103 protein-coding genes, 1 tRNA gene and 3 pseudogenes are annotated in these 115,343 nt (G+C 61.8%); 59 read left to right on the top strand and 48 right to left on the bottom strand.

From position 1 onward, the window contains the following. Nucleotides 1-132: 132 nt before the first annotated feature. From U5805_RS02415 to U5805_RS02405, 3 genes are all read right to left on the bottom strand, one after another. The gene (locus tag U5805_RS02415; protein WP_322101840.1) at nt 133-366 is read right to left on the bottom strand and encodes a hypothetical protein; all 234 of its coding nucleotides are present in this window, start codon (nt 364-366) and stop codon (nt 133-135) included. Nucleotides 367-1,160: 794 nt separating this feature from the next. After that, nucleotides 1,161-1,841, bottom strand: coding sequence for a DUF3577 domain-containing protein (locus U5805_RS02410; protein WP_322101839.1), 681 nt, complete (start codon nt 1,839-1,841; stop codon nt 1,161-1,163). A gap of 407 nt (nt 1,842-2,248) precedes the next feature. After that, entirely contained in the window at nt 2,249-2,473 is a 225-nt protein-coding gene (locus U5805_RS02405) for a helix-turn-helix transcriptional regulator (RefSeq protein ID WP_322102085.1), read from the bottom strand. A 176-nt stretch (nt 2,474-2,649) separates the two neighbouring features. Between U5805_RS02405 and U5805_RS02400 the strand changes: the two genes are divergently transcribed. The 5 genes from U5805_RS02400 (at nt 2,650) to U5805_RS02380 (ending at nt 7,176) form a co-directional block, all read left to right on the top strand. Further along, nucleotides 2,650-3,069 carry an ACT domain-containing protein gene (locus U5805_RS02400; RefSeq protein ID WP_322101838.1) on the top strand — a complete coding sequence of 140 codons (420 nt, stop codon included), beginning with the start codon at nt 2,650-2,652 and terminating at the stop codon, nt 3,067-3,069. Between the two features lie 181 nt (nt 3,070-3,250). Continuing rightward, nucleotides 3,251-3,493: a type II toxin-antitoxin system ParD family antitoxin gene (locus U5805_RS02395; protein ID WP_322101837.1), complete on the top strand. Its 243-nt coding sequence runs from the start codon at nt 3,251-3,253 to the stop codon at nt 3,491-3,493. Then, nucleotides 3,490-3,792, top strand: coding sequence for a type II toxin-antitoxin system RelE/ParE family toxin (locus U5805_RS02390; protein WP_322101836.1), 303 nt, complete (start codon nt 3,490-3,492; stop codon nt 3,790-3,792). The genes U5805_RS02395 and U5805_RS02390 overlap by 4 nt, the downstream gene beginning before the upstream one ends. 817 nt (nt 3,793-4,609) lie before the next feature. Next, nucleotides 4,610-5,587: an N-acetyl-gamma-glutamyl-phosphate reductase gene (gene argC, locus U5805_RS02385; protein WP_322101835.1), complete on the top strand. Its 978-nt coding sequence runs from the start codon at nt 4,610-4,612 to the stop codon at nt 5,585-5,587. A 527-nt stretch (nt 5,588-6,114) separates the two neighbouring features. Next, entirely contained in the window at nt 6,115-7,176 is a 1,062-nt protein-coding gene (locus U5805_RS02380; RefSeq protein ID WP_322101834.1) for a hypothetical protein, read from the top strand. Between the two features lie 327 nt (nt 7,177-7,503). Here the strand turns inward: U5805_RS02380 and U5805_RS02375 are convergent, their stop codons facing one another. Further along, nucleotides 7,504-8,373 (bottom strand): ImmA/IrrE family metallo-endopeptidase, encoded by an 870-nt coding sequence (locus tag U5805_RS02375; RefSeq protein ID WP_322101833.1) that lies wholly within the window; start codon nt 8,371-8,373, stop codon nt 7,504-7,506. A 3-nt stretch (nt 8,374-8,376) separates the two neighbouring features. After that, nucleotides 8,377-8,769 carry a helix-turn-helix domain-containing protein gene (locus tag U5805_RS02370; RefSeq protein WP_006752917.1) on the bottom strand — a complete coding sequence of 131 codons (393 nt, stop codon included), beginning with the start codon at nt 8,767-8,769 and terminating at the stop codon, nt 8,377-8,379. Nucleotides 8,770-9,054: 285 nt separating this feature from the next. On the opposite strand from U5805_RS02370, the gene U5805_RS02365 reads away from it, so the two are divergent. The 4 genes from U5805_RS02365 to U5805_RS02350 are packed head-to-tail and all read left to right on the top strand — an operon-like array spanning nt 9,055 to nt 11,938. Next, complete coding sequence (locus tag U5805_RS02365) at nt 9,055-9,576, top strand: hypothetical protein (protein ID WP_322101832.1); 522 nt, start codon at nt 9,055-9,057, stop codon at nt 9,574-9,576. Nucleotides 9,577-9,578: 2 nt separating this feature from the next. Then, a complete protein-coding gene (locus tag U5805_RS02360; RefSeq protein ID WP_322101831.1) occupies nt 9,579-10,055 on the top strand; it encodes a hypothetical protein in 477 nt (158 codons plus the stop codon). After that, complete coding sequence (locus tag U5805_RS02355) at nt 10,045-10,533, top strand: Mov34/MPN/PAD-1 family protein (protein WP_322101830.1); 489 nt, start codon at nt 10,045-10,047, stop codon at nt 10,531-10,533. Before U5805_RS02360 ends, U5805_RS02355 begins: the two co-directional genes overlap by 11 nt. A gap of 4 nt (nt 10,534-10,537) precedes the next feature. Continuing rightward, nucleotides 10,538-11,938 (top strand): ThiF family adenylyltransferase, encoded by a 1,401-nt coding sequence (locus U5805_RS02350; RefSeq protein ID WP_322101829.1) that lies wholly within the window; start codon nt 10,538-10,540, stop codon nt 11,936-11,938. A 497-nt stretch (nt 11,939-12,435) separates the two neighbouring features. Here U5805_RS02350 and U5805_RS02345 read toward each other — a convergent pair whose 3' ends face one another. From U5805_RS02345 to U5805_RS02320, 6 genes are all read right to left on the bottom strand, one after another. Next, entirely contained in the window at nt 12,436-13,500 is a 1,065-nt protein-coding gene (locus tag U5805_RS02345) for an ABC transporter permease (RefSeq protein ID WP_322101828.1), read from the bottom strand. Then, nucleotides 13,497-15,041 (bottom strand): sugar ABC transporter ATP-binding protein, encoded by a 1,545-nt coding sequence (locus U5805_RS02340; RefSeq protein WP_322101827.1) that lies wholly within the window; start codon nt 15,039-15,041, stop codon nt 13,497-13,499. Before U5805_RS02340 ends, U5805_RS02345 begins: the two co-directional genes overlap by 4 nt. 76 nt (nt 15,042-15,117) lie before the next feature. Next, nucleotides 15,118-16,200, bottom strand: coding sequence for a TMAO reductase system periplasmic protein TorT (torT, locus tag U5805_RS02335; protein ID WP_322101826.1), 1,083 nt, complete (start codon nt 16,198-16,200; stop codon nt 15,118-15,120). A 147-nt stretch (nt 16,201-16,347) separates the two neighbouring features. Further along, nucleotides 16,348-17,481: a porin gene (locus U5805_RS02330; RefSeq protein WP_322102084.1), complete on the bottom strand. Its 1,134-nt coding sequence runs from the start codon at nt 17,479-17,481 to the stop codon at nt 16,348-16,350. A gap of 267 nt (nt 17,482-17,748) precedes the next feature. Continuing rightward, nucleotides 17,749-19,557, bottom strand: coding sequence for a hydantoinase B/oxoprolinase family protein (locus tag U5805_RS02325; RefSeq protein WP_322101825.1), 1,809 nt, complete (start codon nt 19,555-19,557; stop codon nt 17,749-17,751). A gap of 10 nt (nt 19,558-19,567) precedes the next feature. Further along, nucleotides 19,568-21,643 carry a hydantoinase/oxoprolinase family protein gene (locus U5805_RS02320; RefSeq protein WP_322101824.1) on the bottom strand — a complete coding sequence of 692 codons (2,076 nt, stop codon included), beginning with the start codon at nt 21,641-21,643 and terminating at the stop codon, nt 19,568-19,570. Between the two features lie 395 nt (nt 21,644-22,038). Here U5805_RS02320 and U5805_RS02315 point away from each other — a divergent pair, with 395 nt between their 5' ends. From U5805_RS02315 to U5805_RS02305, 3 genes are all read left to right on the top strand, one after another. After that, a complete protein-coding gene (locus tag U5805_RS02315) occupies nt 22,039-23,115 on the top strand; it encodes an FAD-binding oxidoreductase (protein ID WP_322101823.1) in 1,077 nt (358 codons plus the stop codon). Nucleotides 23,116-23,164: 49 nt separating this feature from the next. Beyond that, on the top strand, nt 23,165-23,857 hold the full coding sequence (locus tag U5805_RS02310) for a M24 family metallopeptidase (protein ID WP_322101822.1): 693 nt from the start codon (nt 23,165-23,167) through the stop codon (nt 23,855-23,857). 170 nt (nt 23,858-24,027) lie between these two features. Next, nucleotides 24,028-25,455: an aldehyde dehydrogenase family protein gene (locus U5805_RS02305; RefSeq protein ID WP_322101821.1), complete on the top strand. Its 1,428-nt coding sequence runs from the start codon at nt 24,028-24,030 to the stop codon at nt 25,453-25,455. 74 nt (nt 25,456-25,529) lie between these two features. Here U5805_RS02305 and U5805_RS02300 read toward each other — a convergent pair whose 3' ends face one another. After that, nucleotides 25,530-26,510 (bottom strand): AraC family transcriptional regulator, encoded by a 981-nt coding sequence (locus tag U5805_RS02300; RefSeq protein WP_322101820.1) that lies wholly within the window; start codon nt 26,508-26,510, stop codon nt 25,530-25,532. Nucleotides 26,511-27,309: 799 nt separating this feature from the next. On the opposite strand from U5805_RS02300, the gene U5805_RS02295 reads away from it, so the two are divergent. From U5805_RS02295 to U5805_RS02280, 4 genes are all read left to right on the top strand, one after another. Continuing rightward, on the top strand, nt 27,310-27,819 hold the full coding sequence (locus U5805_RS02295) for a tyrosine-type recombinase/integrase (RefSeq protein WP_322101819.1): 510 nt from the start codon (nt 27,310-27,312) through the stop codon (nt 27,817-27,819). Nucleotides 27,820-28,050: 231 nt separating this feature from the next. Next, on the top strand, nt 28,051-29,031 hold the full coding sequence (locus U5805_RS02290) for an ATP-binding cassette domain-containing protein (protein ID WP_322101818.1): 981 nt from the start codon (nt 28,051-28,053) through the stop codon (nt 29,029-29,031). Between the two features lie 4 nt (nt 29,032-29,035). After that, nucleotides 29,036-29,863, top strand: a complete 828-nt coding sequence (locus U5805_RS02285) for an ABC transporter permease (RefSeq protein WP_322101817.1) — start codon at nt 29,036-29,038, stop codon at nt 29,861-29,863. 4 nt (nt 29,864-29,867) lie between these two features. After that, nucleotides 29,868-30,671, top strand: coding sequence for an ABC transporter permease (locus U5805_RS02280; RefSeq protein WP_322101816.1), 804 nt, complete (start codon nt 29,868-29,870; stop codon nt 30,669-30,671). A 238-nt stretch (nt 30,672-30,909) separates the two neighbouring features. Here the strand turns inward: U5805_RS02280 and U5805_RS02275 are convergent, their stop codons facing one another. The 4 genes from U5805_RS02275 to U5805_RS02260 are packed head-to-tail and all read right to left on the bottom strand — an operon-like array spanning nt 30,910 to nt 34,500. Then, nucleotides 30,910-31,383, bottom strand: coding sequence for a TrbG/VirB9 family P-type conjugative transfer protein (locus tag U5805_RS02275; RefSeq protein WP_322101815.1), 474 nt, complete (start codon nt 31,381-31,383; stop codon nt 30,910-30,912). After that, nucleotides 31,380-32,714: a TrbI/VirB10 family protein gene (locus tag U5805_RS02270; RefSeq protein WP_322101814.1), complete on the bottom strand. Its 1,335-nt coding sequence runs from the start codon at nt 32,712-32,714 to the stop codon at nt 31,380-31,382. Before U5805_RS02270 ends, U5805_RS02275 begins: the two co-directional genes overlap by 4 nt. A gap of 2 nt (nt 32,715-32,716) precedes the next feature. Next, a complete protein-coding gene (locus U5805_RS02265) occupies nt 32,717-33,757 on the bottom strand; it encodes a TrbG/VirB9 family P-type conjugative transfer protein (protein WP_322101813.1) in 1,041 nt (346 codons plus the stop codon). Beyond that, nucleotides 33,754-34,500 (bottom strand): VirB8/TrbF family protein, encoded by a 747-nt coding sequence (locus tag U5805_RS02260; RefSeq protein WP_322101812.1) that lies wholly within the window; start codon nt 34,498-34,500, stop codon nt 33,754-33,756. Before U5805_RS02260 ends, U5805_RS02265 begins: the two co-directional genes overlap by 4 nt. A gap of 74 nt (nt 34,501-34,574) precedes the next feature. Here U5805_RS02260 and U5805_RS02255 point away from each other — a divergent pair, with 74 nt between their 5' ends. After that, nucleotides 34,575-34,847 (top strand): hypothetical protein, encoded by a 273-nt coding sequence (locus tag U5805_RS02255; protein ID WP_322101811.1) that lies wholly within the window; start codon nt 34,575-34,577, stop codon nt 34,845-34,847. 8 nt (nt 34,848-34,855) lie between these two features. Here U5805_RS02255 and U5805_RS02250 read toward each other — a convergent pair whose 3' ends face one another. Genes U5805_RS02250 through U5805_RS02215 form a run of 8 tightly spaced genes read right to left on the bottom strand, consistent with a single transcriptional unit; the run spans nt 34,856 to nt 42,138 of the window. After that, a complete protein-coding gene (locus U5805_RS02250; protein ID WP_322101810.1) occupies nt 34,856-35,884 on the bottom strand; it encodes a type IV secretion system protein in 1,029 nt (342 codons plus the stop codon). Between the two features lie 58 nt (nt 35,885-35,942). Next, nucleotides 35,943-36,227 carry a hypothetical protein gene (locus U5805_RS02245; RefSeq protein WP_322101809.1) on the bottom strand — a complete coding sequence of 95 codons (285 nt, stop codon included), beginning with the start codon at nt 36,225-36,227 and terminating at the stop codon, nt 35,943-35,945. 11 nt (nt 36,228-36,238) lie between these two features. Then, entirely contained in the window at nt 36,239-37,042 is an 804-nt protein-coding gene (locus U5805_RS02240) for a conjugal transfer protein TrbJ (RefSeq protein WP_322101808.1), read from the bottom strand. After that, nucleotides 37,035-39,746, bottom strand: coding sequence for a conjugal transfer protein TraC (locus tag U5805_RS02235; RefSeq protein WP_322101807.1), 2,712 nt, complete (start codon nt 39,744-39,746; stop codon nt 37,035-37,037). The genes U5805_RS02240 and U5805_RS02235 overlap by 8 nt, the downstream gene beginning before the upstream one ends. Next, nucleotides 39,740-40,123 (bottom strand): VirB3 family type IV secretion system protein, encoded by a 384-nt coding sequence (locus U5805_RS02230; protein WP_322101806.1) that lies wholly within the window; start codon nt 40,121-40,123, stop codon nt 39,740-39,742. Before U5805_RS02230 ends, U5805_RS02235 begins: the two co-directional genes overlap by 7 nt. An 11-nt stretch (nt 40,124-40,134) precedes the next feature. Then, a complete protein-coding gene (locus tag U5805_RS02225; protein WP_322101805.1) occupies nt 40,135-40,557 on the bottom strand; it encodes a hypothetical protein in 423 nt (140 codons plus the stop codon). Beyond that, complete coding sequence (locus tag U5805_RS02220) at nt 40,550-41,599, bottom strand: CpaF family protein (protein ID WP_322101804.1); 1,050 nt, start codon at nt 41,597-41,599, stop codon at nt 40,550-40,552. The genes U5805_RS02225 and U5805_RS02220 overlap by 8 nt, the downstream gene beginning before the upstream one ends. Continuing rightward, nucleotides 41,596-42,138 (bottom strand): lytic transglycosylase domain-containing protein, encoded by a 543-nt coding sequence (locus U5805_RS02215; protein ID WP_322101803.1) that lies wholly within the window; start codon nt 42,136-42,138, stop codon nt 41,596-41,598. The genes U5805_RS02220 and U5805_RS02215 overlap by 4 nt, the downstream gene beginning before the upstream one ends. Before the next feature lie 636 nt (nt 42,139-42,774). On the opposite strand from U5805_RS02215, the gene mobH reads away from it, so the two are divergent. From mobH to U5805_RS02185, 6 genes are all read left to right on the top strand, one after another. Beyond that, entirely contained in the window at nt 42,775-44,901 is a 2,127-nt protein-coding gene (gene mobH / locus U5805_RS02210) for a MobH family relaxase (protein ID WP_322101802.1), read from the top strand. Nucleotides 44,902-44,925: 24 nt separating this feature from the next. After that, nucleotides 44,926-47,070 (top strand): type IV conjugative transfer system coupling protein TraD, encoded by a 2,145-nt coding sequence (traD, locus tag U5805_RS02205; protein WP_322101801.1) that lies wholly within the window; start codon nt 44,926-44,928, stop codon nt 47,068-47,070. A gap of 16 nt (nt 47,071-47,086) precedes the next feature. Next, nucleotides 47,087-47,785 (top strand): DUF4400 domain-containing protein, encoded by a 699-nt coding sequence (locus U5805_RS02200; RefSeq protein WP_322101800.1) that lies wholly within the window; start codon nt 47,087-47,089, stop codon nt 47,783-47,785. Nucleotides 47,786-47,928: 143 nt separating this feature from the next. Next, nucleotides 47,929-48,366: an SET domain-containing protein gene (locus U5805_RS02195; protein ID WP_322101799.1), complete on the top strand. Its 438-nt coding sequence runs from the start codon at nt 47,929-47,931 to the stop codon at nt 48,364-48,366. A gap of 29 nt (nt 48,367-48,395) precedes the next feature. Next, entirely contained in the window at nt 48,396-48,590 is a 195-nt protein-coding gene (locus tag U5805_RS02190; RefSeq protein ID WP_322101798.1) for a hypothetical protein, read from the top strand. Nucleotides 48,591-48,964: 374 nt separating this feature from the next. Beyond that, nucleotides 48,965-49,255, top strand: coding sequence for a hypothetical protein (locus U5805_RS02185; RefSeq protein ID WP_322101797.1), 291 nt, complete (start codon nt 48,965-48,967; stop codon nt 49,253-49,255). 51 nt (nt 49,256-49,306) lie between these two features. On the opposite strand, the gene U5805_RS02180 is transcribed toward U5805_RS02185, so the two are convergent. The 3 genes from U5805_RS02180 to U5805_RS02170 form a co-directional block, all read right to left on the bottom strand. Continuing rightward, nucleotides 49,307-49,600 carry an H-NS histone family protein gene (locus U5805_RS02180; RefSeq protein WP_322101796.1) on the bottom strand — a complete coding sequence of 98 codons (294 nt, stop codon included), beginning with the start codon at nt 49,598-49,600 and terminating at the stop codon, nt 49,307-49,309. Nucleotides 49,601-49,730: 130 nt separating this feature from the next. Further along, nucleotides 49,731-49,898, bottom strand: coding sequence for a helix-turn-helix transcriptional regulator (locus tag U5805_RS02175; RefSeq protein ID WP_322101795.1), 168 nt, complete (start codon nt 49,896-49,898; stop codon nt 49,731-49,733). 608 nt (nt 49,899-50,506) lie between these two features. Continuing rightward, a complete protein-coding gene (locus tag U5805_RS02170; RefSeq protein ID WP_322101794.1) occupies nt 50,507-51,199 on the bottom strand; it encodes a hypothetical protein in 693 nt (230 codons plus the stop codon). Between the two features lie 488 nt (nt 51,200-51,687). Between U5805_RS02170 and U5805_RS02165 the strand changes: the two genes are divergently transcribed. The 9 genes from U5805_RS02165 (at nt 51,688) to U5805_RS02125 (ending at nt 61,284) form a co-directional block, all read left to right on the top strand. Then, nucleotides 51,688-52,590 carry a hypothetical protein gene (locus U5805_RS02165; RefSeq protein WP_322101793.1) on the top strand — a complete coding sequence of 301 codons (903 nt, stop codon included), beginning with the start codon at nt 51,688-51,690 and terminating at the stop codon, nt 52,588-52,590. Further along, complete coding sequence (locus tag U5805_RS02160) at nt 52,577-53,251, top strand: RES family NAD+ phosphorylase (RefSeq protein ID WP_322101792.1); 675 nt, start codon at nt 52,577-52,579, stop codon at nt 53,249-53,251. The genes U5805_RS02165 and U5805_RS02160 overlap by 14 nt, the downstream gene beginning before the upstream one ends. Before the next feature lie 75 nt (nt 53,252-53,326). Further along, nucleotides 53,327-53,926 carry a hypothetical protein gene (locus U5805_RS02155; RefSeq protein ID WP_322101791.1) on the top strand — a complete coding sequence of 200 codons (600 nt, stop codon included), beginning with the start codon at nt 53,327-53,329 and terminating at the stop codon, nt 53,924-53,926. Nucleotides 53,927-54,341: 415 nt separating this feature from the next. Continuing rightward, the gene (locus tag U5805_RS02150) at nt 54,342-55,058 is read left to right on the top strand and encodes a hypothetical protein (RefSeq protein ID WP_322101790.1); all 717 of its coding nucleotides are present in this window, start codon (nt 54,342-54,344) and stop codon (nt 55,056-55,058) included. A gap of 172 nt (nt 55,059-55,230) precedes the next feature. Further along, the gene (gene mauJ / locus U5805_RS02145) at nt 55,231-56,670 is read left to right on the top strand and encodes a methylamine utilization protein MauJ (RefSeq protein WP_322101789.1); all 1,440 of its coding nucleotides are present in this window, start codon (nt 55,231-55,233) and stop codon (nt 56,668-56,670) included. Nucleotides 56,671-56,713: 43 nt separating this feature from the next. Then, on the top strand, nt 56,714-57,652 hold the full coding sequence (locus U5805_RS02140) for an ATP-binding protein (protein ID WP_322101788.1): 939 nt from the start codon (nt 56,714-56,716) through the stop codon (nt 57,650-57,652). 76 nt (nt 57,653-57,728) lie between these two features. Further along, entirely contained in the window at nt 57,729-58,970 is a 1,242-nt protein-coding gene (locus U5805_RS02135) for an AAA family ATPase (protein ID WP_322101787.1), read from the top strand. Then, the gene (locus U5805_RS02130; protein ID WP_322101786.1) at nt 58,946-60,823 is read left to right on the top strand and encodes a hypothetical protein; all 1,878 of its coding nucleotides are present in this window, start codon (nt 58,946-58,948) and stop codon (nt 60,821-60,823) included. The genes U5805_RS02135 and U5805_RS02130 overlap by 25 nt, the downstream gene beginning before the upstream one ends. Continuing rightward, nucleotides 60,820-61,284: a group II intron maturase-specific domain-containing protein gene (locus U5805_RS02125; protein WP_322101785.1), complete on the top strand. Its 465-nt coding sequence runs from the start codon at nt 60,820-60,822 to the stop codon at nt 61,282-61,284. Before U5805_RS02130 ends, U5805_RS02125 begins: the two co-directional genes overlap by 4 nt. A gap of 65 nt (nt 61,285-61,349) precedes the next feature. On the opposite strand, the gene U5805_RS02120 is transcribed toward U5805_RS02125, so the two are convergent. The 6 genes from U5805_RS02120 to U5805_RS02095 are packed head-to-tail and all read right to left on the bottom strand — an operon-like array spanning nt 61,350 to nt 66,174. Next, nucleotides 61,350-61,736 carry a Gfo/Idh/MocA family oxidoreductase gene (locus U5805_RS02120; protein ID WP_322101784.1) on the bottom strand — a complete coding sequence of 129 codons (387 nt, stop codon included), beginning with the start codon at nt 61,734-61,736 and terminating at the stop codon, nt 61,350-61,352. Nucleotides 61,737-61,758: 22 nt separating this feature from the next. Then, nucleotides 61,759-62,610 (bottom strand): sugar phosphate isomerase/epimerase family protein, encoded by an 852-nt coding sequence (locus U5805_RS02115; RefSeq protein WP_322101783.1) that lies wholly within the window; start codon nt 62,608-62,610, stop codon nt 61,759-61,761. Next, complete coding sequence (locus U5805_RS31745) at nt 62,525-62,914, bottom strand: Dabb family protein (RefSeq protein ID WP_415914528.1); 390 nt, start codon at nt 62,912-62,914, stop codon at nt 62,525-62,527. The genes U5805_RS02115 and U5805_RS31745 overlap by 86 nt, the downstream gene beginning before the upstream one ends. Before the next feature lie 32 nt (nt 62,915-62,946). Then, complete coding sequence (locus U5805_RS02105; protein ID WP_322101781.1) at nt 62,947-64,116, bottom strand: dihydrodipicolinate synthase family protein; 1,170 nt, start codon at nt 64,114-64,116, stop codon at nt 62,947-62,949. 7 nt (nt 64,117-64,123) lie between these two features. Continuing rightward, a complete protein-coding gene (locus U5805_RS02100) occupies nt 64,124-64,903 on the bottom strand; it encodes a 3-ketoacyl-ACP reductase (protein WP_322101780.1) in 780 nt (259 codons plus the stop codon). Next, nucleotides 64,900-66,174 (bottom strand): acyl-CoA dehydrogenase family protein, encoded by a 1,275-nt coding sequence (locus tag U5805_RS02095; protein ID WP_322101779.1) that lies wholly within the window; start codon nt 66,172-66,174, stop codon nt 64,900-64,902. Before U5805_RS02095 ends, U5805_RS02100 begins: the two co-directional genes overlap by 4 nt. A gap of 60 nt (nt 66,175-66,234) precedes the next feature. Here U5805_RS02095 and U5805_RS02090 point away from each other — a divergent pair, with 60 nt between their 5' ends. After that, nucleotides 66,235-67,773 (top strand): acyl CoA:acetate/3-ketoacid CoA transferase, encoded by a 1,539-nt coding sequence (locus U5805_RS02090; RefSeq protein ID WP_322101778.1) that lies wholly within the window; start codon nt 66,235-66,237, stop codon nt 67,771-67,773. 66 nt (nt 67,774-67,839) lie between these two features. Here U5805_RS02090 and U5805_RS02085 read toward each other — a convergent pair whose 3' ends face one another. Next, nucleotides 67,840-68,436, bottom strand: a complete 597-nt coding sequence (locus U5805_RS02085; protein ID WP_322101777.1) for a TetR/AcrR family transcriptional regulator — start codon at nt 68,434-68,436, stop codon at nt 67,840-67,842. Between the two features lie 298 nt (nt 68,437-68,734). Between U5805_RS02085 and U5805_RS02080 the strand changes: the two genes are divergently transcribed. The 16 genes from U5805_RS02080 (at nt 68,735) to U5805_RS02005 (ending at nt 87,567) form a co-directional block, all read left to right on the top strand. After that, nucleotides 68,735-70,243 carry an aldehyde dehydrogenase family protein gene (locus tag U5805_RS02080; RefSeq protein WP_322101776.1) on the top strand — a complete coding sequence of 503 codons (1,509 nt, stop codon included), beginning with the start codon at nt 68,735-68,737 and terminating at the stop codon, nt 70,241-70,243. Between the two features lie 73 nt (nt 70,244-70,316). After that, the gene (locus U5805_RS02075; RefSeq protein WP_322101775.1) at nt 70,317-71,987 is read left to right on the top strand and encodes a GMC family oxidoreductase; all 1,671 of its coding nucleotides are present in this window, start codon (nt 70,317-70,319) and stop codon (nt 71,985-71,987) included. A gap of 120 nt (nt 71,988-72,107) precedes the next feature. Beyond that, the gene (locus tag U5805_RS02070) at nt 72,108-73,187 is read left to right on the top strand and encodes a sugar ABC transporter substrate-binding protein (RefSeq protein WP_322101774.1); all 1,080 of its coding nucleotides are present in this window, start codon (nt 72,108-72,110) and stop codon (nt 73,185-73,187) included. A 62-nt stretch (nt 73,188-73,249) separates the two neighbouring features. Continuing rightward, nucleotides 73,250-74,203: an ABC transporter permease gene (locus U5805_RS02065; protein WP_322101773.1), complete on the top strand. Its 954-nt coding sequence runs from the start codon at nt 73,250-73,252 to the stop codon at nt 74,201-74,203. Nucleotides 74,204-74,219: 16 nt separating this feature from the next. Next, nucleotides 74,220-75,719 carry a sugar ABC transporter ATP-binding protein gene (locus U5805_RS02060; RefSeq protein ID WP_322101772.1) on the top strand — a complete coding sequence of 500 codons (1,500 nt, stop codon included), beginning with the start codon at nt 74,220-74,222 and terminating at the stop codon, nt 75,717-75,719. A gap of 7 nt (nt 75,720-75,726) precedes the next feature. Further along, a complete protein-coding gene (locus U5805_RS02055) occupies nt 75,727-76,686 on the top strand; it encodes an ABC transporter permease (protein ID WP_322101771.1) in 960 nt (319 codons plus the stop codon). 59 nt (nt 76,687-76,745) lie between these two features. Continuing rightward, entirely contained in the window at nt 76,746-77,495 is a 750-nt protein-coding gene (locus U5805_RS02050) for an electron transfer flavoprotein subunit beta/FixA family protein (protein WP_322101770.1), read from the top strand. Between the two features lie 15 nt (nt 77,496-77,510). Then, nucleotides 77,511-78,467: an electron transfer flavoprotein subunit alpha/FixB family protein gene (locus U5805_RS02045; protein WP_322101769.1), complete on the top strand. Its 957-nt coding sequence runs from the start codon at nt 77,511-77,513 to the stop codon at nt 78,465-78,467. A gap of 23 nt (nt 78,468-78,490) precedes the next feature. Continuing rightward, nucleotides 78,491-79,498, top strand: a complete 1,008-nt coding sequence (locus U5805_RS02040) for a Gfo/Idh/MocA family oxidoreductase (RefSeq protein WP_322101768.1) — start codon at nt 78,491-78,493, stop codon at nt 79,496-79,498. Further along, nucleotides 79,495-80,346 (top strand): shikimate dehydrogenase, encoded by an 852-nt coding sequence (locus U5805_RS02035; protein WP_322101767.1) that lies wholly within the window; start codon nt 79,495-79,497, stop codon nt 80,344-80,346. The genes U5805_RS02040 and U5805_RS02035 overlap by 4 nt, the downstream gene beginning before the upstream one ends. Nucleotides 80,347-80,477: 131 nt before the next feature. Then, on the top strand, nt 80,478-81,494 hold the full coding sequence (locus U5805_RS02030; RefSeq protein ID WP_322101766.1) for an aldo/keto reductase: 1,017 nt from the start codon (nt 80,478-80,480) through the stop codon (nt 81,492-81,494). 133 nt (nt 81,495-81,627) lie between these two features. Next, nucleotides 81,628-82,650, top strand: coding sequence for a zinc-dependent alcohol dehydrogenase (locus U5805_RS02025; RefSeq protein WP_322101765.1), 1,023 nt, complete (start codon nt 81,628-81,630; stop codon nt 82,648-82,650). 71 nt (nt 82,651-82,721) lie between these two features. After that, nucleotides 82,722-84,203, top strand: a complete 1,482-nt coding sequence (locus U5805_RS02020) for a sugar ABC transporter ATP-binding protein (protein ID WP_322101764.1) — start codon at nt 82,722-82,724, stop codon at nt 84,201-84,203. Nucleotides 84,204-84,206: 3 nt separating this feature from the next. After that, nucleotides 84,207-85,199 (top strand): ABC transporter permease, encoded by a 993-nt coding sequence (locus U5805_RS02015; protein ID WP_322101763.1) that lies wholly within the window; start codon nt 84,207-84,209, stop codon nt 85,197-85,199. 27 nt (nt 85,200-85,226) lie between these two features. Then, a complete protein-coding gene (locus U5805_RS02010) occupies nt 85,227-86,162 on the top strand; it encodes a substrate-binding domain-containing protein (protein WP_322101762.1) in 936 nt (311 codons plus the stop codon). A 103-nt stretch (nt 86,163-86,265) separates the two neighbouring features. Next, the gene (locus U5805_RS02005) at nt 86,266-87,567 is read left to right on the top strand and encodes an MFS transporter (RefSeq protein ID WP_322102083.1); all 1,302 of its coding nucleotides are present in this window, start codon (nt 86,266-86,268) and stop codon (nt 87,565-87,567) included. A gap of 679 nt (nt 87,568-88,246) precedes the next feature. Here the strand turns inward: U5805_RS02005 and U5805_RS01995 are convergent. Then, nucleotides 88,247-89,533, bottom strand: a complete 1,287-nt coding sequence (locus U5805_RS01995; protein WP_322101761.1) for a tyrosine-type recombinase/integrase — start codon at nt 89,531-89,533, stop codon at nt 88,247-88,249. Between the two features lie 164 nt (nt 89,534-89,697). Then, a tRNA-Leu gene (locus U5805_RS01990) sits at nt 89,698-89,784 on the bottom strand. A 436-nt stretch (nt 89,785-90,220) separates the two neighbouring features. Here U5805_RS01990 and rnr point away from each other — a divergent pair. The 3 genes from rnr to rpiA all read left to right on the top strand — a co-directional run bounded on the left by rnr (nt 90,221) and on the right by rpiA (nt 94,474). Next, nucleotides 90,221-92,689 carry a ribonuclease R gene (gene rnr, locus U5805_RS01985; RefSeq protein ID WP_322101760.1) on the top strand — a complete coding sequence of 823 codons (2,469 nt, stop codon included), beginning with the start codon at nt 90,221-90,223 and terminating at the stop codon, nt 92,687-92,689. Nucleotides 92,690-92,910: 221 nt separating this feature from the next. After that, complete coding sequence (gene rlmB, locus U5805_RS01980; RefSeq protein ID WP_322101759.1) at nt 92,911-93,654, top strand: 23S rRNA (guanosine(2251)-2'-O)-methyltransferase RlmB; 744 nt, start codon at nt 92,911-92,913, stop codon at nt 93,652-93,654. 124 nt (nt 93,655-93,778) lie between these two features. Continuing rightward, entirely contained in the window at nt 93,779-94,474 is a 696-nt protein-coding gene (gene rpiA, locus U5805_RS01975; protein WP_322101758.1) for a ribose-5-phosphate isomerase RpiA, read from the top strand. A gap of 142 nt (nt 94,475-94,616) precedes the next feature. Here the strand turns inward: rpiA and U5805_RS01970 are convergent, their stop codons facing one another. Further along, nucleotides 94,617-95,351 carry a Crp/Fnr family transcriptional regulator gene (locus U5805_RS01970; RefSeq protein WP_322101757.1) on the bottom strand — a complete coding sequence of 245 codons (735 nt, stop codon included), beginning with the start codon at nt 95,349-95,351 and terminating at the stop codon, nt 94,617-94,619. A 901-nt stretch (nt 95,352-96,252) separates the two neighbouring features. On the opposite strand from U5805_RS01970, the pseudogene U5805_RS01965 reads away from it, so the two are divergent. The 3 genes and pseudogenes from U5805_RS01965 to U5805_RS01955 all read left to right on the top strand — a co-directional run. Next, nucleotides 96,253-96,510 (top strand): annotated as a pseudogene (locus U5805_RS01965) (mannose-1-phosphate guanylyltransferase/mannose-6-phosphate isomerase); the annotation flags it as partial. 386 nt (nt 96,511-96,896) lie between these two features. After that, complete coding sequence (locus U5805_RS01960; RefSeq protein ID WP_322101756.1) at nt 96,897-97,637, top strand: FadR/GntR family transcriptional regulator; 741 nt, start codon at nt 96,897-96,899, stop codon at nt 97,635-97,637. Nucleotides 97,638-97,827: 190 nt separating this feature from the next. Next, complete coding sequence (locus U5805_RS01955) at nt 97,828-98,838, top strand: Gfo/Idh/MocA family oxidoreductase (RefSeq protein WP_322101755.1); 1,011 nt, start codon at nt 97,828-97,830, stop codon at nt 98,836-98,838. Nucleotides 98,839-98,887: 49 nt separating this feature from the next. On the opposite strand, the gene U5805_RS01950 is transcribed toward U5805_RS01955, so the two are convergent. The 6 genes from U5805_RS01950 to U5805_RS01925 form a co-directional block, all read right to left on the bottom strand. Beyond that, nucleotides 98,888-99,547: an amino acid ABC transporter permease gene (locus U5805_RS01950; protein WP_322101754.1), complete on the bottom strand. Its 660-nt coding sequence runs from the start codon at nt 99,545-99,547 to the stop codon at nt 98,888-98,890. 170 nt (nt 99,548-99,717) lie between these two features. After that, nucleotides 99,718-100,515 (bottom strand): cystine ABC transporter substrate-binding protein, encoded by a 798-nt coding sequence (locus U5805_RS01945; RefSeq protein ID WP_322101753.1) that lies wholly within the window; start codon nt 100,513-100,515, stop codon nt 99,718-99,720. 142 nt (nt 100,516-100,657) lie between these two features. Further along, nucleotides 100,658-101,692 carry a quinone-dependent dihydroorotate dehydrogenase gene (locus U5805_RS01940; protein ID WP_322101752.1) on the bottom strand — a complete coding sequence of 345 codons (1,035 nt, stop codon included), beginning with the start codon at nt 101,690-101,692 and terminating at the stop codon, nt 100,658-100,660. Between the two features lie 121 nt (nt 101,693-101,813). Continuing rightward, entirely contained in the window at nt 101,814-102,575 is a 762-nt protein-coding gene (locus U5805_RS01935; protein WP_322101751.1) for an arginyltransferase, read from the bottom strand. 186 nt (nt 102,576-102,761) lie between these two features. Continuing rightward, on the bottom strand, nt 102,762-103,535 hold the full coding sequence (aat, locus tag U5805_RS01930) for a leucyl/phenylalanyl-tRNA--protein transferase (protein WP_322101750.1): 774 nt from the start codon (nt 103,533-103,535) through the stop codon (nt 102,762-102,764). 18 nt (nt 103,536-103,553) lie between these two features. Further along, complete coding sequence (locus U5805_RS01925; protein ID WP_322101749.1) at nt 103,554-104,099, bottom strand: NUDIX hydrolase; 546 nt, start codon at nt 104,097-104,099, stop codon at nt 103,554-103,556. Between the two features lie 346 nt (nt 104,100-104,445). On the opposite strand from U5805_RS01925, the gene U5805_RS01920 reads away from it, so the two are divergent. Next, complete coding sequence (locus U5805_RS01920; RefSeq protein ID WP_322101748.1) at nt 104,446-104,658, top strand: hypothetical protein; 213 nt, start codon at nt 104,446-104,448, stop codon at nt 104,656-104,658. Nucleotides 104,659-104,820: 162 nt separating this feature from the next. On the opposite strand, the gene U5805_RS01915 is transcribed toward U5805_RS01920, so the two are convergent. From U5805_RS01915 to U5805_RS01895, 5 genes and pseudogenes are all read right to left on the bottom strand, one after another. Continuing rightward, nucleotides 104,821-107,202 carry an acetamidase/formamidase family protein gene (locus U5805_RS01915; RefSeq protein WP_322101747.1) on the bottom strand — a complete coding sequence of 794 codons (2,382 nt, stop codon included), beginning with the start codon at nt 107,200-107,202 and terminating at the stop codon, nt 104,821-104,823. Nucleotides 107,203-107,433: 231 nt separating this feature from the next. Continuing rightward, nucleotides 107,434-108,669: pseudogene (locus U5805_RS01910) on the bottom strand (acetamidase/formamidase family protein); the annotation flags it as partial. Between the two features lie 35 nt (nt 108,670-108,704). Continuing rightward, nucleotides 108,705-110,345 (bottom strand): amino acid ABC transporter permease/ATP-binding protein, encoded by a 1,641-nt coding sequence (locus tag U5805_RS01905; protein ID WP_322101745.1) that lies wholly within the window; start codon nt 110,343-110,345, stop codon nt 108,705-108,707. Nucleotides 110,346-110,372: 27 nt separating this feature from the next. After that, a complete protein-coding gene (locus U5805_RS01900) occupies nt 110,373-111,272 on the bottom strand; it encodes an ABC transporter substrate-binding protein (protein WP_322101744.1) in 900 nt (299 codons plus the stop codon). A 359-nt stretch (nt 111,273-111,631) separates the two neighbouring features. Next, nucleotides 111,632-111,892, bottom strand: coding sequence for a hypothetical protein (locus U5805_RS01895; RefSeq protein ID WP_322102096.1), 261 nt, complete (start codon nt 111,890-111,892; stop codon nt 111,632-111,634). A 60-nt stretch (nt 111,893-111,952) separates the two neighbouring features. On the opposite strand from U5805_RS01895, the pseudogene U5805_RS01890 reads away from it, so the two are divergent. From U5805_RS01890 to U5805_RS01880, 3 genes and pseudogenes are all read left to right on the top strand, one after another. After that, nucleotides 111,953-113,698: pseudogene (locus U5805_RS01890) on the top strand (DUF2345 domain-containing protein); the annotation flags it as partial. After that, on the top strand, nt 113,698-114,477 hold the full coding sequence (locus U5805_RS01885; protein ID WP_322101743.1) for a hypothetical protein: 780 nt from the start codon (nt 113,698-113,700) through the stop codon (nt 114,475-114,477). The pseudogene U5805_RS01890 and the gene U5805_RS01885, both read left to right, overlap by 1 nt. A 440-nt stretch (nt 114,478-114,917) precedes the next feature. Beyond that, entirely contained in the window at nt 114,918-115,193 is a 276-nt protein-coding gene (locus tag U5805_RS01880; RefSeq protein ID WP_322101742.1) for a DUF6881 domain-containing protein, read from the top strand. Nucleotides 115,194-115,343 lie beyond the last annotated feature (150 nt).

Raw genomic sequence — 115,343 nt, 5'->3', positions numbered from 1 at the left:
AGAAAGAGGCGGAGGACGGTTTCCCGGGCGGGGAAAGCATTCCCCGCGTGGGTTGAACAACGTGATTTCAGTAATGCAAAGGTCGGCTGGTAGTCGACCGGCTCCAGTGCTAAAGACTGCGGCACACGGCCTCTACCAGGGGATATCCAGATCGTCGGTTAGCCGCGACCATTCCTGCGCCAGTCGCAGGATCCGTTCGGGCAAATTGCTGGCGGCGTCTCCCCTGACGAGGATGACCAGGTCGTGGCCTTCTCCCGGCATGGCTTTGGCGTCGTACTCCATGCGGCAGCCGTGTCTGGCGAGTTCCTGCTGGATCTCGTCGCGGCGATCCGGAAAGGGTTCGCCAGGCTGTGTTGGACAGGTCATGATTTGCTTCCTTGAAGGGGGTGAAATAATTCGATGCGCTGTGCGCATCGGCGCTTTGAAGGGAGGGCAATACCGGACTTGCCTGGTCATCGGGCCGTCGTCACGCTTCCTGACGACATCTTGTTTTGCGCAGGTACCGTCGGTGGTTGCCTTCGCTGAAGATGACTGCGCTGTCATGGATGACATCGAGCGGTGACCGCTACCATGGTTCGTGTTCCAGGACGCGATGTTCGATGCCCGGTCCGTTGTTGCGGGACAGGTGTAGTTCGAGGCATCGCCCAGCCAGGGTTGTCCGTGCCGGACGTCGAACGAGGGGTTGCAGGATGGACATCGGATGCTCCCTGCAGAGAAAAGGGAAGCATCCCGATCGTCAGGCGAGCGAAGGCCCCAACGGGGGAAGAGAGGTTTTCCGTATACGGATCAACAACGAACCGGGAGCAGCCGTGCAGACGATGGCACCGGAACGGGCTGCAAGGGTATCGCCGTGACGTCGCGATGGACGGGCCTGCAACTGGCAGACCGGCAGTGAAACGGTTATCCGTCATTGACCCGGGAGGTGAATCACGGATAACGCCTGGCGGGCAGTGCGCCGCCAGGCTTTTGTCTGGGCCGGTACGGTTCGCCCCGGCACAAACGGCACGGCGCAGTGGGGCCACCGTGGGACCCGGGAAGATGAGCCTCGGGCCTGCACCCGCTTTCCGGAACGGCCCGTATGGATCGCTTCGGAAAGCTGGCGCTGGGGCCCGCGTGGAGACGAATCCCCCGCGCGGAGCGGGGGACGTGAGGGTTGTTGCTTAACGATTGCCGGTTGCAGGTTGACGGACGTTGCCGCCGCCTTGACGGCGCAGCGGCGGATAGCGGTTGGCGCGCGGTGCAGCACGTCCGCTTGCCGAGGCGCTTTCGCCAGACTCGTCGCTCTCGCGGGCGTCCACCGGCTCTCCGGCCTCGGGGAGGTCGTGGTCGTCGCCGTGTCCCGTCGATGGCTCACGTCCGTTGCCGGACTCACGGGAGGTATCGGCATCAGCATCAGCATCGGCACCGGTCCCGGTGTCGTCGCCTTCGTCACGCCAGACCTCCTGGCCGTCCACCTTGATCCAGAAGAGCTTGAGCAGACGTCCCTTGAGCACGGCGCCCGTTTCGCCGGCGCGGTTGCCGGTGCGTTCGAACGTGCGGATATAGTGATCGCCTGCCCTGAAGGCAACGAGCACCTTCACGTCCGGATCGTTGGCGTCGTCCATGACGGAGCGGACTGCCTCCTTTGCCTTTTCGCCGGAGACGATCAGGTCGAGGGGCAGGTAGACGATGCCGTTTTCGATGTTCGGGTCGCCATGAAACGCCGAGATCGAGCATGCGAGAAAGGGTTTGGCCTTGCTGCGGCCGTTGCCACGCGCGGTGACATCGCGGACGCGGGACAGATATCCGAGGCCGCGCAGATGAAGATCGAAATACTTGCGGGATTCGACAGGGTGGTTCATGACGATTCTCCAGAACGAAAAAGGGGAATCGCCAGTGCCCGCGTCGGGGAATGACAATTCCCCAGGACGGGTCAACGAGAGAGCTTCCGGTCAGAAGACCTGCGGTGGTCCAGACGGTGGGACGAAGCAAAACCGCAAAAGGTGTCGCACAGGCGACGGCACTGCAAGGATACTGGACAGGCTCCAGCGGGCGACTTCAATCCGGAATCATAGGCGGCCAGGTGGAAAAATCAAGGCCGTTTCCCGAACAGATAATTCGGAAGCCAAATCAATTTCGTTGCGTCTAGGTTCGATGGCTCGATGTCTCACGGGACCTCACCTCACACTGATGGCCTGATGGACTAACGACCGGCTGCAGGCGCAGGGATGTACAGGCCGGACCGGGATGCCCAATCATCAACGCAATGTCACGCAAGCTCATCAAAATCGAGCATGGAAGCAGGCGAAACCCCGAGTGTGGAGGCAAGCACACAGATGTTATAGAGAGCGATGTTGCGCTGTCCGCGTTCAATGCCACCAATGTACGACCGGGCCAGGCCACTTTCGAGCGCGAGACGCTCCTGTGACCAGCCGCGCGCCTTGCGCAGTGCAATCAGGCGTTTTCCAAACAGGGCAAGGGGGTCGTACTGCATCGACATCTCGGCAAGGAAGATATCGAAGCCTACGGATTTGACCTGTTTGAGGCCACGCTCTATGATGACACGCACTATGAGTGACAATCTTGTGCGTCAGTCACAATAGCCCGATGACGTTGCCAGGGGCGCCCATTGGCGTTCCACCTATTGACCTTTGTCCGACAGGAACACCCGTGAGCCAACCGGTTTCGGATCTTGCATTGCTGCTGGCCTCGATGCGGCCGGAGCTGAACGAAGGTGCCTATGTCTTTTCGACCGTTCAGGTGGATAGTGACGTAACGCGGCTCGCCCCCGTTGCAACATTTCGTGAGCGCGAGGGGATGACTGTCATTCTTGATGAGCCAACGGCACTGCGGGAAGGATTGCCGGTGCTCTTCCGGGCGGCGTGGATCACGCTCACAGTTCACTCCGATCTTCAGGCGGTTGGACTGACTGCAGCGGTTGCGGAGGCGTTGACGAACGCGAATATCAGTTGCAATGTCGTTGCCGCGGCCTTTCACGACCACATCTTTGTACCGGCGGACCGGGCAACAGACGCGCTCACCCAGCTCGCCGGACTCCAGGCCCGGGCTGCACGCGACGCGACGGCCTGACGGGTTGCTGTAAAAAGGGTCTGATCAATCGGGTGGAAATGTGGGGATCTTTACCTGCAGGCGCTTCATCATCTGGAAACGTCCCGAACTGTGCTACAGCATCAGGTTGGTGACGGTGTGCTGACTGCTCTCGGGCATTGAATACCAGAAACTGGTATTCTTGGCATAGGAGGTGCATGTCATGAGCAAAAGCACATCATTCACGCTTGGTGAACATTTTTCGGAATTCGTCGATAACCGTGTGCGCAGCGGCCGCTACAACACAGCGAGCGACGTTGTGCGCGCCGGCCTGCGCCTGCTCGAGACCGAAGAAGCGAGGCTGGAGGCGCTACGAAACGCGCTGATCGAAGGCGAACAGTCCGGGCCGTCGCGCCCGTTTGACTTCCGCAGGTACGTCGCGGGCAAGCGGAACAAGGTCGCATGAGAGCGTATGCTCTCTCGCCCGCGGCCGAACGTGACCTTGATGATATCTGGGATTACACAGTCGCGAGATGGGGGGAGGCGCAGGCAGAGCGCTACATCCTGAGCATCGAAAGTACCGTTTCTGGTCTGGCCGACGGCACCCAGCCAAGTCTGTCCGCCGCAGACGTGCGGGAAGGCTACAGGAAGGCGCTGGTTGGAATGCATGTCGTGTTTTTCAGGGAATCCCCCTCCCTGATCGAGGTCGTGCGTATCCTTCATCAACAGATGGACATTCCCGGCAGGCTCGGAGACGACAACTAGGAGGCACCGTTCGGCTGGACGGACATTAACCAGGCGGCGAGCAGAGCAGACCGTGAACTCGCCGAGGTCATGCTTCGCGCGCCTGATGTCACACAGATGGCGTATCGCTGGACGCGATGGAGGCGCTCTCATGCTTTGGCGTGTTTCTGCCAACCACACGCATCTATACCCCGGATCCCTGCTGCGTAACCTCGAAGCGCCCGGCAGCGTACGACTGTCACCGGGCGATGAAATGCTGGTGGAATTCAGCGACGGCATCCTTGTAACCGGGTGTTTGCTGGAAGTGGACGGGAGCACGGCGTTGCTACAGATGCCAGCTTATCGCACGCAGCGCGGGACGATTCTGGAATCCCGGACATGGAGCGTCGTCGCAGCGGATGAACCAGGACCGCTCCGAGTGCGGAAGCGTCTGGCTGCCCCATGAACGATACCGTACGATGTGACGGGCTGAACAGTCGCGGAAAGTGCACTGCGTATGCGTGACGAAGGTAACCTCGGGACGTTGGTCAGTCGCGCAGCAGAGCACAGCACAGCGATCAATCGCGCTCCTCCGCGGGGCGCCTGCAATGTGATCGTGTCCGCGTCTCGCCCCACGTTTAATCGGGATCCGGATTCAATGGTTGAGTCTGCTCGTGCGGCGCAGCAACCGCTGCGCGGGGCGATGATGATCCGAGGGCACCGAACGGCCAACAGCGGTCATTCCAGTCATCCACCTACATCGTCGACAATCCGGCGATGTGAGAAAGAGCCTTGGTTGCCCGGTTTCTCGTTGCCATAGAATGGACTTCTTCGATCACTTCAGAAGCAGGAAAACACGATGAGCGTTCGCGTGGGGATTGTGGGGATCAGCGGCTTTGGCGGTGGTGAGGCGATGCGTATCATCGCAAGCCACCCGTCTTTCGAGCTAGTCTATGCTGCGGGCGAGGGCAGCGCGGGCAGCCGATTAGTCGACCGTTTCCCCGGTGTGCCAGCGAAGCTGGCCGATCTTGTAATTCAAAAGTGGGATCCGGCGACCTTGCCCAAACTCGACGTACTGTTTGCGTCTCTTCCCACGGGTACGTCGACCGAGGCGCTCGCTCGCGTTCCACGCGACATGAAAATCATCGACATCGGCGGTGACCACCGATACGTCGACGGTTGGGTGTACGGCCTCGCCGACGTCTGGCCGAGCCAGATTGCGGGGCAGCAGCGCATCGCAAATCCCGGCTGCTTCCCCGCCGCGACGCTCAATGCCTTGGCGCCCCTTCTCGTTGACAAGCTGATTGAGCCCGCGAACATTGTGATTGACGCGAAGACCGGCATCTCCGGTGCCGGTCGAGGCGGCGCTGAAAGCAAGTTCGGCTACGCAGAGACAAACGAGAACTTAGTACCCTACGGTCTCCTCAAACACGTCCACATGCCCGAAATCGGCAAGACGATCGAGCGGCTAAGCGGGGGCAGCGCGGCAGGCCTGGTCTTCACGCCACACTTGGTGCCGATGACCCGCGGCGTACTTGTCACCGTGTATTGTCGTGGCCGCGCGACCACCGAACAGTGCTTGGCCGCGGCGCGACGCTTCTACGCTGGCCGCGCATTCGTCCGCGTGGCAGACAAACCGCCGCAGACGAAATGGGCTACAGGTTCGAACCTCGCGTTTGTCAGCTACGCTGCAGACCCCGAACGCAACCTGGTGATCGCGATGGGCGTGGTCGACAACCTCGGTAAGGGCGCTGCCGGTCAGGCAATGCAAAATGCCAACCTGATGTGCGGCTTGCCTGAAACCGCAGGACTAGACGGCGTACCAGTCTGGCCGTGAACAAAGGTTGTTCGGGCAGACTCTTCATCATCGTATCGATAGCCTGGCTGCGGGACCAGTGGCGCGTGCGCTCAACGACGACGGCGGTGTCCGTTCTGACATGACGAACTGTCGACGCCTATCTTGAAAATTCCGGGAAAATGCATCGGCGGAATCCAAGCTGCGATGTGCAGAAACCGGCCACAATCGGGCGTTCGGCGAGCGTAGAACTCTGCCGTTCGAACGGCAGCAATATTCCGGAACTTGTCAAACGAGCTGTGTGCACACTTTGGCCAAAGTGGTCGTTTGCACTGGCCGTCGGTATGCCCGCTTGCCTCCATAGATCGATCGCTCGTGGAGTGGCAACGACAAACCGTCGCTACCGGCTTCGCCGAGTGAGTGCTGTCGACTCAGCGACTGCCGCATTCGACATACCGAATTTGCTGAGATGGGACTCGCACGTACAATCGAAGACAAAACTAAAAGTGCTTAACGACGCGGCGATCTCTGCGCGAAGCGTCGTTAACTTATGCAAGCCTGGAGCGACTATGTCCGAAGCAGCGCAAATCGAGCAGCCAAAAGGTGAGAAATCAAATCCTCATTCGGAGCGTTCTACCGTTGCGTGGGCACTTTCTGCTCTCTTGTTTTTGGCCGTCATTGGTCTTTGCGCTGGCTTCACTGTGATCATTTGGCCGGGATGGTCGACCCTGATCAAAGGCGGAGAAGGCGCAGGGGTGTTCGGCGACGCGTTTGGCGGTCTGAATACTTTGTTCACCGCGCTCGCATTTGCCGGACTGATAGTCACCATCTTCTTACAGCGGCAGCAGCTCATCGACCAGAGAAAGGAAATTCGTGCGGAAAGAAAGCGGCAAAATTCGGAGTGGTCGGAGGAAAAATTCTTTAGGCTGCTGGACATTTATCGCGGCGCGCTCGCAACTCTAAAAGTTCGAACAAACGATCAAGCATTCTCCGGTGTCGATGCGCTGGCTCATATGCATAGCGCATTGGATGAAGACCTACGCGCGCAAGGCCTGTCAGCGTCGCTCAGTGCGGTAAAAAGATTAAGGAGGGCGGGCGTTCGTCTTCCAGTCGAAGATGTAAAAGCCGCCCTAACTTTTGCTCACTATCGGGCAATCTACACCCACCTACAGAGACATGCTCGATATGTGGAGTCCTTCAAGCTTCTTCTTCGGCATATCCATGAGTCAGACGTTGATGGCCGTGAGAAAGCGTTCTATCTGGACGTTGTACAGGCCCAGCTAACGTACCTTGAATTGCGTTACATCTTCCTCATCGCTCTTGCTCACGCACGCGACGACGAACTTCGCTATCTGCTGGAAGCAACGGGCCTGATCGAAGTGGCGAAGCTCACTGGCGTACTCCAGGCTCATCGTGAAATTTATACCTCCCAATGGGGCTACAAATTCCAGCCAGGAGGCAGCGAGAAGCCGATGCCAATGCCGAAAGAAGCACGCAGAAAAGCACGCGCCTTATTCAACGAGATTGCGCCATACATTCGCGAGCGCAATCGCGCGACTGCTCCCAGCGTGGTTAACTCGACCACAGCGACGAGAGACGCTTCGGATGTTGAGGTTGAGCAATTGCGCTAGCCGAGGCGTCGGCATTGCTGTTCGGCGGCAATTCTGTGGTCGTGACGGGCCGTTCCCTTGCGATACCCGCCGTTGGGATTGCAACAACCAGACCTTCGGCTCCGGGTCGAACTGAGTCAAAACGCATCGGGCAACAGTCGGCCAGGAGCAGACGGTCGACACGGTCGCGAATAATGATGACAATTTCCTACGAGTATCCCAACGACGGGAAACTCGGACCAGAATTCGGGCTTCGCATTCGTGCCCAGCACGGCTTTGCGGTGCGCATCGCCCAGGCTACGAGAGGACGTGAAAACTGGAGGACCGATCGCCGTCAGAAATCGACGATCATCTGCGTCTGCTCCGCTTGGAAAACGAAAGCTCACCCGTCAGTTCGGACAGGCCTTCGTCCTCGATGATGCGACTGCCGAATCTGTCGACTTCGACTCTAGGCGCGTCTTCCTCAGAAAACCAAATCAATGACACGGTGGTATCCGTTTTCGCATAGTGCCTGGCGAGTTCAGTGAGATCGAGCCCGACCTCCCAATCGTCGAACCATATGTCCTGCTCCACGGTGCCTTGTTCCGTACCGCTTTTTTCCAAGGCGCGCAGCCGCGCTGCAACGGAGGCATCGGGGATAGGTGACTTCGATGGAATCTTCGCACCCATCTGACGCAATGTCGTCGAGCGTGCGGCGTAGCGTATGCGCCCTGACTCCATTGTCACGAATGCACAGGGGAATGGTGCAAACTGGGCGAAGCGCGAGCAAGCCGCGGGATACGATGTTTTGAACTCCTGAGCTAATTGTTGTATGGCGGCGAGGCTCGGTTCGTCGATGTCCCGAATGATCGTCTGGAACTGCTGCCAGGGCATGAGCAGTTCTGCGGCGAAGGTGTCGCAAAAGACTTCATTCTGGTCGCGCTTGACATATCCCCATTGCGGAACAAGTTCGTGCCGGGAAGGAAGGCCAAGTACGATGTGTGCAATCTCATGGCAAATCGTAAACCGTTGCCGCTCATCGGGTTCGCCTGAGTTGACGGTGATGTGTGTCTTGCCCCTGATGGTGACGGTAGTGCCCGATTGTCCCGAGCCCAAGTCCTCCACATGCAATCGGGCGTTGGCCTTCTTGATGTATGGCGTGAGATCGTTTCGGATGTTCGATAGATCCAGGTCTGAAATCCAGTCGCGCGCGATGCGCTGAACATCCTGATCATCCACGGCCTACTCCTCGTCGTCTTCGGCTTCGTAAAGACGCTTGACCCGTTCGATGAGTTTTTCAGGAGTGGGTCGAGCGTCGCCTCGAAATCGCATTCCCGCGGCGGAGATGAAGTAGTCCACCGGAATCTCCGCGTGGTCAAGCACATATTTGACCAATTCCACCGACGCGTCCGCATGATCCGCGAGCCACTTGACCATCGCAGCATCGCGTTCTGGCGCTTTCAGCGCGCGTATCAGCTTGGCCAAAGTGTCGGGCGTCGGGTTGGTTTTCTCGCCGCTCTCAAGGCGATTGATGTAGGCGTTATCCACATCGCTGAGTTCGCTTAATTCGCGCTGTGAGAGCGTTCGGCGTTCACGCAGCGCTCGCAGCGCTGCGCCTAGGCCGGTCTGGGGCATCAGGTTTCTCCGAAATCAATATTCACAAGCGACAGACGGTAGCTCGCAGTCGTCATCTCGGTCGAGCCACGCCCAGTGGCCCATGAGCAGGCAAATACGGACGCACCGCGTCCTCTGCTTGACAGCAGTAAAAAGTTCTGTCAGGCTGTTGTCTAGCCAGACAACGGATGCACTTGCTCCAATATGCCGCGTCTGCGCATAAAACGAGGCGAGGTTGTTTGTCTGGACAACAAGTCTGCCATGCCCCTCGCACGATCGCAACCATGTTTTTGCGTGAGGTGTTCGATGGAACCCCAATTATTTGAACTGTTTTTGCACGGCTGCGGGGACCCGCAGGTAATCGAGGCGGCAGGCGACGAGCTGCTGAAGGACGCGCTCGCGCGCCACAACGCGCTGCCCGGAGATGGCGAGTTCGTTTTCGTAGGAGAGGCCGAGGAGGCGCGTACCGACGTAGATGGCGAGTGCGACACTCACGCGCCGGCCGACGTGAGTTTGACCGTGCTGGCACTCCTGCTGCCTGAGAAGCGGCACATTCACACGAAGGCGGCACGCAGCGTCACGGTGATGGTGAATTACAACGGCCAGAAGCCCAAGCGCCACTTTTCTCCCGCCGCGACGATTGAAACCGTCACGGTGTGGGCCAAGAAGCGCTTTCATATCGACGACGCCGATGGTGCAGAACTGGTGCTGGAACTGGAGCCGTCCAAGGAAATTCCGCGGATCGACCAGCACCTTGGCGAACTTCTGCGTCCCGGGCAGCATGCGCTCGAGTTCAACCTGGTCAAAGAAGTCAATCCGCAGGGCTGACCATGTCGACGAACGCGCAGCGGCTGCTTGAGGCGGAACTGACGGGGGGGCGTTTTCGCGCTGGTGTTGCGGGGGGCCGCTGGGCGCTCGCAACGCCGGTGTCAGAACTTGTCTGGCCTTACGTCGATACATGGATCGCGGCAGGGATTCGACCCAACAGCCCGGATCAGTGGCTGGTGCGATGGAATGTTGACCAATACGGCAGCCAAGCCAGCACGGGCGGTTTTTGGGATCCGGGCACGGGCACCTTCCTCGCTCCTGAAAAATGGCCCAAAGGCCGATCCGGTTCTACCGTTGCGTCAGTGTTCAAGGTCGCCGGATGGGCCGCGCCTGGTCGTGGTTTCTATCACCATTACGACCGGCTCGCGATTCCGGGACACCCCTGGACGAAGGATGCATGGAATCCGACCGTGAAGCTGACTGATTTCATCACGCTCGTCTATCGTTGGCTCAACTGCGGGGACTATCTTGGCCAATAGCGACCAGATCGAAATCCCGCTCATGCTGTGGCGTCGGCTGGTGCGCCAGCTCGCTTCACGTAGCCGCGGCCGACGGGAATCCGGAGCGTTTCTCCTCGGTCGGCAGAATGCCCCCAAGCGCCAGGTCGTCGATTTCATTTGCTATGACGATCTGGACCCCAGGGCGCTGAGTCACGGGATCGTCGAGTTCCATCGGACGGGCTTCTCCTCTTTGTGGGAAGTCTGCAACAGACGCGGGCTGCATGTGCTAGCTGACGTGCATACGCACCCGACGCCGGATGTCCGTCAGAGCTCGGTAGACAAGGCCAACCCGATGATCCCGATCGCCGGGCACGTCGCCTTGATCCTGCCGAGCTTCGGCGACACGTCGTTGTGGTCGCTTTCGAGGGTGGGCATTCACCGCTTTCTCGGGAAGCGCCAGTGGCGGTCTTTCGACGCAGGGGACGCGAATGTCCCCGTGCGTCTCTCCTTGTGGTGATGCAATGATCGAAATATCGGAGCTTCCAGGCAATTTGTCCCGTATCGACAAAATCTGGCTTGACCGTGACGGGACCGCACCGAAAGAATCCCGGATCGCACGTGCGGCTCGCCGATTGCAAATCGTAGTCGGCGCCGACGTTGCAAATTCCAATGCAAAGCAGGTGGCGCTCCTTACGGTGGTAAATCTCGCCGTAAAGTGCTTTGCTGCTCCGGTGCAGGTGATCGCGCCGGACAGCGTATGGGCGGCACGGACACTCGTGCGCGTCAGCTTGCAGCCGACGCTGGGGAACGCGCTGGAGGAACTCGGTGGGCAGCGTCACCTTGAAGGCGTCGATCCCGACCGGGTTCACATCCTGCTGGGTGATGCGGACCCGCGAAGGCTTTCCCTGCGCATTACCTTTGATGGCTGGAAAGTGAGTGTCGGACCTGCGGCGCAGGTCGCGCGGCTTCCTGAGCGTCCATGGTGTGCGCTGGCACCGCTTGCCGCTGCAGCCGTGGCGGTGGGCGAGGTGTTTGCTTCGTTCGCGCGTATTAGCGTAGCGGCTGCACGCCGCGCCATCGGATTTTCGTTGTGGCGACCGGACTTGCCGGTTGATTCGTCCGACTCGATTGGGGGCGCCATTGACGAAGCCCCGGTGGAGCTTTCCTGCTTCGGGTTGGGCCACCTTGGACAAGCCTACCTTTGGGCACTGGCATGTCTGCCGTTTTCTACCACCAAAGGCTCAAGAATCTATCTATGCGACGACGACCTGGTCGAATCGCCGAATCTGGAAACGGGCGCTCTATTGAATAGCGACACGCTCGGACACCCCAAGACCCGTGTGGTGTCGGAATGGCTTATGAAGCGCGGATTCGATACCCGGCTGATTGAGCGGTTCGTAGATGGGAATTATCGTCGAAGTGATCGTGAGCCCGTGATTGCGCTGTCGGGATTCGACGACAACGAGGCGCGTCAGTGGTTAACCCAAGCGGGCTTTCCGTTGATCTTCGATTCAGGCTTGGGCGGCGAAGTTGGAACTTTCGACTCCGTAGCTGTGCATACGTGGCCGAACCGGCGGCCTGCGGCTGACTTGTGGCCACTTGAGAACGCGCAGGCGCGCCGGGAAAGGGAAGAACGGGCGCGTCGCCGGGCGGAGGCGAACCAGGGCTACGGCGCGCTTGCGCCGGACGAATGCGGTCGCGTTCTGGTCGCAGGCAAGTCAGTCGCGGTTCCGTTCGTCGGCGCTGTGTCATCTGCTTTTGTTCTATCGGAGATGCTGCGCACGCTTAACGCTGGCCCCGCCTTCTATGACGCGAGGTTTAGGGTATGCGCGCTCTCTGACCGCGCCCTGACCGCATCGCTACGTTCCGGGCAGGCGGAACCCGTGAGCGGCATTCGTTGCCAGCAACTCGCTTGTTCCTGAGATCCTCGGAGATCGGCCAGACTGAATTTATCAAAGGAAGCTTCGTGGCCGAGACACAGCGTCTTGTCGGACGCATGCATATAGCGACGTCGAAAGGCTGCTTTGGAGAAGTCCGAAGGTCGCTTGTGGGTCGGCTGCTGCCTATCGCGTCCGGCAAATTCGGCCATTAGCGGACAGACGACTTGACCCAGCGACAGACAGCTCTGAAATCAAAATCGGACGTTCATCCAGAAGAGAGTTCCGTCTGTTGACTAAATCTGCGGAGATTGCGCTGGCTCAAATGCGCAATAAGAGTGGTGTAATCTCGATAAAGATGTGGACTTCGTCAATTGCGCGATCTCTGCGCGGATCGTTTCGGAACACAAGCATCCCGCTGGCTTGGGTTATCAGGCCGACGAGCCTCGTGTCTCGCTCGTGGCAGATTACTCACAGTGAGATGAAGGAAATTGAAAACATTTAGGACCGACGGCATCAGATAGTAGAAGATTGATCGCGGGCTAGTTGCCGTGCCGTATCGACCGATACCTGACCTTATCGGCGAGTACTGCGACGATGAGCAATGCGCCAAGCACGATAACCTGCAGGTAGGAATTGATGTCTGCGAGATTCATACCGTTCTGGACCAGCCCAATGAAAATCGCGCCAAGCACGACATAGCCAACGCGCCCGGTGCCGCCCCGCAGACTGACGCCCGCGATCACGCACGCTGCGATCGATTCCAGTGCGAGCGAACTACCGATGTTGGCCTCGCCGCTGGACACACGCGCGGTCATCAGCAGGCCGGACAGCGACGAGAACAAGGCACACATCGCATAGGTGCACACCAGCACCCCCCTGGTGTTGATGCCCGACAGCAGCGCGGCTTTCTCATTGCCACCGACAGCGAAGAAAAAGCGCCCCAGAGCCGTTCTGTCGAGCATGAATGCGAATGCACCAAAGATGACGAGTGTGATGACGACGGGTACTGGCAAGCCTAGCAGCGTGCCGAAGCCAAAGACCTGTCCGAACGCGTCGGGAAGTCCGGTTACCGGCACACCGTTGGTCAGGAAGAGCGCGACGCCGAAGCCGACCGATTGCATGCCGAGCGTCATAATGAACGGTGAGACGCCGAAGCGGGCCACGCCCAGGCCGTTGATGAGGCCGATCACGAGGCCGGAGAGTGCACCGGCAAGACAGCCCGCGACAATCGCCAGGTAGCCCCACTCTGGATGACTTGCGGCGATGGCACTCATGACGATGGACGAGACCACCGACGTCAGCGCAACCGTGGTTCCCACCGACAGGTCGAAGCCCCCGGTGACGAGTGCGAGCATTTGCCCAAGCGAGACGAGTACTAGGTAGACCGACTGACGTAGCAGGTTCGTCAGATTCTCGAGTCCAAAGAATTTCGGTGCGAGCAGCGAGAACACGATCAGCGCGATGGCGAGCATGATCGGCAACACACCGGTCCGATAAAACACGTTGCTGATCAGGGCGAACGGCGTGTGACCGGTCGATGGCGCGTCGAGATCGGCCGCCGCGTGTTGGGTGGTTTTTCCATCCAGATTCGAAGATTGCGTCATGACAGTGTCGCCTCGGTTGCTTCGCTGCGTTCAAAAAAATGGCTCAGTACTTCGTCTTGCGTCGCGTGCTGGCTTTCAAGCTCCGAGACAATGCGCCCGGCCCGCATCACATATAGGCGGTGTGAGAGATGGAGCACTTCGGGTAGATCGGACGAGACGATGACCACACCGGCGCCGTCGTCGACGAGACGCTTGATCAGCGCGTAAAGCGTGCTTCGCGTCCCGACGTCCACCCCCACGGTGGGCTCGTCGAAAATGAAGAGTTCGCGTGGCTCGACCAGCCCCTTGGCGAACACCACCTTCTGCTGGTTGCCGCCGGACAGCAAACCCACGCTTCGATTGACGTTGCGCGCGTTCAGTCCGACCCGCTCGGCGAGCGCATTGGCGGTATGCCGCTTGCGCCGTGTCGACAGCCAGCCGAACCTGCTGCGTAGCTGTATGCCGCGAAGCGCGGGCAGCGTCATATTGTTTTGCGACGTGAACGACATCACCAGACCCTCCGCGCGGCGGTCGGACGGAAGGTAAAAGAGACCGCGTGCAAGCATTCGGGAGGGCGTCGGCCGCACCACGGTGCTCCCTCTGAACACAACTGAACCTGATGTGATTGTTTCGACGCCGAAAACCGCACGCACCAGTTCCGACTTTCCACATCCGACCAGACCAGCGATACCGACCACCTCGCCACGCTGGACCACCAGCGATGCGGACGTGACACCGGATGCCGTGCTCAGATCCTTGACTTCGAGCAACGTGGCTGCCGGGCGATACGCGATCTCGGGGAAGATCTCGCCGACGGCGCGGCCGGCCATCAGGCTGATCAATTCGCCCTCAGGCACGGCTTGCGCATCGAACGTCCCTACGCAGTTGCCATCGCGCAGAACCGAGATCCGGTCGCCGATCCGGCGTATTTCCTGCATCCGGTGTGTGATGTAGATGATCGACACGCGCTGCGCCTTGAGTCGCCCGATCAACTCGAACAGCCGATCCGTCTCACGGTCCGACAGCGACGCAGTCGGTTCGTCGAGAATCAGCAATCGCGCTTTCGCATGCAGCGCCTTGGCTATCTCGACCATCTGCTGCTCGGCGCGCGACAGCTGGCTCACCAGCACGCGCGCGTCGAGGTCGAAACCGAGCTCATCGAGTATCGAAGCAGCGCGACGTTGCTGTGCCCGTCGATTCAGGTAGCCGAGCCGGCCAACGTCGTCGCCGAGGAACAGGTTCTCGGCAACGGTCATGGTGGGAACCAGAGAGAACTCCTGAAACACGGTGCTGATGCCCATCCGGCGCGCGTCGCGAACGGACGCATACGACACCGGCGTGCCATCGAGCCTGATCTCGCCCTCGCTCGCCTGCTGTGCACCGGCAATCAGCGAGATCAACGTCGATTTGCCAGCGCCGTTCTCGCCGAACAGGATGTGCACCTCGCCCGGCATAACCGACAGACTGACGCGATTCAACGCGCGAATGCCTGGATACTGCTTCGAGACACCCCGAAGTTCGAGTAGTGGAGGAACCGCAGGTGCGGCGTCTGTGTGATTCATCGGTGCTCCCGTCGAAGCAGGTCTCATGAGCACGCTGTGTTGCGTCAGCGCGATGCGTCGTGTGCAGCCGAGCCGGTCAATTGGCCTTGAATTGCGCGGTGAAATCAGGCGGCGCGAGCACGGTGTCGCGATGAATCGCACCGATATTGCGCGCATCGATGACCTCGATCTTCGGGCCCACGTGTTTGACGACGTCCTTGCCTTCGAGCAGTCGAGTCGCCTGATCGATCGCGATACGGCCCTGCAGCACCATGCCGTCGGCCGGGGAGGCGAGGATCGTGCCGTTCTGGATGCCCTTGTAGACTTCTGGGCTCAGATAAAACGACAACACCTTGACGTTGCCTTGCTGATGACGCGCTTTCAGGATGTCCGGGGCGACTTCGGCGGTCACCGCGGTGCCGACGACGTAGGACACGTCGGGGTGCGCCTGAAGTGTTTCCTCGATTAGCTTGCCTTGTACTTCCTTGCCGGTGTCGCCGTACTTCGGCTCGAGTACCTGGATCGCGCTGCCCTTCACGGCGTCCATGAAGCCTTTGTTAGCGGATTCGACCCAGCCCGCCCCAGCAGGTCCAGGGAACCATGCGACTTTTGTCGCTGGTGAGCCGGCAGGATGGCGTGCAGCCAGATACTCGCCGGTCGCGTGCCCCATGGTGTAGAACGAGACGAGCGACTTGGCCGAGACGTTCGGCGACGTCATCCCATTCACGAGGTCGATGACCGGAATCTTGCGGGCAGACAGGGTCTTTGCCAGGTTGTTGAGTCCATCGGCCGAAATCGCACCGATGACGACGGCATCGGCACCACTCGCCACGCAATCTTCAAGCTGCGAAATTTGCGTGCCGAGGTTCGTATAGCCGCCTGCTTCGAAGACGTGCACCTTGACCCCGAGATCTTTCGCCTCCTGAATCACCCCGTAGTCCACACCTAGCCAATAGGCGTCTTTCATATGTGGAAACGAGACGCAGATGTTCCAGGGCCTGGTCGCTCTGGTGAGTGGTACGTACTGGATGTCGGCCCTGGCGCCGTTCGGATCGAGCGGCGGCGTGACCGACTCGGCAGGGAGCGGATACCAGTTGGCCGCGTGCGTAGCAAAGCTCGTCACCATGGCGCAGCACGCCAGCGTGGCGCAGACGAGGCGGGGAAGCCGGTTGTGATTCATGGGATGCTCCGTGATATCGATCGATTCGAGATAACTGCGCGCTGAGGGCGGCCCGATGGAACGGAATCGACTATAAGCGAACGTTTTTCTCAGTTCTTGGCATGCGCCGCCCTAACTTTTGGATTGCAGCGGCCAGTGCGCCGGCGTTCAGAAATGGTGGGTCAGACCCAGGCGCACGACGGCCTGCTGGTCGGTTCCCGAGGGGTTGAATCCGGCAATTTGCGCGTACCGGGCCGACCCGAGCGCACGCTGAAGTGCCGCCATCAGATAGAGGGCCGTGCGTTTGGAGAACGCGTACTGCGCGAGCAGATTGATCTGCTGATATTTCGGCTCTTCGCCGGTCTCGTGATCCCGGCCGGTGGTGTACGTATACCCGCCTGCCAGCGTCCAGGCTGGTGTCAGCGTGTAGATGCCTGAGATCTCGTAGTTCTGGAACACGACGTTGCGACCCGCGTCGCCCTGCTGGAACACGACGTTCGTGAAATCGCCGAGGAGTTGGAACGCGTCGAAGTGATAAGCCGCGCCGACCGCAACGATCTGCTGACTGCGCGCCTGGGCCAGCGCGTCACCGTAGACGGAATTCAGGTAGCCGCCGCCACTCTGATAACCGGCTACCGCGGTCTCGGGGTTGTTCACACGCAGGTAAGCGGCCCCTGCACCAAACGCGCCGCTGCTGTACGACAACCCGCCACCGTACGACGAATCATTCGAATACTGACCCGCCTGGCCGCCGAACGAGTAGTGGGCCTCGGCCTTGAGACCACCAACCGACGGGCTGACGTATTTGACGTCGTTGTTGATCGAGAACCCGTTGTCCGTGTTGTCCATATCGTTCGGATGCGAGAAATACCATCCGCCGAGATTGCCGTTGAGTGTGAACGATTCGACGTCGTCGACGATCGCGTCCCACTGTTTGCCGAACGTCACCGTGCCATATTGGGCGCTCGACAGGCCGACAAACGCATTGCGCGAGAACAACGTGCTGGTCGCGCCCAGCGCACCGTTGACCGAACTGAAGCCGCTCTCGAGCGTGAAGATCACGTTGAGCCCGCCGCCGAGGTCTTCGACACCATGCAGGCCCCAGCGGCTTCCCAGCGGAACGCCGCTCGACTCCTGCACGAGCTTCGCGCCGCTGCCCTGAACGACCGCAACGTTGCTGACCTGCGCAACGTTGCTGGCATAGTCGATCCCCGTGTCGATGATGCCGTACAGCGTGACGCTAGTCTGTGCCTGCGCGATTTCACTTGTTGCAAGCGCAAGTCCGATGACGCAGCATCGCAGCAGCGCGTTGTTCAGATCGCTCACGCCAGGATGACCCCTGTCGAGCCGATGCATTTCCCGTTTGCGATTCATCGCCCTGTACCTTATCGAATATAGTGTTGCTAGTTAATGAGAGGAAAAGTCGGAGGTTGTGTATCGGTCCTGCTGAGCGAGGTCCGCCGTGGCTCATTCAGCCCGTCATGCAATCTGCCATCGCGCGGCACTCGCGTGCCGCATCGATGGTCTCCGTACTGTCAGCTGAATGAACCTGGACGACTGCGTCGAAACTCAGTCGACGGGCGACAGCTCGGTCGCACCCACCTGCCGAAGCTTTGATGTGGCAGGGACATCGACGGCCAGTGACTCGTCGGCGATGCGGCCGGTGAATGCCACGCCATAGACTGTTTGTGCGCGTTCGACGGTTTCATAGCCCTCGAGCACGTCGTGGAGGACGCGCCGGGGATCGCGTTCGAGCGGATTTCCGTAACCGCCGCCCGAACTATGGTTGCCGCGTACGAATTCGCCGTCGCCCAGTTGCTCGGCAACGATATTCGGCAACTCGGTTTCCGCACCGTTCGCGTCGATCTTGAAGTGCTGCGCGGGATAGCCGTCGTGGCCGCCTGCTACACCCTTCGCAGGAAAGTGCGTTCCGTCGCAGGGCCAGTGCGCTTCCATTGTCGAGTCGCGCGGACCGTAGCAAATCTCCATCGCGGGTGCACCGCGGAAGCGGCCCGCCCCCGCAGTTCCTGACATCACGCGCAGGAACTTGAAGAGCATCGGATGCTTGAGTTCATCGACCTCAATCGAATCGCGGTACATGAGCCCCGCAATCACAGGCAGCGCATAGGTCGGCCAACCGTCCGCACATGGACTTCCCGGTCCCCCCGCGCTCGCAATGATCAATTGGTTGACGTATTCGCTACCGCCTGTGCGGGGATCCTTTCCCGACACGACGGCAAATCCCGCGCCCATGCCGATGCCGCCTTCCGCAAGCCCCCAGTTCTCGCCGATCTGTGCGAATGCCGACTGCACGATGTTGATAAGACGGTCGGCAATATTGGTCGTGGCAACCGAGCAGCTATGCGGAAACTTCGGCCGGCCGGCCACTGAACCATCGCGCAACTGCACGCGCACGCGCCGGAATGAACCCGAGTTGCGCGGCACGGTCGGGTCGATCGAGTTGAAGACTCCGGCCACAGTCGACGACGTGACGGTCGCCTCGCTGACGTTGAATCCGCACTCGACGTTGTCGACGTTGTCGCGCAGATCGATATCGATCTGCTGCGCGTCGGGGTCGATGTTCACGGTCACGTTCAACGGAATGCCGTCGGGCAGCAGGTCGCCGAACGGATCGTGCTTCCCGGTGTTCTTCAGTGTCGCCTTGGGCAGCTTCGCGATGGCTTGCGCCATGCGGCGCTCGGAGTAGTCGAGCCAGTCGCGGATAAACGCCTTGATGCGGTCGATGCCGTATTTGTCGCAAAGCTCTTTCAGACGGCGCTCGCCAATCCGCGCGCTGCCAATGCCGGCAAGGAAGTCCCCGTACCATTGGTTTGGCACGCGAATTCTCGAACGGCACATGCGCACGATATCCTCTTCCATCTTGAAGTCGCGCTGGACCCGAACCGCTGGAAATATCAGTGAGCCTTCTTCATAGACGTCGCGCGCCGTCGCCATATACGACGTCGGTGACGCGTTGCCGATATCCGCCTGATGCGCCTTCGCAACCGTCGTGAACAGATGTTCGCCATCGATGAAGACGGGCACCAGAAACGTGTGATCGGCCGGGTGGGTGTTGCCGGAGTAAGGATCGTTGTGGAGGTAGCAGTCGCCTTCACGCAGATCGCCCGCGTGGTATTGACTCATCGTTTTCGTCTGCAGGTGGCTGCCAAAGATATGGATCGGCAAGCCCTCCGCGGCGGCGAGGAGCTGGTTGTCTGCCGTACAGATCGAGCAGCTGAAGTCGCGCGCACTATTGATCACAGCCGATCGCGCCGCACGCAGCAAGGTGTGGGTCATCTCGCGCACGATGCCGTCGATACGGTTCGCGATAATGGCCGTCATATACGGATCGAAATCCGACGTCTGTTTTGCATTCATGGAGCCCACCTCACTTCGAAATATGGAGCAGATAGTTGCCATGCGCGCTCACACTCACGGCCATGCCGGGGTTGACGACCAGTGTCGTGGTCGGCTCTTCGATAATTGCGGGACCTTCGATGCGCAGACCCGGGAAGATGTGTTTCTCTTTGTAGATCTGCGTGAGAATCGGCTCGACTCCGCCGAAGAAGCAGTTGCGCTCATCGACACGGCCCTTCGGTGCAGCGCTGGCCGCCGGGGCGCTGGACACCGACGTCGACGCAAGCGACACCGTCATGCGTGCCTTCCAGTTGACGACCTCGACCTGACTGCCCTCGTCGCGCACAGCGAATACACGTTCATGGACGAGGTGAAACGCGGCGACGAAATCCTTGACGTCCTGGTCCGTCTCGAATAGCGGTCTCGCGAGTGGGGTGTCCAGTTCCCAGACTTGCCCCTGATAGCGCGCCTCGGCGACGAATTCGATGTGATAGTCGGCCGACTGATCGGGCAGCTCCGCGCGAAAATCTTCGAGCCGGTTTTCCAGATTCCGCAGCGTCGTGTTGATGGCCTGCCGGTCGAACGTGTCGCTCAGCATGGCGAGGCTTGCGGTTTCCTCCGCGACGATGTTCGCGAACTGCATGCCCGAAGCCGACAACGCAGATGCAACCTTGGGTAGCACGACCTGCTCGCAACCGAGTTCCTTCGCGATGGCCATGATGTTGATGCCTGCGGCACCGCCACCCGCAACAATCGTGCTTTCTCGCGGGTTGACGCCTTCGTTGATCGTGACATCGGCGATGGCTCGCACCATCAGATCGCTCGCGAGGCTCATGATCTGGAAAGCCGTTTCCTCGACGCTGAGCTTGAGCGCGGCAGCCAGCTTGCCGACTGCGGCTTTGGCGGCCACCACGTCGAGCGCCATACGGCCGCCGAGAAAGTAGTCAGGATCGAAATAGCCGAGCACGACGGCGGCGTCCGACACGGTTGGCTCCGTGCCGCCACGCCCGTAGCACGCAGGTCCCGGTTCCGAACCGGCGGATTGCGGACCGACCCGCATCAGCCCACCTTCATCGATCCAGGCAATGCTGCCGCCACCCGCGCCGATCGAGCGCATGTCGACTGCCGAGATGCCGAGCAGGTCGCCGGTGTAGGCGGGTCCAAGCCACGTATCGCGAGAAAACGTGAGCCGCCCATCGCGCACGAGTCCGACATCGAACGTGGTGCCACCCGTGTCGCAGATGATAACGTTGCTGCCCAGACGCTCGGCGCTCGAGAACGTCAGCCCGGCGATAGGTGCCATGGCGGGACCCGAGCCAATGGTGTAAATCGGCTTCTCGATCAGCCCGTCGACGTGGTTGCAACCGCCGGAAGCGGTGCTCACCAGAATATGTCCGGCGAAGCCAGCCGCGCGCAAGTCTTCTTCGAGTTCGCGCAGGTGTCGTTGCATCAGCGGTTTGAGCGAGGCGTCGATGGCCGTGGCAGACGCACGCCGGTACTCGCGCACGATGGGTACGAGTCGATGCGACAGCGTGAACGAAATCTCGGGCGCCAGTTCGCTGAGCAGTTCGCCAAAGCGTTGCTCGTGTGCAGGATTGGAGATCGACCAGAGAAAGCACACTGCGGCCGCTTCGAAGCCCCGCGCCCGCAATTGTTCAATCACGGTACGTGCCTCCGCTTCGTCGAGCGCGGCGATCACACAGCCTTCAGGACCGACGCGCTCCGTGATTTCGAAGGTATGGCGTCGGGGGAGATAGGGCTCGGGGTAGTCCTGCGTGAAATCGTGCGGGTTGAGTTTTCCGCCTTCCTTCATGAGCAGAATGTCGGGAAAACCGCGCGTCGTAATCAACGCGGTTTTTGCCGTGGCCTTCGTCACGATCGCGTTAGTCGCCCGTGTGGTGCCGTAGATTAGCATCGAAGTCTGCGTGAGCAGTTCTTCCAGACTGATGCCCATCAACGTGGCCGCCGCACCGATCGCCTCCTTCATGCCGACGAAAATCCGGCTCCTGGTCGTCAGCGCCTTGCCGATCGTGAGACTGCCGCTCTCGTCGCTGACGACGACATCGGTAAAGGTGCCGCCCGTGTCCACTGAAATCTTGTACACCATCAAAGTTCTCCAGAAATGGAACGACAAATCGTCGATTCGAATTGCCCGATCCTGTGCAGTCCGGACGAACGCGAATGACATTGCTGGAGCGGACTATAGATAAACGTTTTTGACGGCTCTTGCCTGCTGCTGCACAAACGTTTGGATCACAGCGGCCAGTGCGGTTGACGTTACGAGTCGCCGATTTGCGGGCGCGCCGTGCCGCTGCTAGCCGACAGTGGCGCCAGGCTTCGCCCGCGAGCCGGTACGCCGCACCCGGGGCGGCCACGAATGGTCCGTTCATTGACGCTCACATCCAAACCGTAGGGCGTCGCGAGACAAGCCCGGGCTCTGGATCTCGCTAACAATGCGTTCAACGAATCCAGGCGTATTGACGCAAAGAGGTCGGCAGCTCCATGAACAATGCTGAATACGCGACGCAGACGATCAAGGCAAAAGCCGTTGCACTGTGTGTGCGCTCGCTGACGTTCCTGTCGAGCGATGTGGTCGAGCTGGTTTTGATGCCGGCGTCGCCGGAACAGATCGTCTATCGCGAGGGCCAGTTCCTGAGTATCCGGTTGCCCGACGGGGCCACTCGGTCCTATTCGATGGCCCGCGGCAGCCGCCCGGACGGACAGATCGTGCTGCATATCAAACTGCGAGCGGGCGGCCACTTCTCCGAAATGCTTCGCGGCGGCCACGTGAGTCCCGGCGACACGCTGACTGCGCTGGGGCCCTTTGGCGACTGCGTGTGGCATGACGCCGACGCGACCGATCGCGTGTTGATGCTGGCGACCGGAACCGGCATTGCGCCGCTTCACGCCATGCTCGACAGTCTGTGCCAAAGAGGTGATCCCTTACCCGAGATCCACCTGTACTGGGGTGGAGTCGATGCGCAAGACCTTTATCTGCATCGCTGGTTTGACGCGCTGGCAGCGATCGAACCGTCGTTCCACTACACCCCGGTGTATGCCGGTCCGCTAGAGGCCCGTGTTCAACACGTCGCCGCGGGCAGTCACCGCATGACGTCGCGCACTCGCATCTATGCGTGCGGTGCGCCCGCGATGGTGAGCGAGGCGCGTGAGCTGTTTGTTTCGCACGGCTTGCCGCCCGAGCGCTTTCACTGCGATGCATTCGAACCTGCGCTCGCGGCACAGATGCCGACCACGAAGCACGTCACGGTTCACGCACGCGGTGTCGATGGTGCATGCCACACGTTGTCGCTGGCCGAAGGGACCACATTGATGACGGCGCTCAGCGCGCGCTCGCTGATGCTCGGCGTGTGCCGCGGGCAGTGTGCGTGCGGCACATGCCGCATCCGGGTCGATGCCGGTTCATTCGAGCGGTTACCCGGTGCAAGCCGACAGGAAAAGCGTCTGCTTGCCGTGCTCGATGATCCGGACACCCACCATCGGCTCGCATGTCAGATCACGCTGTGCCAGGACCTGAACGATATTACGTTCGACCTGCCGCCGCCGATCGATTCCGCCTGACGATGTCTTGCCATTCCCCCCACCGTTACTGCCTGATGAGGATCCGACCATGTCACTCCTGCTGAACCCACAAGGACTCGAAGCCGTTGGCTCGAACTTCGATATCGCCAGCATGCTCGAAGTGCGGAACATGACCCGCGATGCCGTGAATGCCATGGGTGCTGCCATGCATCCGGGCATGCGTGAAGATGAAGCGACCGAGATCGGTAAAGATGTGCTGGCCGATAAAGGTCTGCTACGCGGCTGGCACGACGTCGTGATTCGCTTTGGGCGCAACACGGTGAAGAACTATGGTGAGCCGTCCGAGCCGGATACGGTGCTTGGAGAAAATGACATCTACATGATCGACATCGGCCCGGTCTGGAAGAACTGGGAGGGCGACTGTGGTGATACGTTCGTGACGGGCTCGCAGAAAAACGACTACGCACGGTGTGCCGAAGACGCCCGTGGTGTGTTCCATGCCGTGCGCAAACATTGGTTGAACACGGGCGCCACGGGCCAGGACCTGTATGCATTTGCGACGGCCGAGACTCGGCGCCGCGGCTGGGAACTGAACCTGAATCTCGCGGGACATCGCCTGTCGGACTTTCCACATGCAGCCGCCTATGAAGGTTTGCTGTCGTCGATCGACTTCAAGCCGCAACCGCTGCTGTGGGTGCTCGAGATCCACATTCGCCACCCGGACATGCTCTATGGCGCCTTCTATGAAGATATGTTGCTTGACGACAGCTACTTCAGCTGAGCTGCATGTCGGCGCGTGATCTTTCATACGCTTACGCGGATCTGGCTGTGCGGTGGTCGTCCTGTCTGACCCAATAGCCTTGATGGATCGGGTCCTGTACGCTGCTGTCTGCCCTGTTCGTATTCTTTCGCGCCGACGTTTCGCGCTTTGACGCATTGAGGATGCCCAGCATGTCCAATCATCTCAAGTTTTACATCGACGGCGCGTTCGTCGACCCAGTCGAAGAACGCCGTCTGGAAGTGATCAATCCAGCCACTGAAGAGGCGTTTGCCGAGATTGCGCTCGGTGGCGCGCGTGATGTCGATCGCGCTGTCAGCGCTGCGCGCAAGGCTTTTCCCGGGTTCGCATTGACGACGCCAGCGCAGCGACTCGCGTTGCTGGAACGTATGCTCGAACTCTACAACGCGCGCTATGACGAGATTGCACAAATCGTCAGTCAGGAAATGGGTGCGCCACTCAAATTCGCCCGCGAAGCCCAGGCGTGGGCTGGGCAGGTTCACCTCGAAGCGACCATTGAGGCACTTCGTCATTTCAGCTTCGAGACGCCACGGGGCAGCACACGGATCATCCTGGAACCGATCGGGGTTGTCGGGTTGATCACGCCGTGGAATTGGCCGCTGAATCAGATCGTTTGCAAGGTTGCACCGGCGATCGCGGCGGGCTGCACGATGGTGCTCAAGCCTTCCGAGATCGCACCGCTCTCGGGTGTGATCTTCGCGGAGATCATGCATGACGCGGGGGTGCCGGCCGGCGTCTTTAACCTTGTCAACGGTGACGGGCCGAGCGTCGGGCAAGTGCTTTCAGCTCACCCTGATATCGACATGATGTCCTTTACGGGATCGACGCGTGCCGGTATCAGCGTGGCCAAATCGGCAGCCGACACGGTCAAGCGGGTTGCGCAGGAACTGGGAGGCAAGTCCGCCAATATCATTCTGTCCGACGCGGATCTCGAGGCGGCCGTAACAGCGGGGGTCGAAGCCTGCTTCGCAAACTCTGGGCAGTCGTGCGATGCGCCGACCCGGATGTTCGTTCCGGCCGCGCAACATGCGCAGGCGCTCGAAATCGCACGGGCTGTCGCTGAACGGCAGAAGGTTGGCGACCCACTGGCCGACGACACGGTGCTCGGTCCACTGGTTTCAAAAACGCAGTGGGAGAAGGTCCAACGTCTGATCAAGGCCGGCATCGACGAAGGTGCAACGCTCGTGACAGGCGGTCTCGGGCGACCCGACGGCTTGACGCGCGGCTACTACGCAAAGCCGACCGTCTTCGGTGACGTCAGGCATGACATGACGATCTCGCGTGAAGAGATCTTCGGGCCTGTGCTGTCGATCCTTCCGTATCGCACCGAAGCGGAAGCGATCGCCGATGCCAATGATACGGTCTACGGTCTCGCGGCGTATGTCGCGTCGACGGACATCGCGCATGCACGTAACGTCGCCAGGCAATTGCGGGCGGGGACGGTGAACATCAACTATCCAGCGTGGGATACACACGCACCGTTCGGAGGTTACAGGCAGTCAGGCAACGGGCGTGAATACGCCGACTGGGGGCTTCACGATTTTCTCGAGATCAAAGGCGTGGTCGGGTACGGGACCTGAGTATCCCGTGGTCTCCACAGCGCTGGATTGAACGCGGTACGACGCCTCTCGTGAGTGGCTTCGTACCGCGTTTTTCATTCAGTGTCGATGTAGTGCATCGGCGACGTGCCCGTTTCCTGGCGAAACACGCGGGAGAAATGGGCCGAATCGGAGAATCCGACGAGATACGCAATCTGCGTGATCGAGAGCTTGTGCTGGTGACGCTTGCCGAGGAGGCGTCTGGCCTCGAGAATCCGGCGCGCCTTGATCACCGACGAAATCGTCTCGTCGCGATCGGAAAATATCTTCTGCAGATAACGCTCCGACAGATTGATCGAGACAGCAATGTCGGACGCGCTGAGTTCTGGATTGGCAAAATCCCGTTCGATCGCTTGCAGTGCGCGTTGCCGGTGCGCGGTGCGGATCGCGGTTTCGTTGCTTTGAGGGTCGGCTTCGATCAGGGCCATCGCCAGCAAATCGAGCAGATGCTGCTCCATGGTGGCTTGAACGCTGACGGACTGCGCGCCCGCGTGGCGCACATAGGCGCTCACAAAGTCCGTGAACAGCGATACGACGGGGCTCGACGCATGGCGGATGGTCGCCATCCAGTCGTCGACCGAGGGCAGGCGCCGCAATAGCACCTTGCGCGGAATTCTTAATGTGTGCACCAGGTTCGGCGCGCCCTGCGCATAGGTATAGGACTCGGCGCCATTGACGATGGCGAAGTCACCTGGCTGCACCAGGATGTCCCGTCCGCGCTGACGTAAACCGAGCGGAGAGAACCGGGGCATCTCTACGACGTAGAAGTCCTTCGTATCGCGACTGATATGGGCGGTGCGGCGCTCCGTCACCATCGCGTCGCATTTGAGCATGCACGAACGGATAGAACCGATATCGACGCGTTCGAGCTCACCCGAGCGGAAATTGCGGTCGGCGGCGACGTCGAGCGGAAAGTAATTCTCGTATAAAACGTCAGACCAATCGCGGATCGTTCCGGGGCGTGTCGGCAACGCCAGGTTCACGTTGAAGACCTGTGTCGCGGGCGTCGAAGGTGGTGGACAAACAGCTTGTGACATGGATCCTCCCATGCCGCTGCAGATGCGTACCCCTTCATTCGAGGCTTCGTACCCTGCGGCAAGGACTGCGCACACGATGGCGGCACCGGTGAGATAGGGGCCGGTACAAGCTTTGATTGCTCGCGCGCGGCACGCCCGGGGCCGAGGGGACTTTTCAAAAGATGCAACTTACCAAGTCAAAAACCTAGACACAAGTAGGGGCGAACCGAGCCTAGTCAGGCGCATTGCCTCCTTCCTTTCAAGGAGATGTCAGTTTGGGGCCGTAACCACAACAGATCGCTTGTGTGCGACGGCACAGCAACAACATTTCCCACCGTTGACCGTAAGTCACATGATAGTGAATCCAGCGATGGGTCCGCCAACGACTGGAGTGAACTCGAGTTGGCACTTCGCGTGGTCAGCCCCAAATTTGCTGGCATATTGCGCGGTACATCACATCTACCGCCTGTGGTTCCTGCCGCTGAAGGTCGATCGCCGTATTCGCGCGATCCGGCGTTGCCTCGTCGCGCGTCGATGCGAGGAAGCATACTTCTGCTTTTGCTCGAATAGCGAACGCTTGCCAATCGTCTCTTAAAGGTACGACGCCGGACGGTCATCACTCTTCCACGACCGTCCCATAGGGGTCGGGTAGCGACCGTCCGTAGGCGCACACTCAATCTCCCTTTACCTGAAAGGAGATTGTCATGAAATCCGAGATGTAGCCGTTAGCCGTCGTGTGCCATGGAATAAGGGCAAACTCACCGGGCAGAAACCGCCGCTAAAGCTCCGGGAAATTTGGGCGATCCGGACGAGGCTTCAGATGGCGTCGAACGTCCGTGAGCTTGCGATGTTCAATCTCGCAATCGATAGCAAGCTTCGAGCGTGCGATCTCACGCGATTGCAGGTGCAGGACGTCCGTCACGGAAGCCACGTGGCTGCGAGGGCCACCGTCATGCAGCAGAAGACCCAGCGGCCGGTCCAATTCGAGATCACGGAGCAGACCCGTGAGAGCCTCGAAGCCTGGATCGAAGCGCGAGGACTGAAGTCGGCGGATTTTCTGTTTCCGAGCCGGTTGCATACGTCACTGCATCTGTCGACCCGGCAATACGCCCGGATGGTGCATCGCTGGGTCGCGTCGATTGGACTCGACGATACCGCATACGGTACCCACACCATGCGCCGTACCAAAGCTTCGCTGATCTACCGGCGAACGAAAAATCTTCGGGCGGTACAACTGCTGCTCGAGCATACGAAGCTAGAAAGCACGGTTCGCTATCTCGGCATCGAGGTCGACGATGCCCTTGAGATGGCGGAGCAAACCGAGGTTTGATGTACCTCGGCCGGCGAGCGGTCGCTTGCCGGCCAGTTTGAGCCGGAGGGATAAATTTTAAGTCCGTCCGCTTCCGATCTGACATGAGACTTTGAGCAATAACGCGTCGAACGTGCCACTTCCCTCCATATCGTCGATGACGTCCCCGCTCTGATAATATCTGGCGCGTTTCTGCTGGCATGGCTCGGCTGACGATACTCGTTGGCGCGTCGTTGATTCAATGGAGATGGCATGTCTCAGATCGTGGTTGAGGGCTTGGCGAAAACCTATCGCATCGGGGAACGACAGCCCGGCGTACTCGGCATGTTTCGCCGCCGCTGGCGCGAGATCGAAGCCCTCCAAGATGTCAGTTTCAGCCTTCAGTGCGGCGAACTGCTTGGATTCATCGGCCCCAACGGGGCGGGCAAATCGACAACCATCAAGATTCTTTCCGGCATCCTGCGCCCCACCGCCGGTAAGGTCCTGATCGAGGGGCGCGTGCCGTTCGACAATCGTATTGCTCATGTTGCCCGTATCGGTGCGGTATTTGGTCAACGCAGTCAATTGTGGTGGGACCTGCCCGTCATCGACGGCTTCGATCTGCTTCGCGATATCTATCGCGTGGAACCGGCAACCTACCTGCGTGTTCGCGATGAGCTGGTCGCCATGCTGCGACTCGAGCGCGTGCTCGATCAGCCCGTGCGTCAACTGTCGCTGGGGCAGAGGATGCGGGCCGAGATCGCTGCCGCGCTGCTGCACGCCCCGCCGATCCTCTTCCTGGACGAGCCGACCATTGGCCTCGATGCGCCGTCGAAGCTTGCTGTGCGCGAGTTCGTCAAGAAGCTGAACCGGGAGCGCGGCGTCACAGTGCTTCTGACCACCCACGACATGCACGACATCGAAGCGCTGGCTGAGCGGGTAATTGTCATCGGTCACGGCCGGGTGCTGGCCGATCAGTCGTTTGATGCGTTACGCTCGGACGTGCTGATCGATCGGCGCCTGCTGGTGGATTTCGCCGGCGCAGCGCCCGCTGTCGCCATTGATGGCGCGCAGTTGCTTCGGTGTGAAGGTCGTTCGGTGGAACTTGCCTTCGATCCTCGCGTCATCGGTGCTCCGGCACTTATCGCGCGCATTGCGGCTGAACATGCAGTCGAGGATATCCGAGTCGAGCAACCCGCGATCGAAGAGGTTATCGCCCGGTTCTACCACTTGCACGGCGCAGTCGAGGCTTGACCCGATGAACGTCCTTCGTCCCTACGTCGCGGCGTTTGTCGCCCGCTTCAAGACCATGCTGCAATACCGGGCCGCCGCTCTTGCCGGCTTCACCACGCAGTGCTGGTGGGGCGGACTCAAGGTCATGGTGTACGCAGCCTTCTATCGCCACTCAGCACATGCCCATGCGTCAATGACTCTGGCGCAGGTGATTACCTACACGTGGCTGGGGCAGGCGTTGCTCACGCTGCAGCCGTGGGGTGGCGACCCCGAGGTCGCTGGCGCTGTGCGCACCGGCGCCGTTGGCAACGACCGCCTGCGACCGGTCGACACCTATGCGTGGTGGTTTATTCGCGCAACGGCGTGGATGACCTCGCGCGCATTACCCCGAGCCGCGCTGATGTTCGCCGCCGCTGCGATCCTGCTACCGCTCACGGGCCTCGCCGAGTGGTCTTGGCGCGCGCCGGCCGGCGCCCTCCAGGCTGCGCTCTTTGCAATCTCGCTCGTGCTGATGATCCTGCTGGGCGCGGCTTTCACGATGCTGATCAATCTCTGTATCACCGCGACGCTGACAGACCGTGGAATCAACACGCTCGCGCCCGCCTTCGTGATCCTATTTTCGGGCAATCTGATTCCACTGGGCTTGTTTCCCGACCGGCTACAACCTGTTCTCGTCGCTCAACCGTTCGCGGGGATGCTCGATATTCCCACACGGATCTACATCGGCGCACTCACTGGCGGGGCGGCATGGGGCGGTTTGGCCCTGCAGGTTTTCTGGACGTTGGTATTTGTCATGCTCGGCCGTAAAGGGATTGACAGTGTGATGACCCGGCTCGAAGTGCAAGGGGGGTGACTCGATGAACGCTCTTTACCTGCTGCGACGTTACTTCGTCACTTCAATCCGTGCGCAATTGCAGTATCCAGCCTCAAGTCTGATGTTGGGCCTCGGTGCGTTCCTGACCAATGCGATCGAACTTGCGGGAATCTGGGCGCTATTTAACCGGTTCGGAGACGTCAAGGGCTGGCGGTTTGGCGATATCTGCATGTTCTTCGGCACGATCAGCATTAGCTTTTCGGTTGCCGATTTTATGAGTCGGGGCTTCGATGTGTTCGGCAACGAATTCGTGCGCACGGGGGACTTCGACAGATTGCTGCTGCGTCCCCGCAGCGCCACGCTACAGCTAATCGGGCATGATTTCCGGCTGCGGGTATTGGGGCGCCTGGCCCAAGGCCTCGCCGTTATCGCGGTTGCAACCAGCGCACTGGATTTTCACTGGAGTGTGCGTGCGGTTGCGTTGACGCTTTGGACGATCGCGGGTGGTGTGGCGTTGTTCTTCGGTTTGCTGGTCCTGCAGGCAACGCTTGCGTTCTGGACGGTCGAAAGCCTAGAGGTGGTCAACGTCGTGACCTATGGCGGTGTGCAGGCTGCGCAATATCCGCTCAATTTTTACACGAGCTGGTTTCGCAATTTTCTGATTTTTGTCGTGCCGATTGCCTGCGTCGCATACTTTCCAGTCCTAGCCATTCTGGGTAAGGTGGACCCGTTGGGTGCGCCTCGCGGGTTGCTACCCTTTGCGCCAGTTGTAGGATTCGCGTTCCTTGCGTTTAGCTTTGCAGTTTGGCGTTTAGGGGTACGCAAGTACACCTCGACTGGCACTTGAACATTGAATTCCATCGGATCGTCTCAAAGACGTCTGGCAACGGACGATCGGACAGCTTCGACGAAGGTCCGAAACGGGTCGATATGTGCCTGATGTTCCACACGTGTTTAGGATGCCAGGTTCTTGCAATGCAACATGTGTTGCGAGCGTCGACCGCTGAATCCGAATACCAGCTTAATCCCGGCGCAGATGCAACTTCCCGGAAGGAATGCTTGACGACCGAGGCGTCTTGCCCGCGTTATTTGTCGTCACGCGGCGGATTGATGCTGCGCGCCGGTACGTCGCTGACCCGCTCGGGCGCGCCAACAGACGTTTCCCCGGATGGCCGGGCTGCCCCAAAGTGCGCCATCTGGGGCGGCCCAGCCGGTGCCGTCCGGACAGCACGGGCTTCGCGGCCTGCTGCACGGAAGATCAGTGCCCGGTCCGACCGGTCGACGACCACGTAGGGCGGGTCCGGACGCCATCGCAGAAGAACGAGGCCGCCCGGCGTATCAGCAAATATGGCGGGTACGCGTTTCGGATCGTCAAACTGCAGATAGACCCGCTGGCCGTCATCGAATACCTGATATGGCTTTATTTCGGTTGCTCCGCTCATACGCCAGTCAAAATTGTAGACCGGTCCTGTCAGGGGCGGTGGTTCGGCGCAGGCGGACTGAAGCAGGCATCCGGCGATCACGATAGTTGCAGAAAGCAGGGTGGTGGCGTGTTTCATGGATGACAGCTCCCGTCAGTCATGTTGGGCGGCAGCATCATGTCCCGCTGCGTGATGAACGTGATGCGCTGGCCCGGTTCCAGCCGCAGCGTCGGCTGGATGTTCATGTTGCGTTGAAGGATCGTCTGCGTGGTCTGGGACAGGGACTGTGCCGCAGCTTCGGACAGATCGGTCGACATGCCGCCGTTGATGTTGATCGTCGTGCCACTCGACTGGCTCTGGTTGTGACCGACCCAGGCGGCGACCCCGGCGATCAGGAACGTCGATCCGAAGATTTTGAAAAAGTGATTGTTGACCTCGGCGGTCACGCCCGCTTCGCCATCGGGATCGTTGCCGGTCAGTCCGTCGAGCCGCATCGAGGCGTGGCGGAAGATCATCCGGGTCGCGGCCATCAGCATCAGGTCCTGACCGACTGCCACATCGTTGTTCGTGCGGCCCAGAATCCGTGTGCCCTTCGGGATCAGCCTGCAGCTCCCGTCGATGCTGTCGAAGATGTCCCGATCGACCATCGCGCGGAAGGTGCCTGGCATGTCGCTCTTCGCGCCCTGCAGGATCACGGCGGGAACTGGCGTGCCGCCCATCACCATGTAAGGAGAGCTGATCGGAACCGGGACCAGGGGTGCGTCGTCGTTGTTCGCTTCCCCCTGCTGCCTGATCCAATCGGCGTTGCGGCGGTCAGTTGTACTGGATACGCTCAGCGAGGAAGGCCCCGGCGGGGCGGTTCCAGGGACGCTGCCCGCCGATGAATTGTCCTGCGCAGTCTGCCGCGTTGACAGTTGCGAAAGGCCATCGGCGATGCGGTCGAGCGGCAGATCCTTCCCGGCGGAAGCGCTGGCGGAGCCACCGCCGGTATCCTCATACGCGACGAGCGACTGGCTCTGCATGGCCTCGATCTGCCGCTGCAGGGCCAGGCGATCAGCGTCGCCGGTCCCGGATTCGTGGCCGGCACCCCGATAGTTTCGCGGGAGGGGACCGCTATCGTCCCCGGGCGCGCCCTGGGGGACGCCGTCGAGCGGCGTGCCGCCCAGCGGGGCGCTGGCACCTGACGCTGCCTCCCCCGCGCGAGCGAGGGCCAGGTTGTGCTGCTCCTCGAGGCGCTTGCGGATCGCATCGGCAGACGCTTTCGGTTGCCGCGCATCCGCCTCGATCTGCTCGCGCTCACGCCGTTCGGCAGCGGTTTCGTGCGGATGGGAAAGCGCATGCACGAGGACGATCGCGAGCAGCGCCGAGCACAGGGCAACGAGCAGCGTCCTGGCGAGGTTGCGGCGGATCCGCGTGAGTTTCGCGGGTTCCTGTGTGAGCGGGGCGCCGCCGTTTTCTGGAGCGGCCATGATCACGACTTCCCGTAGATGTTCTTCATGTGGGCCGAATCACAGCCGAACAGGCTGCACCCATGCCCTCGACCGTTGAAGACCCGGACTTCCTCCTTGCCGCGTCTGAGTAGCAAACCGTACGTCGTGATCTGCTGCACCTCGAAGAAGTCGTTGCCCAGCGGAATGAAGCTCGCGATTTCGGCCTGTCCTTTTTCGTCCATCAGGAGGATGGCCGGCAGCTCGGCATGGTGAGGAAACTGCAGATAGGTGAAGCGCCCATCGTCGAATACGGTCACGGGCGCGAATGGCGCGCTCCCCTCGACCCGATAGTCGAAGTTCGCATGATCGAGCGTGATGCGGGGGCCAGCCGCGCGCACCTCGCCTGACGTGGACGATCCCGGCTGTCCAGTGACGTCTGTTTGCCCGTCTGAATTTGTGCCGGGAACGTTACCCGGGTACTCGATGCCGAAGGGCGAGACCTGTCCGGCTGTCATCTGCGCGTCGGTATCCAGATAATGCCAGGAGACGCGTTGGTAGGTGGCGTCACTATCCGATGACCGGAGGTCCAGTTCGTAGCGCCGGCGCGTCGTGATGACCGTGGCCGCATTGTCGAGTGCAGGCAAGCGCGCCTCGATGAATACGTCGCGCTTCGTGAGCGCGGTATGTTCGAGCCAGCGCTTGCCGGTGTCGGAAAGGTAGACGCCGACCACCTCTTCGTCGGAACCGAAGACCAGGTGGGTTTCCTCGTTCGTGCGCAAGAGCACCGGATACCGGTAATCCGGATCATAGTCATAGACGACGAGCGACGAATCGTCGGGTGCAGGGTATGGACCATTGGGCCCATTGACGTAGGTGCGGGATGTAGACGGACGGGAGATACGTGCGCGCGCCGCCGGGGTGTGCTGTGTATTCGCTGTCGACTGCGGCGCAATGGCGGTCAATGCGCTCGCGGGCAATGGCGCAGCAGAGGCGGCCTCCGACGCCGTGACTTGTGCCCAGGTGGTGGTCAGGCATACGGTGAACAGTGCCGCGCCCCACGCGGCAGAGACGACGAATTTCATTGCGTGGCTCCCGGGTTGACGCCCGCATAGGGCGTGAGGCTGAAGTGGGTGATGCGCAGCCCGATCGGGTTGTCCTTCTCTTCGTCGGGTCTCAGCGTTTCCGGCGCGAGCAGGAAGCTGACGGTGAGCAGCACCTGTTTTGGTCGGGACGGCTTCCCGTTCACACTCTCGATCAGCGTGAAGATCAGGTAGGCAACCTGACCGTCCGGCGAGAACGACGTTGAGTTCTCAACGAATTCACGGGTGAGTCCGGGCGTCTGCACGACGCGCTGCGCGACCGGGTCGGTCGCGGTGATGTACGTTTCGAGTTCCTGCGTCGCAGCGCCGGACGTCCAGCCGAACGCTGCCGGTATCTGGCGCGTGAGCGTGTCCTGGCTGTCGGCTTCGATCGTGAACACGCGCGAGGCCCACTTCACGAGGAAGTAGCGCCTGTTTGCGGCGGTGACCGAGTAGGTCTCCGCGTAGCGGTCGGAAACCCACACCGCGCCGCTTTTCTCGTCGTGCTCGACAAAATAGGGGCGGGGACCGCTGTGGGCAGCCTGGACAATCAGCGCCGCGCACTCCCCGGCCGCAAGCAGCGCGAAGGCGGCGGCGACCTTGATCGCGAGGCGTTTTTCCCAGAGGGGACGCTGGAACGCCGCAAACCAGGCTGAGACCGCCTCTCCGGTGTTCGGGGGAGGCGAGAGATCAGCACCCGATATTTCGGTGCCGGAAGAGGCGGGTGCGACCAGGCGTTTGCGCATGGCTACTCCGACCGGCAGGTGCCCGCCCGCGGTGCTACACTGGGATCCAGTTCATCTGCTGCGAGGGTGCAGCCATGGCCAGGCTCAAGATCATCCTGCTCTATTTCGTGCTGCCGATCCTGCTGTTTTCGGCATTCGTCCTGTATCAGGTCGGCGCGCAGCATTTCGGCGTCGCGATGATGCTTGCGGGCGCAATCGCATTCATCGCGTGGTCGTGGATCAGTACCACGCCGAAGGAGAGGGAAGAGTCGTGGCGCGCGGACGATTTGCAACGCCGTAGAACGACCGACGACTGGAACACGTTCTACTCGATTCAGCAAGCAAACAAGCATCGTCATCATCGCTGATCCCAAAATCACTTGAGCGCATTGGGCGTTACGCGGCGCCCAATCGCGCCTTTGCCAAAGTTTCCTAAGCCCGCACCCCCACCGCCGGTCACAAGTCCCTTGGCGATGTCAGGTACCTGCCACATCATGAAAGCCCCAACACCGCAGACCAGCGCGAGCGCGAGCATCGCGAGGTAGTTCGTCGCGTAGTAGGTGTCGCTGTTCGTACCGTTTTGTATCGCGGCCTGCTGCACGAGGCTCTGGATGCCAGGCAGCACACCACCGTTGACGATGGCCATCATCAGCCAGGCAACGACCTTGAAGAGCCCTGCGGAGATCGTGAATCGCAACCATCCGTCGAACAGGAACTCACCGGCTGGCAGCACATACCAGGGAATCAATACAGGCCCGAGGCAGAAGGCTATGTCGAGCAGGAACGAACCGAACTGCACGACCACGACGAAGATCATCGTCAACAGTGCGATTGCGATGACCGCGAGCGCCTTCGCGAGGAATGCGAGCAGGATCAAGGGCAGGTTCTTGACGAGCGTCCAGATCGAGTTCAGTCCTGCGGAATTGGCGCCGGCGTCGCTTGTGGTGCCGCACACCTGATGATCGGTGTTGGGAATCACCACGCCGTCAGGCGTGATATCCGGCACCTGTTCGCACACCTGGGCGGCTTCCGTGCGCACCCCCTGCATGATGGTCGACGCGGCATTGACGAGTGCACGCAGCAGGTCACCGGGATTGCCCTCGCCACCAGACACGCGCGAGGCCATCGTCTGCATGTTGTCGACGAAGTAGGCATGCACGGTGCCGGACCAGGCGGTGAGCATCACGAGAATCACGGCACAGCGGATCAGGTGCCGGAACAGGTTCGCGAAGAAACCCGGGAAATCGCCTTCGAGTAGCCACAGGAATGTGTGCCAGGTCGCCAGGATCAGGCCGAGTGCTGCCAGCAGGTCCAGGCCATCGGACACGAATAGCGTCTGCAGGCTCGTGCCTTTCGCCTGCATGGCAGTGAAGAGCGCGTTCAGCACGGAAATGACGTCGTTCATGGTGCTGCCCTGATCGTTTCCTGGTGGTGTTCTGGACGTGGAGTGGTTGCGCGGCCCGCTACCGCAGGGCGCCGCCGAGCCTTAGCAACGCGAGCAGCAGGGCGAGCGGCAGCGCGATCCAGGCCGCCGCAAAAATCTGCGGACTCTCGACATGCACAACCAGCAGTCCGACAAGCAGTGAAAGCCGCACGCTGCGGGTGATCCGCCGGTCGAATATCCAGTGGGGGTCGCGTTCGTCGGGCGGCACCCGGCTGCGCAGCCGGTATTGCTGTACGGCGTACAGCACGACGCGCAGCTCGGCGGGTGTCGTGCAGAGGCGGCAGATCAGCCAGCGCAGCAGCATCGGTCGTTCTCCTACTGGTCCTGCAGCAGATCGAAGTCGGGCGCACCCTGCGTCGTCTGCTGCTCCTGCTGGTTGGCCTGACCGAGCGCCGCGGCGCGCGCGGCAGCAAGTTGTGCCGCGTTGCCCTGGGCCTGTGACTGCGCGATACGATCCTGCATCTGCTGCGCGACCTGGCGCTGCATCAGTGCATGAAGGTCCACCATCTCGCCGGCCAGCACGTTTGACTGCTGGTTCAGCATCTGCAGCCCCTGTACGTTGCCGGTGACACCGGGAATCTGCGACTGGATCTGCTGCAGGTTCTGCGCGCGCTGCGCCAGCGTGTCCAGGTTCTGCATGTCCTGGGTGAGCTGCTGCTGGTAGAGGCCGCCACGCGTCGAGGCGAGCGAGGTGTAGGCGGACAGCCACTGTCCGGGCGACATGCCCGTCGTGTTCATCTCTGAGAGGCTGCGGCCAAAGAGCCCGTTCGTCGCACTGGCCGCCTGCTGCAATTGCGTGATGGCGGTCGACAGCGACTGGAAGTTCGTGATCTGCGTGCGGTAGGGGGCGATGGTCTGGTCGATCAGCGAGGTGGGAACCTGTTTCAGGTTCTGGACCATCGTGACGTACTGCTGCAGGCGGGTGATCTGCGCCTGGACGTTCTGCTCGACCATCTGCGCCTGCTGGGCCACCGACGAAGCCAGCTCGGCGTGGTTCAGCAACTGCGTGATTTCGGTGGCGCCACCGTCGAGGCCACCACCGGCGCAAGCCACGCCAGCATGCAGGGCCAGGGGAAGGACAGCGACGAGCGCGGAGTGGCGAATCGTGGACCTATGCATGGTGGACCTCCTGCTCGAACGCTGAAGTCGCAGCCGCACCCGACCGGCTCATCGCTTCCTCGATGTAGCGCGCCTTCCAGTCCGGTTCGCCGGAGTGCAGGTGCCGGTCGAATACAAGTTGCGCGCTCAGTTCCGATCGCAGGATGGCGATCGACGTAGGGTCGAGCGGCACCGAGATACGACGCGACGCACCCCCCTGTTCCGCGATGAAGTAGTCACGTTTGGCGACGAGTTGCTGGATCGTGCGGATCTGTCCGTCAGACAGGCCGAAATCGCGCTGGTAAGCGGCTTTCGCAGACGGGGTAAAGTTCTCGACGGGCACGAACACCCGCACGAGCACGTTGTCGCGGATCTGTGGCCAGATCTTCGAGGTCGACACCTGCTCAGGCGACTGCGCATCCATCCACACGCAGCCGAGCTTCTTGCGCATCGTGACGATCCAGTTGCCGATCTGGGTCGCGAACGCATCGTCGTCCAGCAGGTTCCAGATTTCCGGCAGCATCACGAGCGTGGGGCCGATGACACCGGTGGCGCGGCGTTGCTCGAGTGAGTCCTGGATGCGGTACGTTACGTACGAGAGAAACGGTCGGGCGATGGCCGGGCTTGCGAGAATCCGGTCCGTTGCCATTGAGACCCACCGGCCGGCGTTCGAATCATGGTCGAAGCTGTCGCTGACGTTGTCGAAGTAGTGTGCGTGGACGGCGGAGCCCACCCACAGTGCCAGTTCGTCGGCCAGCGGACCGGCGGGCAGGGACGCGTGGACGGTGCGCAGCCGCCACAGGCGCCGGTCGGTGCGGCTGCGCGTCGCAGCGAGCGCGGTTTCCAGCTCGCGACGGTCTCCTGCCGTCACGCGGTAAGTGCCGCGCTGCTGCGCGAGCATCACGATCCATTCGACGAGGAATTCCCGGTGCCGGATGTCCGCGAGCAGCACAAGCGGATTCATCTGCGCATGCTCGTCGGCGGAAGCGCCGGCCGCGCCATGATCGAACTGGAGGTAGCGTCCGCCCTGCAGGATCGTCGGGATGCGCATCGACAGGTCCTTGTCGAACCCGTACAGCCATGCATCGGGATACTTGCGGAACAGCGTCGCGCACAGCAGCATGAAGATCGTCTTGCCAAAGCCGGTGCGTCCGCAGACCAGCATGTGCCCGACGTCGGCGAGGAACGCGGTGAACCAGTAGGGCGTGCCGAATTCGGTCGGGAATGCGGCGAGTGCCGGACAGAGCCTGCCCGTTTCTTTCGTCAGGTGGGCATTGATCCGGTGCCCGTCCGACACACCGCGCAGCGGCAGCAGACGCGCCAGTGCGGCCGTGTCGATGAACGACCATCGCGCGCATTCGCGCCACATGCCGGGGATGCTGGTCGCAAAGGCCGAGAACGCGTGCAGGGTCTCGCGTACTGGTGTGAAGTGCGCCGCGCGCAGTGCTTCCTCGACAGCCCGGTGTGTGGTAACCGTCTGCGTCCACGCCGCTTCGACCGTGGTGTCGTCATCGAACGGCGTCGTCTCGAAAACCGGTGAAAAGGAAAGTACCGAGAGGTTGTAGTACCCGTACATCTCCTCGGCCATCTCGACCTTGCCGATGCGCCGGTTGGCGTCGTCGGCGGCAGTGGAACGGGACTGGTTCTGGCGCGCACCGGACGTGTCGCCGCCGCGCAGCGTGGCGGCCAGCAGCGAGCGCGTGTCGAGCCGCCGTCCTTCGTGGTAGCGGCGCACACTGTCGATGAAGCGCATCGCGGCAGTCGGGGTCGTGAGCCGGAAGCAGTGGCTGACCGTGAGCTCGCCCGGCACCTTCAGCAGGCCATCGAGACTCGTGGGCAGCACGCTGTCCGGCCAGAAGTCGCGGCGGCCCGGAATACCGGCCGCGATCGCGAAACGCTGGCGGCCGTGCGAGTAGAAATGCAGGTAGTCGTGGCCGGGACGGACCTCGGTATCGCACATCGCGAGGTCCAGGGTGGGAATGTCCGGAATCGGGACAGCGGCCAGATGATCGCTGGGCGGCGAGCAGCAGGCGTGCATGAACGCACCCAGCGCGGTACCCCGAAGCCGGTGGCAGGCCAGACGCGGGTTGCCTGCGACGAAGCCGAACAGGAGGGTTTCGAAAGTGTCCACGACGGCGGCCAGTTCGGAAGCCGTGTACGCGAACAGGTACTGGTCGGAGAAGGTGCCGCGTACGGCCTGCACCAGTGCCTGGATGATCGGGAGCCGGTCGTGCGTCATCCCGTGCGTGACCTTGCCGGCAAACCGGTCGATGCCGACGTCGGGCGCCAGCGCGAACGTGACGAAGTGACGGTTCGCGTAGTTCGCTCCTCGCTCGAAGGTGTCGCGCCGCGCGTCATCGACGCGTTGTGAAACCGGGTCCGGCATCGGCACGCTGAGGTATTGCGCACTGCGACGGCGGTGCACCGTCCACCACATCGTGACAGGCCGACGCGCGATGTCACGTAGCGACGTGATGAGGTTTTCCATCAGTTCGAGGACGTGGCCGGTCGAGAGCGCATCGGCATCGGGACCCGAGAACTCATACGTTGCCATGACCGAGGAGTCCTTGTTGACGATCAGGGACTCGCTGAAGCGGAAGAGCCACGGCACCATTTCGGCGGTAGAGCGACGATCGCCGTCGGTGCGCTGCGCGACACGCGCGAGAGGTTCGGCGTCGAACGGGGAGAGGGGGGATGGCGAGCGCGCGACAGATGGCTTCAGCATGGCATGCCCCGCGCGAAGCCCTTTGGACGGGCATTGATCTTCTGGCGCAGCAACGCCCGGGGCTCGTAGTAGTCGCCCTGACGGCTGTACTTCACATAGCAGCGGATCTGGTCCGGATCGCGCCGCACCGCGAGCCACAGCACGGGATGCGTGACCCCTACCGCGAGCAGTACCCAGCCGTTGCGCAGACCTGCAGCGAACGTAATGACGATGGCGAACTGGGCGATGCACCATTTGCGGTCGATGCCGAGCAGCAGGAACGGTTCGAGCATCGTCTTGCGGATGCGTGCCGGAAGTGGGTTCAGCGGGTCCGGCGGATCCTGCGGATTGAGCGGTTCGCCGGAGCCGTCAGCGGTAGCAGAACGAAGCGTTTCCATGCCGGCCTCTGTCAGATGCTGCCCGTGCACGCGGCGCCGTGATTGAACACCTGAGCCCAGAGAAGCGGCATGTTCAGGATCGCCAGTGTGCCGAGCACGCCGCGCAGCACGTGCGTCTTGATGTTGCTGCGCCCGTCGTCGAGCAGCCACAGCACGATCGAGCCGACGAGCGCCGAGAGCGATACGACCTCGAGAAGTTCGTTATCGAGCACGTCCTGATACACGGTACACAGTCCGCCGTTCCAGATGCCGGCGTGCGCGATGGCGGGAATCGTGCCGAACCAGATGGCTGCCAGGAGCAGACGGAGAGCGCGGTGATGGCGAATAACGATGGTTCGCCATGCGTTGCGCAGATCGGTATGGTGATCACGGAATGCGGTGATGGCGCGACTGATTGCGCGTGCCAGTCGACCACGTAGAAGTGACTCATGCATGGACCAGCTCCTCGTGGGAGGCAAAGCGGGAGAAGATGCACCGGGTCTGGTAACGTCCATCTTCGGCGCCGAGCACTTCGCGGATTTCGACGGGGCCACGCACTGCACCCTGACGCTCGGCGTGCACAAAAAACCGGAATGTGGCGCCGATCTTTTGACGGAGGTCTTCGATCGACAGGAGCCGGCCTTCGTCGCTCATGCGGATGAGGGATTCCAGCCGGGCAGGGGCGGTGTCGGACGAGTCGGCATGGAACGAGACGATGGAGCCGGGATGTCCGGTGTTCAGCGCTTCCATCAAATCGAAGGCTTCGGCGCCACGCACTTCGCCGACGATGATCCGGTCCGGGCGCACGCGCAGCGAGAAGCGCACCAGGTCCCGGACCGTGATGCCGAGATTGGTCTCGAACGCGACGTGGTTGGGGGTGTGCACCTGCAGTTCGGCCGTGTCCTCGATCGTGACGACGCGATCTTCCAGCGGCACGGCGTCAATCATCGCGTTGAGCAGCGTGGTCTTGCCTGATGAAGTCCCGCCGGAGAACGCGACGTTGATGCGCTCGCGCATGACCCATTCGAAGAACTCGCGCAGCGCGGCACCGCCCGAAGCCAGGCGCTCCAGGAGTGCGGCATTGCGGCGGCGCGCGGTGAGCGATGGCGTACCCCGGAGTACATCGAACGCGCCGCTGCGCTCGTAGTCGGCAAGTCCAATGCGGCGGCGCGAGTGTTTGCGGATCGACATCATGTCGCCGTGGACGGCAACGGGATGCCGGGCGGCGGCGATGCGCAGGCCGGGCAGGCGGGCGTCGAGCAGGGGTGTCTGCTCCTTTGCGTTCACGTTGGCGAGGATCGTGATGGCCCGGTCGAGTGCATCCGGGTCGAGGTCGCAATCCGCGACATACGCCATACGGCCGTTACGCTCGACAAAGATCGCGTCAGCGCGGTTGACCATGATTTCCTGCACGTCGGGATCCGCGAGCATCGGTTGCAACGGACGGAGATAGTCGTTCAGCACCTCGATCGCATATTCGTAGGTGAGGCGGCTCATCGATCGCCTCTCCATGTGGTATTCCACGTGAACGGCTGGAACAGCTTCGCGATCAGCCCGGAGGCCTGTTTCAGAGGCCGACCAGATGGACCCGTAGACACAGGCAGCAGGGGCGAGGCCGTCGTGTCGAGCGCGCGATACACACGGCGCGCATACGCGATGCGCTTCCCGTGCGTACCGGCGTTATAGGCGCCCACGGCATCCCAGTTCAGGCCCAGGCGCCGCAGGTTCTGCGACAGGATCCACGCGCCGACGTAAGCGTTGGTGCAACGGTCATGGAGTGCCGCGCGCGAGACGCCAAAACGCGAAAGCGTCGTGAGCCAGCGGCTGTTGATCTGCATCAGGCCGATATCGGTGCTGCCATCCGTGTTCACATGGATGACGTCCGCGTGCTGTCCAGATTCGACGGTGGCGATCGCACGGACGAGCCGCACGTTCACGTGATGAAAGCGTGCGGCGTCATCCATGCAGTCGGCCCGGCAACTGGCAGCCGCCACGCCTGTCACTGCACCTGCGAGAACGATCCACACACGTTTCACCTTTGCCTCATCGGTTGGTCAGTATCCCCACGCCGCGCCGGTGATCTGAAAAATCCGGAAAAAGAGCCTGCCGGAGGCGGGGTGCACACCGGCAGGCCAACAGCGCGCGTCGGCCCAGGGGGAGCGGACCGACGGGTTCACTGTAGGCAGCAACGGCTCACGCGAGGCCCGGATGCCTGCCCGCGCGTGTGGGATTTGAAGCAGGTTTTTCGCGAGTTCCATGTCAGTTGCTCCCGCGTGGGGCAGACCGTCCGGCGAGGGACAAAGGCGATTGCAGAAGGCCGGGAAGGCAAGGGGAATAAAGGACGGTTCAAAGGGAAGGGCCTTATCCAAAGGCCGCGGGTGAAGCTCGGGATGAGACGCTTCACCCGCTCAAAGGCGCAAAGGATGAAGGGCAAAAAAGGGCGCTGCCGCAAGGGCAAAAAACGCTGCGGCTCGCGCGGTGCAAGGCTGAAAAGGGATTGCCGCGCTGACCGACGGCGTTGGTGTGACGTCCGGAGAAATGACTGCGTGGGGTGAGCCGTTTCCACGCAGTCATTTCGGAGCGGCTACTGACATCGCTACGTACTGTGGAGCATGGACGTTACGTAGCAGTCCTCCTGACATGAATTTTCACCACAGCCGCGGCAAACCCGGATGGCATTCAGTACTGCGCTGACCTGGCTGGGCCTATCTCGCCCGGCTTTATCAAGACCATTGCAGGCCGCACCGCCTGAGCCCGTCGCGTTGCGACGCGCGCCGTCTGCGCAACACCTGCCCGTGCTCGGATACTTCGATCTGCTGGACCGGACGGGCATGCAGGGTGCAGCCCGCCGTATCGGCAGCAGCGTGGGTCTGTCAACGGAGAACGAGCAGCGTGACATCGAGCCGCTGGTCCAGCGGCTCGCCGAGTTCGTGCAGCTTCTGCCTGCGTCCGAATCGCATCATCATGCGCAGCCGGGCGGGCTGCTGATCCATCTGCTTGAGGTGGCACGGTATGCGCTGCATTTTCGCGAGGGATACCGTCTGCCGCTCGGTGCGAGCCCCGAGGACCAGATGCGGCACGGCGCACGTTGCAGCTATGCGGTGCTGGTCGCCGCATTGCTGCACGACATCGGCAAGCCCCTGGCCGACCTGAAGGTGGAGCTTGTCAGCGGTAACGACATGCGCCGGTGGGTTCCGCTGGCGGGCAGCATGAACGAGCAGGGTGGTCAGTGGTACCAGGTGGATTTCCCTGAACCCGCACAACGGGATTACGGTGCGCACGCGCGCCTGTCGATCGTGCTGCTCCAGCGCCTGGTTCCCTCTGCGTCATTAAGCTGGCTTGCACAGTATCCGCCCGTACTCGACGAGCTGGCCGCGTATCTGTCGGATGACGCCGCGGCAAAGGAAGGGGCACTTGCGAAGATCGTCGGCGAGGCGGACCGGCGCTCGGTCGCACAGAATCTGCTCATGGGGCCGCGCACACGGTTCGTGACCGCCCGCAACGTCCCGCTCATCGAGCGGCTGATGGAAGGGCTGCGCCGGCTGCTGGCGGATGGTGAAATGCCCCTCAACCGTGCTGGCGCCACCGGTTACTGCGACGGCGAATCGCTGTGGTGCGTCGCGAAGACGCTCGCCGAGGCAGTGCGTGCGTGTCTGGTCCGAAACGAACAACGGCAGCCTGACGCGGCCGGCATCCCGTCCGATAACAACCGGCTCTTCGATACCTGGCAGGAGTACGGCGCGCTCATGCCGACGCCGGAAGGCGGCGCGATCTGGACCGTCGAGATCGCGGTGGGTAGCTGGAAGCAGACGTTCACCGTCCTGCGTTTTCCGCTCGACCGGCTATACGCGGATCCGGTGCGGTATCCCCGAGCACTGCCGCCCGGCGCAGTCCGTGTGGTTGAGGCGGGCAAGGACGAAGAACCGGAATCGAAAGAGGGGGATTCGTCGGGTACGGGGGGCGCTGCAGACGTCCAGTCCGGTGCGCAGGACGAGGTCGATCCGGACCATTCGCGCATCGCGCCTGTGCCGTCGTCATCGAAGGAAGCACGAACGGTGGAACCCGTTGATGGCGCAGCGATACTGCTGGTGATGCCCGATCTCCCTGGTGCAGCGGTTGACGGACTCGGGGCGATGCCGGCGGCGGATTTGCAGGCGCCAGCTTCGCGCGAGAATCCCGCCGATTTCCTGCCTGACGCAGAGAGCGCGTCCGCATTGCAGCCTGAGGCATCTCGTGAGCGCGAGGTGCTCAAAACAGATGCGCCAGTTCCGGACGAGGTCACGTCACCGGTGCGCCCGAAACAGAAGTCGAAGGTCCCGGCGAAGTCAGTCACCTCGCGTGAAGGTGGCCGGCAGCCGCGCCCGAACGCGGAGCGATTCCTGGCCTGGGTCCAGGAGGGCGTGGCCACCGGCGCGCTGCCGTACAACGAATCGATGGCGCGCGTGCACTTCGTACCGGAGGGCATGCTGCTCGTCACGCCCGCCGTTTTCCGCGATTTTGCGCAGGCGCATCCCGAGGCGATCGAGCAGATACCCACGGATGACGGGAGAACGCCGGAAGCGTGGAAGCAGGTCCAGCGCGATTTCCAGAAGTCCGGTTACCCCGTGGCGGCCGATTCCGGCGGAGCCGGCCGGTCGTACCTCATCCACTACAACATCAAGGGAGCGGGTGGGCGGCAACTGTCGGTGATGCTGGTGCCGGAGCCCGAGCGCTTCTTCAATCCCGTCCCGCCGCCGAACGCGATGATCCAGTCGAAACAGAAGCCGGCTCCGGATGGGGACGGCCCCGCGCAGCCGTAAGGGTGGACGGGGAGCGCAGCGGCGATGGCCTATCCAGTCGAAAACCGCTTCCGCAGGCCGGTCGAGCTGTTGTCCTCCGTCGCCGCACTCGCGGCTACAGGCGTACTCTGGTCCCATCCCGCGCTATTCCTCATCACGCCCGCAACGGGAGCAGTAACGACCGTTGCACTGCTCGCGCTTGCCGGCACACGGGCGCGGCAGGCATGGCAACTGATCCGTTTCCAGCGCAACCTGCGGCGCCTGCCGCAGTACGTGATCCCGGCGGCTGCGATCCCCAGTTCGGAGCGGGAGGTGTTTCTCGGTCGTGGCTTCCGTTGGAGCACGGTCCACACGCAACGCCTGTATCAGGCCCGTCTTCCCGAGAACCGGCGATTGCTTGCCCGGAACGATCTGTATGACCATGCGCGGGACTATGAACGGCTGCGTCCCGACTCGCGCCTTGCGCACATCACACGTCGGCAGGCATGGTGGAACCCGGTCGCGCCGCTGCCGCCCGTCGGCGGCGATCCCGCACTGCACGGCGTAGAGCCCGAGGAGCGCGACATCTGGTTCGATCTGGGTGAGCGGGTCGGACATATGGCCGTGCTCGGCACGACGCGCGTCGGCAAGACCCGGCTATGCGAAGTACTGGTCGCCCAGGATATCCGCCGCGGCGACATCGTCATCGTGTTCGACCCGAAGGGCGACGTTGATCTGCTGCTGCGCATGTATGCGGAAGCGAAGCGCTGTGGTCGGGAGGGCGAGTTCACGTTCTTCCATCTCGGCTATCCCGACAAGTCCGCACGCTACAGCCCGATCGGTACGTATTCGAGAATCACCGAGGTGGCGACGCGCATCGCCGGCAATCTCCCGAAGGAGGGGCAGTCGGCCGCATTCCGCGATTTCGTCTGGCGCTTCGTCAACGTGATGGCGAGGGCCATGAGCGCGCTGGGCATCCGTCCGACCTACGAGATGATCTACCAGAACGCGGTGAACATCGACGGACTGGCCTTGCGGTATTTCCGCTTCTGGCTCGACCGCGATCACCCAGGCTGGGAGGACGGGCTGGAACCGCTGGAGAAGGAGGAAGCCAGACAGGCGATGCGCCTGCAGCGCAACCAGGAGGTGCTGCAGGTGGCGAACCTGATCCGTCAGCAGGGCTGGACTGACGCGATCGCGAACGGCCTGCTGTCGGTGATCAGCAATGAGCGCTCGTATTTCGACAAGCTGATCTCGTCGCTGTATCCGCTCCTGGAAAAGCTCACCACAGGACGCACGTCGGAGCTGCTGTCTCCCGATTACGGCGATCCGGACGATCCGCGCCCGGTATTCGACTGGAACCGGGTGATGGACCGCGGCGGAATCGTGTATGTCGGGCTCGACGCCCTGTCGGACTTCGAGGTCGCGGGCGTGGTCGGCAACGCGATGTTTGCGGACCTGACGTCGACTGCGGGCCGCATCTACAAGTATGGGCATGGTTACGGCCAGAGCGCCACCGGCGGAAAGCGCCGCGTGTCGATCCATGCGGACGAATTCAACGAACTGGTGGGCGACGAGTTCGTGCCGATGGTGAACAAGGCAGGCGGGGCGGGCTACCAGGTGACGGCCTATACGCAAACGAGCGCGGATGTGGAAGCGAAGATCGGCTCGCGGGCCAAGGCAGAACAGATTTTCGGGAACTTCAACACGCTCGTGATGCTGCGCGTGAAGTACGTGACAACGGCGAAGATCCTGACCGACCAGTTGCCGATGGTCGATGTGAAGACGGTAACACTCTCGTCGTCTGCGACCGACGCCGTGCGGCGCGGGGAGGGCGTCCATTTCACTGCCCAGACACACGACCAGATTTCGGTCCGGCAGGTGGAAACGCTGCAGGCTTCGGACCTGACGCAGTTGCCCAAGGGTCAGGCATTTGCGCTCATTGAAGGCGGCCAGCTCGTGAAAGTCCGGCTGCCGCTGCTGGACGCGAACGATCCCATCATGCTGCCGGGGCTCGACGACGTCGTCGTCGATATGCGGGCAAAGTACGCTTCCTATGTGCAGGTTGTCTCGCCGTTCGACGATACGGGCGGCGTGTCCCCTGACGCGATCGGTGGCGCAGTGGGCAGCTTCATGCCGGCAGGTGTTATCGTCGGCGAACCGGGCGAAGTCGGGCCATGGGCGGTGAAAGGCAAGGGCGCGGGGTTCTGATGATGCGAGCGGAGACGTGAGCCCGGTGAGACGTGACAGCAACGCCGACGGCGTCAAGTCGTTCTTCTGGGTCATTGATCTCGCGATTCACATCGTTCTGTGGTTGATGCTTGCCGTCTTCATTGCCGTACTCGCGGATCTCGCCGCGGCACATTTCCTGTGGGCGAATGATCCCGTCGGTGGGATCACGGCCCTGATCCGCTATTACATGAGCGAGACAAGTGATCCTGAGCTGGCCAGAACCGCAGCAGAATTGGCGTACTGGTGCTGCTTTGGCTGGACCGGTGTCGATGCGTCGGCGCGCGCGTGGCAGGCGGGTACGCTTCCGGCGCAGGGTCTGGGCGGTCTCATGCGACCTCTGTTCGCAGGGCCGGCCCGCGATGGAATGATCGTGGCGATGTACGGCGTGAAGCTCGTCGGTATTCGCGCCGCCATGCTCGCGATGACGATCCCGCAGTTTGTGCTGGCGATTTCCGTTGCACTCGTCGACGGGCTGGTTGCACGGTATGTGCGGCGAGCGGGCGGTGGGTACGAATCGGCCACCCGATATCATCACGCAAAGCACCTGCTGATGTTTGGTGTTGTGCCGCTTACGGCCATCGTCTGGCTGGTGGCGCCGGTGAAACTGCCTGTCTACCTGCTGTTCTGGCCGGTATCGTTCATGATCGTGCTCGCGATCTGGAACATGGCAAAGTACTTCAAGAAATACACGTAGGGTGCAGACGTGACGCGCGCTCGTTGCGATGCGGAGTTTGCCCAATCGACCTTTCTGATGGCGGTCTGGTAATCCTATACTTGCACCATGAGGTACCAGGAAAATCGGGCAACAGGAAAAGCAGGAATGAGGAAATATAGATCATGCGGCGTGTGACGGTTCGGCGTTCGCCGGTTCATGGGCGGGGAGTATTTGCGCTACGCGCGCTGGCGGCAGGGGAACGTATTTTCGAGTACAAGGGTGAGGTGATCCGGTGGCGGACGGCAATACGGCAATCCCGTCGGTGCACCGATCCGGGACACACGTATCTGTTTGGTCTCTCCGATGGGCGTGTGATTGACGGCGCGCGCGGCGGTAACAGCGCGCGGTGGTTGAACCACGCGTGTGAGGCGAACTGCGAAGCGATCGAGATTGGAGATCGCGTATTCATCCATGCTACTACGTCCGTTCCGGAGGGCGCGGAGTTGTTTCTCGATTACCAGCTTGCGGTAGACGCGTCAGACGACGCGGAGGTCAGGTTGCAGTACCGGTGCCGATGTGGATCGCGGCGCTGTCGCGGCACCATGCTCGGCGATACGTGATGGTGAACGGGAAAGCCGGTGCGAACCCAATGGAGCAGGTAGTGGAGGACCCGCTTTCCGGTGTCACACGGGATCTGGTTCGAATCAGCGCTGATGTCGTGTTCCATCGCGATGCGCTGCGGTCTGATACGCCGGGTGCAACGGCGGACGAAGTGCATGCGGAACGGAACATCAACGGTGCGTCAGGAAATGCACAACTGTCGCTGGAGCTTGACGAGGAATGACGGCTACGCCCGTGGTAAAGTTGTGGCGTGTACCCGTCCGGAAGGTATGTTGCATGAGACGGGGGTTGTGACCGGAGGTCACCCTCTTCAGCCTCTGGCCTGTTCGCGGTCGCTTGCGAAGGCAATCGGGTTGGGCTTGATCGAAGCCTTGTGAGGGTGAAAGCGATCCTGGATAGCAGCGCGAACCGCCTGCCCGCACGACCCGAGCATTCGGGTGCGGCGGACCGCCGCCTGCATCATTGTCCGGAACGCTTTCCCCGACTTGATGTGATCCGACCTCAAGCCTCTCCGGCAGAAATTGACGCTGGGAGAATCGCTGCGCAGCGGCCCGATTGCCTGGGGCGGAAAGAGTAACGCAATGGAAGGGCCGACGTATGAAATACGCCAACGGCGCTGTACTGGAAGCGCTTCATCTGGCACGGTATCGACAGATCCCCTGGCATAAACGACCACCGGTATTTACTTCGCTGCAGGCGCTTGGACTTGTTCGCACAGTCGCCCAGCAACCTCCGGTCGACACGAGACATTACACACCGATCCAGATTGCCGAGTTGACGGACAAGGGTAGGGAAGAAGCCGTGCGACTCGAAGCGCGCAGCCTGACGCCTGAGTGGGAACAGGAGCGGTATGCCGATTACGTCGCTGATGCGGTAACGTCGTTCTGACCTCTGGCCGCACGCGCGGCGATCCTGTCAATCACTGCACCAAGGACTTTCTCAAGGCTCGATCAGAAAACGGTCGCGTTTTTTGCCTTTGATCCATCGAGGCTCCCGACCCCGCCCACTCCACGTGGCACCCGTCTTTGAGTCGCGATATCTGGGTGGCAGAGGGGTCTTCCTGGCGCCGCCCTGTTTCCTCTGACGCCCGAAGATGTCTTCGGCGGTCAAGCTGTATTCGACGATTTTCGCGCGTACATCTTCGATGACTGTCTGTAGTTCCGCGAGCCTGGCAGTTTCCACTTCTTCGCCCAGCTTCCTGAGTTGCTCTCGCAGTTCCCGATAGCTTGCCATTGGTTTCTCCATTGCTGAAGCCGCCTGGATGATAAAGCGGTTGCTCCGCACAAAGATGTTGCGAGGGACACTCCGGATGAGCCGCGGGCGATTGGTCCCGCGGACCACGACGGATTGTATTGCTGGCGAATCAGGATTTTCGGGCGGCTGCACGCCGGGCGAGCCATGCCTCGAGTTCGGATTCACTCCAGCCGGTTGCCCGTTCACCGATGCGGATCGGCCGTGGAAATTCACCGCGATTGATCATTGAGTAGATCGTGGCCCGGCAAAGTCCGATTTTCTTTACGACTTCTTTCATGCGTATCACCTGGTCCATTTCCGGCTTCTCCAGAACGCTCTAGCTGACGGCGATTATCCGCAGTTCTGTTTCTATGACAACAGACGGCAAAGAGATATGTCGTGATCCGACGAGACGCCGCCGTGAGGTTGCTAGCCTTTCCAACTACTTCCGTGAGAGCCCGCGGTTACACGTCGTTACATTAGCGGCTCTGTGTAGGTCAACGTCTGAAAAATCCGTATCGCATTGGCAAACTCATTTGAGATCAGCTATGCCGCTGCGATAGATGTCGCTATCGTCGCTTGGCGCAGTCGACGACAAACGTCTGCGGCAAGAAAACAGTTCAACCGTTCTTCGACCTCCACAATCCGATGTGAGGGCATCGCAGGGGTATGTCCAGCGCTCAAGCTGATTCACAGCGGCCAGTTTTTGTCGGGCATTGACTAGATTGGTCTCGATGTGGAGCACAGGGACGTACAGCATCCGGCGTTCAGGACTATGAGTCATCGGTTCCTCCGGTGGGCTGCGGTTTGGCATGATCGACGCGCGTCGAGCATGGGGCGCGGCCAGTGCGTGATCTGGGCACGAGGTACTGTCAGGGGCTCATGCGTGCGGCGCTCACACGGCTTTCAAATGTCCTTTGCAACAGACAGTTCGCGAAATATCCGCGCCAGTTCCTCGTGAACACGTAATGGTTTATCCAGCGAGTGATCCGCCAGGTTAGTGTTCCGGCCGTTGAGATACCACTGCTCGACGACCTGTTCAACCTGTTTCAGGTACTGGAGCATGTTTTCCACTTCCCCGATATTTGTGTTTTTGAACAGCGCGTCTTTAGATCCAATCGTGGCGAGGTCTTTATGGGCGATGACCTTATGGCGGATGGGCTGGTAGCGCGCCCGGTAGGTGGCTTCATACGACTGCGTTGCCTGCGCCAACGCATCGAAATCAGACTCGGCTGGTTCGTACATCGCTGCGAGATAACCGTCGAGCCATTCAGGTCTCGCTCCACGTGCGTCCTTCAGTCTTCGGGCCTCCAGCGCGGATTTGCTGAATTGCCCGATCTCAGCGCGGCACTTTTCAATGAAGCTGAGCGCTGTCAGTGACTTCTGATTCCTGTCAAAGATTCTTCCTAACGCCACAAAAAACGTAACCTGAAGGGAGTGCGCGATGATGTTCCACACCAGTGCGTTCGCATTCAATGTGCGAAGGATTTCATCGTTTGCTGCCGCGAGGTCATTGATACTCTTCCAGGTGTAGAAACTCGAAGTTGCGACGTTGACTTCGTCCCGGTACGCCTCGATCAGATCATCGACGGGGTTCATGGATGGTGGGTCTCCGGGCATTGAGCCGCTATAGCTTCGCCAAGGATGGTAATTCATTCCCTTACCCTCGTTGCCTGCTCCGGCGGATGCCCGGAACATCGCGTCTGGCTGAGTCGGGCAGATCTGGATGACTGGGATGCTGCCGGATGACCAGACCATCGGGCGTCGAGTCGTCCGGGCGATGCGCAGGCGGCCCGATTCGGTTCGGCCGCGCCGTGCTATGCAGAAGCTTTGCTGGACACTCGAGTTTGGGTCACCCGATTCAGAATTCATTTGACCGGAGTTCGTCCTTCCCCGCTAGGGGAGTCCTGCACGCCGTCGCGGAGGGATGGACGTGACTCTGTTGGTGTTGGTCTGGCAGAATAACCATAATAACCTTGATAACAAGGATAATAGCTGCTAATCTGGAACTTGCATTCGCGGGCTTGTGCCTATCTGCCGCGGACTCCGGTGGAGCGCCCGTGAGATGGATTGTGTAGGAGGTTGTTGTGTCCCTGTTAAGCTACGTGGAAATTGCCGAGGCTGACAGCCAGCCGGTGGTGACGTTGGGGAAGGTCAATGCGAGGGAGCTCGCGACTGGCCATCACCATGAGGGTGTACGCCTGCGTCTCTATGTGCAGGATGATCGTGTTCCCGGCAAGTCGACATTTGCCGTTCTTCATGCCATACACGAGCGCCTGACCGGCCTCGCGAACCCTGGATCGGCGATCCGGAACAGCCTGATCCGATATCTTGGGCAGGCTGACGAGCGGCTCCTGTTTACCATCGCGCTGCCGGATTTCACCGAAGTGAGGCCGGTTTCGTCCTTGACACCATGGTGGCTGGATTTCGAAAAGGAGGGGGGCGGCATGCGGCTCCTGCTTCTGGAAGCGGACGGCCCTCAAGCGAACATCGAAAAACTGCTGGACGGCGTGAGCTACGATCTCGGCGAGAGCGAAGCGAAGGTCGTATCGGCGCCTGCAGCGCCGGTCGACGCGTCGCAACAGGCGGCGATCGATTTTCGGGATCGGTTGCTCGATCTGGACTGGCCTGACGGAAAACGTGTAGCCCAGATGGCCGGTACGCAGTCCGCCACCAATCCGAATCAGTATGCGGCCCGGTTGCGGAGCCTGAGCCGTCTCCTTGGCGTATGGGTTGCCCAGCGCAAGACATTTGTTCACCCGGCGTTCCAGTTCGACCGCCTTGGGCAACTCCGGCCTGAGGTGGGAGAACTACTCGGCATCCTCCCGGATAAGGGGGACCGAGGTGGCTGGGAGCGCGCATTCTGGCTGTACTCGCCGCATGCGCTGCTGGAAGGAAAAACGCCGGCAGACGTTTTCACAGACGATCCCCAACGCGTGATCGCGGTGGCGAAGCGGGAGTTCGCAGGGGATCAGGATGCCAACTGGTAATGTGCTGCACCGGGTGGCGCCCACCGAGGCATTGCCCGGGCGCTACTGGCACGTCTATCCCCACCAGTATGACGCCCGTTCGTCGAACCCGAACTCTAAGGCACGTCTCGCGTGGCGCGATGGCGCGCACGGGATGTTTTACACGGGCGCATCGCCGGCGGCGGCGCTATGGGAAACGGTTCTGCGCTATGCCGAGGTCAACGGGGGTGTCGTCTCGACGTCCCGAACGCATCTGGAAGGCATGGCGCTGGCCCAATTGACCTTAAGTCATACTGTGCCGGCACTGGATCTTCGCCCCCCCTTTCGACGCCAGTTGGTGGATGCGGGCAGCGCACTGGACGGCTATTGGGATCAGATGCTCAAGGAGCCTGACCATGACAAGACCCATGCGGTGACTGATGCCGTGATGCGGGAGTTGCAACTGGCGGGACATCCTGCGGGGGCCGCACTGATCTGGCATTCGCGGCAGGCCGGGTCGGAGACGGCGACGCTCTTTTTTGAGCCTCCCATGCAGGCTGCGTGGTGGACGGTCGACGCGATCCATCATCTGGACACCCACGTCGGTGACGATGTGATCGCTAGCGCGTTGGATGCGCAGGGCCTCGTCTGGCGGGGGGCGGCAGTCGGACCGGGCTTCGATCCGCCATTGGGGATCGTCTGACGTGTCAGGGGCAATCATGCGCGAGAGGACCGCTCATCCCAACGTGAACCGCAGTGCGACTGCCAGGCGGGCCACGTGATGTTCCAAGCGTTTCTTCCTTACCTCGGCGCAGTGCTGACGACGGTGATCGGCCTTGGCATGTGGCAATACCAACTGATCAGCAAACGTCGTTACGAGGTCGTCGAACACGCCTTGACCATTGCCGGTGAGGCCACGCACGCGCTTCACTACATCCGGCAGGCTGAGGCTGGCGTGCGCACATTGACCCAGATGAATCCGCAGGGCCCCCACCCCGAATTGTGGTTGACCAGTCAGAGCCGCATTCAGGAAAGCGCTCTGACCTTTCAGGAACTGGACGCCGTTGCAAAATCGATTACGATGCATTTTGGAGAGGACGCCGTGCAGTCTTTTATCGAGCTGTCGGCGTTTTATACGAAGATAGGTGAGGCGCAAACCGGCCTGTATTTTCGCAGCGATCCAGGAAAAGTGTACCCGACAGACGAACAGACAGAGCAGCTCGGCATGTGGAAGAAGATCCTGAACGCGCAGGGGCAGGACGACACCATGACGCGAGAGATCAACGAAACCGAAAAGCGGATCAAGGCCGGATTCACAAAATATCTCCGACCGAGCCTATGGCGGTTGTTCGTCCCCTTCTGGGGGTGGAAGAATTGATACGCCCGGATTGCCAGATAAATAACAGATGAAGATAAAGTCCCGCTGTGGGTGAACAGCAAGGTTGTCGGCGCCTTTTCTATTCGGACGATGACGCAGTCGACGCAGTCAAAAGATGCGGCCGAGCGTCAGTTTCCGGTTTCCGAATAGGCCGGCCCACGCTGTTTCCGCGGTGGGGCGGTATCTGTTCAACGGTTGACGACTTATCCGACGGGGGAAGCAAGAGACGACATCAGAGCGTAGGGACAGACGGTTTCAGCCTTATCTTCGAGCTGGTGTCATGGCGCAGCATACGGTCTGCTTTCTCATGTTGCCCGCGTTATTCTTGGAATCCAGCGGTTCGAGGCTTCATGCCCGTGTTTTCCGAGTCGACAGAGCGGATTATGATTATGCTACGTGAACATGGGATAGCGTCATGGCAGCCATAAAGGTCAAAGATGAATCGGAGTTCCGTTCCCTGCTGGACGGCCTTTCGCGCGACATTGTAGACGCTCACATCTACTGGAAATTGTGGAAGGATATCGATGAACTTCTCAAGGCTTCCCCCGAGGTTTATAACGAATCCTCGACCTTCTGGTACTACACGCTAAATGCCTATCTTCGAACCGCATTGGCAAGCTTGGCGCGGGCGTTCGACCAAGAGGAAAGCTCTCTGCATCTTAAGAGTTGGCTCATCACTATCCGTGAGCACCAATACCTCTTTACCAAGAGCGCGTTTGCGCGTCGATGCTCCGGCGACCCGTTCGCTAAATGGTTGTTAAAAGACGCGAAGGAACCGGATATCGCTGTGCTCGCGGCTGACATTGGTTCCTGCTCGATGACTGATCCAGATGTCAGTGCGCTGTACAAATATCGAAGCACCGTCGTCGCTCATCGAGGCGCAAAGCTTACTAAGCAAGGGGCGAATGCTCAATTTCCTAACATTGACGTTGAACTGATCGAGCGGCTACTTGAACGTGCTAGCGCCATTCTCAACCGGTATAGCATGCTGTTTAACGCCACGGCCTATGGCATGACGCCGGTGGGACATGATGATGTCAAGCGCGTCGTCCGCAGCGTGCAGCGTGATCTTACCGACGCAAGAGAGCGTGTCGAAGCACAGGTGGCTGCTCTCGTAGGCAAGCAACAGTAAATACCTGGGCTCTGGCCCATAGGTGGGAATGACGGCGGTATCGGCGGTAGCGCTCTGACTAATTACCCCGGTGGCACTCGTCGAAGTCGTCTGGGTGCTTGGCCGGGCCGATGGCGTCGAGCGGGGGATAAGGGGTGAAGATGGAGACCTATATGGAAAATTCTTTTAAGCCGTGAAAACCCCATACGTTCCTCATTTGTTTGGTTCCAACGCTTTCGAGCGCGTCAAGGACCGTCGAGGGTGGCTATCTGTGGGGGTGGTTTCGTCAATCGCCTGGTCACAGGAGGATGTCTGGATTGAGTACGATGGACATGAGTATTTCCTGCAAGGTGTGAAGCTCGAGCACCAGGGCGAGGTGCGCAGCGCGCCTGGCATCGGCACGCCGGCCGAGCAAGGCAATGTCGACGAGGCGATGGCACGGCTGTACCGCTTCACATCCATCCTTGGCTTTTACAAGCGCGGTTATGTCGACATCACGAGTCGCACGTGGGGAAGCTCCATCGTTCGTCACGGCCGCGTCCGTGATGTCTACACCGAACTTACGCAGGGGGGTGCGCACGGCTTCGATTGCAACCACATGCCCATCATTGATGATGACCAAGTGCGCAAGGCGCTAGCGTTTCTGCGCGAGGGACGTCGGTTGAGCCGTGTCCATGACGCGTACAGCTTTCTGAGCTTCTTCAAGGTCATCGAAAGCCAAATGGATGGCAAGCAGCGCGATGAGTGGGTCGGGAAGAACCTGGACCAGCTGACCGAGGCGCAAGCCGTCAAGCGCATCAAAGATCTGCGCGAACTGGGGATCGATGTGAACAAGCATTTGTATGATTCAGGACGTTGTGCAGTAGCACATGCGAGTGTTGGCAAGGTCATTGTGGACCCCGATATTCCGGCTGACCGCCAACGCATCGCATCTGACTTGTGCATCATGGAGGCATTGGCCAGCCGCTACATTAAAGTTGACGCTGGGGTACCCGACGAGATGGATGTGTACTCGAACCGAGACCGGCTTGCTCCGTGGTATCCGCTCATGACGCCTGAAGCGGTGGAGGCGCTCAAAGCCGGTGGCAGCGTTGAGGATGTAGCGCAACTCGGACAGCTTGAAGGGGCTTCCGTTTCCGTGAGCCTCTGGCCTCACCCGCCTGTCGACCAGTTTAGAGAGATGACGCTGCTGCCCATCGACAGCGGCGATGGTGTCGTGCGGTTCGTCACGTTAAGCTGTCGAGGCACCATCGTGCTTGCATTCGCTATGGACGTGGCGAATGGGCGACTCCATGCGCTACTCAAAGAATGCGGCTTTCGACAGGGAGCCGAAATAACCGAGCGGGACGTCGAGGACTTCACTCGCTATTTCCATAGTGTAATCGGTAACGGCACTGTAGAACTGCGCGTCAAGGGCGGCGCGGATCCAGTCGATTGCGAGGTCGTCATACCCGTCAACATCATTCCTCAAGTACCGGAAGAGGCGGTGCAGCGAGCGCTGGAGCAGTTCAGGCGCAGCCGACAGCATGCAGGAGCGTCCGCGCCCGCCGACGCGCAGGCTCAAGCTGACAATCAAGTACACGGTGGCAGCCCCAATCAGGGTGGGGCTGTGAAAAATGGCCCGACATCATGAGGATGGACTGGGTAACGAAAATAGGCCTCCGGGACACGACACTATGGAAGACGATTATCTTATAGAAAGGTTACTGTACAGCGGCGAGGGGGATACGCTTGACTTCAAGCTCCAACAGTATCCATTCGAAGGAGCAGATGACGATAGCAAGTCTTCCTTGCTGAAGGACATCCTCGCGTTTGCAAATGCATGGAGAACAACAACCGCATATATCTTGATCGGTGTACGTGACGGTTCAAAGGAGATTGTCGGCCTGGACAATGACATTGACGATTCCCGACTTCAACAGTTCGTGAACGGCAAGGTTAACCGCCCGATACAATTTGGATATCGCACACTAGAGTTCAGAGGCCAGAAGCTTGGGCTCTTTACGATTCCACCCCAGGACCGGCCCTTTTATTCAGTGAAAAGCTTCGGCAAGGTAAAGGCGGGGACAGTATACCTACGACGGGGGTCTTCTACCGCTGAAGCAAATCCGGACGAAATTGCGAAAATGGGTGAGTTCGCTTCCGCTCCGGCCCGTTCAGACAAAGTGCATAAGCTTTCCATCTTGATTGGCAAGGATGGCCACTATGTCGAAACACAGAGACATAACGACGTAAACATTACGAAGACGGTATTGGTCGGCATAAAAAACACCGGAAACACGTATTTAACGAATTGCAAGGTGTTTTTCGAGACCATAGGCACTAATGCGAAAAGCCCCGAAAGGTGGCTTCGTGAGGGTGCGTTCAGCCTTAACCCCGGGGAGGAAAGGCTCGTCAGCTTAGCGATGTATGGAGAGCCAATATCACCGATGCAGCCCGGACTGGATTGGATAAGCTTGCCTGCACCTCCTAGTGGCAATTTTTGGCGACCACCGACACTTTCCAAGGATGGCGGGGCCGTCACCATAACGGCCACGTCCCTGGAAAGTGCGCCATGCGCGGCGATATGCAAATTATGGATCCGCGAAAACAAGCTGCACTGGGAAAGCAGTTGAGTTCAGGAAAATCTGTTTGATCGATCTGGCAGTTCAGCCTGGCTAGCCCTCAGTGAAGCGTCCATTTTGAGGTGACATGAGTTACGAATATTCCGCCGGACCGCGCCTGACCGATGACCCGGCGGGAGACCCAAGGCGACAGGCGATCGCTTCGCTCCGCGGATATGTTTACCAGCTCTATGCGAGCGCGCTGGCCTGGGTGGATTTGCGGCAGGGGCAACAGCTATACCTTGAAGTGGCGGAGGACTATGCGACTCTCGCTAACCAGGTCCTCCATGGCGTCCAGGTCAAGGACACTGCGCAGTCCGGGTCCGTCACGATCAACAGTCAGGACGTGCTTGATGCGATAGATGCATTTGTGGACCTTATCGAACGCAATCCCAGTCTTGAAGTCGTGTTCAGGTTTCTGTCCACGTCCGAGATAGGACGCGAGCGGAGTGTGGAAGATCGAATAGAGGGCGAAAGTGTATTACTGTACTGGCGCCGAGCGGCAGCGGGTGCTGACGTCGCCCCGTTGCGAGGGACCTTGACGAGGGCGAAGCTCTCTGACCGCGTCAAAAAATTCATTGATGCGCGCGACGACGACAAACTGCGCGAAGAACTATTGAAGAAAATCTACTGGGACTGTGGGCGCCCGGAACTGGCAGAAATCAAGGATGACCTTGAAGCGGTGCTTGTCGAATTTGGCTCGGAACGGTTCCAGCTCGTACCAAGTGAGTCTCGGGCACTTTCTGCGGTGGTTATCGCGAAGATTCTCGATACAGTAGTCGGTCCGATGCCGCGCCGTCTGACTAGCGCGGACCTGCTGGAACTTTGCGAGCAACGCGCAAGAGTATCCATACCTAAGGCCGCTTTCAATACGGTGATGCAACGACTGTCAGCTGCGTCGTCCGGGACTTTCTTTTCTGGGCAGCAGGCGCCAGGATTACTTGAGGCTGAGGCCGACCTTGCGATGCCAACCGGGCTGGCCGCGCGTCAACAACTCGTCGATGCGGTGCGCACAAAACTTCAGGATGAGAAACTGCTTTTTCTTACCGGAGGCACCGGGGTCGGAAAGACTATGGTGGCGAGGCACATCGCTCGTTCAACGGGCAAAACGTGGTATGTGCTCGACCTTCGTGACACCTCCGCGAGCGAATGCGCACGCCGCTTGCAAAACGCGCTTGGCCAACTATCAGATTTACTTCCAGCCGGGCTGATACTCGACGACCTTAATGAAGCGGAGAATCATACCGTCGCGCAGGCGCTCGAGCGACTGATTCGCTTGCTCGAATGTTGCCCGATTGGTTCAGAGTGCTCAAGCGTTTTGACCACCTGAACCAGACATCGCCGGAGTGGCGAGCGGTCGTCGCAGCGGCAGAAGCGTCGGCACCACTATTGAACGGGCACAAAGCGTCGCTGCTCGGCAGTCTTTTTGTCACGCATGCGACGAATGTGAAGACAGTCAAAGATCAGGTTCACCTGTTTGCGGCACTCGACGCACTGGACTCGTCGGACCGAGCGCGATACCTCGAGGAAGCGTCGAAAATGCCGAGCGACTACGCGTTGCTGGTTAACGCTTCGTGGCTGGCCGAAGCAAAGAACGATACGCTGGATTGGGCCCGCGCGGCTGAGGCCTACTCGGAAATGGCGTCTCAAGCGCTTCGTTGGGGCTACCGTGAACTGGCTCTGCGTTGTTATGTAGCTCAGGCAATCATGCTTGATGACTACGGATCGCAGGAAAACGCGGCAATCGAAGTGCTGGCCCACGCCGAGACCGCACTCGGGAGCGACGCGGTCATATCACGCGCGAGGGCCAAGATTCATTTCCGGCATAAACGGCATTTAAGCGCTCTCGAGTCATTTGCCGAAGGAGCGGCGGGGTTCGCTTTGGGTGACCCGGTCGAACGTGCCTATATGTGCCGCGAGATGGGTATCAGTGCAGCCGAAACCGGAGAGTGGCTTGTGGCGAGCGAGTGGCTCGGTCGGGCTCGCCAAGCTGCGTTTTCGGCGCGCAGTAAAGCCATGCGGCCAATGGCGATCGGCCTTCGCGCAGACGAGGCGCTAGCTATCTATCGGGCGGGAGAACCTTCGCGCGCAGTAACGATCTATGGCGAGGTACTTCAATCGCTAGCGTCGCTGGATGGAGACGGGTCGACAAAGGCCGCATATTGCCAGAGAGTCGTACGCCACGGTTTGCTGTGGATGTTTGGGCAGGTCACCGGGCGCACGCTCGAGGTCGACGGCGAGCCACCTGTGATGGTCCCCGGAATGTGCAGTAACCCCGAACCGCCTGAATCCATCAGGGATCAACCTTGCGCGAGCATCGATGTAGCGTGGTACATGCAGGCGGTGACCGAAGCACAGCATCTGAGCGCGGCGGCGGCGGATACAAATCTTGCTCAACGACTGAATGGGAAGACCATGCCGGGCATGGAGGTTATTGCACGGGAGGAATTCGTCGCGAGCACGTCGTCACGACTCGATGTCGACGGTTTCGCAATACAGTTCGGCCCCTGGACGGACTCGTTGGTCTATCTGGCAGAGCATCTTGAGGAGTTTCGCAAAAGCGACGTCACTGAACCTCGCTATGGTTTTATACCGTCTGCCAGTGCGTCGCAACTTGGCGCTTCACTGGTTCAGCAGCGCATCGAAGATGCAATCATCGCGTTTGGGATGTTTGCTGCAATGAACAGGCAGCACGATAGAGTGGCAGCGTTAGCTGCGGCCCTCGAGGACCGTCTCGGGGCAGAGGTAGGTAGGCAACTCCTTACTTTCATGTTAAACGGCGATAGCACGGCCGAGAATCTGAGGGCGTTCATTTGCACCGCAATTCACACCACCTTCGCGCAGGAGACTCTCACGACGGAGCAGCTCTTTGTCGTTACCCTGCGCTTTGTTCAGGCCACCCGGCGTTCTGCATTTTTAAGCCATCTCCTGCGACGGTTTGTTCCTTGGGCACGTGAGGCCTGGCAAAGGGCTCTTGAAAATCGATTCGCCCTTGTTAACCCAAGGACAACCGTACCCGCAATCCAGGCTACCTTGGCCGGTGACCGTGACGACCTTTCAGCCGTCGCTGCGCTGTTGCTGGTTGCTGAAGATGCTGTTTCCGTACGGTTGGACCCGAGCCTTCGTGACATGCTTCGTGCTCTTGCTAAAGGCGAGCAGGGGAAGATGAGCGAACTGGGATGAAAGATGCCGTGATGGGGTTTGACGAGGGAAAGGACGTCGCGTATCCAACCTGCCAGTTCGACTTTCTGGGCTATACGTTCCGGCCGCGGAGCGTGATGAATCGGATGGGCAAACTGTCTGTCGGCTTTACTCCGGCGGTGAGCAACAAAGCAGCCAAGGCGATGCGCCAGGAGTTGCGTCGCGAGTGGCTGTGGCGTCGTTCCGATCTGACGCTGGATGACCTGGCGGACTACACGCGTCCGATTCTGCGGGGCTGGATTCAGTACTACGGGCGGTTCTCACGTTCGGTCCTCGCGCAGGTGCTGCGATATGTCGATGCGGCACTCGTGCGTTGGGCACGGCGGAAATACAAGTCTCTCTTCAGACGCCCGGCGCGAGCTTGGGCTTGGTTGACGGGGATTCGATCCCGGCAGCCTGGGTTGTTTGCCCACTGGAGCGGGGAGGCTACGGTTGGACGATAAGAGCCGGATGAATCGAGAGATTCACGTCCGGATCTGTGAGAGCGTGAGGGTGCGATTCCCTCGCGCTACTCGACGATAAACGCCTCGCCGCACAGGAGGCCGGTCGCGTCGCGAAGCCCGATCAGTTCCCGAACCTGGTTGGCGCTCATGGCGATAGGCTTCTCGCACAGCACGTGCTTGCCGGCGAGCAGCGCCTTCCTGCACCACTCGAAGTGACTGGCCGTCGGCAACGGGATATACACGGCATCGACCGTATCGCTTTCGATGACTTCGTTGTAAGTCGCACAGGCTGCGGGTATGTCGTGCTTCGCCGCGAACGTCGCGGCGCGCTCGTGATCGCGGGCCGCGACACAGGCGACCCGGCCGTTGCCCGATCGCTGAATGGCTGGCACCACGAAATTGTCGGCGATTCGTGCCGCGCCGAGTACACCCCATCGAATCATGTCCCCCATCGTCGTTTCCCCGATATGTTCTTCAACACACTGTCTGAAGCCGTTGTGCGCAGGTGCGGAGCACCTCGTCCGGGTCGCGGCGCCACCAGTTCTCTTTCGAAAATATTTCGACTTCAACCAGCCCTTCGTAACCGGCGCGCTCGACGTTTTCACGCATCGCGGGGAGATCGACAACCCCATCGCCCATCATGCCGCGGTCGAGGAGCAGGTCGCGCGTCTCACGCAGCCAGTCGCACACGTGATACGCGAGCATCCGGCCAGCACGGCCCGCGGCCTCGATCGACGCATACAGCTCAGGATCCCACCAGCAGTGGTAGGCGTCGATCGCGACCCCGAGAAAGCCGCTGCATTCGGGGTCGACCGCCTCGCAGAACTCCAGCGCTTGCGCCAGCGTGTTGAGTACGGCGCGGTCGGCCGCGTACATCGGGTGCAACGGTTCGAGCGCGAGCGGGACGCCGCAATCGCGCGCCGTCTCCAGCAGTTCCGCCACACCATCGGCCACCTGCGCGCGTGCGGCGGGCAAATCGCGGCTTCCTTCGGGCAGACCACCCACCACCATCACGAAGCAGCGCGCCCCGAGCGTTGCAGCGTCGCGCAACGCGGCCTTGTTCGCCTCGACGTTCACCACGAATTGTTGCTGCGTCGCGGCCGGCAGATACGTGGACCGGCAATAGCCGGAGACCGTCAGGCCAAGCGCCTTGATCTGCCTGGCGATCTGCGCGATGTCCGTGCTTTCTACTTCGTGACGCCACGGAGCAATGCCGCCGAACCCGGCCTTCGCAATACGGTCAATCGTGCGGCTGAGCGGCTCGCGGTGCCCGAGCGTTGCAGTGTTGATGGAGCACAGATCGAGTCGTCCCTGAAGATTTCTCATGATTGTCCAGATTGATATCGATAACGAGCAGTCCGTGCATGCCGCCGTCCAGGGCTTCGATGAGCCGTGCGACGATCGCCTGATGGGTCTGATGTGCGAGATACATAAAGCATGCATCGCGGCTCGCGAAGTCCATCATGAAACCGTCCCCAAACTGCATGCCGTAACCTTCGGGCGATACGTTGGGCCCGCACTGAAAGTTCGTGAACACGATGCCGGGAATTTCCGCGAGCCGTCGAATCTGCTCGAAGAAGGCGAGCCGCTGCTGCGGCGTCACTTCCTCGCGGAATCGGCAAAACACCATGTGCCGCACCGGCTCCGATGAGCGCGACATGGTCAGCCTCCGCAGCCCAGCGGTGCCATGACCTTGCGCACGCGCTCGATGGCGTCGGCGGGGTCGCGCAGCAGACGCGCCTGATCGGCCAGCCGGAAGACGTCCGCGAGATACACGGGCGGCCGCATGCCGTGGTGGCCGCCGGGCATGAAGAAATGATCCTGGAAACCGTTCAGATAGGCGAGGAACACCACGCCGGTCTTGTAGTACTGCGTCGGCGCGCGGAAGATGTGGCGCGACAACGGTACCGTCGGCGCAAGCAGGGCGTTGAAGGTCTCCGGGTCGTCGCCGGCGAGCGCGGCCAGCGCCTGCGACGCGGCGGGTGCGATTGCATCGAAGATGCCGAGCAGCGCATGCGAATAGCCCACCTCGTCGCCCGCGATCAGGGCGGGGTAGTTGAAGTCGTCGCCGGTGTACATTTTTACGCCGGGCGGCAGCCTGCGCCGGAAGGCGATTTCCTTCGCGTCGTCGAGCAGCGAAATCTTGATTCCGTCGATGCGGTCGGCACTGGCGCCGATCACCTCGAGGCAGACCTGTGCCGCGCTCTGGTAGTCCGTTGCGCCCCAGTAGCCCTCGAGTTCGGGATCGAACATCTCGCCGAGCCAGTGCAGGATCACCGGCTGATCGCACATGGCCAGCACCTCACGGTAGACACGCCGGTAATCGTCCGGGGAGCGCGCCACCCGGGCGAGCGCGCGGCTCGCCATCAGGATGACGCGTCCGCCCACGCGTTGAACGGCTTCGAGTTGTTCAGCGTAGGCGCGGATCATCTGATCGCAGTTCGTGACCGAAGCAGGCGCCACGTGATCGGTGCCGACGCCGGATGCGATCAGCGCGCCGGGAATATCGCGCGTTCCTTCTACCGTGCGCGTAATCAGTTCGAGCGCACTGCTCCAGGGCAGGCCCATGCCGCGCTGCGCGGTGTCCATGGCTTCGGCAATGCCGAGGCCTTGCTGTAACAGATAGCGGCGGTATTCGAGCGTGCGTTCCCAGTCGATGGCGGGCACCGCGTTCAGCTCGCCTGCGCGCAGCGGATCGGCTACCACGTGGGCAGCCGAGTAGGCGATGCGGTTGAACGGTCGCGCGGGCGCACGCGCGTCGAGGGGCGTGCCTTGCACGCGATACGTTTCGAGCGTGCCGGCCGCGGTCGGGAGTTTGATTGTGAGGTTCATATGCGGATCAGTATTTGGTCACGAGCAGACCGCCGTCGACGCGGACGGCCTGGCCGACGCTGTAGGGCAGCCCGCCCGTCGCGAGCGTGCGCACGGTGGTTGCCACTTCCTGAGGGGTGCCCCAGCGCTTGATGGCGGTGAGGCCTTGCTCCATCTGCGCGTCATAACGCGCGCGCGACGGCGCCGTCATCTCGGTTTCGATGAAACCCGGCTGCACCTCATACACGCTGATGCCGTGCCCGGCGAGGCGTAGCGAGAACAGCGTGTTTGCCATCGACAGTCCCGCCTTTGATACGCAGTACTCACCGCGCAGCGGTGAAGCGGCGACCGCATTCGACGAGGTAATCGTAATGACGCTCGGATGGGGCGCCACGCTGGCTTGAGTGCGGGCCAACTGGTGCTTGGCGAACGTCTGGGTCAGAAAGAAGGTACCGCGCGTATTCACGGCGATGCAGCGATCGAAGCTCTCGGGCGTGACGTCGAGCAGGTCGCCGCGCGACATCACCGATACGCCAGCGTTGTTCACGAGGCAGTCGATCGGGCCCGCGAGCCGCGCCTCGATATCGAGCAGCATGGCCTGATGCGAGTCGATGTCGGCGAGATCGGACACCACCGCGATCGCGCGGGCGCCGGTTTCCTCGACCTGGGCGACGGCCTGGTCGAGTTCCTTGGACGCCACCACATCGGTGAGCGCCACGTCGAATCCGGCGCGGCCAAGCTCGACCGCAATCGCCCGGCCAATGCCGCGCCGGCTGCCCGTGACCAGTGCAACGGGGCGCGCGCTCATACCTGGGCTCCATTGGCGATCAGATCGCGGGCGATGATGGTGCGCTGGATCTGGTTCGTGCCTTCGTAGATCTGCGTGATCTTTGCGTCGCGATAGAGCCGCTCGACTTCATAGCCGCGGATGTAGCCGCTGCCGCCAAAAATCTGCACGGCGTTGGCGCTGTGCCTGACCGCCGTGTCGCCGGCAAAGCACTTGGCCATCGAGCAGGCGATGCTCGCCCGGTCGCCGGTTTCGAGCCGCTCTGCTGCGTCGTGCACCAGCAGGCGCGCGGCCTGAATATCCTTCGCCATGTCGGCGAGCATCCACTGGATCCCCTGAAAATCGGCAATGTGGCTGCCGAACTGCTTGCGGGTCTGTGCGTATTCGAGCGCGGCTTCCAGTCCCGCCTGAGCGATGCCGACCGCGAGCGCGGCAATGCCCACGCGGCCCTTGTCGAGCACGCTCATCATGATGTGAAAGCCGCGGCCTTCCGGCCCGAGCAAGGCATCGTGCGGCAGCTTCACCTGCTCGAAATGCAGTTCGCCGACCTGCGACGCGCGTTGGCCCATCTTGTGTTCCTTCGGCCCCTTCGAGACGCCCTGCAGATGGCAGTCGACAATAAAGATGCTCATGCCGCGCTTGCCGGCAGCTGGATCGGTGCGCGCCAGCACGAAGGCCAGATCCGCGACTGGCGCGTTGTGAATCCACAGCTTGGCGCCGCTGAGTTCCCAACCATCGGCCGTGCGCGTGGCGGTGGTGCGGATGCCCGATACGTCGGTGCCCGCGTCGGATTCGGTGATGCAGTACGCGGGCCGAAGCCGCGCACGCAGCAACGGCTCCATGTACTTTGCGCGCTGCGCATCGCTGCCATGCACGGAGAGGAGCGTGCCGACCAGCTCGAGCAGGCCGCACTGGTCGGCAACCGACGCATAACCGCGCGAGAGCTCTTCCATCACGAGTGCGTAAGCGGTCACGTCGAGCCCGGCGCCGCCGAACGCCTCGGGCACCGTGATGCCGAACAGGCCCAGTTCGCCCATCTGCTGGTAGATTTCGGCCGGGAAGCGCTCTTCGCGATCGAGTGCCTCGGCCGCTGGGCGGATCACCTCCTGCGCAAAACGTCGCGTGGTTTCGCGGATCTGCTCGTGCGTTTCTGAGAGTTTCATGCTGTCTCCATTCGTCATGGCTTTACCTGTTCTGGCGCTGTGTCGAGCCCATGCAGGTAAACCCGAGCTCTGCGCAACACTTCTTGAATTACCGGGGACCCTGTGCCAATATTGGCAGCAAGTAACCATCTGGATGGTTATTTAAGACCAACGAAGGGCCGCTGTCAATGGGCTTTTCGGCCGATCTGAATGGAGGATGTGTTGAACAAGTGGATGGAGGCTGCGGACGCGGTCGAGCAGATTTTCGACGGTGCGACGATCGCGCTGGCCAGTAACGGTGGCGGTGTGCTCGAGCCGGACGCCGTGCTCGCGAAGCTCGAACAGCGTTTTCTCGAGAGCGGGCATCCGCGCGAGCTGACGGTGGTGCACGCGCTCGGCATCGGGGACGGCAAGGGCAGTGGACTTGGACGCCTGGCTCACCCTGGCATGGTCAGGCGCGTGATCGGCGGGCACTGGAGCTGGGCGCCCGGGATGCAGCGGCTGGCGAAGGACGAGGCCATCGAAGCCTACAGTTTCCCGGCGGGTGTGATTTCCACGTTGCTGCGGGAAATCGGCGCTGGGCGCCCGGGGCTCGTTACGCATGTGGGACTGCGCACCTTCGTCGACCCGCGGATCGATGGCGGAAAGATCAACGGGCGTGCAACCGAAGATCTGGTCGAACTGATCGAACTGGATGGGCGCGAATATCTTCGCTACAAGCCGTTCAAGGTGGATTTCGCGATCGTGCGCGGCTCATCGGCCGACGAGCGCGGCAATGTCACGCTGCGCCATGAACCTGCGGATCTCGATGTCTACTCCGCGGCGCTTGCTGCACACAACAGCGGTGGCCGGGTGATCGTGCAGGTGAAAGAGCGCGCACCCGACGGTTATGTCCCGGCCCGGCTCGTGCGCATTCCCGGCATCCTCGTCAATACACTGGTCGAGACGCCGGGGCAGGTGCAATGCGTCGTGGCGGATGACGACCCGGCGCTCAGCGGCGAAGCGCTGAGCGCCATCGGCGAGGGCTTCTACGAGATTCCAACGGGGATTCGCCACATCGTCGCGGCGCGCGCCGCGCAGGAGTTGCACGAGGGGCAGTCGGCGAATTTCGGCTTCGGCATTCCGGGTGGCATTCCCGCCATTCTCGCGGAGCAGGGGCGGCTGGGCACCTTCTGGGGATCGGTGGAGCAGGGCATTCACAACGGCGCCATGCTCGACGGCCCGATGTTCGGCACGGCGCGCAACGCCGATGCGATCCTCTCGAGTGTCGATCAGTTCGACTTCTACAGCGGTGGCGGAGTGGACGTCACGTTCCTCGGTATGGGCGAGATGGACGGCGACGGCAACATCAATGTGTCGAAGCTTGGCGCAAGCGTGGTCGGTCCCGGCGGCTTCATCGACATCACGCAGGGTGCGAGAAAGATTGTGTTCTGTGGCACCTTCGAAGCAAAGGGCTTGCAGGTCGAGCAGGTGGGGGCGCGCGTGAGCATCGTGAGCCCGGGGAGCGTGCCCAAGCTTGTCGGGCGGGTCCAGCACATCACGTTCAGCGGCGAGCAGGCACGTATTGCCGGCCAGGAAGTGCTCTATGTGACCGAGCGTGCTGTATTCCGTCTGGAGCCGGACGGCGTGCGGCTGATTGAAGTGGCGCCCGGGATCGATGTCGAGCGGGACGTGCTCGCACGGATGACGTTTCGCCCGCTGGTGGATGAGGCTCTGCTTATGCAGGCGAAGCAGGAAAAGGTGGCTTGATGCCAGATGCGGAAAGCGGGAGCGCCGCTGTGCGGTGCTCCCGCCGGATGGCGTGAATGTAGTGGATCAGGGGCGTAGCAGCCTGAGCACCGTCTCGATGTTGAAGTCGAGCCTTGCTTTCAGTGCGTCCTTGCTCATGAAGTCGATGTCGAAGATCAGGCCGCTCGTGTAGCGGTTGGTCAGGTAGTAGTAGCCGATCGCGGCCATCGTGATGTGCAGTTGCCGGGCATCGACACCGCTGCGGAACACGCCCGCTTCGACGCCGCGATCGATTATGCGTTGCAACATCGAGATGAAATCATGATGCAGTTCCCTGAACCGTTCGGACTTCTTCAGATGGGTCGCCTTGTGAAGGTTCTCGCTGTTCACGAGCGTCATGAACTCCGGGTGCTTGAGGTAGTAGTTCCACGTATGCGTGGCGAGCGCAACGATTGCTTCTTCAGGGGAAAGATGATCGAGGTCGAGTTTCAGTTCGGCGGTGCGGATGTCGGCATAGGCGCTTTCGAGTACCGCCACGAACAGCTCCTCCTTGCTGCCGAAGTAGTGATAGATCATCCGCTTGTTGGCCTTCGAGCGCGTCGCGATGGCTTCCACGCGGGCGCCGGCCAGGCCGAGCTTCGCGAACTCCATTTTCGCGGCTTCGAGAATGCGTGCCCGGGTCACTTCGGGGTCGCGTTGCCTCGGTGGTTTCGCTGCGCCGGATTTGGCCGTTCTGGAGGCCCGATCCAGGGCCGTCGTCGCAAGAGTCATGGTGGATATCACTCGAAAAGTATCAAGGGGACAGCGTCAGTTGGTTCGCATCATGCCAGCGACTATAGACCAAAAAAGCATTGCGAGGAAGTAACCGGATGGTGCAGAATGGGCGTAAATAAATGCGCGGCACATCGCATCTCACACGCAATGTCCGGCACGCGCGGCGCACTTTCGATGCCCGCGTGAAGAGCAAACTCTGGAGGCAGGAATGAGCAATCTGAATGAACTTGCGGCGGCGCTTCGTCTTCCGTCGGAACCCGTGCGGACCTCGATGTTCGTCGACGGCAAGGACTACGCCGGACGCACCGGCGAATTCGTGACGCGCAAGAGCCCCGGCCACGGTGTGCCGGTGACGTCCACCGCGCGAGCCACCGTTGACGACCTGAACGTGGCGGTCGCGTCGGCACGCCGCGCCTTCGACGACGGCCGCTGGTCGCGTCTGTCTGGCGAGCAGCGCGCGACGGTGCTGCTCAATGCAGCGCGGCTCATCCGCGCGAATGTGGAGACGCTCGCGTATCTAGAGACGCTCGAAAGCGGCAAGCCGATTGGTCAGTCTCGCGGCGAAATCGGTGCGGCGGCAGGCATCTGGGAATACGCGGCAGGTCTCGCGCGCGTCGTGCACGGCGATACGCACGATACGCTTGGTGGCGATCTGTTCGGGCTCGTCGTGCGGCAGCCGATTGGCGTGGTCGGCATCGTCACACCGTGGAATTTCCCGTTCTTCATTCTTTCCGAGCGTCTGCCGTTCGTACTGGCGGCGGGTTGCACGGCCGTCGTCAAGCCGGCCGAACTGACCTCGAGCACGACCCTCAAGCTCGCCGCGCTGCTCACCGAAGCGGGCCTGCCCGACGGCGTCGTGAATGTGGTGACGGGGCTCGGGTCGGTGGTCGGCCAGGCGCTCGCGGAGCACATGGACGTAGACATGATTTCGTTTACGGGCTCGACGCCGGTGGGCCGCTCGGTCCTCGCCGCGGCGGGTGGCAACATGAAAAAGACCGGGCTCGAACTGGGCGGCAAGAATCCGCAGATCGTCTTCGCCGATGCCGATCTCGACGACGCCGCCGACGCCATCGCCTTCGGGATTTCGTTCAACGCGGGCCAGTGCTGCGTGTCGGGTAGCCGCCTCGTCGTGCATCGGTCGGTCGAGCAGGAACTCGTCGAGCGCGTGAAGGCCGTGCTCGAAAAGGTGCGCGTGGGCGATCCGCTCGATGCGTCGAATCATGTGGGTGCCATTGTCGAAGCGCGCCAGTTCGACAAGATCCGCGGCTTCATCGATGCGGGCCGGCACGGCGATGTGCAACTCGTCTGTGGCGGGACCAGCAGCAACGAGGGCGAGCGGTTCTTCATCCAGCCGACGGTGTTCCGCAACGTGCAGCCGCAAAGCGCGCTCGCACAGGAAGAGATTTTCGGACCTGTGCTGGCGGTCACGCCGTTCGATACCTTCGAAGAGGCCATCGAGATCGCGAATGGCGTGCCCTACGGCCTCGCGGCCAGCATCTGGACGCGCGACCTGCAAGGCGCGATCAAGAGCTTCCGTGCAGTGCGGGCTGGCCGGATCTGGGTGAACTGCACGATCACGGGCGGCCCGGAAATGCCGATCGGCGGCGTCAAGCAATCGGGCATCGGTCGCGAGACGGGCCGTTATGGCCTCGAGGAATACACGGAGCTGAAGTCAGTGCACATCCAGGTCGGCAATCGGCCGCGCTGGATCGCCTGACGCGCGCGGCGCGTGGGAAGAAGCGGTCGTCACGTGCTGCGTGTGGCCGCAGAAAACAGTATTGGAGACAGCAATGTATGACTATGTGATCGTGGGTGGCGGCGCGGCGGGTTGCGCACTGGCAGCGCGTCTGAGCGAAGACGCCAGTATCCGGGTGCTGCTGCTCGAAGCTGGACCCGCCGATACCGACCCCTACATCCATATGCCCGTGGGATTCTTCAAGATGACGGGCGGCCCGTTGACATGGGGTTATCGCACCGTGGCGGCAGCGGAAACGCAACGGCGCGAGATTCCCTTCGCGCAGGGCCGCGTGCTGGGCGGCGGCGGTTCGATCAATGCGATGGTCTATACGCGCGGCCAGGCCGCCGACTACGACGGCTGGGAACGCGACGGTTGCACCGGCTGGGGCTTTCGCGACGGCGTGCTGCCCTACCTGCGACGCATGGAAGACAACGAGCGCCTGTGTAACGAATATCACGGCGTGGGCGGACCGCTCGGCGTGTCCGATCTCATCAGCGTCAACGAAGTCACCAAGGCCTTCGTGATCGCCGGTCAGGAAGCGGGCCTGCCCTACAACAGCGACTTCAATGGCGCGCGGCAGGAAGGCGTCGGGGTGTATCAGGTGACCCAGCGCCATGGCAAGCGCTGCAGCGCGGCGGTTGGCTATCTGCGCGATGCGCGCTCGCGGCCCAATCTCACGATCCGCACCGATTGCCTCGTGTCGCGCATCGTGATCGAAAAGGGGCGCGCAACGGGTGTCGAATTCGCGCCACGCGGCGAGCGCGCTAACGTGACGATCGCGCGTGCCGAACGCGAAGTGATCGTGACCGCCGGCGCCATCGGTTCGCCGAAGCTCCTGATGCTTTCCGGCATCGGCCGTCCCGAGGATCTGGAGCGCGCGGGCGTGAAGCCCGTGCATGCCTTGAGCGGCGTTGGCCAGAATCTGCAGGATCACTTCGATATCGATATCGTCTACGAGCTCAACGGTCCCTACAGCCTCGACAAGTACGCGAAGAAGCACATGATGCTGCTCGCGGGACTCGAGTACAAACTGTTCAACAAAGGGCCGGTGACGTCGAATATCGCCGAAGGCGGCGCGTTCTGGTATTCCGATAGCAGCGTGCCGACGCCGGACCTGCAGTTCCACTTTTTGCCGGGCGCGGGTGTCGAGGCCGGCGTGCCGCCGGTGCCGTCGGGTTCGGGCTGCACGCTCAATTCGTATTTCCTGCGACCGCGCAGCCGGGGCAGCGTCGCGCTGCACAGCGCAGACCCGGCCGACGCACCCATCATCGACCCGGCTTACATTCGCGATCCTTACGACCTGAAGGTGGCCGTCGAGGGTATCCGCCAGAGCCGCGAAATCATGAGCCAGAACGCGTTGCGCAAGTACATCAGGTGCGAGCACTTCCCGGGCGGCCAGGTTCGTTCCCAGCCCGAGTATGAGGCCTACGCGCAGCAGTACGGGCGCACGGGTTATCACCCGGTCGGGACTTGCAAGATGGGCGTCGACGAACAGTCAGTGGTCGATCCGCAATTGCGCGTGTATGGCATCGAAGGCCTGCGTGTGGCGGATTCGTCGGTGATGCCGCGCATCGTCAGTTCGAACACGAATGCCCCCACCCTGATGATCGCGGAAAAGGCCGCAGACCTGATTCGCGGGCTGGCAGCGCAACCGGTGCGCGTGTCGGGGCGTCTCGCCGGCATGTCGGGCCGGGCGGCGACACACGAAGCTGCCGCAGCCTGACGGCGGCGCGCGCGTCTGGGAATGGGAAGATCCCCGACGACGTATTCCCGGTTCTTGGTAAATATCCAGTTATTTATAAATTGCCTTGATCGCAGGGTTCTTTCACTCGGAGGAGACATCATGTCCAGACAGCATCAGCGCGCAGGCGTTTCACGCCGCGATTTCATCAAGCTCGGTGCAGGCGCGGCTTTCGCCGTGGCGGGCGGCGGCATGTCGGGCCTGTCGTTCGGCGCGGGACAGACCACGCTGGCCTGCTCGTTCCGCTCGTTGACGAATCCGTACTACACCGCGTTCAACAAGGGCGCGCAGGACTTCGCCAGGAGCGTCGGTTTGCCCTATGTGCCGCTGACGACCGAAGGCAGTTCAGAGAAGGGGATCGCGGACATTCGGGCGCTGCTGCAGAAGACCGGCGGCAACCTCGTGCTGAATGTCGACCCCAACGATTCGGCCGACGCTCGCGTGATCGTTGAAGCCTGCTCGAAAGCCGGTGCGTACGTCACGACGATCTGGAACAAACCCAAGGATCTGCATCCGTGGGATTTCAACCCGAACTACGTCGCTCATCTGTCGTTTGATGGCGTGGCCTATGGCGAAGCCACTGCGACCGAGTTGTTCAAGGCGATGGGTGGCAAGGGCGGCATCGTCGCGATTGGCGGCATTTTCAGCAACGTACCCGCTATCGAGCGCAAGGCGGGTCTGATGGCCGCGCTGAAGAAGTTCCCCGACATCCAGTTGCTGGACTTCCAGGTGGCGGACTGGGATTCGCAGAAGGCCTTCCCGATCATGCAGGCATGGTTGACCCGCTTCAATTCGAAGATCAAGGGTGTGTGGTCGGCCAACGACGACATGGCACTCGGTGCGATCGAAGCACTGCGCGCGGAAGGCCTTGCCGGGCAACTGCCGGTCTCCGGCATGGACGGCACACAACCGGGACTCGCCGCGATCAAGGTGGGTGAACTGGTGACGACGGTCGACTGGGATCCTTTCTGGCTCGGCGGCATTGGCCTCTCGATGGGTCTTCATGCGCAGCAGAAGAAGCTGGACGTGGCATCGCTGCCGAAGGACCAGCGCGAATCGTTCTGCAAGGCGACCCTTGTCACGAAGTCAAATGTGCAGACGGTCATGGCGCACGAATCGGCTCCCAGTGCGGACTGGAACAGTCTTTACGCCCGCGTTGCGGGCCCCGTGGTGTATCGATGAGCAAGCTAACCGCAGCGCCCACCCGGCAGGCCGTACGCACAACAACAACCGGGATCAGGTTCATGTCGATGCATACCCTGCTGCAGCGCTTTGCGCCGCTGCTGGTCCTGCTGGCGCTTGGCCTTTGCATCGGCGCGTTCAATCACGACTTCTTTGATCCGATGAATCTGGCGCGAATCGCGATCTCCGCGGCGATTCCGCTCACCATCGCGCTCGGCGGCACGTTCGTGATTCAGCTTGGCAGTATCGACCTGTCGGCGGAAGGGATTGTCGCAGTCTCCGCGATCACGGTGTCGATGCTGGTCGAGAACTCGTACAACGGCAATCACTTCGGCCTATGGGTGCTGGCAGTTGCGATTGCCGCTGGCGCGGCGCTGGGGCTCGCCAACGGCATGCTGCATGTGTTCCTGCGAATTCCTTCTTTCATTGCCACGCTCGCAGTCGGTTTTGTGGCAACCGGAATCGGGACAGCATGGTTATCGGGCAACACGATCCGCGTGAGCGACATGGCTCTGCGTTCGATTGCGATTAGGCGGTATCTGGGGTTGCCGTTGTCGGTATGGATCGGCCTGCTCGCGCTCGCTGTCGCCTGGTTTATCTACAGGCATACGTTGCTTGGACGGCACACGCTGGCGATTGGCGGTGGTGAGGATCTCGCGCGCCTGAACGGCGTGCGGGTGCGGCGCGTGAGGATTGCCGTCTTTGCACTGGCAGGCGCCTTCTACGGCGTGGCCGGCATTCTTGCGGTCGCCCAATATGGGCAAGGTCACGCACTGATTGCCGACGGCCAGTTGTTCGTTGCAATCACGGCCATCGTGGTGGGCGGAACATCGCTTGCCGGCGGCAACGGCAGCCCGCTGAATACGTTGATCGGTACGTTGATCGTAGTCGTGCTTGCCAACGGTATGGTGCTGCTCGGCGTACCGCCGTATGTGCAACAGGGCATTCAGGGTGTACTGATTATCGTTGCTGTGACGCTTGCGCTGAATCGCTCGCGCCGGCGCATAGTCAAGTGAGCCCGGGAGATTCGATATGCTGAAACTCAAGAACATTACGAAACGCTTCCCAGGTGTGCTCGCTCTGGATGACGTATCGGTCGAAGTCCGGCCCAACGAAATCGTCGGCCTGATTGGCGAGAACGGCGCAGGAAAATCGACACTGATGAAGCTGCTGACGGGCGCCTACCGCCAGGACACCGGTGAAATTACGCTCAATGGCCAGCCGCTGATGATTCGCAATCCGCGTGACGCCACCGCGAAGGGCATTGCGATGGTGTATCAGGAGCAGTCGATCCTGCCGAATCTGACGATCGCCGAGAACCTGTTTCTGGGTCGTGAGGAATCCTTTACGACATTTGGACGCATGAACTGGTCGAAACTCAAGCGCGCAGCGCAGGCCGAACTCGCAACGGTGCATCTCGATGTCGATCCGCTGACCGTTTGCGAGGATTTGTCGTTCGGACAACGACAGATGGTGGAACTGGCGCGAGCGCTATCGCTGGCAAGCCGCACTGGCGGAACACCGATCATTCTGCTCGATGAGCCGACCTCGGTTCTCGAAGCCGCGGAGATCGAGATTCTGTTCAGACTCGTGCGCGAACTCAAAGCGCGTGCATCGTTTGTATTCGTCTCGCACCGTCTGGACGAACTGCTTTCGCTCAGCGATCGCGTGTACGTCATGAAAGACGGCAAGGTGGTGGCAGAGATGGCTTCAACTGATGCATCCGTGAAGCAGTTGCATGAACTGATGGTGGGCCGCTCGATGCACGGCGAGTACTACCGCGAGAACCTGCAAAAGCCGTGTAGCGACGAGGTGGCGCTTTCGGTCGGGCATGCGTCGCTGGGGCATGCGTTGAACGACGTGTCGTTTGAAGTGCGGCGCGGCGAGGTATTTGGCGTGGCCGGGGTGGTGGGCTCAGGGCGCGAGGAACTGTGCCGTGTGATCGCCGGCCTGGAGAGGCTCGATTCCGGCGAGGTGCGGATTGGCGGCACGGTGCTGAAGCCGCAGGCCAATCACGCGGTCGCGTTGGGCGTCGGCTACGTGCCGCGCGAGCGCAAGGTGGAAGGGCTCGTCACGCAGATGAGCGTCGCGGAAAACCTCACGTTGCCGCGACTGAGGGCGGTGAGCCGAGGTGGCGTGGTGCGCAAGGGGAACGAGCGCACGATTGCCAACGGGTGGATCCAGCGTCTGCATATCAAGACGCCAGGGCCGGATGCTTCCTGCCGCAATCTTTCTGGCGGCAACCAGCAAAAGGTGGTGCTGGCGAAATGGCGTTTTGCCGGCAGCCAGATTCTCGTGCTCGACCACCCGACCCGCGGGCTCGACGTCGGCGCAAAAGAAGAGGTGTACCAACTGATTCGCGAACTGACGGCCGAAGGTGTGGCGGTTGTGCTGACAGGCGACACGCTCGAAGAGATTCTCGGCCTGAGCCATCGCATCATGGTGATGCGCGATGGCCGCGCGCAAAAGGTTCTGCCGTGCGAAGTGGGCTCGAAGCCTTCGCAGGTTGAAATCGTCGAACATATGGTGTGAGGCTGCTATGTCATTACTGAAATCACCGTTGCGCGCGACGCTTCGCGACAACGCGCCGTTTGCTGCGTTAGTGGCGTTGTACGTGCTGATCGAGATTGCCCAGCCGGACTTTCTCGCGCTATCGACGCAACTCGGACTGCTGGCGGACAGTTCCACGCTATTCATCATGGCTGCTGGAACGACCTTCGTGGTGCTGCTGGGAAGTATCGATTTGTCGCTGCAGTCGGTTGCATCGCTGGCAAGCGTGGTGGTCGCGCTGTGCTTGCCGCGATTTGGCGCGTGGGCAGCGGTTATCGCGCTCGCGGCGTCGTTTGCGATTGGCCTTCTGAGCGGCGTGATCCAGACCGTGCTGCGCATTCCGTCATTCATTGCGACGCTTGCAATCAGCGGTATTGCATCGGCAGCGGCGCTTACGCTGTCCGGGACGCGTTCCATTGCGATCAGCGACGATATGCGCAACGCTTCGCTGGGCTGGACGACGGGGACCTCTTTCGGCATCCCCCATGAGATCCTGTTGGCCGTGATTGTGTTTGCGTTCTGCTGGTTTCTGCATCGCTCGACGGTGTTTGGCCGCCACACTGACGCGATCGGCGCAGGCGAGCCCGCTGCTATTGCATCGGGCGTGCGCGTTTCCGTGACGAAGTGCCTGGTGTTCGCGACGTCGTCGTTCTTTGCGGGGCTCGCCGGTGTCGTGATGGCGGGACGTCTTGGCAGCGGCTCGCCTACCCTGGCCAATCAATTTCTGTTGCCGGCGATCGCGGCGGTGATCGTGGGCGGAACGGCGTTGACGGGCGGTTCTGGCGGCATCGTGCGCACGCTGATTGGTGCATTGCTGGTTTCGGTGGCGCGCGTGGGCATGACCTTTGTGGGCATCAGCGTGTTTGCACAGCAGATCGTATTTGGCGTCATTCTGATCGTCGCCGTGACGGTGGCGTTCGATCGGTCGAAGGTGCTGGTGATCAAGTGAGTTTGCGCGCAGCCGATTTCGGCTGACACGATAAATCTGGCGGAGAAAGGTGGTTGCGAATGAAAGTGCTGGTAGCAGTCAAGAGAGTGGTCGATTACAACGTGAAGGTCCGTGTGAAGTCGGATAACACGGGTGTCGACATTGCGAACGTAAAGATGTCGATGAACCCGTTCGATGAAATCGCCGTGGAAGAGGCGGTGCGCCTGAAGGAAGCGGGCGTGGCGACGGAAGTGATCGCCGTGTCGGCCGGTGTGACGCAGTCGCAGGAAACGCTGCGCACGGCGCTGGCGATTGGCGCGGACCGCGCGATCCTGATCGAATCGAACGAAGAGTTGCAGCCGCTGGCTGTCGCCAAGCTGCTGAAGGCGCTGGTCGACAAGGAACAGCCCTCGCTGGTCATTCTGGGCAAGCAGGCTATTGACGACGATTCGAACCAGACCGGCCAGATGCTGGCTGCGCTGGCTAACCTGCCGCAAGCGACATTTGCATCGAAGGTAGTCGTGGCGGATGGCAAGGCCACCGTGTCGCGCGAAGTGGACGGCGGTGCGGAAACGCTGTCGCTCAAATTGCCCGCCGTGGTCACCACCGACCTGCGCCTGAATGAGCCGCGCTATGTGACGCTGCCGAACATCATGAAGGCGAAGAAGAAGCCGCTGGAAACGCTCAAGCCGGAAGACCTCGGCGTAGATGTGACGCTGCGCCTGAAGACGCTGAAAGTCGTCGAGCCGCCGAAGCGCTCCGCCGGTGTGAAGGTGCCGGATGTGAAGACGCTGGTCGAGAAGCTGAAGACCGAAGCCAAGGTGCTGTAAAGGGAGCGCAAATAAATGACGATTCTGGTTATTGCCGAGCATGACAATGCGTCCGTCAAGGCCGCGACGTTGAATACGGTAGCGGCGGCTGCTGTAATCGCAACGTTCCTTGACACTGAGATTCACGTGCTGATCGCGGGCCACCATGTACGAAACGCGGCGGAAGAGGCCGCGGAGATTTCGGGTGTTTCGAGGGTACTGCTGGCCGATGCGGAACAACTCGAAGAGGGCCTCGCGGAGAATGTCGAAGCGACGGTACTCGCACTTGTGCGAGATGCGGCGAAGAACTACACACACATTCTCGCGTCGGCCACCGTGGCGGGCAAGAACGTCGCACCGCGCATCGCCGCGAAGCTGGACGTGGCGCAGATCAGCGACATCACCGCCATCAACAGCGCCGATACGTTCGAACGTCCAATCTACGCAGGCAACGCGATCGCAACGGTTCAATCCCAGGACCCGATCAAGGTCATTACGGTCCGCACGACCGGTTTCGATGCAGTCGCCGCAGAACGCGGCAGCGCAACGTTCGAGAAGATCGAAGCGGCGGCTGACACTGGCCTCTCGCGATTCGTGAGCCGTGAAGTCACGAAGCTGGACCGTCCGGGACTCACGAGCGCGAAGATCATCGTCTCGGGTGGCCGCGGTCTGGGCAATGGCGAGAACTACGCCAAAGTACTGGGACCGCTCGCCGACAGGCTGAACGCGGCACTCGGTGCATCGCGTGCAGCCGTTGATGCGGGCTACGTCCCGAACGACTACCAGGTCGGCCAGACCGGCAAGATCGTGGCGCCGCAACTGTACATCGCAGTGGGCATCTCGGGCGCGATTCAGCATCTGGCTGGCATGAAGGACTCGAAGGTGATCGTGGCGATCAACAAGGACGAAGAAGCGCCGATCTTCAGCATCGCGGATTTTGGTCTGACCCAGGATCTCTTCCAGGCCGTTCCGGAACTGACTGCATTGCTTTGAACAAACCTCGCTTTGGACATACGATGCGCAAAATCCGAATCGCGATTGCAGGTGCTGGGCTGGCCGCCACGCCTCATGCGCTTGCGCTGAACGAGTTGCATGACGAAGTGCAGGTCGTCGGCGTCGTCGGCCGTTCGCGCGAACGATTGGAGCGGTTCGCCCGCACGCATGGCTTTCCAGTCGGCGAGTCGTTCGACGCGGTGCTGAAGGACCCAGGTGTCGATGCCGTTCTGGTGCTCACGCCACCGCATACGCATCTCGACTTCGTCGAGCAAGCGGCTGCCGCACGCAAGCATGTGATGCTTGAAAAGCCGCTCGACATATCGACGTCGCGCGCAGAACGCGCGGTGGGGGTTTGCAGGGACGCCGGGGTGCAACTTGGCGTAGTGTTCCAGAACCGCTTTCGCCCAGCAGTACAGCGGCTCGCAACACTGGTGAAGAGCGGCGTGCTCGGTCCGCTTGCCTATGCTGGCGCGGAAATGCGATGGTGGCGTCCGCAGTCTTACTACGACGAGCCCGGCCGCGGCACGTATGTCCGGGACGGCGGCGGTGTGCTGATGACGCAGGCCATTCACTCGCTCGACATCCTGATATGGCTGGCAGGAGAGGTGGGGTCGGTGGCGGCCGCCACCGCGACGACGGCACTGCATTCGATGGAGTCGGAAGATTTCGCGAGTGCCGCGCTTACCTTCGAAAGCGGGGCGGCCGGCCACGTGTTTGCCACGACGGCTGTTTTCCCAGGCTTTCCAGAGCGGATCGAAGTGGTCGGCAAGCATGGCACGGCAGTACTCGAAGGCGGCCATCTGCGTGTGTTCTTCCACGATGGCCGCATTGACGAATTCCGCGACCCATCGTCCTCGGGTTTCGGCGCAAAGCCGATGGACTTCTCCCATACCGCGCATCGTGAGCTGCTCAAGGATTTTGTCGCAGCCATCCGCGAGGATCGTGCGCCCCTGGTCACTGGCGACGACGCGTTGCGTGTGCAGCGCCTGATCGAACGCATTACCACACATACGGCAGGCCTAAAGTGACACACGTCGATGGTGAAACACGGGTTGTCGCGATTCTGGGCGATCCCATCGCGCAGGCAAAATCGCCGGAACTCTTCAATGCGCTTTTCGAGCGGCACGGGGTCAACGCGGTGCTCGTGCCGTTTCATGTGCCGACTGCAAACCTCGGCACGGTCCTTGAGGGGCTGCGCGGCGTGGCGAACCTGGCCGGCGTGGTCGTCACGGTGCCGCACAAGCTGCTGGCGTGTGCCTATGCAGCGCATCTATCGGATTCGGCGAGGCAGACCGGCGCGGTCAACTGTCTGCGCCGGGAGGAGGACGGCACGTGGACGGGGGCGATGTTTGATGGCGCTGGCTTCGTGGCGGGCCTGCATGGCCGCAAGCATGACGTGTGTGGCAAGTCGGCGTTGATTGTAGGCGCCGGCGGTGCTGGCGTCGCGGTCGCGCATGCCCTGCTAGATGCTGGAGTAGTCTCGCTTGATCTTTTCGACAGCAATACGGCGTCGCTGCAGCGGCTTGCCGGCGCTTTGCGGGCGCGCAATGGCAGAACGACCATTCGTGAAAGCACGGCGTGCGCGGCAGCTACGCATGACCTTGTCGTCAATGCGACGCCATGCGGGATGCGCGACGGCGATGCTTTACCGATCGACCTGACCGACGCCGGCCCACAGACCGTCGTCGCGGACCTGATCATGAAACCGGCAGAAACGGGTCTCCTGGCGGCCGCGAAAGCAAGGGGCCTTGCCACTCATCCGGGCCGCTATCTGCTCGAAAATTCGATCGAAGCGATGGCCGTGTTTCTGCGTCTTATCCCCTTTTTGTCGACACGCCCGGCCGCTGCGGACAAGACGGACAGCGCTGCTGCATAGGGTAGGGAGAATCCCTGGCGAAACGTGCTTGATTGATCATCGTACCGGGATTAATATTCCCAAAACGTAACCATCTGGATGGTTACTTAATAGATAAAAAAGAGATGGCTTAATTCATCGCAGGAGACGAAATGGATCCGGTAGCAAAGCGCAAATGGTGGCGTTCGGGACTTGAAACGACGGTGATGGGCTTCGGCGCCGCGCCGATCGGCAATATTTTCAGACCGATCACGGAAGAGGAATCGGCTGCCTTGATCAAGGCAGCATGGGACGCCGGCGTGCGTTACTTCGACACCGCGCCCATGTACGGCCACGGCCTGAGCGAGGCGCGCTGCGGGCAGGGGCTGCGCTGGTATCCGCGCGATCAGTATGTGCTGTCGACGAAAGTGGGACGCCTTTTGAAGCCCCGCAAGCGCGCAGAGATCGACTTCACGCCATGGGTCGACGGGCTGCCGTTCGAGATGCAGTTCGACTACAGCTACGACGGCGCGATGCGCTCGATTGAAGACAGCCTGCAGCGCACGGCGCTGGAGCATATCGATATTGCACTGATTCACGACATCGACGCCTATACGCATGGGGATCGTCAGCCGGAAATGTTCGAGGCGGCAATGTCAGGCGCGGCGAAAGCACTGCTGAAGCTGCGCGACGAGGGCGTTGTGAAAGCGGTAGGCGTCGGCGTCAACGAGTGGCAGGTCGCGCATGAAGCGATCCAGCGCAACGACTTCGACTGCCTGTTGCTGGCCGGGCGCTATACGCTGCTCGAACAGGATGCGCTCGACGGCTTTCTTCCGCTGTGCGAAAAGCAGCAGGTATCGGTGATCCTGGGCGGCGGCTACAACAGCGGCATTCTCGCGACCGGGGCTGTACCCGGTGCGAAATACAACTATGCGCCTGCCCCGGAAGCCATCCTCGAGCGCGTGCGCCAGATCGAGCAGGTATGCCGTGAATACTCGGTGCCGCTCAAAGCGGCGTCACTGCAGTTCGTTCTCGGCCATCCGGCGATTCCGACCAATATTCCCGGCGTGCGCTCCGTCGCGCAACTCGAAGACAATCTGCAGACCTTCCGGGCCGAGATTCCGGCGGCGTTCTGGGATGAACTGAAGCGCCGCGCGTTGATCCGGCAGGACGCACCCACGCCTCAATAGCCGGGGTACTGCCGCAGCCCGCAACCCGGGCAGCAGGGAATTCCACCGCAGGGGGCACACCTGCCAGGCCGGCCGCCATGGTTCGCCATGGCGGATGGATCAGGTCGACCGCGTTTTAGTCAGGGAGAAAGTCATGAAGGCTGCTGTACTCGTTGCACCGATGGAGTTCGAGTTGCGCGATGTGCCCATTCCCGAATGTGGCTCAACCGATGTGCTGATCAAGGTCGAGCGATGCGGCATCTGTGGCACCGACCTGCACATCTATCACGGCAACTATTCGCGCGACCGGTTGCCGTTGATTCCGGGGCACGAGTTCTCCGGAACGATTGCCGAAATGGGCGCGGCGGTGAAAGGGCTGAGCATTGGCCAGCCAGTCACCGCCGACATCAATCTCGGCTGCCGCAGCTGTTTTTATTGCCGCAAGAACGAAATCCTCAATTGTGCGCAGATGGTTCAGCTCGGTATTCACGTGAACGGCGGGATGGCCGAATACGTGCGCGTGCCCGCCTATGCGGTGGTGCCTTTGCCCGCAGCGATGCCTGTGGAGGAAGGTGCGATGGTCGAGCCGCTGTCGTGCATCGTTCGCGCGTTTCGCAAGAGTCATCTGCGGCTCGGCGAGAGCGTGCTGGTGATCGGCGCCGGCCCAATCGGCCAGCTGCACCTGCAGCTTGCCTTGCGCGCGGGTGCGGCACCCATCATCGTCGCCGAGCCGAATGCCGAGCGCGCCCGACTCGCGAAAGAGCTGGGAGCCGACGTTGTCGTGTCCGATCCAGCGCAGGTGGAAGCCGCCGTGCGGGCGGCAACCGACGGTCGCGGTGTCGACGTCGCGATCGAGAGCGTGGGTTTGCCCGAGCTTTACGAGCAGGCGTTCACGCTGATCCGGCCAGGCGGGCGCGTGATTGCGTTTGGACTTGCCAAACCGGGCCATTCGTTCAGGATCTCTGCGCTCGATTTCGTGCTGCGGGAGCAGGGGGTACAAGGCACTGTGGCCGGCATGGGTGACGACATGCATGAGGCAGCAACCTTGCTTGGCTACCGGCGCGTGAACGTTGCGCCATTTCTCACCACGATCTACCGGCTCGACGACGTACAGGCGGCATTCAGGCGTCTGGCGGAAGACAGAAGTGTCCTCAAGATCCAGCTGCAGGTCGCGTGAGCCGTTCGGGTCGATTCGCATAGCGTGAAGCCGCATCAGCCAATCGTTGTATCGCGTCACAGAGGCAGTCCATGAATGCGCTGGAAGTGAAGGGAATCAGTAAAGCCTATCCCGGCGTGCGAGCGCTGGATCGCATCGCGTTCTCATGCAGCAAAGGGTCGGTGCATGCGCTCGTTGGCGAGAACGGTGCGGGCAAGTCGACGTTGATCAAGATTCTGAGCGGCGCGACCGCACCCGACGAAGGCGAGCTGCTGCTCGACGGGGCGCCTTACTCGCCGGGTTCCCCAAGCGAAGCGGTGACGGCAGGCGTATCGACGATCTATCAGGAGTTCAATCTGATTCCCGGTCTGAGCGTCGCCGAGAATATTTTTCTGGGCCGCGAGCGGATCACCCGCGGGTTGCTCGATAGCGCGTCGATGCGCAAGGAAGCGCAGGCGCTGCTCGTGCGCATCGGTGCGCCGATCGACGTGCGCCGGCGCGTGAGCACGCTCTCGGTCGCAGAGCAGCAACTCGTCGAGATCGCGAAGGCACTCGCCGTTTCAGCACGTGTGCTGATTATGGACGAGCCGTCCGCCACGTTGTCAGATCACGAGTTGGCATTGCTCTACAACGTTGTGCGAACGCTTTCCCGTGACGGTGTAACGATTCTCTACGTGTCGCACCGCATGGATGAAATATTCGACCTTTGCGACACCTGCACGATCATGAAAGATGGGCGGTCAGTTTGCACGCGCAAGGTGGGCGAACTTGATCGCGCGTCGATGATCCAGCTAATGGTCGGCCGCGAGGTCGATACGCGCTTTCCCGACCGGCGCGACAGCAGCAAGAAAGCCGACATCGTGCTCGACGTGAAAGGGCTGCGTCTCGAGCAGCGCGTCAGGGAGGTCTCATTCAATGTGCGGGCCGGCGAGATCGTGGGACTCGCGGGACTCGTCGGCGCGGGCCGCACAGAAGTGGCCCGCGCGATTTTTGGGCTCGACCCGATCGTGGCGGGCGAGATATCGTTCGCCGGTCGCGCGCATCGGCCCGCGACGCCAGCGCAAGCGATCGACGCGGGCGTCGCGCTCGTTCCCGAGGACCGCAAGGCGCAGGGGCTTGTGCTCGGCCTCAGCATCCGCGAGAACGCGATGCTGCCCACGCTCGGCAGCATTTGCCGTCTGGGCTTCATCAACCGCCGGCAGGAGCAGTTGCGGGTAGCGTCCGTGTGCCGGCAACTGGCGGTGTCGGCGTCGAGCACGGAGGTGCCCGTCGGCACGTTGTCCGGCGGCAATCAGCAGAAGGTCGTGTTCGGCAAGTGGATGGCACACGACTACATGCTGCTGATTCTCGACGAGCCGACGCGTGGCGTCGATGTTGGCGCGAAGGTCGAGTTCTACCGGCTGATTGACGAGATTGCGCGCTCCGGCAAGGCGGTGCTGCTGATCTCGTCGGAGCTACCGGAACTCCTCGGCATGGTCGATCGCATCGTCGCGCTGCGTGACGGGGTAGTCACCGGAGAGGTACCCGCGCACGGCGCAACAGAAGAGTCGGTCCTTCAGATGATAGCGAGATAAATCATGGCATTGGCAAAATCCATTTCCGGTGCGGAGACGAACGGGCGATTTTCAAGTCGCGCGTATCGGCGCATTGAACTCATCCAGCGTTTCGGCATTTTCACGATTTTCCTGCTGCTGTGTATGACGGCAGCCGTGTCGTCGCCGTACTTTCTTACTGCGGAAAACCTGTTCAATGTCGTGCGTCAGGTATCAGTGGTAGGGCTGGCATCGATCGGTATGACGTTTGTCATCCTGACAGCGGGTATTGATCTGTCAGTGGGCTCGATTCTCGCGCTGACGACCCTTGCGATTGCAGGACTCAAACCCTATGGTCCGATGGTGTCGCTGGTCGGCGGACTTGCGGTAGCGATGGTCTGTGGCTGGGTGAATGGGGTCATTACGACCCGGGGCCGCGTGCAACCGTTTATCGTCACGCTCGGGATGATGACCGCCCTGGTTGGCGTAGGGCTCGCCTATTCCGGCGGCGAGCCTGTCATCGGCGTGCCGAGGTCGCTTGCGTGGATAGGGCGCGGCCGTGTCGCGGGCGTGCCGGTGCAGGCGCTGCTGTTCGTTGTGATGGCAGCGGTCTCGACGGTGGTTTTGCGGATGACGCGCTTCGGGCGGCACGTGTACGCGGTGGGCGGCAACGTCGAAGCGGCGCGTCTGTCCGGTGTACCCGTCGACAAGGTCCGTGTGATCGCCTATTGCCTGTCTGGCCTCTTTGCTGGCCTGGGCGGCCTTGTGATGTCGACGCAGCTCAATATCGGCGAAGCAAATCTCGGCAAAGGGCTTGAACTCGATGCGATTGCCGCCGTCGTGGTCGGTGGCACCAGTCTCTCCGGCGGAGTGGGTGGCATCGGCGGCACGATCGTCGGTGTGTTGCTGATCGGGGTGCTGAACAACCTGCTTAACCTGCTCAACATTCCGGCCTACACGCAGTTGATCGTCAAGGGCGCAATCATCGTAGGCGCGGTGCTGATCCACGCGCAACTCAGTCGTTCAAAAGGCCGCTAGTGCGGACCGACAATCAAGGAGACAACCATGTTCAAGTTGAAACTGATGCACGCCACCGTGGTGGTTTTGATGCTCGGCAGCGTCGCGAGCGCATTCGCTGCCGACACGATCGGCCTCTCGCAGGAGAGTCTCGATCATCCGTGGCTCGCCGCGCAGCGCAAGCAGATCGAGGCGGTCGCTGAGAAGGCGGGCGTGCGTGTGCTGGCAACGGACGGGCAGGGCAACGTAGCCACGCAGATCTCCGGCATCGAAGATCTCGAATCCAAAGGGATCAAGCTTTTGCTGGTCCAGGCGGGTAAGGCCGAAGGATTGCGCCAGGAGCTTGCGTCACTGAAGGAGCAGGGTATTCCGTACATGTTCGTCGGCAAGCCGATCGAAAACGCGGGTGCGATCACGATGGTGTCCGGCGACAATCGCGCGCTCGGTGCGGACGCGGGTCGGTTCATCGTCGAGATGCTGACACAGAAGAATGGCAAGCCTGCCGGCAACATCGTGATTCTAGAAGGTATCCCGGGTGACGAGACTTCGGTGAACCGGATCGGAGGTTTGACCTCGGTGACCGACAGGTATCCCGGTATCAAGGTTGTGGCGCGGCAACCCGGAGACTACCGCCGGCCGAAGGCATATTCGGTTATGCAGAATGTCCTGCAGGCGCACCCGTCCGGTACGGTCGACCTGGTGTTCGCGGCGAATGGCGAGATGGCGCTGGGCGCGATCCAGGCGATCAAGGAAAGCGGCCGCTCGAAGGAGATCAAGGTGCTGGGTATCGACGGCCAGAAGGAGGAGTTCGACGCGATCCGGGCGGGTGACGAAACGGCGACGTGGCTGTATCCTCCTGCTGGTACGGAGGGTATGGATGTTGCGCTCAAGATCCTGAAGGGGGAGAAGGTCCCCCCCAAGGTCGTGTTGCCGACGGTGCGCGTAACGAAGGACAACGTCAATACGGTCAACCCGGCATTCTAGCCTTAAGCCGCGCACGGGAAATTTTCCAGTACTGAAGTGTTTGTTTTCTGTTCATCGGCAGGAAATCGACTGGACCGGGTTTGATTATCTGGAGAGGCAGCCGGTGGAACGATCAGGTTACAGGTGGCGTATTTGTGCGCTGCTTTTTTTTGCGACGACAATCAACTACCTCGACCGACAGGTTCTCGGACTGCTGAAGCCCGAACTCGCGTTGCGATTCCATTGGACCGAAACCGAATATAGCTACATGGTGGCCGTGTTCACCGCATGTTACGCATTCGGGCTGATCCTCTCCGGGAAAATGGTCGACAGGTTCGGCGTCAAGCTCGGCTATGGCATCTGCGTGCTGGTCTGGAGTATCGCGGCGTGCGGCCATTCCCTGGTGCGCAACACGCTGGGGTTTGTTTTCATGCGCGGTCTGCTTGGCGTTGCGGAGTCAGGTAATTTTCCGTCGGCGGTCAAGGCGGTTTCCGAATGGTTTCCGCGCCGGGAACAGGCACTGGCCGTCGGTATCCTGACTTCGGGCACCAGCATCGGTGCGGTGGCAGCACCTGCGGTCGTGCCGTGGCTCGCCGCTTCTTATGGCTGGCAGGCGGCATTCCTTGTCACGGGTTTGATCGGCGTCGTCTGGCTGGGCTTTTGGTACCTGATGTACTTTGCGCCGCAGAAGCACAACCGCGTTTCCGTCGCCGAACTGAACTACATCGCGGAAGAACGTGTCGACTCCGAAGAGCGAGGTGCGTCGGTGAGCTGGCTTTCGTTGCTGCGAGTCCGGGCCACCTATGTGTTTATTGTGGGCAAGCTGCTCACTGATCCGATCTGGTGGTTCATGTTGTTCTGGCTTCCTTCGTATTTCTCGTCACGCTACCAACTCGATCTCAAGAATCTCGGGTTGCCGCTCGTGGTGGTCTATGTGGCGACGTCGATCGGGAGCATTGCGGGCGGATGGCTGTCGTCGTGGCTGATTGCCCGGGGTTGGAGCGTCAGTCGGGCCCGTCAGACGGCGATGCTCGGACTGGCTTTCCTGGTCGTGCCGATCGCATTCTCGCCCTGGGTCGAGAATATGTGGGCGATGGTCGGGCTGCTGAGCCTCGCAGCTGCAGCGCATCAAGGTTGGTCCGCGAATCTGTTTACGACGGCATCAGACATGTTTCCGAAACGGCTTGTTGGCTCGGTCGTCGGTGTAGGCGGTATGGCTGGAGCTATCGGGGGGACGCTCTTTCCGCTGTTTGTCGGTGTTCTGCTTGACCACTTCAAAGCGCTCGGAAACATCAATACGGGTTACAACATATTGTTTATCGTGTGTGGCTCGGCATATCTCGTCGCATGGGCTGCCATGCGCCTGATTCGGTCTTCGAAGACCGATGCGGACCTTGGTGTTCTGTCAGTCGACTGTTCATTCTGAACGCAGATTGCTGGCAGCTTATTCGAGTTTGGTGAGCGAGGAAGAGTTAAGTGCGCGAGGTCGAACTGCGGAATAATTTCGGCTTCGCATTTGTACCAACTTGGAGGCAGCGACTGCTCCTCTCGCTCCGGAGTAACTACCGTAGGCATAGAGAGGGTTGGGACACGTTCTGAGTCCCGCTTACCCACATGTTAACTGAGCCAGTCTTGGAAAGAACTAAAAGTGTTCGCGCTGCCATACGCACGAGATTCTCTGCCTCTCACGCGGCGATGATGCCGCCACCGGGTGGTTGACCGGCTCCGGTATCTCGACTTTCGCCGCCGGATAGCTGCGCAATCGATTGGTGACGATCTTGCATCGTACCAGGTTCGGGCGCAGCACACGTTTGAAGAAACGTTTGGCTTAGATTTTGTCGCGTGGCGTTTACCGGATGAGTATTACGGTCGGCAGAATCGCGGCCGCGATGATCCGTTAGACGGCGGCAATTTTCACAGGCGTGCGTCCGACCAATTTTCTTCAGTGGATCTCGGAAAATGGAACTACCGAGAACGAAGAGTGGAAGACAAGAAGATAGGGCAGTAACGATTCATTCCTGCGCGTGTTCCTTGCCACCGATAATCACAGGGGACCCATCGCGTTAGAATCACGCCGATAAGGCTCGTACGTGGCGATCGATGCTTCACGCTGCTATTTCGTCAGATTCGTTACTGTGCGGAAGGGCCGGTGCGAACTGAGGATGCATGGCATTGACCCGGTGGGCAAAGCTTGCCTGCCGGGTCGGAGACATCCCGGTTTTCAGTGCGTCGAGATAGTCCGCATACCACTGCATCATCGAGCGACGTTGCCGGAGATATTTTGCGTGGTTATAGTCGCCCGCGGTGCCCCCCTCAAGGTGCGACAGCTGTGTTTCGACATGGTCTTTTTGCCAGCCGTGATCGCGAAGGAGGGTGCTCGCAGTATGGCGGGTGCCGTGGCCGACCATGCGGCTCTTGTAGCCGATCTTTGAGAACACGAGATTGATCGTGTTTTCGCTGATGACCTCGTTCTTCGTTCCGATGCCAGGAAAAAGATAGCGGTGGCGTCCGGTCAGCTTCCTGAGTTCGCGCAGCGCGCTGACGAGTTGCGACGGCAGCGGCGCAACATACAGACGCCGCATCTTCATCTTCTCCGCCGATATCGTCCACAGGGCGCCATCCAGGTCCACCTCGGTCCATTCCGCGTAGCGCACCATGCCGGGCCGACTGGCCGTCCAGATCGTCATCCAGGCGGCAGTGAAGGCGATGAGACGACTCGTCGATTTCCCGAGCGCGCGAAGGAAATCGGGCAGTTCGGGTTCGAGAAGGTGAGGGTACGGTCTGGACTTCGGCGCAGCCTTCGCGATGGTCTTGAGTTCGGAGGCGGGGTTGAATTCACAGCGTCCCTCCGCGATGGCCTGGCTAAAGATCTCACGCAGCCAGCCCCGCGCTTTCTTCGATACGTTCAGGGCATCCCGTTTCTCGAAGCGCTCCTGGACGCGGGCGCAGTCTGCCCGGGTGATACCCTGCAGCATCATCGAACCGATCTCCGGCAGGATATCCTTGTCGAGGTAGGTGCGCATCTTGCCAAGCGTTGAGCTGGCACGGCCAGCGACTTCCTTCCGCTTGTACCATCGCTCGGCGGCCGAACGAAAGCGCTTCTCCTCAGTTTCCTTCGAAAGCTTTCTGGCGGTGCGCCGGTGATGACCGGGATCCGTGCCGTGTGCCAGCTGGGTCCGGGCCGTAGACGTGAGTTCACGGGCGTCCTGAAGGGAAAGCGCGGGGTAGGTGCCGAACGAGATGCGCCGCTGTTTGCCGGTGAAGCTATACCGGAAATGCCAGCATTTGGGGCCGTCGGCGGGCACGAAAAGGAACAGGCCGCGGCCGTCCTTCATGGTGTAGTCGCGGCTGGCGGACCTGGCCAGCTGGACCTGTCGGGCAGTCAGAAGCATGGTAGTACATCCAGTCAGCTCGAACTTTCGATGTACTGTCTAGTGTACTACTTTGACACACGCTTCAGCTGATCAAAGATGGACCCTAAAAAACACAAAACCCCGCTGCGACAAGGCTTTGCGGGGTCCTGCTGGACTGCGTTGTACGACCTTGAACAGCTTTATGGTGCCCAAGAGAGGACTCGAACCTCCACAGTGTTGCCACCGCCAGGACCTGAACCTGGTGCGTCTACCAATTCCGCCACCTGGGCAAGGTGTCGTTTGCTGTTCAAACTGCGCTGAGCAGCAAAGACCGCAATTATAGCGAGCCGGATCGGCCTGTCAAGCGCTTTCTGCTGCTTTGCGCCAAACGGAGGAATTGCGCGGGCGGTGAGCGTAAAGCGGGCGGCGAGGCCGCGCGGCGCCGCGGGCGGCCGGGCACGCGCGAGGCACAGGCGGGGCACAAGCAAGGCATAAGCGGGGCGCTTGCCGCGTGGTCATGCGGGGTACGAATGTTAGAATGCCTCACAGCAGTCCCGCCGGTGCGCGCCCGCCAGAAGCGGCGGTGCGAGCGGTCCAGCAGTCCTCGCGGCCGGCAGGTTGCCGCACTCGAAGACCGGGGCGCCTCCCGCCTGCATGCCTGTCATGCCGGTTCGGGCCGCGCGACAATCCGACGTCCACGCAACGAGAACCACCATCGACAAGCCCTTGAGCAAATATCCGTACCCGATTCCGAGCCGCGAAGAGATCCTGGGCGTGCTGCGGACCAGCGACTCGCCCTGCACCGCGAACGATATCGCCGAAGCGCTTTCGATCAAGCGTCAGGAGCGCGAAGGGTTCTTCCGGCGGCTCGCCGCGATGGAGCGCGACGGGCAGATCCGGCTCGACTCCCGTGGCCATTATCAACTCGCCCATCCGTCGAACTTCGTCGCGGGCCGCGTGCAGGGACATCGCGACGGCTACGGCTTCCTGATTCGCGACGACGGCCAGGACGATCTGTTCCTGCCGCAAGGCGAGATGCAGAAAGTCATGCACAACGACCGCGTGCTGGCGCGCATTGTCGGCTATGACCGGCGCGGGCGTCCCGAAGGTCACATCGTGGAGGTCACGGACCGCGCGAATCGCAGCGTGATCGGGCGTTTGCTCAACGAGAACGGCGCGCTCATCGCCGTGCCCGAAGACAAGCGCATCGGCCACGACATTCTCGTCACGCAAAACCCGAAGAAGGCGAAGGTCGGCCAGGTGGTGGTGGTCGAACTCACCGACTTCCCGAGCCGCCATTCGCAGCCGCTCGGCCGCGTGGTGGAAGTGCTCGGCGACATCGACGATCCCGGCATGGAGATCGAGATCGCCGTGCGCAAATACGGCGTGCCGCACGAGTTCAGCAAGCCCGCGCTCGACGAAGCCGCGAAGCTGCCCGACGCCGTGCGCCCGGCCGACATCCGCTATCGCGTGGATCTGCGCGACGTGCCGCTCGTCACCATCGACGGCGAGGACGCGCGCGACTTCGACGACGCCGTCTATTGCGAGCCGATGCAAGTGGGCAAGGGCGAGGGCTTCCGCCTGATCGTCGCGATCGCCGACGTTTCGCATTACGTACTGCCCGGCACCGGCCTCGACGTCGACGCCATCAAGCGTAGCACCTCGGTCTATTTCCCGCGCCGCGTGATTCCGATGCTGCCCGAGAAGCTCTCGAACGGCCTGTGCTCGCTCAATCCGCATGTCGACCGTTGCGTGCTCGTGTGCGACATGGTGATCACCGCGCGCGGCGAGATCAAGGCGTATCAGTTCTATCCGGGCGTGATGCACTCGGCGGCGCGGCTCACGTACACCGAAGTCGCCGCCGTGCTCACCAATACGAAGGGGCCGGAGGCCACGCGCCGCGCCGCGCTGCTGCCGCAACTGCAAAACCTCTACGGCGTGTACAAGTCGCTGTTCGCCGCGCGGCAGAAACGCGGCGCGATCGACTTCGACACGACCGAGACGTATATCGTCTGCAACGCGCAGGGCAAGATCGAGCAGATCGTGCCGCGTCAGCGCAACGACGCGCACAAGCTGATCGAGGAGTGCATGCTCGCGGCCAACGTGTGCGCCGCCGACTTCATGAAGCGCCACAAGCATCCTGGCCTCTACCGCGTTCACGCCGGCCCGAGCGCCGAAAAGCTCGAAAACCTGCGCACTTTCCTGCGCGGCATGGGGCTTTCGCTCGGCGGCGGTGAAACGCCTCATGCGAGCGACTACGCGGCGCTCATGGCGCACATTCGCGACCGGCCCGACGCGCAAATGCTGCAAACCATGCTGTTGCGCTCGATGCAGCAGGCCGTCTACAGCCCGGACAATATCGGCCACTTCGGGCTTGCCTACGAGGCGTACGCGCATTTCACGAGTCCGATCCGCCGTTATCCCGACTTGCTCACGCATCGCGCGATCTACGCGATCCTGCAAGGCAAGAAGTATCAGCCGGCCGCGCCCGAAGGCGTCGAACTCAACACCGCGCTTTCGCCGCGCGCCCGCGCGATGCAGGCCGAGGACGAGCAGAAGCACGGCCCGCGCCGCAACCGTGGCGGCAACACGGCGATCTGGGAAGAACTGGGCCTGCACTGCTCGGCCAACGAGCGCCGCGCCGACGAAGCGTCGCGCGACGTCGAAGCCTGGCTCAAGTGCTATTTCATGCGCGACAAGCTCGGTGAGGAATACGGCGGCATGGTGAGCGGCGTGACCTCGTTCGGCATTTTCGTGCAGCTCGACGCGCTGTTCATCGAAGGGCTCGTGCATGTGACCGAACTGGGTTCCGACTATTTCCAGTACGACGACATCAAGAACGAGCTGCGCGGCGAGCGCACCGGCATTCGTTATCGGCTTTCGGATCGCGTGCGCGTGCAAGTGAGCCGCGTCGACCTCGATGCGCGCAAAATCGACTTCCGCCTCGTGCGCGACACGCCCGTGAAGCCGGGCGGCGGCCGTCCGATGCCGGCTGTCGACAAGAGCGGCGGCGAAGGCGGCCCGCGTCTGCGTCCGCTGCCGGGCGGCGAAGATCCGCGCCGCAAGAAAGCGCCGAGCGCGCCGAGCGCGGCGGTGAAGGAAGCGCGCGCGGCACGCGGCGCGGCCAAGACCGCGAAGAAGCGTCCGGCCGCGAAGGCGCCGGCCAAGAAACCGGCGCCGCGCAAGAAGCGCTGAGTTGCCGTAAGCCGCGGTAGGTTTTTGACCTGCCGCGGCGGTTAATTCATGCGGGCGGCGCCAGGGTGCGCGCGCCCGTTTTTTCACGTGCGCGAGCGCGCGGGGCACACAGTGTGCCTGCGGCGCGCGCATGCGCCGGACCGCGAGGCGGCCGGCGGCATCATCGTTGGAGGCGGCGCGAGCTATGCGCCGCGAACCATTCATCAGGGGTTGTCTCAGTCATGTCACGTCTCAAGGTTCTTTACGGGTTTCATGCGGTGACCGCGCGCATGCGGCACGACGCGTCCACGGTCGAAGATGTCTATTACGACACGACGCGGCGCGACCGCCGCATGCAGGAATTCCTGCACGCCGCGAAAGAAGCCGGCGTGCGCATCATTGCCGCCGACGAGACGCGCCTCTGGGGTCTCGCGCACACGGAGCGCCATCAAGGCGTGGTGGCGCGCGTGCACGACGTGCCGCTCGCGCAGAACCTCGCGGAACTGCTCGACGGCATTCAGGGCTCGCCGCTTCTGCTCGTGCTCGACGGCGTGACCGATCCGCACAATCTGGGCGCATGCCTGCGCGTCGCCGACGCCGCCGGCGCGCACGCCGTGATCGCGCCGCGCGACCGGGCCGTGGGCCTGAACGCCACGGCCGCCAAGGTCGCGAGCGGCGCCGCCGACACGGTGCCGTACATCACCGTCACCAACCTCGCGCGCGCGCTGCGCGAGCTGAAGGACGCGGGTGTATGGGTCGTGGGCACGGCGGGCGACGCCACGGCGAGCCTCTACGAGACCAGGCTCGACGGTCCGGTGGCGCTCGTGATGGGCGCGGAAGGCGAGGGGATGCGCCGCCTCACGCGCGAAACTTGCGACGAAGTCATGAACATTCCGATGGCGGGCACGGTGGAAAGCCTCAACGTTTCGGTGGCCTCGGGCGTATGCCTGTTCGAGGCGGTGCGGCAGCGCGCGGTGAAGCGCTGACCGGTCACACGTTTTTTCGCGCGGCGCGTTCTTTCCGGCGCCCGCGCGGGGCGTAGCGGCAACTCCGGTAAACTGGCGCCTTTCCCAATTTTTTCCGCGTTTCTCCTCCTCGGGCAGTACTCCCATGACTCAAGACGAACTCAAGCAACTGGTCGGCCGGGCCGCCGCCGACTACGTCAACGCCAACGTGCCGGAAGGCGCCGTGATCGGCGTCGGCACGGGCTCCACCGCGAATTGTTTCATCGACGCGCTCGCGGCGAGCAAGCATCGTTATCGCGGCGCCGTGTCCAGCTCGGTGGCCACCACGGCGCGGCTCGAGTCGCAGGGCTTCCGTATTTTCGATCTGAACGAGATCGAGTCGCTGCCCGTGTACGTCGACGGCGCCGATGAAATCGACGGCGAAGGCGCGATGATCAAGGGCGGCGGCGGCGCGCTCACGCGCGAGAAGATCGTTGCTTCGGTGTCCGATGTATTTGTCTGCATCGCCGATGCGAGCAAGCGCGTGGACGTGCTCGGCAATTTCCCGCTGCCGATCGAAGTCGTGCCGATGGCGCGCACGGCCATCGGCCGCCGCGTCACGGCGCTCGGCGGCGTGCCCGTGCTGCGCGTGCAGAAGGACGGCTCGCCGTTCATCACCGACAACGGCAACGAGATCCTCGACGTGAAGGGCTTGCGCATCAGCGACCCGCGCACGCTCGAAGCGCACGTCAACGCGTGGCCGGGCGTGGTCACGGTGGGCCTGTTCGCCACGCGCGGCGCGGACCTTTGCCTGCTCGGCGGCGAGTCGGGCGTCGAGCGCATCGAATACCGCAAGGCGTAAGCGCGGCGAGTTCCTCGTTCACCATCGTTCGCCGCCGCTTACCGTAGTTCACCGCGCGCGCGAACGCCGATCCGAACCGGCAGCGTCACACTTCTCGTGTGCGCTGCCGTTTTTTTTCATATCCGCGCGACGAAGCCTGCGCTCATTGCACCGCTTCGGCCTGACGCAGACGCGGCAGCAGGCGCTCGAACTCGCTGCGCACGAGCCCGTAGCATTCGCACGCGCGCGCTTCGAGGCCCGCGCGGTCGAGCACGCGAATGCGGCCGCGGCTGTGGTGAATGAGGCCGTCGTTATGCAGCTTGCCGGCCGCTTCGGTGACGCCTTCGCGGCGCACGCCCAGCATGTCGGCGATGAGTTGCTGCGTGACGGCGAGATCGTTCGACGCCACGCGGTCCACTTCGATCAACAGCCAGCGGCAAAGCTGCTTGTTGAGCGAATGATGACGATTGCACGCGGCGGTCTGCGCGACCTGCGTGAGCAGCGCGTGCATGTAGAGCATCATCAGACGACGCAGGAAATCCGAGCGCGCGAACTGCTGGCGCAGACTCTGCGCGCTCATGCGATAAGCGAAGCCCGCGCACTGCACTTGCACGCGGTTCGGCATGGTTTCGCCGCCCGTGATGACGGGCACGCCCGTCATGCCTTCGCGGCCCACCGCGGCGATCTCGACCGAGCCGCCGTCTTCCATCGTCGAAAGCAGCGAAATGATGGCCGTCGTCGGAAAGTAGACGTGATGAATGCGCTGGCCGGAATCGCAGATCAACTGTTCGGTGCGCAAGTGGACGAGTTCGAGGTGCGGCGCGAGCGCCTGCCATTCGTGCGAAGGCAATGCGCCGAGCAGATGGTTGCCGTGCAGGTCCGATTGAAGCGTAAGCATGACAGGTCCTCGGTGGAAGCGGCGCGCGCCGCTCCTTGTTTTGATTCCGGCCGCCCGACTGTTGTTGTTTGCCGTTTCCCGTACGGCTTGTCGTCGGCTGCGCCGGCCCCATGGTCGCGATGCGTTCGCGTCGTTAGGTGCGCGTTCACGCAGGTGTGGCAGCGTTTATTTAGCAGGGTGTGTGCCAACGCACATGGATCAAGCATGCGTGCGCCTTCGCGCGCGACTCGCATGACGCAGTGCGGCGTAAATCGGCTTTTTTGTTTCAGTTTTGTACGCCTGCGCGGCCGCCGTTGCGCAAAGCGTTTCAGTTCCCAACGGGCAGCGCCTTGTATTGGCGGGTGTTTTCTCGCCGTGAAAGCGTAATGTAAAGGATGAATCTGCTCTGAAACATCGGCGCGACGGCGCTTTGCCGCTGGCGCGCGCGCAGCGCTCGGGCGGCGCATTTTGATTCACTTTTGTTGCGGTGCGGCCCGCGCCAGCGAAAAAGCGTTCGGCGATGAAACATGCGTCGCGCCGGGCGCGATCCGATCCGGCGTGCCGTGGACGCGACGGACATCAATGTGGGGGCGCGTACAGAGCGGCGCGGTCAGGTTTGCTCCAATGGGGTTCAAGCGAAACGTTCGGACGAATGGCCGAGCGGCGATCACGCGCCGCGGCCGCGCCGGGCGTCATCACAACGAACCACACGGATATCCATCGGGGAGCTACCTGCATGAACGAGGTCGTGACGCCTGCGAGCCGGAGCGCCGCAGCCAACGAAGGCGAAGTCGCGCTTGTCGTCCAGCCTGTCGTGCTGGGGCACGGCACGAGCGTGCGCAAGGCCGCGCCGATCGTGGTGAGCAGTGCGGAACGGCATCTCATGAGCGCGGACTGGCTGGTGCGCAGCGGCGCGGCCGCGCGCGTCGTCGTGAAGCCGGGCGGGCGGCTTTCGTTGCAGATGCATCTTCACCACGCGGAACACTGGATCGTCGTGCGCGGCGCCGACACCTTCCCGCTCTGCGAAAACGAATCGACCTACATCCCGCCTGGCGTGACGCACCGTATCGAGAATCCGGGCATGACCGCTCGCGAGATCGTCGAGGTGCAGTCGGGCGCTTACCTTGGCGAAGACGACATCGTGCGCTTCGACGATCAATACGGCCGAGCCCAATCATGAGCCATACGGACTCTTTCGACAGCATGCCGACGCCCAACGTGACCACCGTGCCCAACGTGACCAACGTCCCCAACGTGACTAGCACGCTCGATGCGCCCAACGCGGTGAACGCCGCGGGCATGTCCGCAAGCGGCGCCTCCCTTCAGTCGACTTACAGAAACGCCGGCGATGCCTCGCCGCCGGAAAGCACCGGCGCAAATCCGCAAGGAGCGCAAGGAGCGGGCGGGAACGGTTCGCTTGCCACGCAAAGATCAGGTCAGGAGATATCCTGGCTGGCGAGTTATGCAAACCGCATGGCAACGTACGATATTAATTCGACGACGCACGAAGGCCCAGGCAGCAACCGGCAAACAGGGGCGATTTCGCCGCATCGGGGGAGTAGGGTCATGGAACTGGGTAACAAGGAACGCTCGCTCGTCAGCAAGGTCATGGACGGGTTGATCTCGGGCATCGTCGAAGAACGTTATGGCGCGATTCTGCCGCCGCAAGACGTGTTGTCGAAGGAGTTCGACGTGAGCCGCACGGTGATGCGCGAAGCGCTCTCCATGCTGCTCGCGCGCCACATGCTGGACGTGCGCCCGAAGATCGGCACGCGCATCCGGCCCATGCGCGACTGGCGCATGATCGACGAGGACGTGGTGAACTGGCGCTTTCGCGCGAAGCCCGACAACCAGTTTCTGCGCGACGTGATCGAGTTTCGCGCGCTGATCGAACCGGCCGCGTGCGCGCTCGCGGCCGTGCGCGCGAACGCGGCCGACGTCGCCGGCATTCGCGATGCCTTCGACGCGCTGCGCCAGCTCGGCACGCAAGATCCGGGCTTCCAGGCCGCGGACGCGCTGCTGCACACGCGCATTCTCGCGGCGAGCGGCAACCAGTTTTATCAGCAGATGGCGGCGATCATGCGCGGCGCGCTCTCGCTCGTGAATCCCGTCATCAACCAGCGCGACGGCGGCTGGGCGAACGTGTTGGCGGCGCACGAGCGCGTCGTCCAGGCGATCGAGCGGCGCGCGCCGGACGAAGCCGAGGCCGCTTCGCGCGCGATGATCGAATTCACCGCCGACGAACTGAACCGCGCCTTCGCGACCGATGCGCTCGCGCGGCACGAGCAGCCGCTCGAACAACGTTAGCCATGTTGACGGGGCGCGCGGTCGGCGTGCGCCGATCGCGCTCGGCCGCGCGCATTGCGGCGCGGCGCGCGCACCGGTATCGTGCGTGTCTTTGGGCGCGCGGCGGCGCGCGGTCCCGGCGGCATCGAAACGATCTCGCCGGCGCCGTGCGCCGCGGCGGCCCCGGACCTTCACGCCGGAGCACGCATTCATGAGTCTTTCTTCCCCCGACGCGCACGCCGCTCACAACGAACTCGCCACGATCCGCTGGGGCATCGTCGGCGCGGGGCGCATCGCGCATCGCTTCGCGCAGGGCGTGGCCCACGTGCCGGGCGCGCGCGTCGAAGCCGTGTGGTCGCGGCGTGCCGAGCCCGCGCGGGCGCTCGCGCAAAGCTGCGGCGCCCGGACCTGCGAGAGCGTCGAGGCGCTGTTCGCGAGCGGCATCGACGCCGTCTATATCGCGACGATGCAGGACAGCCACGCGCACTACGCCATTGCCGCGCTCGAAGCCGGTTTGCCCGTGCTCTGCGAGAAACCCGCCACCGTGAACGGCGCGCAGCTCGAACGCGTGCTGGACGCGGCGCAGCGCGCGCAACGCCTGTTCATGGAGGCGATGAAGCCGCCGTTCTATCCGCTTTATCGCGCGTTGCGCGCGCATCTGGCCGCCGACCCGATCGGTCCGGTCGGGCTTGTGCGCGCGGGCTGCTCGGTGGCGAGCGTGCCCGCCGATCACCCGTCGCTTTCGTTCGGGCAGGCGGGCGGGGCGCTGCTCGACATCGGCGTGTACGAGATGTTTCTGGCGGTGGACTGGCTCGGCGCGCCGCGCGAAGTGCAGACGTTCGGGCGGCTCGGCACGACCGGCGTGGACACGTTCGCGAGCCTGAACTGCGAGCACGAGCGCGGCATCGCGCAGCTATTTTGCGGGCTCGATCTGCACGGTTTCGGCGACGCGCTGCTCGCCGGGCCGCTCGGCAACGTGACGATTCACGCGAACTGGTGGAATCCCGCGCGCGCGACGGTGCGCTATGTGGATGGCCGCGTCGTGGAACTCGACGAGCCGTTCGAGGGCGGCGGCCTCAACTACGAAACCGCGCACTTCTGCGAGCTGTTGCGCGCGGGCGCGCTGGAAAGCCCGCTGATGACGCACGACACGTCGCGTCACATGCTGGAAATGGCCGACGCCGCGCGCGCGGCGCTCGGTTTGCGCTTTCCCTGCGAGTGACCGGCGCGGGCGCGGCGCGCTCAGGCGGTGCCGGTCCGGCGCCGCCGGTTCAGTGGCGCGAAGGCAGCGCGAGCTTCTTTTCGTACCAGTGCTGCACCCATTCGAGCACCTGGCACAGCACCCAGTAGATGGCCGCCGCGGCGAGATAGAGCGGCAGCGGCTGATACGTCGACGCGATGATCTCCTGCGCGCTGCGCAGCAGCTCCGTCACCGTGATGACCGAGACGAGCGAAGTGTCCTTGATGAGGCTGATGAGACTGTTCGACAGGCTCGGCACGGCAATGCGCAGCGCTTGCGGCGCGATCACGTAGCGCAGCGTCTGGCGGCGCGAAAGGCCGAGGCTGTAGGCCGCGAGCCACTGGCCGCCGTGAATGCCGAGAATCGCGCCGCGCATGCTCTCCGAAAGATACGCCGCCACGTTCGCGGAAAGCGCGATCACGCCCGCCGGCGTGGGATCGAGCGAAATGCCGATGCTCGGCAGACCGTAGTAAATCACGAAGATCTGCACGAGCAGCGGCGTGCCGCGCATGAGGCTCACGTACACGCGTGCGATGGCCACGAGCAGGCGGTTCGCGCTGATGCCCATGAGCGCGAGCACGGCGCCGCCGATCAGCCCGAAGATCATCGAAAGCACGGCGAACTTGACGGTTAGCACCGCGCCCTGCGCGAGCACCGGCAGCGACTGGATGATGAGCGTATGGATGGGCATGGGCTTGGGGCGTGGTTATCGCGGCGAGGGTCGCGGCGGTTATGGAATAGCGCGGATTATCGGTCGAGCCTGCGCGTGCATGGCGGTTCGCGCGGGCCGCATGTGCGAAGGGCGGCATCGTGCGATGCCGCCCTGTGCGTCAAACGTGCGCGCGTGAAGTCATGGGGCGATCATTGCGCGATCGGTTTGGTCACGTCGATGCCGAACCATTTGTCCGAGATCTTCGTGAAGGTGCCGTCGGCTTCGAGCTGCGCCATGGCGTCGTCGATCGCCTTGGCGAACTTCGGATTGCCCTTCTTGAACGGAATGCCCGACGGATTGCCCGCGCCGACGTTCGCGCCCGTGCGCAGCGGCAATTGCGAGTTCTTGAGCAGATACGCGAGCATCAGGCGGTCGTTGAGCGCGGCGTCCAGACGGCCGGCGGCGAGATCGCGCAGATATTCGGGGGCACCCGGATACGTCTTCACGTCGATGCCCGGCACCGACTTCGCCATGTCCATGTAGTTCGTGCCGAGACCGACGCCGAGCTTCTTGCCCTTGAGGTCGTCGAGCGACTTGAACTGGCGCGTGTCGTCCTTACGCTGGATCAGTTGCGCCGCCGAGTACGTGTACGCCGGCGAGAAGTCGAGCACGGCCTTGCGCTGATCGGTGATGCCGACCTGGTTGACGATCACGTCGAACTTGCCCGCTTGCAGACCGGCGATGATGCCGCTCCACTCGGTCGTGACGAATTCGGGTTTCAGGCCCATTTTCGCGGCCACGGCCTTCGCGATGTCGACGTCGTAGCCGACCAGTTCGCCGTTGGGCGCCTTCGAGTTGAACGGCGGGAAAGTGCCTTCCAGACCGATGCGCAGCGTGCCGCGCGCCTTGGCCTGATCCAGCAGATCTTCCGCGTGCGCGCTGGCCGCGACGAACGATGCGCCGACGAGCGCGAGGGCAAACAGTTTTTTCAGCAAGCCGGATTTCATGTATTCCTCTTGTTTTGCTGCGATTTTCAGCGCGTATCAGCGCGATTTTCAACCCGATTTTCGGCGCGCCTGGCGCGACGGGTACGGTGGCACATAGTGCGCGACGCCTCCGACGCGCCGCGACCAGCCTGTGACTATAGCTTTACGCGCGGCCCGAAGCCAGCGCCCGCGCGCATTCGGCGACTAGCGCCGGGCCGCGGTAGATGAAGCCGGTGTAGACCTGCACGAGCGCGGCGCCCGCGGCAATCTTCGCGCGCGCGTCCTCGCCCGAGAAAATGCCGCCCACGCCGATGATCGGCACTTGTTCGCCGAGTTCGGCGCGCAGCTTGCGGATCACCTCGTTCGACGCGTCGAACACGGGGCGCCCCGAGAGGCCGCCCGTTTCGTTCGCGTTCGGCAAGCCTTCCACGGCCGCGCGCGAAAGCGTGGTGTTGGTCGCGATCACGCCTTCGATCTTGTGACGCAGGAGCGTGTCGGCGATCTCCTTGATCTGCTCGTCGTCGAGATCGGGCGCGATCTTGAGCGCGAGCGGCACGAGCTTGCCGTGCAGATCGGCGAGACGCTGCTGCTTGTCCTTGAGCGCCGCGAGCAGCGCGTCGAGTTCGCCGCCGCCTTGCAACTGGCGCAGGTTCTTCGTGTTCGGCGACGAAATGTTGATCGTCACGTAGCTCGCGAACGGATAGACGCGTTCGAGGCAGAAGAGATAGTCGTCGGCGGCGCGCTCGATCGGCGTATCGGCGTTCTTGCCGATGTTCAGGCCGAGAATGCCGCGATAGCGCGCGGCCTGCACGTTCTGCACGAACTGCTCGACGCCGTGGTTGTTGAAGCCCATGCGATTGATGATGCCGCCCGCCTGCGGCAGCCGGAAAATGCGCGGGCGCGGATTGCCGGGCTGCGGGCGCGGCGTGACCGTGCCCACTTCGATAAAGCCGAAGCCGAGCGCGGCGAAACCGTCGATCGCGGCGCCTTCCTTGTCCAGACCCGCGGCGAGCCCCACCGGATTGCGGAACGTGAGGCCCATGACCGTGCGCGGCGACTCGGGCACGCGCGGCGCGAAGAGGCCGGCCATGCCGGTGCGGCCGGCGGCGCCGATCATGCGCAGGGAAAGATGGTGGGCGTCTTCGGCGTCCATGCGAAAAAGCTGGTCGCGGACGAACGGATAAAGGGTGCTGAACACGGGAGGAAGGCGCGGGCGCCGGGAAATGAGAACCCGCTATTTTAGCGGCAACGCGCGCGGCGGGTGACGCGCGGCCAGCCGGCGGGCGCGCCGAAACGGCGCAAACGCCGGCTGCGGGCGTTCAGGCTTCGGTTTCCAGCGCGGCCCACGCGCCGTCGTGCAGGCCTTCGAGCGGCTGGAAACGCGCCTTGTACGCCATTTTCGGGCTCTCGCGTATCCAGTAGCCGAGGTACACGTACGGCAGATGCAGGCTGCGCGCCTGTTCGATCTGCCAGAGGATGTTGTAGGTGCCGTAGCTCGTGCGCGGCGCGTCCGGCTCGAAGAACGTGTACACCGACGAAAGCCCGTCGCCGAGAATGTCGATCATGCTCACCATGCGCAGCGCGCCCGGCGCGCCGGCGTGATCGGCGGGTTCGCGAAACTCGACGAGCCGCGAGTTGATCCGGCTTTGCAGCAGGAATTGCTCGTACTGGTCGCGGCTGTCGCGGTCCATGCCGCCGCCCGCGTGACGCGCCGACTGGTAGCGCATATAGAGCGCGTAGTGCGTTTCGTCGTAATGAAGCGGCGCGACCGTCGCCACCAGATCGCCGTGATGCTTCCAGGCGCGGCGCTGCGTGCGGTTCGGCGCGAAGCGCTCGACCGGCACGCGCACGGGCACGCAGGCGCGGCAGCCGTCGCAGTACGGGCGATAGGTGAACACGCCCGAGCGGCGGAAGCCGGCTTTCACGAGATCGGTGTAGACGTCGGAGTTGATGAGGTGGCTGGGCGTGGCCACCTGCGAGCGCGCGATGCGCCCCTCCAGATAGCTACAGGGGTAGGGCGCCGTTGCATAGAATTGCAGCGCGGAAAGCGGTGAAAGCGGCAGCTCGTTGGGATGCGTCACGTTGGCAGCTCTCTAGCAGTTCGGTTCGTCGCGAGGCGCGCGCGGGCGCGTTGCGCGCCGCGGCCGGTCATTGCCGCACACCGGTGTGCATGCGCCGTGCCAGCGCGAGGCACGACGGGTTGACTTGAGTCTAACATCGACGCCGAAACCGCATCCACCGAATTGCGCGCGCGGTGTGCGCCCCGCTCACGCGGCGGGCGGCGCGGCGCCGGGCGCGCCGGCTTTGTCGTGGCCGCCGGTCCAGTCGGCGAGCACCTGCCTGTCGAAGCGCCACGGAATGGGCGTGCCGCGCGCGTGCGCCTGAACATGCGCGATGAAGGCCTTGCGCGCGATTTCGCGCCCGCCGAGCGAGGCGAGATGCGCCGTGTTCTGCTGACAGTCGATCAATTCGACGCCGTGGCGGCGCAGATGCGCGGCGAGCGCCGCCAGTGCGATTTTCGAGGCGTCGGTGACGGTGGCGAACATTGATTCGCCGAAGAACATGGTGCCGAGCGACACGCCGTAGAGGCCGCCCACGCGCTGGCCGTCGTGCCAGGTTTCGACGCTGTGCGCGTTGCCGAGGCGATGCAGCGCCGAATAGGCGTCGATCACGTCCGGGGTGATCCAGGTGCCGCGCTGGCCGTGACGCGGCGCGCCCGCGCAAGCGCGCATGACCGCGGGGAAATCGTCATCGACGCGAATTTCCCACGCGTCGTCGCGCAGCACGCGCTTGAGCGTTTTTTTCAGCGACGCAGAGACCTTGAACTCGTCGGGGCGCAGGATCATGCGCGGGTCGGGGCTCCACCAGAGCACCGGCTGACCGTCGGAATACCAGGGAAAAATGCCGTGCCGGTAGGCGTCGATCAAGCGCGAGGGCAGCAGGTCGGCGCTCGCCGCAAGCAGGCCCGGCGCGCCGCTCGCGACGCCAAGGGCGCGTTCGACGGGCGGGAACGGATCGTCGGGCGCAAGCCAGGGAACCATCGTGCTTTGGATTCCCGGTCAGCCGTCGCGCAGCGGGCGCAGCACGTCGCCCGTGTGCAGCCCGTAGCTGCCCGACTGACGATCGGCGAAGAAAAAGCGCAGCGTCTGTCCGACCGTGGGGAAGGCGATGTCGTCCCAGGGAATTTCGTGTTCTTCGAACAGCCGCACTTCGAGACTTTCCTCGCCCGCTTCGACGTCGATATCGAGCAGCCGAGCGAGATAGAACAGATGCACCTGATGCACGCGCGGCACATTGAGAAGCGAGAAAAGGTTCTGCACTTCGACGCGTGCGCCGGCTTCTTCCAGTGTTTCGCGCGAGGCGGCTTCCGCCGTAGTTTCGCCCATTTCCATGAAGCCCGCCGGCAGCGTCCAGTAGCCGTAGCGCGGCTCGATCGCGCGTCGGCAGAGCAGCACCTTGTCTTCCCAGACGGGAACGGTGCCGACCACATTACGTGGATTCTGATAATGGATGGTGCCGCAACTGCCGCAGACATAGCGTTCGCGGTTGTCGCCGGGCGGAACGAGCAGGCTGACCGCCTGACCGCAAGTCGAGCAGAATTTCATGGGCACGCCAGGAAAATGGGTGATGCGAGTTTATCACTGGACGGGCGGCTTTCGACGCGTGCCGTAGGGCGGCGATGCTCGTTCCCTGGTTCGGCGCAATAGGATCATTCTTAACGTAAGCCTCAATGCCGGATCGCGCAAACGGTGCGCGGGTCGCGCTGGTGTCCGTTCCCCATTTCCCGTTAGCCTCGTCCTTTTGTCGGGGCTCAGTGATGTTGTCTGGTGAGTATGACGAAGCGGCAATCATCGGCGACGTGACCGGGCAGGGCAGGCTAAAGGCCGCGCGAGCGGGCGCCGGTGCGTCGTTCCGCGTGGCTTCCGCGCGCGCGTAAGGGAAGCGTCGCGCATGGACCCGAAGCTTCTCGATACTTATATTCGCGAACTGCGGTATATCGAGTTGGTGGCGGTCAGCGGGGCGCATGAGCATGCAACTCATGCGCCCCGCGGGTCGTTTGCCGATGCGTTTCTTCTTTTCGTCGCTCTCTTTACGCTTTCTGCGCACGGCCTGTTTCTCACTGTTTCTCACTCTCACTCACGCGCCATTGCGCCCGCGACTTGATTCTTGAGGATCGATGCAGTCCGAATCGCAGGGTCTGTGACGCAGACAGGCAACGATTCTTCGCCCGCGAGTTGAGCGTAAGGGGGGACAGCGAATTTCAGAGCGAATTGCGTCTGAAACGGCCTTCAAAACAGCGAAACGATGTACGCGGAATCGCGCAGCTCACTCGAACAACTCCTTGCGCACGATGGCATGCACGCCCCAGTTGCCGTCCACCACCTGCGTGACGCCGAAGTCGATGGCCACCGAAATCAGGGAGATCGCTTCGTCTTCGGTAAGGCCTCTGGTGGTCATCAGGAAGCGACGCGTCTTGATGAACGCGTCGCGCATCGCCTGATCGAGCGTCGACTTTTCGTACACCTTGCTTTGCGCCTGTGAACCGAACTCCGCCAGGTAATTCGCGTGGCTGAATCCGTGCAGCACCCACTCGTCGGCGGTTTCGACAAGCGGGTATGAGAGATCCGCATATGGCTTGCCTTCAAGGGCATCCTTCTTATGGAGAATCAACTGGAAGTCGCCGGTCAACGAACATTCGATGGCGGTTCCGCACAACTCCGAATCGCCTTGCGACGCGTGCGGGTCGCCGACCGACAGCAGCGCGCCCGTCACGCCCACCGGCAGAAACACGCTCGCCCCACGCGCCACGCGCCAGTTGTCCAGGTTGCCGCCGAACGCGGAGGGCGGAATAGAATCGATTAGTCCATTCTGTTGCGGCGCGACCGCAATCAGCCCGAAATGCGGGCGCACAGGAATACGTACGTCCTTCAGGATGCCGAACTGTTTATCCACCGTCGCGTGATCGACGGGCACGCCCGGATAGTCGATCGTCTCGTGTACGACACCGAACGGATCGCGCTGCGGCGTCCAGCGGTAGTTGTAGACCGCGCGCGCGAAGGTGCGTGAACGGTCCTCCTCGTCGAGTTCATAGATCGTCACGACCTCGCGCGGCTTCGGTTCCGTCAACAGCTCGCGGTAGTGAAAGCCCCACCATGCGGCGGCGTTACTGCCGAACACTTTGCCGGTGAAATGCGGATTGGCGCAGCGGCGCGGATGCACGTCGAGAATACGGACTTCGAGCACGTCGCCTGGCTCCGCACCACGCACGGCTACCGGCCCGGTGCAGATATGCACGCCGAAGCCTTCACCCGCGCCGCGCCCGTAGATCGACGCGTCAATCGGTCCGGCGCCGCGGCGATTGACGTTCTTGCGCTCAGTGGTCCAGTGGAACACGCTCTCCGCACCGGGATCGCCGGCGATCATGCGCGACCAGTCGTCCGCTGCATGTTGCGTGAGTGTTTCGATCGTCACCGTGTCGCCGCTGTCCACTTCGAGCACGGGTTTCAGATCGTGCGAAAAGTAGCCCCAGTGCACGGTATTCGCGTTCACACGCAGGATGTGATGACGGGGCCGTCCACCCGTCGATGCGCGACGCGGACGTGGCCGCGCAGCTTCGGGCGCGCCGGCATCGTCGTCGGCATACAGCGCGCCGGACGTCACCGCTTCGGGTAGAACCGCTGCGCCAGGCGCATGGCGCATCAGCGTGCTTTGCGCATTGAGCGGCAACCCGCGCGACACCGTGCGTACGAGATTGCGTGCGCGTTCGAGGCTTGCTTCGTGGCGGAACGCGCGCGGCGTCGTCTGATATTGCTCGCGAAATGCGCGGCTGAAATGCGCGGGATCGTTGAATCCCCAGCGAAAGCAGATATCGGAAATCGACATTTTTTCGTATAGCGGGTCCACCAGTTCCGCCCGGCAGCGTTCGAGCCGCCGCAGTCGGAGATAGGAGGAAAAGCTTTGCCCTACCGTCTCGAACAGCTTTTGTAAATAGCGCGCGGACACGCGTTCTTCGCGCGCGATCGTCGCAAGACTGAGATCGGATGCGCCGAGGCGCGCGTCGATCTGCCGGCAGATTCGCACGAAGATTGCCGATTGCGCCGGCGTCAGCGCGCTTAAACTCGCATCGCCCTGATGCGACGATTGACTCGCCACCAGAAACTCCGCGAGCGCGAGTTCGAGCGGCCGCAATTCACTGACGGTGAGCGTGTCGAGACTGCCGGCGATCGACGCGAGAAAGCCGGCAAAGACTTGGCCGATTCCGCTGTCGCCCGCAATGCGCCCGAATTGCAAGGACGCGGGCGCAAGCAGGCGCGCGCCGGCCGCCGCACGAGGCACCCGCACAATGAACGCACGAAAATCCGTCTCGAAGGTCAGCGAAGCACGTTCGCGCGACGGCAGATAGACGAGATCGTGAACGGCAAGCGGCAGTGCGCCACGATCCGTCTGCAATGCAACGGCACCTTCGAGATTCAGCAGCACGAAGAGACTGTCACACCCCAGCGCGTTCAGTTCGACGGTTTGCGCCACGGAGGTCACGAGCGTCAGTTCGTAGCCGCCGATGGAGGTTTGCGTTTTCAGCGTGCCACGCAGACCATGCCGGTCGCGAATGGCCGCCGTCGCGAGCCCGAGGCGCGCTAAAGCCTCGCGCCACGCGCGATGTCGCTCGGCTTCTGGATACGACTCGGTCGTAAAACGTAGCTGGTCCAACGCGGTCCCCGCGACATCGCACGCGCCTGTGCGCACGCGTTCCGTGTCGTCGGGGCAAGTCTCAAGCAAGCTTGGTGCCACCATCGTCTCATGGCGCTTTCACCGGCGCGGCGGCGCGTCGGCATGCACCGCGCACTGCACGGCGGGCGACCGCCCTGCACATCGTCGAGGCACGCGCGCACCATCGCGGCGTGCCGCGCCCGCGCCGCGCGCCGCCGGATTCCAAGGCGCTTATCCGCCGAACATTGCCTTGCGGATCGAACCATGCACGCCCCAGTTGCCGTCCACGACCTGCGTCACGCCGAAGTCCGCGGCGACCGACATCAGCGCAATTGCCTCGTCCTCGCTCATCTTGTGGACCGTCATCAGGAACCGGCGCAGTTTGCGAAAGGCATCGCGCATCGCTTTGTCGAGACTTGCATGCTGCGCGACCTCGAGTTGCGCGTTCGGTCCCAGTTCGGCGAGATAGTTGGGGAACGTGAAGCCGTACATCGACCATTGCTCGTCAGTTTCGAGCATCGGATGCGTGAGGCCTTCGAGAATCGTGCCGCCCAGATCGGCGGCTTTGTGCAGCACGAATTCGAAATCGCCGGTCAGCGAGGTTTCGATCGCCGTGCCGCCCAGTTCGCTGTCGCCCTGCGCGGCATGCGGATCGCCGACCGAAAAATAGGCGCCTTCCACGGCCACGGGGTAATACATGCGCGCGCCTTTGCCGACGCGCCAGTCGTCGATATTGCCGCCCGTATAGCTCGGCGGAATCGAGCTGACGTATTCGGACTCGGCCGGCGCGACGCCCATGGTGCCGAAGTGCAGGCGCGCCGGCACCTTCACGTTGGGCAAGATCGATTCGCGCTTTTTCACGAGCGCATGATCGACGCGCACGCCGGGATAGTCGATGGTCGGATGCACGACGCCGTCCGGATCGGTCTGCGGCGTCCAGACATAGTTGTACACCGCGCGCGCATACGGCTCGCCGCTCGTGTCCAGTTCGAAAATCGTCACGACTTCGCGCGGCTTTGGTTCCTCGATCAGATCGTGATACTGGAAGCCCCACGACGCCGCCACGTTCGAGCCGAAGCAACGGCCCCGGTAGCACGCGTTGCAACTCGGGCGAGGGCGCACGTCGAGAATCCGCACTTCAAGCACGTCGCCGGGTTCCGCGTTTTCGATCACGATCGGCCCGGTCAGCAGATGCACGCCCACGCCTTCGCCCGAACCAAGTTTGAACGGACCGGCGTCCGGTCCCGCGCCGCGGCGGGGCACCGCCTTGTGTTCGCGCGTCCAGTGGAACACGCTCTGCGCGCCGGGGTCGCCCTCGATCATCCGCTCGTGGTCGTCGTTGGCATGGTGCGTGAGCGTTTCGATGGTCGCGCGGTCGCCCGAACGCAGCGTCAGCGCCGGTGCGACGGCCTTGCTGAAGTAGCCCCAATGCACCGTGTCCGGCGATACGGCAAGCGTGTGATGCTTCATGAGATGTGGACCTTTCAAGTGATGAGTTCGTGCTACGACGCGAGTTCGAGACGACTGTCGGCGCCCATCACCGACAGGAATCGCCGCGTCAAAGGGTGCCGCGGCGCGGTGAGCATGGCGTGCGCGGGCCCTTCTTCAACGACCTTGCCGCCGCTCATGAACACGACGCGATCCGCCACCTGATCGGCGAAACGCAACTGATGCGTGGATATGATCATCGTCAAGCCGTCTTCGATCGCGAGCCGCTGGATCACATCGAGCACTTCGCCGATCAGTTCGGGATCGAGCGCGGACGTGGGTTCGTCGAGCAGCAGCACGCGCGGATTCGGCGCGAGTGCGCGCGCAATTGCGACGCGCTGCTGCTGCCCGCCCGACAAATGGCGCGGTAACGCGTCCGCGCGATGGCTCAGACCGACGCGCGTCAGCAACTCGCGGGCGCGGCGTTCCGCTTCGGCGCGCTCGACGCCATGCACCCAGCGCAGCGGCCCCGCGACGTTTTCCAGCGCGCTCAAATGCGCGAAGAGGTTGAAGTGCTGAAACACCATGCCGACGCCGGCGCTCGCGCGTTCGGCGGCCAGTTCGCCCGGGGTCGTCGGATTGCCGTCGACGCGATAGCCGATGCGCTTGTCGTCGATGCGGATGCTGCCTTCGTCCCACGACTCGAGATGATTGATACACCGCAGCAGTGTGCTCTTGCCCGAGCCGCTCGGACCCAGCACGACGACGACTTCTCCCGCGCGCACCGATAGATCGAAACCGGCGAGCACGGGTTGCGTGCCGTAGCGCTTCACAAGTCCGCTCACTTGCACTGCCGCGCGCTGCATCGCGAACGACGCGTAGCGCGCCGCGCGATCTTCTTCGCTGCGCACGAGACGACGTGACGGCGGATCAGGCGTGTCGAGCGCCGCGGCGATATCGGCCTGGGTAGCCGCCGGCTCGGGCGCGCCGCTGAGCGGCACGACTGCGCCGCGCCGCCACGGCAGCCAGCGCGGGCGCCCGCTGAGCGCCCTGGCCGCCGCCGTGCCGCGATCGAGGTCGAGCGCCCGCTCGGCGGCGAGCTGGAGCGCTGCGATCAGGCCCGTCAGCACCAGATACATCAGCCCGGACGAAAAGAAGATCGAGAAGAAGTCGAAAGTCGACGACGCGAGCTGCGTGCTGCGCAGCGTCAGTTCGTCGACCGCGATCACCGACGCCAGCGACGAGTTCTTCAGCGCGCTGACCGACTCGTTGCCGAGCGCGGGCACGATCGAACGGATCGCCTGCGGTGCGATGATCCGGCGCATCAACACGAGCGGGCCCATGCCGAGCGCCTGACCCGCGAGCACCTGGCCACGCTCCACGCCGAGCACGCCGGCGCGCAGGATTTCGGCGATGAACGGTCCTTCGTTCGCGGCCAGCGCGAGTCCGGCCGCGCCGATCGCCGACAGCTTCAGCCCGATGTGCGGCAGCGCGTCGTACGCGAATACGAGTTGCAGGATCAGTGGCGTGCCGCGAAAGATCACCGTATAGGCACGCGCGACGGCGGCGAGCGGACCGACGCGCGACAACTGCATCGCCGCGAGCACCAGCCCGACGACAAGGCCGCCCGCGAGGCCCAGTAACGTGACCGCAATCGTGAAGCCGATGCCCTTCAGCAGGTAGGGCAGCGTCAGGTAATGCAGGAAGAGTTCCATCGCGAGCGCGCGTCCAGTCGATACCGCTTACTTCGAGACGATGAGCTGCGGCGTCGCTTCGTTCTCGACGCCAAGCGACCACTTCTTCAGCAATGCCTTCTCGGTACCGGCTTTCTGGATCGCGACCAGCGCCGCCATCACGGCGGTGCGGAACTCGGGCTTGTCCTTCGGCACACCGATGCCGACGAAGTACGGCAGCGTCACCGCGGTCGCCTTTTCGAGCTTGTCCGGATACGCTTTCACCGCTTGATCGACCGTGTTCACGTCGTTGATATAGGTGTCGGCGCGGCCCGCGAGAATCGCCTGAATGCAGTTCGCGTTGTTGTCGTACAACTGCACGGCCGCTTCGGGCTTGCTCTGCGCCTTGCAGGTCGGCGCGAGCGCCTGGATCAACGGCACCTCCACGTAGCCGGTGTTTTCCGCCGCCGTCGTGCCGCACAGCGATGCATTGATGCCGCTGATCTTCTTGGGATTGCCCTTCGCGACGAGCACGCCGTCGAACACTTTCGAGTAGGTGATGAAGTCGGCCGCCTTCGCGCGGTCTTCCGTTGCGTAGATATCGGAGATAACGATATCGGCCTGGCCGCTTTGCAGCGTCGTGAGCAGCGCGGCGAACGTCACAGGCTTGTAGGCCATCGTAAAGCCAAGGCACGAGCCGATCGTTTCACCGAGGTCGATATCGAAGCCGACGTACTTGCTCGGATCGTTCGGGTCCAGCGCTTCGTAGCCCGGCGTGTGCGGGTTGATCGCGTTGGTCAGCGTCTTGCCCTTGAACTGCGGATATTTCGCCTGCAATGCCTGACATTCGGCGGGTACGGCAGCCGAGGCCGCATGCGCGTATCCCGGCAAGACGATTGCCGTCAGACACGCCGCAGCGGCGGCCAGTGCGCGCCACCGGCGCAGGGTTGCGATGATAGAGGTCAGCATCCGGAAGCTCCTGTCCAGTGCGGCGCGCGTGGACGGCGACCCCATGTACGCCGTGCTGCACCGCTCGACACGAAGCGTACGAAGACGAAATTCCCGGGACTTGGACGATTGCGTACAAAGACTTGCATGGCGCCGAAATGGCGAGGAGTTTCGGTCCGCCGCGGGGGACGCAGAACGCGGGTTGACGGGCTGCGCTCGCGGGAGAGGTGGAGCGTCGCCCGGAACTGCCGTTGCCGATCGCAGAGGCATTGCGCCTTCGCGCCCGGCATCCTGCTGAACCGAGCGCTGAGTCGCACAGCGCGATCTGGCTGTAGCGAGCCATCATAAAAGTTGTCCGAGGTGCGAAATGTCCGAACGCATCAACGCGGCAATCGCGAGAGCGGAACGGCAAATACCTGGAAGGAATTCAACGGGCCAAAAAATTTCGCCATCTTGTTTTCGGACGTATCTGATTGCTGGCGGCAAACCCACTTGCCAGCATGAAAATTCGGCCGATTAAGGAGACGCATCAGAATGGCGGAAATTGATCCGGTTTCAAACCTGCTCACTGGCAGGCAGGCGTACCGCCTCGACGTGCGAGGAACGCCCGCCGCCGCCGCGCTCTCGGTGGTGTCGTTCACGGCCACCGAAAAGATGAGCGAGGCAAGCGTAGTGCTGATCGTGGCGACGCATCCGCAGCTAACCCTCAGGAGGCGTGGGAGCGTTTTCGGGATAAGGCCAACGTTGCCCCGGGCGATACCACGACCTACGGCCAGCCCTATGTGTACGGGACTCACCACCTCGACCAGGCCGGGGCGAAATGGGAAGCCCAACTCCGGCACGAAGCGGCCATCGCCTGGCAGGTTGTCTATGAAGGCGAAAGCAATGTGCTGGCGTTGCAGCCGGGGCGCGTGTTCGAGACGGATATCGTGCTGCCCGATGCGCCGGAAGGCCAGCTTATTGTCGAGATCACGCACAGCGGCGCACGCGACAAGCCCTATACGAACCGCTACAAGGCCATTCCTGCCGACCGGCGTTTCCGTCTCAAGCTGGAGCCGCAGAATTGGGCCAAAGTGAGCGGCACACTCTCGGCACGCGTGACCAGTCCCGATTCCTACACGTATTCCTACATTACGTCGGAAGGCCACTATGTCGTTCGTTTCGATGCGGACTTCGAAACGTGGCCAAAGGGCGGCGAGAGCGTACCGCTGCGCCTTGCAAAGCCGTTCGCGGGCAAGTTCCAGACCGGTATGCACTTCCCTGGTCTGGACGGTGCCGAAGCAGTGGTGACCTGCCGCGATGGCGACCCGGACAAGCCGGAAATTACCGGCTTTCATCACCACAGCCAGACGCGCGACCTGGTGACAAATGACCGGCGCTGGCTCTCGCGCAACATGATCCGCACGCAGAAGAACAACAAGATTCGCTTCGAGGACTGGGCGGGCCAGGAAGGCATCAAACTTAGCACGGAACACTCGGGCAAATCGCAACTGAATCTCGGTTACCTGGTTAACAACAAACTCGAATACCGGGGCGAAGGCTTCGAGGCGAGAACATCGGGCTACGGGGTGAGTCGCGCGGGCAAAGGCATGATGCTGACCGCCTACGACCGCCCGGCCGCGACCGGCCTGCAACTGGACATGCAGGAGACCATCGCGCAGCTTGGAAGCGCGCTGGCGACCGCGAAGGCGCTGGCAGCATCGGCCAGCAGCGCGAAGGCCGAACCCGCCGACACCGAAGCCCAGCAGCAGATGAAGGACGATCTGGACGGCCTCAAGCAGCCGGGGCTGCTGATGAGCACGCCCGCATCGGCGGGTATCGTCGCGGGCCAGGGCATCCAGTTCGCGGCGCAGGAGAACATCTCAACCGTGGCCGGGAAGAACGCCGACTGGAGCGTGCTGAAGCGCTTCACGGTCGCAGCAGTTGAGAAGATTTCGCTGTTCGCGCAAAAGCTCGGACTGAAAATATTCGCAGCCAAAGGCCCTGTCGAGTTCCAGGCGCAGGGCAATGCAATGTCATTGATCGCAGACAAGGATGTGAACGTCGCCAGCGTCAACGGCAAGGTCAATCTGGCCGCTGCGAAGGAAATCATCCTTGAGTGCGGTGGTGCGTTCATCCAGATCAAGGATGGGAGCATTACACTCGGCGGTCCATACGACCTATTCATCAAAACGATTACGGTACAAAAGCAGGGCAAGACGTCGATGAATACGCCCATGCCGTCCATGCCAACTGCGCAAGCATATGATGAACAGGTGCAAGCTATAGATGCAAAAACGGGAGAAATCATTCCCGGGTTGGCCTATTACATCAAGACCCAAAGTGGGGTTGTTTATATCGGGCACACAGATGCCAATGGATTATGTGAACGCATTACCACCAGCGTCGCCGAGGAGCTGACAGTATTGTTTGGCGAAGATGCCGAAAAAATGATGGAGATCAGGTAATGGCAATTACGCCCCAAACGACTGGTCGAGGTGGTAAAGCCAAAACCAATCCCGAAAAAAATTCCGTCGCGCAACTGCCGCACAAGCGCAAACTTCGCCTTCTGCTGTGGGGCGGGGCTGCCACACAGGGAGATAACGGCGCTTTTGAATGGGCCGCCCGCAATGTCATCAAGGACTACAAGGCGACCGACCGGGGAAACTTTACCATAGACAGCCATCACATTCTTGTTGCAAAGGACATTGTCACCTACATCAACAGCCAGGATGATGACAGCATCAGGTCGCTAGACATATTTACACATGGTGGTCCGCAGGCGTTGTACTTGACTACTGCAAGCCCGGATACAGAAAAAGTGTTTCGCTACGTTTTTCATAACTCAAGCCTTTATCGGACCCGCATACGAATGATTCTGAACGCTGCTGGTTGGACCGAGGGCTCAGCCCTCGTTGAGGAAATCAATTTTGCCAAGTTTGCAACGAATGCAAAAATTGAGCTTCACGGATGCAGGACGGCCGATGCTGAATCGGACACAGACAATATTGTTGCTGACTTCTCCACGCGACTTTATGAAGCTGGCAAGACTGCCTCTATTGTCATTGGTCACGCCGACAAGGCGAATCCCAATATTAAGGGGGGGGGAGAAAAGAATGATGAGCAAGATTACCGACATGGCCAGCGCGTCGTATTCCACAATGGAAAAATCATCAAGGTAACGCGTCAGAACGGGCTTTTGGTCGAGCGCGAGCTTGATGCTCTCATTGGAAAGGCGGGATCATGAAGATAGCGTCGGCCGCCCGTCTTATGTCTATGGCGTTTCTCAGTCTGGCAGTCCTGCTAGTAGCGTACGGTCTCTACGGCTTGTCGCACTTTGCGATGTATACAGGCGAATACTTTGACGAACGCTTGCTCCTTTTCGACAACGGTGTTTACCCGTTTATATGGGGCATCGTAACGCTAATAATTTGCCAGCTTGCACGCCTACGGCATCACCGATCGGCCATGTTAATTGCTGTCGGCACAGCGTTCGTACTCTTTGTACATATGCGTGTGTCGATTCCGTCTCCTATTGCCGGTCAGGCAATTTTCCCCGATCGCAGTTTGCTGAATCAATTGATAGCAATCTGTGTCGTTATGTTTTGCCTTGCGTTGGCAGATCGCTCAATTCAGAGGCTATTAAGATTGATATTTGGATGCTCCTCACCCGAGGGCTCTGAATAATTGAACTACATCAAAGCCAGATGGATTCATTCTATCGAATCGGAGCCTGTGCTTCTATACAGCGAGCTTGACGATCAACGGATGGAAGTTAGAAAGGTTGAGGTATTTGCTGACGGAAGAATGGACTATGCCGGTCGGATGGGACATAAGGGTAATGCCAGGCTCGGTAAGGTGCCTGTTCCGCCACTGGATGAAATAGCAGCGGACCCAGAGTTCGAGCCAGTCAAAATTAATCAAGGTGAGTTCGACGCCGTTTGGGCAAAGGCAAACTCTTGAAATTTACAAGTTGGTTTGAATAACGTACGCCGCCCATGCCATCATCGGGCGGCGCTGTTCCAGAAGGTCGGTTCTGTGATAAGCCGCTTCAACCTTGTTCGCGACCGTATGAGTAAGCGCCCGCTCGGCAAGGTCGCGGGCGTAGCCGTG

Source organism: Paraburkholderia sp. J41 (assembly GCF_905220235.1).
Classification (GTDB): domain Bacteria; phylum Pseudomonadota; class Gammaproteobacteria; order Burkholderiales; family Burkholderiaceae; genus Paraburkholderia.
This window is presented reverse-complemented; position numbering and strand designations above follow the sequence as displayed.

Excerpts from the sequence above, each read along its gene's own strand:
- U5805_RS02415 (WP_322101840.1), bottom strand. The coding sequence starts at position 366 with ATGACCTGTCCAACACAGCCTGGCGAACCCTTTCCGGATCGCCGCGAC.
- U5805_RS02410 (WP_322101839.1), bottom strand. The coding sequence starts at position 1,841 with ATGAACCACCCTGTCGAATCCCGCAAGTATTTCGATCTTCATCTGCGC.
- U5805_RS02405 (WP_322102085.1), bottom strand. The coding sequence starts at position 2,473 with ATGCAGTACGACCCCCTTGCCCTGTTTGGAAAACGCCTGATTGCACTG.
- U5805_RS02395 (WP_322101837.1), top strand. The coding sequence starts at position 3,251 with ATGAGCAAAAGCACATCATTCACGCTTGGTGAACATTTTTCGGAATTC.
- U5805_RS02390 (WP_322101836.1), top strand. The coding sequence starts at position 3,490 with ATGAGAGCGTATGCTCTCTCGCCCGCGGCCGAACGTGACCTTGATGAT.
- argC (WP_322101835.1), top strand. The coding sequence starts at position 4,610 with ATGAGCGTTCGCGTGGGGATTGTGGGGATCAGCGGCTTTGGCGGTGGT.
- U5805_RS02380 (WP_322101834.1), top strand. The coding sequence starts at position 6,115 with ATGTCCGAAGCAGCGCAAATCGAGCAGCCAAAAGGTGAGAAATCAAAT.
- U5805_RS02370 (WP_006752917.1), bottom strand. The coding sequence starts at position 8,769 with ATGCCCCAGACCGGCCTAGGCGCAGCGCTGCGAGCGCTGCGTGAACGC.
- U5805_RS02365 (WP_322101832.1), top strand. The coding sequence starts at position 9,055 with ATGGAACCCCAATTATTTGAACTGTTTTTGCACGGCTGCGGGGACCCG.
- U5805_RS02360 (WP_322101831.1), top strand. The coding sequence starts at position 9,579 with ATGTCGACGAACGCGCAGCGGCTGCTTGAGGCGGAACTGACGGGGGGG.
- U5805_RS02350 (WP_322101829.1), top strand. The coding sequence starts at position 10,538 with ATGATCGAAATATCGGAGCTTCCAGGCAATTTGTCCCGTATCGACAAA.
- U5805_RS02345 (WP_322101828.1), bottom strand. The coding sequence starts at position 13,500 with ATGACGCAATCTTCGAATCTGGATGGAAAAACCACCCAACACGCGGCG.
- U5805_RS02340 (WP_322101827.1), bottom strand. The coding sequence starts at position 15,041 with ATGAATCACACAGACGCCGCACCTGCGGTTCCTCCACTACTCGAACTT.
- torT (WP_322101826.1), bottom strand. The coding sequence starts at position 16,200 with ATGAATCACAACCGGCTTCCCCGCCTCGTCTGCGCCACGCTGGCGTGC.
- U5805_RS02325 (WP_322101825.1), bottom strand. The coding sequence starts at position 19,557 with ATGAATGCAAAACAGACGTCGGATTTCGATCCGTATATGACGGCCATT.
- U5805_RS02320 (WP_322101824.1), bottom strand. The coding sequence starts at position 21,643 with ATGGTGTACAAGATTTCAGTGGACACGGGCGGCACCTTTACCGATGTC.
- U5805_RS02315 (WP_322101823.1), top strand. The coding sequence starts at position 22,039 with ATGAACAATGCTGAATACGCGACGCAGACGATCAAGGCAAAAGCCGTT.
- U5805_RS02310 (WP_322101822.1), top strand. The coding sequence starts at position 23,165 with ATGTCACTCCTGCTGAACCCACAAGGACTCGAAGCCGTTGGCTCGAAC.
- U5805_RS02305 (WP_322101821.1), top strand. The coding sequence starts at position 24,028 with ATGTCCAATCATCTCAAGTTTTACATCGACGGCGCGTTCGTCGACCCA.
- U5805_RS02300 (WP_322101820.1), bottom strand. The coding sequence starts at position 26,510 with ATGTCACAAGCTGTTTGTCCACCACCTTCGACGCCCGCGACACAGGTC.
- U5805_RS02295 (WP_322101819.1), top strand. The coding sequence starts at position 27,310 with ATGGCGTCGAACGTCCGTGAGCTTGCGATGTTCAATCTCGCAATCGAT.
- U5805_RS02290 (WP_322101818.1), top strand. The coding sequence starts at position 28,051 with ATGTCTCAGATCGTGGTTGAGGGCTTGGCGAAAACCTATCGCATCGGG.
- U5805_RS02285 (WP_322101817.1), top strand. The coding sequence starts at position 29,036 with ATGAACGTCCTTCGTCCCTACGTCGCGGCGTTTGTCGCCCGCTTCAAG.
- U5805_RS02280 (WP_322101816.1), top strand. The coding sequence starts at position 29,868 with ATGAACGCTCTTTACCTGCTGCGACGTTACTTCGTCACTTCAATCCGT.
- U5805_RS02275 (WP_322101815.1), bottom strand. The coding sequence starts at position 31,383 with ATGAAACACGCCACCACCCTGCTTTCTGCAACTATCGTGATCGCCGGA.
- U5805_RS02270 (WP_322101814.1), bottom strand. The coding sequence starts at position 32,714 with ATGGCCGCTCCAGAAAACGGCGGCGCCCCGCTCACACAGGAACCCGCG.
- U5805_RS02265 (WP_322101813.1), bottom strand. The coding sequence starts at position 33,757 with ATGAAATTCGTCGTCTCTGCCGCGTGGGGCGCGGCACTGTTCACCGTA.
- U5805_RS02260 (WP_322101812.1), bottom strand. The coding sequence starts at position 34,500 with ATGCGCAAACGCCTGGTCGCACCCGCCTCTTCCGGCACCGAAATATCG.
- U5805_RS02255 (WP_322101811.1), top strand. The coding sequence starts at position 34,575 with ATGGCCAGGCTCAAGATCATCCTGCTCTATTTCGTGCTGCCGATCCTG.
- U5805_RS02250 (WP_322101810.1), bottom strand. The coding sequence starts at position 35,884 with ATGAACGACGTCATTTCCGTGCTGAACGCGCTCTTCACTGCCATGCAG.
- U5805_RS02245 (WP_322101809.1), bottom strand. The coding sequence starts at position 36,227 with ATGCTGCTGCGCTGGCTGATCTGCCGCCTCTGCACGACACCCGCCGAG.
- U5805_RS02240 (WP_322101808.1), bottom strand. The coding sequence starts at position 37,042 with ATGCATAGGTCCACGATTCGCCACTCCGCGCTCGTCGCTGTCCTTCCC.
- U5805_RS02235 (WP_322101807.1), bottom strand. The coding sequence starts at position 39,746 with ATGCTGAAGCCATCTGTCGCGCGCTCGCCATCCCCCCTCTCCCCGTTC.
- U5805_RS02230 (WP_322101806.1), bottom strand. The coding sequence starts at position 40,123 with ATGGAAACGCTTCGTTCTGCTACCGCTGACGGCTCCGGCGAACCGCTC.
- U5805_RS02225 (WP_322101805.1), bottom strand. The coding sequence starts at position 40,557 with ATGCATGAGTCACTTCTACGTGGTCGACTGGCACGCGCAATCAGTCGC.
- U5805_RS02220 (WP_322101804.1), bottom strand. The coding sequence starts at position 41,599 with ATGAGCCGCCTCACCTACGAATATGCGATCGAGGTGCTGAACGACTAT.
- mobH (WP_322101802.1), top strand. The coding sequence starts at position 42,775 with ATGGCATTCAGTACTGCGCTGACCTGGCTGGGCCTATCTCGCCCGGCT.
- traD (WP_322101801.1), top strand. The coding sequence starts at position 44,926 with ATGGCCTATCCAGTCGAAAACCGCTTCCGCAGGCCGGTCGAGCTGTTG.
- U5805_RS02195 (WP_322101799.1), top strand. The coding sequence starts at position 47,929 with ATGCGGCGTGTGACGGTTCGGCGTTCGCCGGTTCATGGGCGGGGAGTA.
- U5805_RS02190 (WP_322101798.1), top strand. The coding sequence starts at position 48,396 with ATGGAGCAGGTAGTGGAGGACCCGCTTTCCGGTGTCACACGGGATCTG.
- U5805_RS02185 (WP_322101797.1), top strand. The coding sequence starts at position 48,965 with ATGAAATACGCCAACGGCGCTGTACTGGAAGCGCTTCATCTGGCACGG.
- U5805_RS02180 (WP_322101796.1), bottom strand. The coding sequence starts at position 49,600 with ATGGCAAGCTATCGGGAACTGCGAGAGCAACTCAGGAAGCTGGGCGAA.
- U5805_RS02175 (WP_322101795.1), bottom strand. The coding sequence starts at position 49,898 with ATGAAAGAAGTCGTAAAGAAAATCGGACTTTGCCGGGCCACGATCTAC.
- U5805_RS02170 (WP_322101794.1), bottom strand. The coding sequence starts at position 51,199 with ATGAACCCCGTCGATGATCTGATCGAGGCGTACCGGGACGAAGTCAAC.
- U5805_RS02160 (WP_322101792.1), top strand. The coding sequence starts at position 52,577 with ATGCCAACTGGTAATGTGCTGCACCGGGTGGCGCCCACCGAGGCATTG.
- U5805_RS02150 (WP_322101790.1), top strand. The coding sequence starts at position 54,342 with ATGGCAGCCATAAAGGTCAAAGATGAATCGGAGTTCCGTTCCCTGCTG.
- U5805_RS02140 (WP_322101788.1), top strand. The coding sequence starts at position 56,714 with ATGGAAGACGATTATCTTATAGAAAGGTTACTGTACAGCGGCGAGGGG.
- U5805_RS02135 (WP_322101787.1), top strand. The coding sequence starts at position 57,729 with ATGAGTTACGAATATTCCGCCGGACCGCGCCTGACCGATGACCCGGCG.
- U5805_RS02125 (WP_322101785.1), top strand. The coding sequence starts at position 60,820 with ATGAAAGATGCCGTGATGGGGTTTGACGAGGGAAAGGACGTCGCGTAT.
- U5805_RS02120 (WP_322101784.1), bottom strand. The coding sequence starts at position 61,736 with ATGGGGGACATGATTCGATGGGGTGTACTCGGCGCGGCACGAATCGCC.
- U5805_RS02115 (WP_322101783.1), bottom strand. The coding sequence starts at position 62,610 with ATGAGAAATCTTCAGGGACGACTCGATCTGTGCTCCATCAACACTGCA.
- U5805_RS31745 (WP_415914528.1), bottom strand. The coding sequence starts at position 62,914 with ATGGTGTTTTGCCGATTCCGCGAGGAAGTGACGCCGCAGCAGCGGCTC.
- U5805_RS02105 (WP_322101781.1), bottom strand. The coding sequence starts at position 64,116 with ATGAACCTCACAATCAAACTCCCGACCGCGGCCGGCACGCTCGAAACG.
- U5805_RS02100 (WP_322101780.1), bottom strand. The coding sequence starts at position 64,903 with ATGAGCGCGCGCCCCGTTGCACTGGTCACGGGCAGCCGGCGCGGCATT.
- U5805_RS02095 (WP_322101779.1), bottom strand. The coding sequence starts at position 66,174 with ATGGTTACTTGCTGCCAATATTGGCACAGGGTCCCCGGTAATTCAAGA.
- U5805_RS02090 (WP_322101778.1), top strand. The coding sequence starts at position 66,235 with ATGGAGGATGTGTTGAACAAGTGGATGGAGGCTGCGGACGCGGTCGAG.
- U5805_RS02080 (WP_322101776.1), top strand. The coding sequence starts at position 68,735 with ATGAGCAATCTGAATGAACTTGCGGCGGCGCTTCGTCTTCCGTCGGAA.
- U5805_RS02075 (WP_322101775.1), top strand. The coding sequence starts at position 70,317 with ATGTATGACTATGTGATCGTGGGTGGCGGCGCGGCGGGTTGCGCACTG.
- U5805_RS02070 (WP_322101774.1), top strand. The coding sequence starts at position 72,108 with ATGTCCAGACAGCATCAGCGCGCAGGCGTTTCACGCCGCGATTTCATC.
- U5805_RS02065 (WP_322101773.1), top strand. The coding sequence starts at position 73,250 with ATGTCGATGCATACCCTGCTGCAGCGCTTTGCGCCGCTGCTGGTCCTG.
- U5805_RS02060 (WP_322101772.1), top strand. The coding sequence starts at position 74,220 with ATGCTGAAACTCAAGAACATTACGAAACGCTTCCCAGGTGTGCTCGCT.
- U5805_RS02055 (WP_322101771.1), top strand. The coding sequence starts at position 75,727 with ATGTCATTACTGAAATCACCGTTGCGCGCGACGCTTCGCGACAACGCG.
- U5805_RS02050 (WP_322101770.1), top strand. The coding sequence starts at position 76,746 with ATGAAAGTGCTGGTAGCAGTCAAGAGAGTGGTCGATTACAACGTGAAG.
- U5805_RS02045 (WP_322101769.1), top strand. The coding sequence starts at position 77,511 with ATGACGATTCTGGTTATTGCCGAGCATGACAATGCGTCCGTCAAGGCC.
- U5805_RS02040 (WP_322101768.1), top strand. The coding sequence starts at position 78,491 with ATGCGCAAAATCCGAATCGCGATTGCAGGTGCTGGGCTGGCCGCCACG.
- U5805_RS02030 (WP_322101766.1), top strand. The coding sequence starts at position 80,478 with ATGGATCCGGTAGCAAAGCGCAAATGGTGGCGTTCGGGACTTGAAACG.
- U5805_RS02025 (WP_322101765.1), top strand. The coding sequence starts at position 81,628 with ATGAAGGCTGCTGTACTCGTTGCACCGATGGAGTTCGAGTTGCGCGAT.
- U5805_RS02020 (WP_322101764.1), top strand. The coding sequence starts at position 82,722 with ATGAATGCGCTGGAAGTGAAGGGAATCAGTAAAGCCTATCCCGGCGTG.
- U5805_RS02015 (WP_322101763.1), top strand. The coding sequence starts at position 84,207 with ATGGCATTGGCAAAATCCATTTCCGGTGCGGAGACGAACGGGCGATTT.
- U5805_RS02010 (WP_322101762.1), top strand. The coding sequence starts at position 85,227 with ATGTTCAAGTTGAAACTGATGCACGCCACCGTGGTGGTTTTGATGCTC.
- U5805_RS01995 (WP_322101761.1), bottom strand. The coding sequence starts at position 89,533 with ATGCTTCTGACTGCCCGACAGGTCCAGCTGGCCAGGTCCGCCAGCCGC.
- rlmB (WP_322101759.1), top strand. The coding sequence starts at position 92,911 with ATGTCACGTCTCAAGGTTCTTTACGGGTTTCATGCGGTGACCGCGCGC.
- rpiA (WP_322101758.1), top strand. The coding sequence starts at position 93,779 with ATGACTCAAGACGAACTCAAGCAACTGGTCGGCCGGGCCGCCGCCGAC.
- U5805_RS01970 (WP_322101757.1), bottom strand. The coding sequence starts at position 95,351 with ATGCTTACGCTTCAATCGGACCTGCACGGCAACCATCTGCTCGGCGCA.
- U5805_RS01960 (WP_322101756.1), top strand. The coding sequence starts at position 96,897 with ATGGAACTGGGTAACAAGGAACGCTCGCTCGTCAGCAAGGTCATGGAC.
- U5805_RS01955 (WP_322101755.1), top strand. The coding sequence starts at position 97,828 with ATGAGTCTTTCTTCCCCCGACGCGCACGCCGCTCACAACGAACTCGCC.
- U5805_RS01950 (WP_322101754.1), bottom strand. The coding sequence starts at position 99,547 with ATGCCCATCCATACGCTCATCATCCAGTCGCTGCCGGTGCTCGCGCAG.
- U5805_RS01945 (WP_322101753.1), bottom strand. The coding sequence starts at position 100,515 with ATGAAATCCGGCTTGCTGAAAAAACTGTTTGCCCTCGCGCTCGTCGGC.
- aat (WP_322101750.1), bottom strand. The coding sequence starts at position 103,535 with ATGGTTCCCTGGCTTGCGCCCGACGATCCGTTCCCGCCCGTCGAACGC.
- U5805_RS01925 (WP_322101749.1), bottom strand. The coding sequence starts at position 104,099 with ATGAAATTCTGCTCGACTTGCGGTCAGGCGGTCAGCCTGCTCGTTCCG.
- U5805_RS01920 (WP_322101748.1), top strand. The coding sequence starts at position 104,446 with ATGGACCCGAAGCTTCTCGATACTTATATTCGCGAACTGCGGTATATC.
- U5805_RS01905 (WP_322101745.1), bottom strand. The coding sequence starts at position 110,345 with ATGGAACTCTTCCTGCATTACCTGACGCTGCCCTACCTGCTGAAGGGC.
- U5805_RS01900 (WP_322101744.1), bottom strand. The coding sequence starts at position 111,272 with ATGCTGACCTCTATCATCGCAACCCTGCGCCGGTGGCGCGCACTGGCC.
- U5805_RS01885 (WP_322101743.1), top strand. The coding sequence starts at position 113,698 with ATGGCAATTACGCCCCAAACGACTGGTCGAGGTGGTAAAGCCAAAACC.